At 63.9% G+C, this 114626-nt stretch carries 101 protein-coding genes and 1 pseudogene (2 of these 102 cut by a window edge); 58 read left to right on the top strand and 44 right to left on the bottom strand.

Annotated features, from left to right (window positions below; genetic code table 11):
• A protein-coding gene (locus AC0J5K_RS19020; protein WP_203277091.1) for an IS3 family transposase occupies positions 1 to 973 on the bottom strand; the annotation gives its coding sequence in 2 pieces (ribosomal slippage) (positions 1 to 715 and positions 715 to 973; 1161 coding nt in all) (it extends 187 nt beyond the left edge of the window).
• A gap of 133 nt (positions 974 to 1106) precedes the next feature.
• Complete coding sequence (locus AC0J5K_RS19015; protein WP_306456253.1) at positions 1107 to 1577, bottom strand: MarR family winged helix-turn-helix transcriptional regulator; 471 nt, start codon at positions 1575 to 1577, stop codon at positions 1107 to 1109.
• Between the two features lie 143 nt (positions 1578 to 1720).
• On the opposite strand from AC0J5K_RS19015, the gene AC0J5K_RS19010 reads away from it, so the two are divergent.
• Genes AC0J5K_RS19010 through AC0J5K_RS18975 form a run of 8 tightly spaced genes read left to right on the top strand, consistent with a single transcriptional unit; the run spans position 1721 to position 8739 of the window.
• Positions 1721 to 2707 carry a TRAP transporter substrate-binding protein gene (locus tag AC0J5K_RS19010; RefSeq protein WP_074837542.1) on the top strand — a complete coding sequence of 329 codons (987 nt, stop codon included), beginning with the start codon at positions 1721 to 1723 and terminating at the stop codon, positions 2705 to 2707.
• A gap of 38 nt (positions 2708 to 2745) precedes the next feature.
• Positions 2746 to 3231, top strand: a complete 486-nt coding sequence (locus AC0J5K_RS19005) for a TRAP transporter small permease (protein ID WP_074837543.1) — start codon at positions 2746 to 2748, stop codon at positions 3229 to 3231.
• Entirely contained in the window at positions 3228 to 4487 is a 1260-nt protein-coding gene (locus AC0J5K_RS19000; RefSeq protein ID WP_074837544.1) for a TRAP transporter large permease, read from the top strand. Before AC0J5K_RS19005 ends, AC0J5K_RS19000 begins: the two co-directional genes overlap by 4 nt.
• 38 nt (positions 4488 to 4525) lie before the next feature.
• Positions 4526 to 5737, top strand: a complete 1212-nt coding sequence (locus AC0J5K_RS18995) for a 3-hydroxybenzoate 6-monooxygenase (RefSeq protein WP_074837545.1) — start codon at positions 4526 to 4528, stop codon at positions 5735 to 5737.
• A 25-nt stretch (positions 5738 to 5762) separates the two neighbouring features.
• Positions 5763 to 6458, top strand: coding sequence for a fumarylacetoacetate hydrolase family protein (locus tag AC0J5K_RS18990; RefSeq protein ID WP_074837546.1), 696 nt, complete (start codon positions 5763 to 5765; stop codon positions 6456 to 6458).
• On the top strand, positions 6455 to 7102 hold the full coding sequence (maiA, locus tag AC0J5K_RS18985) for a maleylacetoacetate isomerase (RefSeq protein ID WP_074837547.1): 648 nt from the start codon (positions 6455 to 6457) through the stop codon (positions 7100 to 7102). The genes AC0J5K_RS18990 and maiA overlap by 4 nt, the downstream gene beginning before the upstream one ends.
• A 15-nt stretch (positions 7103 to 7117) precedes the next feature.
• Positions 7118 to 8191, top strand: coding sequence for a cupin domain-containing protein (locus AC0J5K_RS18980; RefSeq protein ID WP_211568917.1), 1074 nt, complete (start codon positions 7118 to 7120; stop codon positions 8189 to 8191).
• The gene (locus tag AC0J5K_RS18975) at positions 8188 to 8739 is read left to right on the top strand and encodes a maleylpyruvate isomerase N-terminal domain-containing protein (RefSeq protein WP_074837548.1); all 552 of its coding nucleotides are present in this window, start codon (positions 8188 to 8190) and stop codon (positions 8737 to 8739) included. Before AC0J5K_RS18980 ends, AC0J5K_RS18975 begins: the two co-directional genes overlap by 4 nt.
• 522 nt (positions 8740 to 9261) lie before the next feature.
• Here AC0J5K_RS18975 and AC0J5K_RS18970 read toward each other — a convergent pair.
• Genes AC0J5K_RS18970 through AC0J5K_RS18950 form a run of 5 tightly spaced genes read right to left on the bottom strand, consistent with a single transcriptional unit; the run spans position 9262 to position 14110 of the window.
• A complete protein-coding gene (locus AC0J5K_RS18970) occupies positions 9262 to 9429 on the bottom strand; it encodes a hypothetical protein (RefSeq protein ID WP_170850571.1) in 168 nt (55 codons plus the stop codon).
• Complete coding sequence (locus tag AC0J5K_RS18965) at positions 9426 to 10937, bottom strand: tripartite tricarboxylate transporter permease (RefSeq protein ID WP_274564417.1); 1512 nt, start codon at positions 10935 to 10937, stop codon at positions 9426 to 9428. The genes AC0J5K_RS18970 and AC0J5K_RS18965 overlap by 4 nt, the downstream gene beginning before the upstream one ends.
• Positions 10930 to 11373 carry a tripartite tricarboxylate transporter TctB family protein gene (locus tag AC0J5K_RS18960; protein ID WP_274564419.1) on the bottom strand — a complete coding sequence of 148 codons (444 nt, stop codon included), beginning with the start codon at positions 11371 to 11373 and terminating at the stop codon, positions 10930 to 10932. The genes AC0J5K_RS18965 and AC0J5K_RS18960 overlap by 8 nt, the downstream gene beginning before the upstream one ends.
• A gap of 54 nt (positions 11374 to 11427) precedes the next feature.
• A complete protein-coding gene (locus AC0J5K_RS18955) occupies positions 11428 to 12372 on the bottom strand; it encodes a Bug family tripartite tricarboxylate transporter substrate binding protein (RefSeq protein ID WP_074837552.1) in 945 nt (314 codons plus the stop codon).
• A 28-nt stretch (positions 12373 to 12400) separates the two neighbouring features.
• A complete protein-coding gene (locus AC0J5K_RS18950; protein WP_283639029.1) occupies positions 12401 to 14110 on the bottom strand; it encodes a feruloyl-CoA synthase in 1710 nt (569 codons plus the stop codon).
• A gap of 239 nt (positions 14111 to 14349) precedes the next feature.
• On the opposite strand from AC0J5K_RS18950, the gene AC0J5K_RS18945 reads away from it, so the two are divergent.
• The 5 genes from AC0J5K_RS18945 (at position 14350) to AC0J5K_RS18925 (ending at position 18915) form a co-directional block, all read left to right on the top strand.
• Positions 14350 to 15114, top strand: a complete 765-nt coding sequence (locus AC0J5K_RS18945) for an SDR family NAD(P)-dependent oxidoreductase (RefSeq protein ID WP_074837553.1) — start codon at positions 14350 to 14352, stop codon at positions 15112 to 15114.
• Positions 15115 to 15125: 11 nt separating this feature from the next.
• Complete coding sequence (locus AC0J5K_RS18940) at positions 15126 to 15890, top strand: crotonase/enoyl-CoA hydratase family protein (protein WP_074837554.1); 765 nt, start codon at positions 15126 to 15128, stop codon at positions 15888 to 15890.
• 5 nt (positions 15891 to 15895) lie between these two features.
• A complete protein-coding gene (locus AC0J5K_RS18935) occupies positions 15896 to 16366 on the top strand; it encodes a MarR family winged helix-turn-helix transcriptional regulator (RefSeq protein WP_074837555.1) in 471 nt (156 codons plus the stop codon).
• A gap of 19 nt (positions 16367 to 16385) precedes the next feature.
• Entirely contained in the window at positions 16386 to 17258 is an 873-nt protein-coding gene (locus AC0J5K_RS18930) for an amidohydrolase family protein (RefSeq protein ID WP_074837556.1), read from the top strand.
• A gap of 91 nt (positions 17259 to 17349) precedes the next feature.
• Positions 17350 to 18915, top strand: a complete 1566-nt coding sequence (locus AC0J5K_RS18925) for an acyl-CoA dehydrogenase family protein (protein WP_274564427.1) — start codon at positions 17350 to 17352, stop codon at positions 18913 to 18915.
• A gap of 21 nt (positions 18916 to 18936) precedes the next feature.
• Here the strand turns inward: AC0J5K_RS18925 and AC0J5K_RS18920 are convergent.
• The 5 genes and pseudogenes from AC0J5K_RS18920 to AC0J5K_RS18900 form a co-directional block, all read right to left on the bottom strand.
• Positions 18937 to 20004 (bottom strand): annotated as a pseudogene (locus AC0J5K_RS18920) (acyl-CoA dehydrogenase family protein); the annotation flags it as partial.
• 52 nt (positions 20005 to 20056) lie between these two features.
• Positions 20057 to 21049, bottom strand: coding sequence for a D-2-hydroxyacid dehydrogenase (locus AC0J5K_RS18915; protein WP_274564429.1), 993 nt, complete (start codon positions 21047 to 21049; stop codon positions 20057 to 20059).
• On the bottom strand, positions 21046 to 21843 hold the full coding sequence (locus tag AC0J5K_RS18910) for a FadR/GntR family transcriptional regulator (protein ID WP_274564431.1): 798 nt from the start codon (positions 21841 to 21843) through the stop codon (positions 21046 to 21048). The genes AC0J5K_RS18915 and AC0J5K_RS18910 overlap by 4 nt, the downstream gene beginning before the upstream one ends.
• A gap of 82 nt (positions 21844 to 21925) precedes the next feature.
• Entirely contained in the window at positions 21926 to 23092 is a 1167-nt protein-coding gene (locus tag AC0J5K_RS18905) for an enolase C-terminal domain-like protein (RefSeq protein ID WP_274564433.1), read from the bottom strand.
• Entirely contained in the window at positions 23089 to 25683 is a 2595-nt protein-coding gene (locus AC0J5K_RS18900; RefSeq protein WP_274564435.1) for a hypothetical protein, read from the bottom strand. The genes AC0J5K_RS18905 and AC0J5K_RS18900 overlap by 4 nt, the downstream gene beginning before the upstream one ends.
• Positions 25684 to 26065: 382 nt before the next feature.
• Between AC0J5K_RS18900 and AC0J5K_RS18895 the strand changes: the two genes are divergently transcribed.
• The 6 genes from AC0J5K_RS18895 (at position 26066) to AC0J5K_RS18870 (ending at position 34578) form a co-directional block, all read left to right on the top strand.
• Positions 26066 to 27325: an ABC transporter substrate-binding protein gene (locus tag AC0J5K_RS18895; RefSeq protein WP_274564436.1), complete on the top strand. Its 1260-nt coding sequence runs from the start codon at positions 26066 to 26068 to the stop codon at positions 27323 to 27325.
• Positions 27326 to 27415: 90 nt separating this feature from the next.
• Complete coding sequence (locus AC0J5K_RS18890; protein ID WP_083416089.1) at positions 27416 to 28351, top strand: carbohydrate ABC transporter permease; 936 nt, start codon at positions 27416 to 27418, stop codon at positions 28349 to 28351.
• On the top strand, positions 28348 to 29241 hold the full coding sequence (locus tag AC0J5K_RS18885) for a carbohydrate ABC transporter permease (protein WP_074837562.1): 894 nt from the start codon (positions 28348 to 28350) through the stop codon (positions 29239 to 29241). Before AC0J5K_RS18890 ends, AC0J5K_RS18885 begins: the two co-directional genes overlap by 4 nt.
• A 3-nt stretch (positions 29242 to 29244) precedes the next feature.
• Positions 29245 to 30369, top strand: a complete 1125-nt coding sequence (locus AC0J5K_RS18880; protein ID WP_274564439.1) for an ABC transporter ATP-binding protein — start codon at positions 29245 to 29247, stop codon at positions 30367 to 30369.
• 11 nt (positions 30370 to 30380) lie between these two features.
• Positions 30381 to 32498 (top strand): beta-galactosidase, encoded by a 2118-nt coding sequence (locus AC0J5K_RS18875; RefSeq protein WP_274564441.1) that lies wholly within the window; start codon positions 30381 to 30383, stop codon positions 32496 to 32498.
• Positions 32499 to 32526: 28 nt separating this feature from the next.
• Positions 32527 to 34578 carry an alpha-amylase family protein gene (locus AC0J5K_RS18870; RefSeq protein WP_274564442.1) on the top strand — a complete coding sequence of 684 codons (2052 nt, stop codon included), beginning with the start codon at positions 32527 to 32529 and terminating at the stop codon, positions 34576 to 34578.
• Positions 34579 to 34700: 122 nt separating this feature from the next.
• Here AC0J5K_RS18870 and AC0J5K_RS18865 read toward each other — a convergent pair whose 3' ends face one another.
• From AC0J5K_RS18865 to AC0J5K_RS18835, 7 genes are all read right to left on the bottom strand, one after another.
• Positions 34701 to 35189, bottom strand: coding sequence for a S8 family serine peptidase (locus AC0J5K_RS18865; protein ID WP_274564444.1), 489 nt, complete (start codon positions 35187 to 35189; stop codon positions 34701 to 34703).
• Positions 35190 to 35203: 14 nt separating this feature from the next.
• Complete coding sequence (locus AC0J5K_RS18860) at positions 35204 to 36769, bottom strand: S8 family peptidase (protein WP_274564445.1); 1566 nt, start codon at positions 36767 to 36769, stop codon at positions 35204 to 35206.
• Positions 36770 to 36957: 188 nt separating this feature from the next.
• On the bottom strand, positions 36958 to 37722 hold the full coding sequence (locus AC0J5K_RS18855; protein WP_074837568.1) for an SDR family NAD(P)-dependent oxidoreductase: 765 nt from the start codon (positions 37720 to 37722) through the stop codon (positions 36958 to 36960).
• A gap of 94 nt (positions 37723 to 37816) precedes the next feature.
• Complete coding sequence (gene hisD, locus AC0J5K_RS18850) at positions 37817 to 39148, bottom strand: histidinol dehydrogenase (RefSeq protein WP_283643706.1); 1332 nt, start codon at positions 39146 to 39148, stop codon at positions 37817 to 37819.
• A gap of 187 nt (positions 39149 to 39335) precedes the next feature.
• The gene (locus AC0J5K_RS18845) at positions 39336 to 41240 is read right to left on the bottom strand and encodes a TRAP transporter permease (RefSeq protein WP_274563708.1); all 1905 of its coding nucleotides are present in this window, start codon (positions 41238 to 41240) and stop codon (positions 39336 to 39338) included.
• An 81-nt stretch (positions 41241 to 41321) separates the two neighbouring features.
• Complete coding sequence (locus AC0J5K_RS18840; RefSeq protein WP_274563706.1) at positions 41322 to 42290, bottom strand: TAXI family TRAP transporter solute-binding subunit; 969 nt, start codon at positions 42288 to 42290, stop codon at positions 41322 to 41324.
• Positions 42291 to 42401: 111 nt separating this feature from the next.
• Positions 42402 to 43382, bottom strand: coding sequence for a LacI family DNA-binding transcriptional regulator (locus tag AC0J5K_RS18835; protein WP_074837571.1), 981 nt, complete (start codon positions 43380 to 43382; stop codon positions 42402 to 42404).
• A 197-nt stretch (positions 43383 to 43579) separates the two neighbouring features.
• On the opposite strand from AC0J5K_RS18835, the gene AC0J5K_RS18830 reads away from it, so the two are divergent.
• The 10 genes from AC0J5K_RS18830 to AC0J5K_RS18785 all read left to right on the top strand — a co-directional run bounded on the left by AC0J5K_RS18830 (position 43580) and on the right by AC0J5K_RS18785 (position 58263).
• A complete protein-coding gene (locus AC0J5K_RS18830; RefSeq protein WP_274563704.1) occupies positions 43580 to 44611 on the top strand; it encodes a LacI family DNA-binding transcriptional regulator in 1032 nt (343 codons plus the stop codon).
• Between the two features lie 132 nt (positions 44612 to 44743).
• The gene (locus AC0J5K_RS18825) at positions 44744 to 45766 is read left to right on the top strand and encodes a hydroxyacid dehydrogenase (RefSeq protein WP_083416092.1); all 1023 of its coding nucleotides are present in this window, start codon (positions 44744 to 44746) and stop codon (positions 45764 to 45766) included.
• The gene (locus AC0J5K_RS18820) at positions 45763 to 46548 is read left to right on the top strand and encodes a sugar phosphate isomerase/epimerase family protein (protein WP_274563701.1); all 786 of its coding nucleotides are present in this window, start codon (positions 45763 to 45765) and stop codon (positions 46546 to 46548) included. Before AC0J5K_RS18825 ends, AC0J5K_RS18820 begins: the two co-directional genes overlap by 4 nt.
• Positions 46549 to 46583: 35 nt before the next feature.
• On the top strand, positions 46584 to 48473 hold the full coding sequence (locus AC0J5K_RS18815) for an ABC transporter substrate-binding protein (protein WP_274563698.1): 1890 nt from the start codon (positions 46584 to 46586) through the stop codon (positions 48471 to 48473).
• A gap of 66 nt (positions 48474 to 48539) precedes the next feature.
• Positions 48540 to 49538 carry an ABC transporter permease gene (locus AC0J5K_RS18810; RefSeq protein WP_274563696.1) on the top strand — a complete coding sequence of 333 codons (999 nt, stop codon included), beginning with the start codon at positions 48540 to 48542 and terminating at the stop codon, positions 49536 to 49538.
• Positions 49538 to 50728, top strand: a complete 1191-nt coding sequence (locus tag AC0J5K_RS18805; protein WP_274563694.1) for an ABC transporter permease — start codon at positions 49538 to 49540, stop codon at positions 50726 to 50728. Before AC0J5K_RS18810 ends, AC0J5K_RS18805 begins: the two co-directional genes overlap by 1 nt.
• A 10-nt stretch (positions 50729 to 50738) precedes the next feature.
• Positions 50739 to 52409, top strand: a complete 1671-nt coding sequence (locus tag AC0J5K_RS18800; RefSeq protein ID WP_274563693.1) for a dipeptide ABC transporter ATP-binding protein — start codon at positions 50739 to 50741, stop codon at positions 52407 to 52409.
• A complete protein-coding gene (locus AC0J5K_RS18795) occupies positions 52409 to 54286 on the top strand; it encodes a DUF2264 domain-containing protein (protein ID WP_074837642.1) in 1878 nt (625 codons plus the stop codon). The genes AC0J5K_RS18800 and AC0J5K_RS18795 overlap by 1 nt, the downstream gene beginning before the upstream one ends.
• Before the next feature lie 98 nt (positions 54287 to 54384).
• Entirely contained in the window at positions 54385 to 55716 is a 1332-nt protein-coding gene (locus AC0J5K_RS18790) for an esterase-like activity of phytase family protein (RefSeq protein WP_274563690.1), read from the top strand.
• Positions 55717 to 55932: 216 nt separating this feature from the next.
• On the top strand, positions 55933 to 58263 hold the full coding sequence (locus AC0J5K_RS18785; protein WP_274563688.1) for a Tex family protein: 2331 nt from the start codon (positions 55933 to 55935) through the stop codon (positions 58261 to 58263).
• A gap of 66 nt (positions 58264 to 58329) precedes the next feature.
• On the opposite strand, the gene AC0J5K_RS18780 is transcribed toward AC0J5K_RS18785, so the two are convergent.
• The 5 genes from AC0J5K_RS18780 to AC0J5K_RS18760 all read right to left on the bottom strand — a co-directional run bounded on the left by AC0J5K_RS18780 (position 58330) and on the right by AC0J5K_RS18760 (position 62791).
• Positions 58330 to 59145 (bottom strand): N-acyl homoserine lactonase family protein, encoded by an 816-nt coding sequence (locus AC0J5K_RS18780; RefSeq protein WP_274563686.1) that lies wholly within the window; start codon positions 59143 to 59145, stop codon positions 58330 to 58332.
• Entirely contained in the window at positions 59142 to 59426 is a 285-nt protein-coding gene (locus AC0J5K_RS18775; protein ID WP_274563684.1) for a putative quinol monooxygenase, read from the bottom strand. Before AC0J5K_RS18775 ends, AC0J5K_RS18780 begins: the two co-directional genes overlap by 4 nt.
• Positions 59426 to 60937 carry a tripartite tricarboxylate transporter permease gene (locus AC0J5K_RS18770; protein ID WP_074837580.1) on the bottom strand — a complete coding sequence of 504 codons (1512 nt, stop codon included), beginning with the start codon at positions 60935 to 60937 and terminating at the stop codon, positions 59426 to 59428. Before AC0J5K_RS18770 ends, AC0J5K_RS18775 begins: the two co-directional genes overlap by 1 nt.
• Position 60938: 1 nt before the next feature.
• Positions 60939 to 61703 carry a hypothetical protein gene (locus AC0J5K_RS18765; RefSeq protein WP_274563681.1) on the bottom strand — a complete coding sequence of 255 codons (765 nt, stop codon included), beginning with the start codon at positions 61701 to 61703 and terminating at the stop codon, positions 60939 to 60941.
• An 80-nt stretch (positions 61704 to 61783) separates the two neighbouring features.
• Positions 61784 to 62791: a Bug family tripartite tricarboxylate transporter substrate binding protein gene (locus AC0J5K_RS18760; RefSeq protein WP_274563679.1), complete on the bottom strand. Its 1008-nt coding sequence runs from the start codon at positions 62789 to 62791 to the stop codon at positions 61784 to 61786.
• Between the two features lie 129 nt (positions 62792 to 62920).
• On the opposite strand from AC0J5K_RS18760, the gene AC0J5K_RS18755 reads away from it, so the two are divergent.
• From AC0J5K_RS18755 to AC0J5K_RS18710, 10 genes are all read left to right on the top strand, one after another.
• Positions 62921 to 64021: an isocitrate/isopropylmalate dehydrogenase family protein gene (locus AC0J5K_RS18755; protein WP_274563677.1), complete on the top strand. Its 1101-nt coding sequence runs from the start codon at positions 62921 to 62923 to the stop codon at positions 64019 to 64021.
• The gene (locus tag AC0J5K_RS18750; RefSeq protein WP_074837584.1) at positions 64018 to 65052 is read left to right on the top strand and encodes a Gfo/Idh/MocA family protein; all 1035 of its coding nucleotides are present in this window, start codon (positions 64018 to 64020) and stop codon (positions 65050 to 65052) included. Before AC0J5K_RS18755 ends, AC0J5K_RS18750 begins: the two co-directional genes overlap by 4 nt.
• On the top strand, positions 65049 to 65726 hold the full coding sequence (locus AC0J5K_RS18745; protein WP_074837585.1) for a GntR family transcriptional regulator: 678 nt from the start codon (positions 65049 to 65051) through the stop codon (positions 65724 to 65726). Before AC0J5K_RS18750 ends, AC0J5K_RS18745 begins: the two co-directional genes overlap by 4 nt.
• 178 nt (positions 65727 to 65904) lie before the next feature.
• The gene (locus AC0J5K_RS18740) at positions 65905 to 66975 is read left to right on the top strand and encodes a LacI family DNA-binding transcriptional regulator (RefSeq protein ID WP_048534477.1); all 1071 of its coding nucleotides are present in this window, start codon (positions 65905 to 65907) and stop codon (positions 66973 to 66975) included.
• Positions 66968 to 68263: a xylose isomerase gene (gene xylA, locus AC0J5K_RS18735; protein WP_274563673.1), complete on the top strand. Its 1296-nt coding sequence runs from the start codon at positions 66968 to 66970 to the stop codon at positions 68261 to 68263. The genes AC0J5K_RS18740 and xylA overlap by 8 nt, the downstream gene beginning before the upstream one ends.
• Before the next feature lie 16 nt (positions 68264 to 68279).
• Positions 68280 to 69332, top strand: coding sequence for a sugar phosphate isomerase/epimerase family protein (locus AC0J5K_RS18730; protein WP_048534473.1), 1053 nt, complete (start codon positions 68280 to 68282; stop codon positions 69330 to 69332).
• Positions 69332 to 70474: a Gfo/Idh/MocA family protein gene (locus AC0J5K_RS18725; RefSeq protein WP_048534471.1), complete on the top strand. Its 1143-nt coding sequence runs from the start codon at positions 69332 to 69334 to the stop codon at positions 70472 to 70474. The genes AC0J5K_RS18730 and AC0J5K_RS18725 overlap by 1 nt, the downstream gene beginning before the upstream one ends.
• Positions 70471 to 71985 carry a sugar ABC transporter ATP-binding protein gene (locus AC0J5K_RS18720; RefSeq protein WP_274563669.1) on the top strand — a complete coding sequence of 505 codons (1515 nt, stop codon included), beginning with the start codon at positions 70471 to 70473 and terminating at the stop codon, positions 71983 to 71985. The genes AC0J5K_RS18725 and AC0J5K_RS18720 overlap by 4 nt, the downstream gene beginning before the upstream one ends.
• Positions 71985 to 72986: an ABC transporter permease gene (locus tag AC0J5K_RS18715; RefSeq protein ID WP_074837589.1), complete on the top strand. Its 1002-nt coding sequence runs from the start codon at positions 71985 to 71987 to the stop codon at positions 72984 to 72986. The genes AC0J5K_RS18720 and AC0J5K_RS18715 overlap by 1 nt, the downstream gene beginning before the upstream one ends.
• A 29-nt stretch (positions 72987 to 73015) precedes the next feature.
• On the top strand, positions 73016 to 73966 hold the full coding sequence (locus AC0J5K_RS18710; protein WP_074837590.1) for an ABC transporter substrate-binding protein: 951 nt from the start codon (positions 73016 to 73018) through the stop codon (positions 73964 to 73966).
• Positions 73967 to 74289: 323 nt separating this feature from the next.
• On the opposite strand, the gene AC0J5K_RS18705 is transcribed toward AC0J5K_RS18710, so the two are convergent.
• The 7 genes from AC0J5K_RS18705 to AC0J5K_RS18675 form a co-directional block, all read right to left on the bottom strand.
• Positions 74290 to 75372, bottom strand: a complete 1083-nt coding sequence (locus AC0J5K_RS18705; RefSeq protein WP_338020373.1) for an NAD(P)/FAD-dependent oxidoreductase — start codon at positions 75370 to 75372, stop codon at positions 74290 to 74292.
• A gap of 193 nt (positions 75373 to 75565) precedes the next feature.
• Positions 75566 to 76000: a hypothetical protein gene (locus AC0J5K_RS18700; protein ID WP_274563664.1), complete on the bottom strand. Its 435-nt coding sequence runs from the start codon at positions 75998 to 76000 to the stop codon at positions 75566 to 75568.
• Between the two features lie 32 nt (positions 76001 to 76032).
• The gene (locus AC0J5K_RS18695) at positions 76033 to 76962 is read right to left on the bottom strand and encodes an aminotransferase class IV (protein ID WP_274563663.1); all 930 of its coding nucleotides are present in this window, start codon (positions 76960 to 76962) and stop codon (positions 76033 to 76035) included.
• A gap of 1 nt (position 76963) precedes the next feature.
• The gene (locus AC0J5K_RS18690; RefSeq protein ID WP_274563662.1) at positions 76964 to 77710 is read right to left on the bottom strand and encodes an amino acid ABC transporter ATP-binding protein; all 747 of its coding nucleotides are present in this window, start codon (positions 77708 to 77710) and stop codon (positions 76964 to 76966) included.
• Between the two features lie 11 nt (positions 77711 to 77721).
• Positions 77722 to 78792 (bottom strand): amino acid ABC transporter permease, encoded by a 1071-nt coding sequence (locus AC0J5K_RS18685; protein WP_085851828.1) that lies wholly within the window; start codon positions 78790 to 78792, stop codon positions 77722 to 77724.
• A 3-nt stretch (positions 78793 to 78795) separates the two neighbouring features.
• Entirely contained in the window at positions 78796 to 79965 is a 1170-nt protein-coding gene (locus AC0J5K_RS18680) for an amino acid ABC transporter permease (protein ID WP_083416096.1), read from the bottom strand.
• A gap of 67 nt (positions 79966 to 80032) precedes the next feature.
• Positions 80033 to 81046, bottom strand: a complete 1014-nt coding sequence (locus AC0J5K_RS18675; protein WP_274563657.1) for a transporter substrate-binding domain-containing protein — start codon at positions 81044 to 81046, stop codon at positions 80033 to 80035.
• A 208-nt stretch (positions 81047 to 81254) separates the two neighbouring features.
• Here AC0J5K_RS18675 and AC0J5K_RS18670 point away from each other — a divergent pair, with 208 nt between their 5' ends.
• Entirely contained in the window at positions 81255 to 81950 is a 696-nt protein-coding gene (locus AC0J5K_RS18670) for a GntR family transcriptional regulator (protein WP_274563656.1), read from the top strand.
• A gap of 339 nt (positions 81951 to 82289) precedes the next feature.
• Positions 82290 to 82568: a hypothetical protein gene (locus AC0J5K_RS18665; RefSeq protein ID WP_432760100.1), complete on the top strand. Its 279-nt coding sequence runs from the start codon at positions 82290 to 82292 to the stop codon at positions 82566 to 82568.
• Here AC0J5K_RS18665 and AC0J5K_RS18660 read toward each other — a convergent pair.
• Complete coding sequence (locus AC0J5K_RS18660) at positions 82534 to 82803, bottom strand: DUF2798 domain-containing protein (protein ID WP_074837595.1); 270 nt, start codon at positions 82801 to 82803, stop codon at positions 82534 to 82536. The genes AC0J5K_RS18665 and AC0J5K_RS18660 overlap by 35 nt on opposite strands.
• Between AC0J5K_RS18660 and AC0J5K_RS18655 the strand changes: the two genes are divergently transcribed.
• Together AC0J5K_RS18655 and AC0J5K_RS18650 are read left to right on the top strand one after the other, a co-directional pair.
• Positions 82802 to 83077, top strand: coding sequence for a tripartite tricarboxylate transporter TctB family protein (locus AC0J5K_RS18655; RefSeq protein WP_274563651.1), 276 nt, complete (start codon positions 82802 to 82804; stop codon positions 83075 to 83077). The two genes, AC0J5K_RS18660 and AC0J5K_RS18655, sit on opposite strands and share 2 nt — an antisense overlap.
• Position 83078: 1 nt before the next feature.
• The gene (locus AC0J5K_RS18650) at positions 83079 to 84575 is read left to right on the top strand and encodes a tripartite tricarboxylate transporter permease (RefSeq protein ID WP_048534445.1); all 1497 of its coding nucleotides are present in this window, start codon (positions 83079 to 83081) and stop codon (positions 84573 to 84575) included.
• A 206-nt stretch (positions 84576 to 84781) separates the two neighbouring features.
• Here the strand turns inward: AC0J5K_RS18650 and AC0J5K_RS18645 are convergent, their stop codons facing one another.
• Complete coding sequence (locus tag AC0J5K_RS18645; RefSeq protein ID WP_048534444.1) at positions 84782 to 85459, bottom strand: GntR family transcriptional regulator; 678 nt, start codon at positions 85457 to 85459, stop codon at positions 84782 to 84784.
• A gap of 132 nt (positions 85460 to 85591) precedes the next feature.
• Between AC0J5K_RS18645 and AC0J5K_RS18640 the strand changes: the two genes are divergently transcribed.
• The 8 genes from AC0J5K_RS18640 to AC0J5K_RS18605 all read left to right on the top strand — a co-directional run bounded on the left by AC0J5K_RS18640 (position 85592) and on the right by AC0J5K_RS18605 (position 96166).
• The gene (locus tag AC0J5K_RS18640) at positions 85592 to 86920 is read left to right on the top strand and encodes a malonyl-CoA decarboxylase (RefSeq protein ID WP_274563650.1); all 1329 of its coding nucleotides are present in this window, start codon (positions 85592 to 85594) and stop codon (positions 86918 to 86920) included.
• Positions 86921 to 86958: 38 nt separating this feature from the next.
• A complete protein-coding gene (locus tag AC0J5K_RS18635; RefSeq protein ID WP_274563648.1) occupies positions 86959 to 88479 on the top strand; it encodes a malonate--CoA ligase in 1521 nt (506 codons plus the stop codon).
• Positions 88480 to 88539: 60 nt separating this feature from the next.
• Entirely contained in the window at positions 88540 to 90000 is a 1461-nt protein-coding gene (locus AC0J5K_RS18630) for an amidase (protein WP_274563646.1), read from the top strand.
• Between the two features lie 34 nt (positions 90001 to 90034).
• On the top strand, positions 90035 to 91351 hold the full coding sequence (locus AC0J5K_RS18625) for a short-chain fatty acid transporter (RefSeq protein ID WP_048534439.1): 1317 nt from the start codon (positions 90035 to 90037) through the stop codon (positions 91349 to 91351).
• A 117-nt stretch (positions 91352 to 91468) separates the two neighbouring features.
• Positions 91469 to 92932: an amidase gene (locus AC0J5K_RS18620; protein WP_274563641.1), complete on the top strand. Its 1464-nt coding sequence runs from the start codon at positions 91469 to 91471 to the stop codon at positions 92930 to 92932.
• 269 nt (positions 92933 to 93201) lie between these two features.
• Positions 93202 to 94575 carry a Glu/Leu/Phe/Val family dehydrogenase gene (locus AC0J5K_RS18615; RefSeq protein ID WP_274563639.1) on the top strand — a complete coding sequence of 458 codons (1374 nt, stop codon included), beginning with the start codon at positions 93202 to 93204 and terminating at the stop codon, positions 94573 to 94575.
• A 121-nt stretch (positions 94576 to 94696) separates the two neighbouring features.
• Positions 94697 to 95509 (top strand): pyrroline-5-carboxylate reductase, encoded by an 813-nt coding sequence (proC, locus tag AC0J5K_RS18610; RefSeq protein ID WP_274563637.1) that lies wholly within the window; start codon positions 94697 to 94699, stop codon positions 95507 to 95509.
• 165 nt (positions 95510 to 95674) lie between these two features.
• On the top strand, positions 95675 to 96166 hold the full coding sequence (locus tag AC0J5K_RS18605; protein ID WP_274563635.1) for an Lrp/AsnC ligand binding domain-containing protein: 492 nt from the start codon (positions 95675 to 95677) through the stop codon (positions 96164 to 96166).
• Here the strand turns inward: AC0J5K_RS18605 and AC0J5K_RS18600 are convergent.
• Positions 96159 to 96626 (bottom strand): ATP-binding cassette domain-containing protein, encoded by a 468-nt coding sequence (locus AC0J5K_RS18600; RefSeq protein WP_274563634.1) that lies wholly within the window; start codon positions 96624 to 96626, stop codon positions 96159 to 96161. The two genes, AC0J5K_RS18605 and AC0J5K_RS18600, sit on opposite strands and share 8 nt — an antisense overlap.
• Before the next feature lie 47 nt (positions 96627 to 96673).
• On the opposite strand from AC0J5K_RS18600, the gene AC0J5K_RS18595 reads away from it, so the two are divergent.
• Together AC0J5K_RS18595 and AC0J5K_RS18590 are read left to right on the top strand one after the other, a co-directional pair.
• A complete protein-coding gene (locus AC0J5K_RS18595) occupies positions 96674 to 97291 on the top strand; it encodes an ABC transporter permease (RefSeq protein ID WP_274563632.1) in 618 nt (205 codons plus the stop codon).
• Positions 97288 to 98388 (top strand): ABC transporter permease, encoded by a 1101-nt coding sequence (locus tag AC0J5K_RS18590; protein ID WP_420398584.1) that lies wholly within the window; start codon positions 97288 to 97290, stop codon positions 98386 to 98388. Before AC0J5K_RS18595 ends, AC0J5K_RS18590 begins: the two co-directional genes overlap by 4 nt.
• Here the strand turns inward: AC0J5K_RS18590 and AC0J5K_RS18585 are convergent.
• On the bottom strand, positions 98345 to 99364 hold the full coding sequence (locus AC0J5K_RS18585) for an IS110 family RNA-guided transposase (protein WP_074838651.1): 1020 nt from the start codon (positions 99362 to 99364) through the stop codon (positions 98345 to 98347). The two genes, AC0J5K_RS18590 and AC0J5K_RS18585, sit on opposite strands and share 44 nt — an antisense overlap.
• Positions 99365 to 99497: 133 nt before the next feature.
• Here AC0J5K_RS18585 and AC0J5K_RS18580 point away from each other — a divergent pair, with 133 nt between their 5' ends.
• Positions 99498 to 100505: an ABC transporter ATP-binding protein gene (locus AC0J5K_RS18580; protein ID WP_274565555.1), complete on the top strand. Its 1008-nt coding sequence runs from the start codon at positions 99498 to 99500 to the stop codon at positions 100503 to 100505.
• The gene (locus AC0J5K_RS18575) at positions 100505 to 101503 is read left to right on the top strand and encodes an ABC transporter ATP-binding protein (RefSeq protein WP_274565554.1); all 999 of its coding nucleotides are present in this window, start codon (positions 100505 to 100507) and stop codon (positions 101501 to 101503) included. The genes AC0J5K_RS18580 and AC0J5K_RS18575 overlap by 1 nt, the downstream gene beginning before the upstream one ends.
• 52 nt (positions 101504 to 101555) lie before the next feature.
• Here the strand turns inward: AC0J5K_RS18575 and AC0J5K_RS18570 are convergent, their stop codons facing one another.
• The 3 genes from AC0J5K_RS18570 to AC0J5K_RS18560 all read right to left on the bottom strand — a co-directional run bounded on the left by AC0J5K_RS18570 (position 101556) and on the right by AC0J5K_RS18560 (position 102871).
• Positions 101556 to 102302, bottom strand: coding sequence for a GntR family transcriptional regulator (locus tag AC0J5K_RS18570; RefSeq protein WP_274565553.1), 747 nt, complete (start codon positions 102300 to 102302; stop codon positions 101556 to 101558).
• Positions 102303 to 102434: 132 nt separating this feature from the next.
• Positions 102435 to 102563 carry a hypothetical protein gene (locus tag AC0J5K_RS18565; RefSeq protein WP_274565552.1) on the bottom strand — a complete coding sequence of 43 codons (129 nt, stop codon included), beginning with the start codon at positions 102561 to 102563 and terminating at the stop codon, positions 102435 to 102437.
• An 11-nt stretch (positions 102564 to 102574) separates the two neighbouring features.
• A complete protein-coding gene (locus tag AC0J5K_RS18560) occupies positions 102575 to 102871 on the bottom strand; it encodes a hypothetical protein (protein ID WP_274565551.1) in 297 nt (98 codons plus the stop codon).
• A gap of 744 nt (positions 102872 to 103615) precedes the next feature.
• Between AC0J5K_RS18560 and AC0J5K_RS18555 the strand changes: the two genes are divergently transcribed.
• The 3 genes from AC0J5K_RS18555 to AC0J5K_RS18545 all read left to right on the top strand — a co-directional run bounded on the left by AC0J5K_RS18555 (position 103616) and on the right by AC0J5K_RS18545 (position 108480).
• Entirely contained in the window at positions 103616 to 104704 is a 1089-nt protein-coding gene (locus tag AC0J5K_RS18555; protein ID WP_274565550.1) for a TRAP transporter substrate-binding protein, read from the top strand.
• A 166-nt stretch (positions 104705 to 104870) separates the two neighbouring features.
• Positions 104871 to 105809: a TRAP transporter small permease subunit gene (locus AC0J5K_RS18550; RefSeq protein WP_274565549.1), complete on the top strand. Its 939-nt coding sequence runs from the start codon at positions 104871 to 104873 to the stop codon at positions 105807 to 105809.
• A 10-nt stretch (positions 105810 to 105819) separates the two neighbouring features.
• Positions 105820 to 108480 carry a TRAP transporter large permease subunit gene (locus AC0J5K_RS18545; protein ID WP_274565548.1) on the top strand — a complete coding sequence of 887 codons (2661 nt, stop codon included), beginning with the start codon at positions 105820 to 105822 and terminating at the stop codon, positions 108478 to 108480.
• A gap of 281 nt (positions 108481 to 108761) precedes the next feature.
• On the opposite strand, the gene AC0J5K_RS18540 is transcribed toward AC0J5K_RS18545, so the two are convergent.
• The 6 genes from AC0J5K_RS18540 to AC0J5K_RS18515 all read right to left on the bottom strand — a co-directional run.
• Positions 108762 to 109526, bottom strand: coding sequence for an SDR family NAD(P)-dependent oxidoreductase (locus AC0J5K_RS18540; protein ID WP_274565547.1), 765 nt, complete (start codon positions 109524 to 109526; stop codon positions 108762 to 108764).
• 377 nt (positions 109527 to 109903) lie between these two features.
• Complete coding sequence (locus AC0J5K_RS18535) at positions 109904 to 111415, bottom strand: tripartite tricarboxylate transporter permease (protein WP_274565546.1); 1512 nt, start codon at positions 111413 to 111415, stop codon at positions 109904 to 109906.
• An 11-nt stretch (positions 111416 to 111426) separates the two neighbouring features.
• On the bottom strand, positions 111427 to 111963 hold the full coding sequence (locus tag AC0J5K_RS18530; RefSeq protein ID WP_274565545.1) for a tripartite tricarboxylate transporter TctB family protein: 537 nt from the start codon (positions 111961 to 111963) through the stop codon (positions 111427 to 111429).
• Between the two features lie 70 nt (positions 111964 to 112033).
• Positions 112034 to 113032, bottom strand: coding sequence for a Bug family tripartite tricarboxylate transporter substrate binding protein (locus tag AC0J5K_RS18525; RefSeq protein WP_274565544.1), 999 nt, complete (start codon positions 113030 to 113032; stop codon positions 112034 to 112036).
• Between the two features lie 38 nt (positions 113033 to 113070).
• Positions 113071 to 113913: an SDR family NAD(P)-dependent oxidoreductase gene (locus tag AC0J5K_RS18520; RefSeq protein ID WP_274565543.1), complete on the bottom strand. Its 843-nt coding sequence runs from the start codon at positions 113911 to 113913 to the stop codon at positions 113071 to 113073.
• Positions 113914 to 113942: 29 nt separating this feature from the next.
• Positions 113943 to 114626 carry the 3' portion of a mandelate racemase/muconate lactonizing enzyme family protein gene (locus AC0J5K_RS18515; RefSeq protein ID WP_274565542.1) on the bottom strand. It continues 501 nt past the right edge of the window, so the window shows 684 of its 1185 coding nt (coding positions 502–1185); the start codon falls outside the window, past its right edge — the gene reads right to left on this strand; its stop codon occupies positions 113943 to 113945.

The raw sequence follows: 114626 nt of genomic DNA, 5'->3' as shown, positions 1-114626 counted from the left end.
TCGTCGAGGGTATCGAACAGCTCTTCATTGAGAAGCTCGTTCCGCAGGCTGCCGTTGAATGACTCGATAAAGGCATTCTGCTGCGGTTTTCCGGGGTCGATGTAATGCCAATCCACGCCGTTCCTGTCGGCCCATCTCAGGATTGCCCGGCTGGTGAATTCCGTGCCGTTATCACTGACAATGCAAGCAGGCTTTCCGTAGATCCGGACGAGCGCGTCCAGTTCTCGGGCAACTCGCTCACCTGAAATGCTGGTGTCTGCCGCCAGGCACAGGTTTTCCCGGCAGCAATCATCATTCACGGCCAAGATGCGAAACTTCCGCGACGCCCCGAAGCTGTCCGACAGGAAATCCAGGGACCAGCGCTGGTTGGTCTGTGTGGCTTCAGGCATTGGCGTTCTCGAGCCCCGGGCGCGTTTACGGCCCCGCCGTCGTTTCACTGCAAGGCCCTCCTCTCGGTAGAGGCGGTAAAGCTTTTTGTGGTTCATGATCATGCCTTTTCTCTCAAGCAGCACGCCGATCCGCCGGTAGCCGAACCGGCGGCGTCTGCCAGCGATCTCCTTCATCTCCTGGCGGATCTCAGGATGGTCGGGCGGGCGTTCGCGCCGGACCGTCTTGGGGTCGACACCGACAAGCCGGCAGGCCCTGCGCTGCGAGATGCCATGATCCCGCATCGCATTGAGCGCTGCCTCTCGCCGCTCCTTCGGTGCCGTCAGCTTTTTCCCAGCAGGTCTTTCAGAACCACATTGTCGAGCATCGTGTCTGCCAGCAGCCGCTTCAGCTTGCCGTTCTCATCTTCCAGCGCCTTCAGCCGCGCGGCCTCTGACACCTCCATGCCGCCATACTTGGACTTCAGCTTGTAAAAAGTCGCCGGGCTCAGGCCGTGCCGACGGCACACCTCCGCTGTCGGCATCCCGGCTTCCTGCTCTTTGATCATCCCGATGATTTGCGCCTCGGTGAAACGGCTCTTACGCATTCGTCTGCTCCTTTAGAGTTGGCGCAGACTCTACATCATGGTGAGGGATTTTGCGGGGGGCAGGTCAGCGGGTGCGTTCGGTGATCTCGAAACGACCCGGCCACACAGCCACGGCACGAAGTGCGCCTTCAAGCTATTTTGCGAGAGGTGCCCGACTGAGGTCGTTTCCGCCGTCGGCCGCTTTCCTGGCGAGCCGGAGAAACTCCAGACGCTCTGCATCCGTCAGGCCGGTCAGCATGTCGTCCTGCATCGCGCGCACCACGGGTCTCGCGCCAGCGAGCGTGGCGTCACCGAGGTCGGTCAGGGAAAGTTCGCGTGCGCGCCGGTCGCGGGGGCTGACCTTGCGCAGGATGAACCCCTTTGCCTCGAGCCGGTCCACAACACCGCCGATCGTCGCGCGATCATGTGCGATGAGGCCGGCGAGGCTGGCCTGATCGATGCCCGGATTGGCGCAGATCGCGTTCAGGGCAGCGAACTGGATCGGGGTCAGATCGTATCCCGCATTCTTCATGCGGTCCTGGAAGACCGAGGTCGAGATCTGGTTGAGGCGTCGGATCAGGTGACCCGCCATATTGTGGATTTCAAGGTTTTGGGATGAGGTCACCGTCTGTCTCCGCTTCGTCGGCGCAGGCCGCCTTCGTCAATAGTATGCTTACTCACTATCTTGACGCAGCGCAATACATAGTATACTTACCATAAGCATACTTAGCGAAGTGATTCCCCGGGATCACGCAACGGGAGGACCCCATGAAGCATTTTCTGACCGCTCGCCTTGCCGCCTCGACCGCAGCCCTGGCCCTGATGACCTCCGCCGCGCTGGCCGAGAAAGAGCTGCGCATCGGCCTGATCACGCCGCCGCCGCATGTCTGGACGCAAGTGGCCAATCGCATGGCAGACTCGCTGCCGGACGAATCGGGCGACGCGCTTTCGCTGGCCGTCTTTCCCGCCGGACAGCTCGGCTCCGAGCAGGAAATGTTTCAGCAGCTGGGTACCGGTCTGCTTGACGCCGCGCTGATGACCGGCGCGATCAGCAGCCTGCGGGCGCCGTCGCTGGCCGGCTGGTTCACGCCGTATCTTTTCGAGGATGTCAGCGCCGCCGCCGCCGCCGCCGAAACCCCGGCCGCGCAGGAGATGCTGGACGAGCTGCAACGCGCAGGGGTCCAGGGACTGGGCTATACCTTCGCCGGGATGCGCCATATCCTGATGCGCGAGGGCCTGATTGAAACCCCCGACGACCTCGTCAACGAGAAGATCCGCATCGTGCCCTTCCCGGCGATGCAGACCTGGTGGCAGGCGGTGGGCGCCGTGCCGACGCCGGTCAATCTCGGCGACGTCTATTCCGGGCTTCAGAGCGGCTTGCTCGACGGCATCGACATTGACCTTGACGCACTGGTCGGCCTGAACTTTCAGGAAGTTGCGGGCGGCCTCACCCTGACCAACCACATGGCCTTTCCGGCGGTGCTGGTGGTGTCGCAGGCCACCTGGAGCGGAATGAGCGAAGAAGAACGCGCCGCCTTCACCGCCGCGGCGGAAGAGGCGCTGGCCTGGGGCACCGAACAGCAGGTGGCGGCGGAGAGCGCCAATATCGCCTCGCTCGATGGCCAGATCGAGATCGGCCGCGTCGAGAACGGCAACGAGGTCTTCGGCACCGCCAATGCCGCCTTCCAGGAGGCTTACGGTTCCAACGACATCATCAGCCGCTTTCAGGAGCAGGCCCGCGAGGCCGCCCAATGACAGCCGCAACCCGGACCACTGGCACGGCGGAGCAAATCATGCTCCGCCTCTCGGACCGGCTCGTCGCCGTCGAGCGGGTCGTGAGCCGGGTGATGGTGGTGGGCTTCGTCGGCCTGATCACCGTCAATGTCGGCATGCGCTACCTCGCCGGCCGTCCGATCGTCTTTGCCGAGGAACTGGCGGCAATCATGCTGGTCTGGCTGGCCTTCGTGGCAATCTCGATCTCGCTGCATGACCGCGCCCAGATCGGCGTCACCCTGCTGGTCGACAAGCTGCCGGGCTTCGCCAGGCGGGCGATGGAGGTGGCGGTCAACCTGATCATTGCGGCCATCCTTGCGGTGCTGCTGTGGAAATCGGTGGTCTGGGTGAACTCGCCCATGGTGGCCTTCGAACAGGTGATCACCACGGGGTGGAAGAAATGGCCGTTCTTTTTGGTGGTTCCGCTCTTCTGCATCACCGCCTTCATTCACGTGGTCGCGCATATCCTGCGCCCGACCGGCGAACATCATGAGGTGACCCTGTGACCGGCCTCAGCTTTCTTGTCCTGCTCGGCACCGGCATGCCCATCGCATTCGTGCTGATCGCCACCACCTTCGTCTTTCTCTACATGGCCGACCGTCTGCCGGTGCTCGACGCGGTGCCGCAGATCGCCTTCGGCAGCGTCGAGACCTTCGACTTGCTGGCCATCCCGCTCTTCGTGATGCTGGGCGAGATCATGAACGAAGGCGGGCTGACCCGGCGCATCTTCCGCGCCGCCCGCGCCTGGCTGACCCGGGTGCGCCACGACCTGCCTTTGGTCAATCTGATTGCCAACCTGGCACTGGCCGCCATCATGGGCTCGGCCACCGCGCAGATCGCGGTGATGAGCCGCACCGTGGTGCCGGAAATGGAGAAGGCGGGTTACGGCCGCGGCTATTCCACCGCCATCACCGCCGCCGCCGGACTGCTTGGCCCGATCATCCCGCCCTCGATGATCCTGATCATCTTCGGCGTGATCGCGCAGGTCTCGATCGCCGACATGTTCCGTGCGGGCATCGTGCCCGGCCTGATCCTCTTTGCCCTGATGCTGGGCTTGACCCTGTGGCAGGCATCGCGCAACCAGACCCATGGCGCCGCGACCCGTCCGGTCGAGACCAGCCGCATCAAGGCCAGCCTGCCCGGGCTCGCCACCATGCTCATTCCCTTCGTGATCGTCGGCGGTATCAGCTTCGGCGTCTTCACCCCCACCGAATCCGCCGCCGTCGCCATCGTCGTGGCGCTGATCCTCGGGGGACCGGTGTTTCGTGATCTCACGTGGAAGAGCCTGCCGGCGATCCTCGACCGGACGGTGCAGAACTCGGCCATCGTGCTGTTCCTGATCATGGCCGCCAAGGTGTTCGGCTGGGTGCTGACCTTCAACCAGATCCCGCAGGCCGTCGCCGCCTTCATCGCCTCGCTGACCCAGGACCCGACGATCTTCATGATCCTCGTCATGCTGTCGCTGGTCGCGGTGGGCATGTTCCTCGACGGCATCGCGGCGCTGATCATCATGGTGCCGATCCTGTTGCCGGTCGCCACCGCGACCTATGGCATCGACCCGGTGCAATTCGGCATCATGGTCTCGATGACGCTGGTGCTGGGCCTGCTGACGCCCCCGGTGGGTGCCGGGCTCTACATCGCGGCGGCCATCTCCGAGGTGCCGATCACCCGGCTGTCGAAGCTGGTGGCGCCCTACGTGCTGGCCTCGGTCCTGGTGATCTTCATCGTGATCCTTTTCCCCTGGGTTGTCCGGCCCTTCTGAACCCCGCCCCTCTCCCCCTCATCCGAAAGGTAGAAGTCATGACCCAAGAGCTTCCCATCATCATCGCGGGCGGCGGCATCGGCGGCCTCGCGGCAGCCTGCGGCCTGGCCCGCAAAGGCCAACGTTCCATCGTCGTCGAACAGGCGCCCCAGCTGGGCGAGATCGGCGCCGGCATCCAGATCGGCCCCAACGCCTTCCACTGCTTCGATTATCTCGGCGTCGGCGACGAGGCGCGCAGCGTCGCGGTCTATATCGACCACCTGCGCCTGATGGATGCACAGACCGCTGAGGACATCACCTCGATCCCGCTCGACGATCCGTTCCGCAAGTTCTACGGCAACCCCTACGCAGTGGTGCACCGCGCCGACTTGCATGGCGTGTTGCTGAAGTTCTGCGAGACCAGCCCGCTGGTCGACATCCGCACCAACCACGTGGTCACGGGATACGAGCAGGACGGCACCTCCGCCACGCTGCTACTGAAGGACCGCGAGCCCCTCAAGGGCCGCTTCCTGATCGGCGCCGAAGGCCTGCGCTCGCCCATTCGCGGCCAGATGATCGGCGACGGTGAGCCGCGGATTTCCGGCCATGCCACCTATCGCTCGGTGATCCCCACCGAGCAGATGCCCGAGGATCTGCGCTGGAACGCCGCCACCCTCTGGGCCGGCCCGAAGTGCCATATCGTCCACTATCCGCTGAAGGGCGGCAAGGTCTACAACCTCGTCGTCACCTATCACCGCGACGAGAAAGAGGCGATCGCCGGCAAGCCGGTCAGCAAGGAAGACGTGGCGCAGGGCTTCGAGCACATCCACCCGCGCGCCCGCCAGATCATCGAGCATGGCACCGACTGGAAGCAATGGGTGCTCTGCGACCGTGACCCGATCTCGAACTGGGTCGACGGCCGCGTGGCGCTTCTGGGCGACAGTGCGCATCCGATGCTGCAATACTTCGCCCAGGGCGCCTGCATGGCGATGGAGGATGCCGTCGCGTTGTCGCATTGCATCGAGAACCATGGGCAGGACATCGAGGGCGCCCTGCAACGCTACCAGCAGATGCGCATGGTGCGCACCGCCCGCGTGCAGATGAACTCGAGACTGATCGGCGAATACATCTACCACCCCGACGACGCCAAGGCCGCCGTCCGCAATCACGTCATGCGCTCGATGGGCGCCGACGACTGGTATCGCCAGTTGAACTGGCTCTACGGCTCGAACGGCCTCGACGCCGCCGCCGCGACCGACGCGGCCGCGTGAACATCCCCAAACAAGGAGTACCCTCATGAGCTATATCTTCGATCCCGCTCCCGTCCCGACCCTTGCCGTTGCTGATAGCCAAGACCGCATCCCGGTGCGCCGCATTTTCTGTATCGGCCGCAACTACGCCGCCCACGCGGTCGAGATGGGCAAGGACCCGGACCGCGACCCGCCGTTCTTCTTCCTCAAGCCCAATGACGCGGTGGTCGAGGACGGCGCGACCGTGCCTTACCCGCCCGAGACCGAGCACTTCCACTACGAGGCCGAACTGGTCGCGGTGATCGGAGCCGGGGGCAAGAACATCGCTGAGGAAGACGCGCTGGACCACGTCTGGGGCTATGCGGTGGGCAATGACCTGACCCGCCGCGACCTGCAACTGAAGGCGCGCGAGCAGGGCCGGCCTTGGGACCTGGGCAAAGGTTTCGACCGCTCCGCCCCCATCGCGCCGGTGCATTCCGTGTCCAAGGTCGGCCACCCGTCGAAGGGCTTCATCCGCCTGACTGTGAACGGCGAGACCAGGCAGGAGGCCGACCTCGCGGAACTCATCTGGTCGGTGCCCGAGATGATCTCGATCCTGTCGCACTCGATGGAACTGCGCCCCGGCGACGTGATCATGACCGGCACTCCTGCCGGCGTCGGCCCGCTCGCCCCCGGCGACACCTGCGTCGTCTCGGTCGAGGGGCTGGGCGAGTTGACCACGAAGATCGGGCCCAAGGAATGACCCTGAAGCTGCACAACTTCTTCCGGTCGTCGACCTCGACCCGGCTGCGCGCCGCGCTGAACCTCAAGGGGCTGGACTACGATTACGTCCCTTACGCGCTGCGCGACGGCCAGACCCGGACACCAGAGTACCTGCGGCGCAATCCGCAGGGCCTCGTCCCGACGCTGGAGCGCGAGGACGGCAGCCATCTCACCCAGTCGCTCGCCATTATCGAGTGGCTGGAGGAGACCCATCCCGAACCGGCGCTTCTGCCAAAGGATGCAGACGGTCGGGCGCGGGTGCGGGCGCTGGCGCACATGGTGGCGCTCGAGATCCATCCGCTCAACAACCTGCGCGTGCTGTTCTACCTGCGCGATGAATTCGCCGCCGACGAGGCCGCGCAGAAGCAATGGTTCACCCATTGGGTGACGCTCACCTTCGACGCGCTGGAGGCCACGCTGGCGGATAGCCCCGAGACCGGCACATACTGCCACGGCGATACGCCGACGCTGGCCGACCTCTGCCTCTATGCACAGGTCTGGAACAACAAACGCTTCGACATCGCGCTGGACAAATGGCCCACCATCGCCCGCATCTTCGCGGCGCTGGACAGCCTGCCCGCCTTCAACGACGCCGCGCCACCCAACCAGCCCGACGCCGCCTGAGACAAGGAGAGAGCCATGGACAATGCCATGCAACCCGATGACACTCCCGAACTTCGCGCGCTCTACAAGGGGTTCGACGACAAGCACATGATGCCGCTCTGGACCCAGCTGGGCGACCTGATGCCGGTGCACCCCAAGCCGAAGGCGGTGCCGCATGTCTGGAAATGGGCCGACCTGCTGCCACTGGCGGAAGAATCCGGCAAGCTGGTGCCGGTGGGTCGTGGCGGGGAACGCCGCGCCATCGGTCTCGCCAACCCCGGGCTGGGCGGCAATGCCTATATCACGCCGACGCTCTGGTGCGCGATCCAGTACCTGCTGCCCGGCGAGAACGCGCCCGAACACCGGCATTCACAGAACGCCTTCCGCTTCGTGGTCGAGGGCGAAGGCGTCTGGACCGTGGTCAATGGCGACCCGGTGCGCATGTCGCGCGGCGACCTGCTGCTGACGCCCGGCTGGAACTTCCACGGCCATCACAATGTCGCGACAGAGCCGATGGCCTGGATCGACGGGCTGGACATCCCGTTCAGCCAGCAGATGGACGTGGGCTTCTTCGAATTCGGCGCCGAGCGCGTCACCGACAATGCCACGCCCAACTACAGCCAGGGCGAGCGGCTCTGGTGCCACCCCGGCCTGCGGCCGCTTTCGGGGCTTCAGAACACCGTCGCCTCCCCCATTGGCGCATACCGCTGGGAGCACACCGACGCCGCGCTGACCGAGCAGCTTTTGCTCGAGGATGAGGGCAATCCGGCGACGGTGGAGCTGGGCCATGCCGCAATCCGCTACGTCAATCCGACCACCGGCGGCGACGTGATGCCGACCATCCGCTGCGAGTTTCACCGGGTCCGGGCCGGCATTGAAACGCCGGCGCGGCAGGAGGTCGGCTCTTCGGTCTTTCAGGTTTTCGAAGGCGCGGGTGCTGTGGTGCTGGGCGGCGAGACCCGCAAGCTGGAGAAGGGCGACATCTTCGTCGTGCCCTCCTGGGTGTCCTGGTCGCTTCAGGCCGAGACGCAGTTCGACCTGTTCCGCTTCTCCGACGCGCCGATCATGGAGCGGCTCGACTTCATGCGCACGCAGGTCACAGGTCAATGACCGGCAAGGCCAACGCCGCGCGCGACGCCCTGCGCGCGCGGCAAGGGGCGGGAGCGCGCTATGACGCCGAGACCGCGCCGCAGGGCGACCTGCTGCTGGCGCGCCGCGGCACCGCATATTTCGCGCGTAAACTCAACGAATTGCGCGACGAGGACTTGGCCGCGCCCTCGCTTCGCGACGGTTGGAGCAGGCGGCAGCTGATCGCCCATGTCAGCCTTCAGGCGCGGGCGATGGCGCTGGCGCTGAAGGTGCTGCGCGAGCCGCTGATGGCGGAGGAGGCCGAGTGGCAACCCGACCTCGCGCTGGCGGCGACGCTGCCCGCGCGCGCCCTGCGGCATCTCTTCGACCACGCCGTGAAACATCTCGACGTGGAATGGCGCGACCTGCCCGCCGCCGCCTGGGACGGGCCGCCGATCATGCTGGCCGGGGAGGAGATCAGCCCGCGCGACACGCCGGACCTGCGCGCGCGGGACATCTGGCGCGCCGCTATGGAACTCGGCAGCGGCGGGCGGCGGGAGGATGTGCCGAAGCCCTTGCGGGACGCCTGAGGGCGGCCCGTCCTATGCCAGCTTTTCGGCCAGGGGGCTTTCGTCCATCTGCGCCGTGAGCTGCGCGATCAGCCGTAAGGACAGGGCCGTCCCAATCCTCGCCGCCCTCCTGCCATTGTCGCGTCAGGTGCTGCATCGGCGGCGTCGGGTTCTGGTGCGCCTCGAATGGCAACGGCAAGTCGAACTTGTCCGGAGAGTACATGTCCCAGTATTTGCCCGGCGGATTGAACGGGTAATGCGGGTCCGGGAAGGACACGAAGGTGCGGGCAATCGACCCCTGCGCGGTGTCAGCACCAACTCGGCGTCGATCCCGTGCCGGCGGAGGTTGCGCAAGAGCGTCCGCGTGCCCGGCACTTCTTCTGTCCCGACGGTCAGCATCGTCACCTTTGCCTTCTGTTCGAGCGCGGCCATGGCATCGCCGACGGCGCGGGCCGAGGAGCGTTTGCCATCCCAGGCCACCAGCGCGTTTTCGGCCAGCCGGTCCGCCGAATACCCGTCCGGGACCACTGTCACCGGCCGGCCCTAGCGCAACGCGATCAGATCGGGATCGGCGGACATATGCGCCTCGTTCTCGCGTCGGGAATGCACTCCCTTCACCACAAGGTCGAATGTCCGCGCGTATTCCGACAGGGACAGCCCCGCGCCGGCATCGAGATCGACAAACTCGGACCGCCGGGGGCGGACCGTCATGCCGTCTCGGCGCGCGCGGCCTCGGCATTCTTGCGCAGGAACCAGACGACCGAGACGGCCGACAGGATCAGCAGCGCCAGAGCCACCGGGCTATAGATCACTTGCGTCAGATCGTTGTTGGTCAGCGCCAGGGCCTGGGCGATGGATTTCTCGAACCGCGGACCGAGGAAGAATGCGATGATGAAGATCACCAGAGAATAGCCGAAGCTCGTCATCAGGGAGCCCAGCACCGCGAAGATCAGCATGATCGCCACCCCGAACAGCCCGCTCGTCGCCATCGACACGCCGACCACACAGAGCAGGATGGCCGAGGCGAAGATGATCGATTCCGGTGCCGAGACGACCTTGACCCAGATGCGCAGGCCCACCTGGCCGACCCAGAGGTTGACAAAGTTGGCCATGATCATCGCGCCGAACAATCCATAGACCAGCCGTCCCTGGCTTTCGAACAGCAGCGGGCCGGGCTGCATGCCGTGGATCATGAAGGCGCTGATGATCAGCGCCGCTCCGACCGAGCCGGGAATGCCGAGGGTCAAGAGCGGGATCAGGTTCGATCCGACGACGGCGGAATTGGCCGATTCTGACGCCGCGATCCCTTGAATATTGCCCTTGCCGAATGTCTCGGGCTCTTTCGACGACGCCTTTGTCATCGCGTAGGACATGAAGGCCGCCGCCGTCGATCCGATCCCCGGCATGGCGCCCAGGATGGTGCCGATTGTGGCGCCGCGCAGCAGGGTGAAGCGGCAGGACCAGTATTCGGCCCAGGTCACGCGGCGATCATCGGGGTTGCCGGTGTCATTTGTCTCGATGGCCGACTGCACGCCGCCGTGGGCCAGCGGCATGCGGTGCAGGATCTCGGACATCGCCAGCATCCCGATGGCCACTGCGGGCAGGGGCAGCCCGTCGAACACGTCCCAGTAGCCGAAGATCAGCCGTGGCGTGTAGTGCTCGGGGTCCTGCCCGACCGAGGCGACCAGCACGCCGAAGGCGGCGGCGATGACGCCCTTGGTCAACGAATTGCCGATCAGCCCTGCAAGGATCGAGAAGGCGAAGATCATCAGCGCGGCCACCTCGATCGGCCCCATCTTCAGCGCCAGGATGGCGAGCGGCGCCGAGACGGTGATCAAGACGATGTCGCTGAAGGTATCGCCGGTGATCGAGGAGAACAGCGCCATCTTGGTGGCCTTCAGCGGCTTGCCCTGTTTCGCCAGCGGATGACCGTCCAGCGCGGTCGCGGCGGCGTCCGGCGTGCCGGGCGTGTTCATCAACACTGCTGGCACCGCACCGCCCACAAGCCCGCCCTTGTTCACCCCCACGAGGAAGGCGATGGCGGGCAGGGAGTCCAGCCCGAAGGTGAAGGGAATGGCAATCGCCATCGCCATGATCGGCCCGATGCCGGGCACCGCGCCCACCATCTGGCCCAGGGTGACGCCGAGCAGCACGAAGGCCAGGTTGTAGAGCGTGAAGGCATCCCCGAAACCGGCCAGGATCGTCGCAAGGTCAACCATCGTTCCGCCTCCTTACGGCAATGCGCGCCCAAGCACCTGGGCCACGAGAAACCACGTTGCGGCGGGCATGACGAACACGCCGCCTGCCAGCCAGAGCGGACGTCGTTCTCCGATCAGCCACATGATGGCCAGCGCCAGCACAGGGGCCCGCGATCTCGAACCCGAAGTGCGACATGGCGAAGGTGCCCGCCGCCAGCACAGCGGAATACAGCCCGGCGCGGGCGATCAGCCGCGGGCTGCGCATCATGTGCGTGCTGGGCTTGACCACCAGCAGCGCCCCGCAGGCGGCAATGACAAGCGCCATGACATTGGGAAGGGTGTCCGGCGCCAGGTTTCCGCCATCGACCGTCTCGATGTAGGTCGGGTTGACGCGGAAATACATCGCCAGGCCGAACAGCACGAAAAAGACACCCGAGGCACGATCAGCAGCAGTCATTCTATCCTCCCGCGTGAATGGATGCCCCGCCACGATCTGCGGCGGGGCCAGGACTTATTTGCCGAACAGCACCTTCGAAGCGGCAGGCCCGTCGGTCATCATCTTGTGCGTGCCCTCCGGGCCCAGGTTCAGCGACTGGCTCTGCGTCGCGTTCTTGACGATCTCGGCCACCTCCGGCGATTTCACCGCCTCGTCGATGGCCGCGGCAATGGCCTCCACCGCAGCCGGAGCGGTGCCGGCGCGCATGGCGAGGAAATAGACCGGGTCGACATAGGCCTCGACACCGATTTCGCTGAAGTTCTTGGCCTCGGGCGCATAGCTCAGCGCTTCGGGGCCGGCGCTGCCTATCACCTTCATGTCGCCGGATTCGAGATAGGGAAACTGCTCGCCGGCGGCGAAGCCCACCATGACCTGGCCGCCCAGGATCAGCTTGAGCACCTCGGCCGCGCCATCGGCGTTGACGATATTGAGCTCGGCTCCGGTCTTGGCCATCGTCTCTTTGAGCAGAAGCACCTGCGGCGGGGCCATCGCGGTGACGGGCAGGTTGCCCTGCTCCTTGGCATGGGCCACCATGCCCGCGAGATCGTCGAACGGCGCATCCTTGCCGGCCACCACGGCCAGTTCGGTGCGGGCCACGGTGCCAAGATAGTCGAAGCTGTCGGTATCGAAGGGCAGCTGATCGCCGCGCTGCACAAGCTGCACCAGCACCGGGATGCTGACGCCTATGCCCACGGTCCGGCCATCGGCCGGGCGCTGGGAAATGCCGGTGAACATGGCGACACCGCCGCCGCCCGGCTTGTTCTCGACCACGGTGGGCCAGCCGGTGTTGTCCTGCATCACCTTGGCCAGCACCCGGCCCATGGTGTCGGTGGAGCCACCGGCGCCGAAGCCGATATTGATGGTCAGCGGGCCCTTCGGCGCCCAGTCCTGGGCCATCGCCGGGGCGGTCGAAATCAGCGCGCTCAGGCCGAGCGCGAGCAATCTGGCTGTCAATTTCATGGGGTCTCCTCCTCAAGACTTCCGAGTGTCAGGCGATGATTACGCCCTCGTCCGACCGATAGAGCCGGTCGATTTCGCCGGCATTGCCCGCACGCAGAGCGCGCTGGTTCAGGCTGCCTTTTTCAGTGACTTCGCCGCGGTCAAGCGTCGGCTCCTGCGCCAGTATCCTGGCCCGCCTTACCCGGCTGGCCGACCCGGTCGCGGCCTTGGCGGCAGCGGTCAGCCGTTCGGAAAGCGTCGCCTTCAATTCGTCGGGCGGCATCTGTCTCGCGACGTCCGACAGCCAGAGCAAGGCACCGAGCTGACTTTCGTTCTCGCCCACGATCACCGCGTCGCGCACAAGCCCGGAAAGATCGTCCACCAGCTTGGCGCGCACTGCGCCGACGGCGACCCATGTGCCGGTCGACAGCTTGAAGTTCTCGGCCACGCGGCCATCGAAGTAGAAGCCGCGCGAAAAATCCTCGGGGTCCGCCGGACGCAGCGCGTCGCCCATGCAATAGAAGCCCTCGTCGTCGAAGACCTCGGCGGTCTTCTCCGGCGCGCCGTAATAGCCCGGCGTGATCGACGGCCCCTTGAGCCGCAGCTCGAGCTTGCCGTCGGTCGGCACCAGCTTGAGCGTCAACCCCCGCGACGGTACGCCGACGTTTCCGGCGGTCTCTTCCAAGTCGGTCCAGGCCAGGGCAAAGGGCGCCGTTTCGGTTGAGCCCAGGCCCGTCGCCAGCAGTACGTCGTGGCCCGTCGTCTCTCGCCCGATCTTCATCAGCTTGTCCCAGGTGTGCTGGGCCATGCCGGCGCCGGCGTAGAACATCATGTTCAGCCGGGAATAGAAGGTCTCGGCCAGCACCTTGTCGCGGGCCAGCTCGCGGGCGAGCATGTCGTATCCGATGGGCACGTTGAAATACCAGGTGCAGGCGATTTCGCGCAGGTTGCGCAGGGTCTCGTCGAACTTGCCGGGCACCGGGCGGCCATCGTCGATGTAATAGGTGCCGCCATTGGTCAGCACGAGGTAGGCGATCTTGTTGCCGGCCGCCGTATGGTTCCAGGGCGCCCAGTTCAGCACCACCGGCGGCTCGTTCTCCAGGAAGGAGTAGCAATCGCGCACCATGGCCTGCATGGCACAGATCATCCGGTTGGTGTTGATCACCGCCTTGGGCGACCCGGTTGAGCCGGAGGTGAACAGATATTTGACCACCGTGTCGGGGGTCAGTATCGCCCGCGCGGCCGCGGCCTCGGCCTCGGCAGGGTCATGCGCGAGGAGGTCGTCGTAGCGCGCCGCACCCGCGACATGGTTGCGCGCGGTGATCGCCTTGCAGTCGCCCTTCACCAGCACTTGCAAAGCTTCGGCAAAGGTGGCCCCGTCATCGGCGAAGATCGCCCCGGGATTAAGCGTCTCGACACTGCCTTTCGCCTTTGCGGCGCCTTCGGACACCAGCGAATAGGCGGGCGAGATAGGCGCATAGGGGATGCCCACATAGGCACAGGCGATCCCGAGGATTGCATGCTCGAGGCTGTTTTCCGACAGGATCAGCAGCGGGCGGTCTGGCCCCAGCCCCATGTTCAGCAAGGCGGCCCCTGCGGCCCGCGCCTGATTGCGGGCCCTGCCGTAGCTCACCTCGATCCAGTCTCCGTCCGCCCCGCGACGGGCGATCCAGGTCCGGTCGGGCGCCTCATTCGCCCAGCGGTCAAGATAGTCGGCCAGAAGCTGCGGATGTTCGGGCAGATCCTCGACATGGCGCATGTAGACGGTGCCGTCGTCGCGTTTGTCATACGTGAATTCGGGGGTCCAATACCGGCGGTCTCTTCCATCTTGCCGCAAAGTTACCACGAGATCCTCCCATCGAAGCGTTTGCCGATTGGCATAATAGTTATAAGGCATATCTGTTATTGTCCATCTCTTTTTTGAGATCCGGGACATCAGACGTTGACGAAAGTAGTTATGCGATACAATCATGATGAAAGTTAACGAAGGGTGGCAAGATGGATGTCATGGGAAATACCGCGCTGGTCACAGGTGGCGGAAGCGGGCTGGGGGAGGCGACCGCGCGCCATCTGGCCGGGCTTGGCGCCAGAATCGCGATTGTCGATTTCGACGGCGGGCGTGCCGAAGCCGTGGCCGCAGAAATTGGCGGCATCGCCATTCGAGCGGATGTCAGTGACGCCGGGGCGGTGAGTTTCGCCTTCGATGAGGCCGTGAGCAAGCTCGGCGAGGCGCCGCGTGCGGTTGTCAATTGCGCCGGCATTGGCACCGCCGCTCGCATCCTCGCCCGCGACGGCGCGCTTTCGATCGACGTGTTCGAGCGGACAATCCGCGTGAACCTGATCGGCACCTACATCGTGATGAGCCATGCGGCGAAGCGCATGGCGACGCTCGAGCCATTGGCGGACGGAGAGCGCGGCGTGATCGTCAACACGTCGTCCGTGGCCTGGCAGGACGGCCAACTGGGCCAGGCGGCCTATGCTGCGTCCAAGGGCGGGGTGGCATCCATGTGCCTGCCTGCGGCGCGGGAACTGGCGCAGAGCGGTATCCGGGTGATGGCAATCGCCCCGGGTCTTTTCAAGACACCGATGATGGCGGGCCTGCCGGAAGAGGTCGCCGCCAAGATCACCGCCAACATTCCCTTTCCCGCCCGCCTCGGCGCGCCGGGCGAATTCGCCATGATGGCGGAGCAGATCATTTCCAATCCGTTCCTGAACGGAACAACCATCCGGCTGGACGGCGCAGCCCGTCTGCCGCCGCGATAAGGAGCCACCCCATGTCGGACTTTTTGAAAGTGGCCGTCGAAGGGCCCATCGCCACCCTGACGATGAGCCGCCCGGACAAGCGCAACGCCATGTGCGATGAACTGGTCGATGCGCTGGATGCCTTCTATTCGAAACCGCCCGAGGGCGTGCGCGTCGTGATCCTGACTGGGACGGACGGTCACTATTGTTCCGGTCTCGATCTGTCGGAACATGTGCGCCGTTCGGCCGAACAGGGGCTCTATCATTCGCGCCACTGGCACGCGGTGATGGAACGCATCCAGCTGGGCGGACTGATTACCGTGTCTGCCATGTTCGGGGCCGTGATCGGCGGCGGGATGGAGCTGGCGGCCGCCACCCATGTGCGGATTGCCGAGGCCTCGACCATCTTCCAGCTGCCCGAGGGGCGCCGCGGCATCTTCGTGGGCGGCGGGGCCACTGCCCGCGTCGGACGTCTGCTCGGCGCCGACCGGATGACCGAAATGATGCTGACCGGGCGCAAATATGGTGCCGAAGAGGGCTTGGCCCTGGGTCTTGCCCACTATGCCGTGGGCGAAGGAGAGGCGCTGGCGCTGGCGCGGGAGCTGGCCGGCAAGATCGCGCGCAATGCGCCGCTGTCGAATTATCTGATGGTCCAGTCCATCGCCCGCATCAACGACATGTCCCGGACGGATGGCCTCTTCACCGAGTCGCTGGCCGCCGCCCTGTCGCAGACCACACCGGACGCGGAAGAGGGGCTGACAGCCTTTCTCGAAAAACGCGCCCCCGTCTTCAGGTAATCACCATGGCAAAAGCTGCGAAATCCATCACCCCGCCCGAGAAGGTCAATGACGAGACGTTGCGGGCGCACGTCGGCTATCACATGAAGCGCGCCTTCAACATCGTGCAGGCCGATCTGACACTGACATTGAAACCGTTCGAATTGCGGATGCTGACCTATACCGCGCTCGCCCTGATCGTCGGCAACCCCGGTCTCAGCCAGGCGCAACTGGCCCAGGCGATGGGCATCGAACGCCCCAACCTGGTGGTCATCGTCGACGAGCTGGAACGGCGCGAGCTGATCGTGCGCGACAAAGTGCCCACCGACCGGCGCGCCTATGCGCTGACAGCGACCTTGGCCGGCCGGCGCCTCTTCGGCAAGGCCAACGCCGCGGTCATTGCCCACGAAAACCGGTTGTTCGCCGATATGGACGATGCAACCCGCGCCACGTTGACCGACGCGCTGTCACGGATCCGCAAGCAGGAAAAGACTTGAGCGAGAAGGAACAGGACAGATGGTAGATATCTCGAAGGTCCGCGCGATCGACATCCATACCCATGCCGAAGAACCCTGCGGCTGCCATTCCGACGATGGCTATGACGATCTTCAGGCGAAGATGGCCCAATACTTCAACGCCAAGATCGTGCAGCCCACGATCGACCAGACTGCCGCGCATTTTCGCGAACAGAACGTCGCCGCGGTGATCTTTCCGGTCGATGCCGAACGCGAGACCGGCTATCGCCGGTTTTCCAACGACGAGGTGCTGGAACAGGTTGCGCGCAACAGCGATATCCTGATCCCCTTTGCCTCGATCGACCCGTGGAAGGGCAAGATGGCGGTGCGCGAGGCGCGGCGCCTGATCGAGGAACACGGCATCAAGGGCTTCAAGTTCCACCCGACCATGCAGGGCTTCTATCCCAATGACCGGATGGCCTATCCGTTCTACGAACTCCTCGCCGAGCACGGGTGCATCGGGCTCTTCCACACCGGTCAGACCGGCGTCGGATCGGGTATGCCCGGCGGCAACGGGATGCGGCTGAAATATTCCCACCCGATGTACCTCGATGACGTGTCGGTGGACTTTCCAGACATGAAGATCGTCATGGCGCACCCCTCCTTCCCCTGGCAGGAAGAGGCGCTGGCCGTGGCGCAGCACAAGCCCAATGTCTACATCGACCTCTCGGGCTGGTCGCCGAAGTATTTCCCCGAGATCCTCGTGCGCTACTGCAACTCGATCCTGAAGAAGAAGGTGCTGTTCGGGTCCGACTGGCCGATGATTACGCCAGAGCGCTGGCTCAGCGATTTCGAGCAGATCGCGATCAAGGATCACCTGCGCGAGGACATCATAAAGAACAATGCCGCCCGGCTGCTGGGCCTGATGGGCTGACCCCAACCGCCGCCGACACAGGTCGCGCCCGCGTCCCCCATCGGGGGCGCGGACAGCCCCCTTTTGCCCGCTCCCCATAAGGACCCTGAACATGAAACCGTTCGAAGCGCCTCTCGACGACATCCTGTTTTCGCTCGACCACGTGGCGGGGGCCGGCGCGCTTGCGGACTGGGACGGCGCGTTGGCGGGTGAAATCCTCGGCCATTTCGCCGCCTTCGCCGAAGGCGTCATTGCGCCGCTTGACGAGCCGGGCGATGCCCAGGGGTGCCGATTGGAAAACGGCGCCGTGAAGATGCCCGACGGCTTCGCGGCGGCCTATGCGGAGCTGGCCGAAGGCGGCTGGCAGGGGCTGACCGCACCCGAGACCTTCGGCGGCATGGCACAGAACCAACTTGTCGCCGCCGCCGTGTCCGAGATCTTCTCCGGCGCCAACCACGCCATGCAGATGGTCTGCAACCTTGTTCCCGGCGCGGTCGCGACGCTTCTGCGCTTCGGGTCCGAGGCGCAGCAGCAGACGTGGATCCCGCGCCTTGCCGCGGGCGAGGCCCTGTCGACCATGTGTCTGACCGAACCCGGCGCCGGCTCGGACCTGACGCGCGTGCGCTGCAAGGCTGAAAAGGTCGGCAATGGCTGGGCAATCACCGGCGAGAAGATCTTCATTTCCGGTGGCGATCAGGACATGTCGGACGACATCCTGCACCTTGTCCTTGCCCGCACCGGCACGCGCGAAGAAGGCATCAAGGGACTGTCGCTGTTCCTGACCGGCAAGAAGGCGGCGGGTCGCACGATCTCGATCACCCGGATTGAGGAAAAGTTGGGCCTGCATGCCTCGCCGACCTGCCAGATGGCCTTTGACGGCACCCCGGCGCAATTGGTGGGCGAAGAGGGCGCGGGGCTGGCCGCCATGTTCACGGTGATGAACCACGCCCGCATCGACGTGGCGCTGCAAGGCGTGGCCCACGCCAGCCGCGCCCATGACATCGCCAGAAGTTATGCCGACGAACGGGTTCAGGGCCGCCGGCCCGACGGCTCTGAGGCGGTGCTGTCGGATCACGCCGACGTGCGCCGGATGCTCGATGAACAGCGCGCCTTGACGTTGGGCGCGCGCGGCATGGCGCATCTCACGCTTGTCGCGCTTGAGCGCGGTGACAATCCGGCGCTGGTCGATTTCCTGACACCGCTCTGCAAGGTCTTCTGCTCCGAGGCCGGCATCCGCGCGGCAGACCTCGGCATCCAGATTCTTGGCGGCTATGGCTACCTGCCCGAATACCGCGTGTCGCAGACCTGGCGCGACGCGCGGATCACCTCAATCTACGAAGGGGCCAATGGCATTCACGAGCTGGCCACCACGACCCGCGGGCTGAAGCTGCACGGCGGCGCGGGCGCCGACGCGTTTCTGGCCATGATCGGCAACCTGACGGATGATGCGGATGTGCTGTCGATTTGCAGCCAGTGGCGGGAGACGCGGGAAACCGTTCTCGCTGCGCGTGACCCCGCCGCGCTGGCGCATGACTTCACACAGCTGACTTGTGAGCTCTTCCTTCGCGCGGTCTGGGCACGCATCGCAGACAGCGAGGATCCGGAAATGATACGCCTCAGGGAGTTCGTGATGCGAAGGCCCCTTCCGGTCAATTTCCCGTTCTCGGGCAATGGTTGACGCGGCAGGAGTGGTGATTGCCACGTGGTATTCGATCTGGATGCCGTTGCCGCCGTGCATGTCGCGGGCGTGGCGTGCAATATCCGGCGCCTTGCCGCAGTTGTTGCGCTTGATGAGCGAGACCATCTCGGGCGCAAACCGGCCTTCGTCGAACAGCCGCCCAACGCGCAGCGAGGCCTGAAGCCCCAGCGCGATCGCGGTTTGCATGTCGGCCAGTTTCTTCTGGTAGAGCTGCGTGGCGGCCAGCGGGCAGTCGAACTGCTTGCCGCCGGGGCCGTATTGCCGGGTGCGGTGGAGACAGTCTTCGGCGGCGCCCATCACGCCTGCCAAATCGGGCCCGGTTCAGGCAGCCGAAGGGCCCGCCCATGCCCTGGGCATCGGGCAGCAGCGCATCTTCGCCGACCTCGACATTGTCCATCACGATCTCGCCGGTGATCGAGGCACGCAAGGACAGTTTTCCGCCGATCTTCGGTGCCGACAGCCCCGTCATGCCCTTTTCAAAGATGAAGCCGAGCACCTTGCCGTCATGCGCCTCGGAGTTGGCCCAGACCACGAAGACATCGGCAATCGGGCTGTCGGAAATCCACATCTTCGAGCCGATCAGGCGATAGCCGCCGTCGGTCTTGACCGCGCGGGTCTTCATGCCCGAAGGATCGGAGCCGGCGTCCGGCTCGGTCAGGCCGAAACAGCCAATGTATCGCCACTGGCAAGCTTGGGCAGGTATTTCTGTTTCTGTTGTTCCGAGACTTACGCGTAGATCGGGAACATGACCAGCGAGCTTTGCACCGACATCATCGAGCGATAGCCGCTGTCCACCCGCTCGACGGCGCGTACCACCAGCCCGTAAGAGACATAGGACGCGCCGACCCCGCCGTATGCCTCGGGGATGGTCACGCCCAGCAGGCCGAGCGCGCCCACTTCGCGGAGAATCTCGGGATCGGTGTGTTCGTTGAGATAGGCCTTTTCGACGCGCGGCAGCAGGCGGTCTTGGGCAAACTGATGTGCCGTGTCGGAGATCATGCGGTCTTCTTCGGAGAGCTGGTCATCCAGCAGGAACGGGTCTGCCCAGTTGAACGGGCCGCCTTTCAGGGATGTTGCGGACAATGCGGGTCTCCTTCAGCCCGCCAACCTTCCGCCGCTTTCACATGGTCGCCTGGGTCAGGCGATTGGTCGGACGAACCGCATTTCGAAGTGGCTGGCCCCGTCGAAACCGGGCAATATTGTCGAGGATGATATCCACCGTCCGGGCGGTCTTGTCTGGCATTCCCGGCGTAACGTGCGGTGTGATCAGGATGTTGCGCGCATGCCAAAACGGACTGTCCGGGGGCAGGGGTTCCTGACGAAAAACGTCAAGCCCCGCGCCGGCCAGCTGGCCGTTTTCCAGTGCTTCGATCAACGCCTCCTCCTGAATCAACGCGCCCCGGCCGATGTTGATCAGACAGGCGCCGGGTTTCATCCTTTCGAGCTCAGGCGCCCCGATCAGGTCTTGTGTCTCATCCGTGAGCGCAAGGCACAGCACGACAAAATCGGATTGTTCCAGGAGCGGAGCAAGCCCATCGCCCTTTGCGTCACAAAACAGGGTGTCGACATGCGCGACCTCGAGAGCGGAGCGGTTGAAGCCCAGAACCTGCATGTTCAGCGCCTTGGCCATGCGGGCGATCTCACGCCCGGTCTGGCCCAACCCGATGATGCCGACGCTTTGCCCGAAAAGACCACGCCGATGCGCGAACCCCTCCGTCGCCCATTCGCAGTTGTTCTGGGCGGTCATCAGCCTGTGCAGCCGATAGACATGTGCCAGCATGAACATCAGGACATGTTCCGCAAGGACCGGCGCCGACCGGCCCGCGGAACCGGTTACCACAGTGCTGCCATTCAAAATCTTCGGATGAGAAAACCGTTCCATTCCGCTGATGTCGATGTGGACCCATGCCAGATGCGGCCGGGCAATCAGGGTCTCGACCTTCACTTGCGGGCTGAGAAAGGCGATGTCGGCCTGATCCAGCGCGCGCGGCAGATCGGCACTGCCCCCCAGAATGCACAGGTCGCAACCGCCGAATGCGGCAATGATCCTGTCCTGCTGAGCCCGGGACAGGGGCAGGTCGCTGACCACCCTGCGCGGCCCGGCGACGGTCAAAGCATTTCCGTCCCGTCGTCGTCCTCTTTCGGATAGCGCAGGACGCGCGGTCCCATGGTCAGGGTCTGCAACCGATCGAGATCGCGCAATACCAGCGATACCGCCCGAAAGCGGTCACGTTGCTTGATGGCCTGAAAGATGTCGGTCTGTCGCTTGATAAGTTCCTGCCGCGAATTGCCGTTCTTGTGCTGCCACTTCAGCCGGTCCCAGCCGAGGTTCTTTCGCGAGGTATAGAGAACCTTGTAATTGGCCAGAAGGATGGGGTTTCGGGTGGCCGCCGCCAGCGCCAGCTGGAAGTCGTAACAAAGGCGCTTGATCTCACCCAGATCGTGGGACGCGGTCAACTGGTTGAGGATGGTCTCGCACCTGTCGATGTCGCGCGGCGATGCCCGTTCCGTTGCCAGCTCCACCACCAGCGGGTCTAGCCCGCGCCGCGCCTCGAGCACATCGCTCAGGCCGGCGTCGACATTGTCGCGATCCGTGTCGTCTTGGGCTGTGTGATAGCGTTCGCTGACAAATGTGCCACTGCCGATCTTGCGCTCGACGACGCCCTCCCGCATCAGCCGGTTAAGCACCACCCGAGCTGTTTGCCGGGTGATGTTGTTGCGCTCCATCATCTCGCGTTCGCTGGGCAGTTTCGTGCCAGGACTGAGATGAGAAATCGCTTCCAGCATCGCGTTGTAGATTCGGTCGGTCGGACCTTCGCCGAGCCCCTGCACGTCGGTCGCGTTGGGGTCGGGATCGGCCGTCGGCCGACCCGGATTTTTCGTTTCCTGCATGGTCTGGACGCTCATTTGCACATTGATCCTGAAAGCTTCAGCAATTTGGGGCCTTTTGCAAGGTGCGGAGGCCCGCCCGCATGTCGGTTACGCCGGCCTAGGCTGCGACCTTCAGGTCGGCAAAGGCATATCCGCGTATGAAATCCATGTCGTACTGAACGCCAAGCCCGGCTCCGGCGGGCACAGGCACGGTGCCGTCCGCTGACACGTCATCCAACGCATCGCTGTAGCCACAGGCATAATAGCCGCCCGCGAACAGCCCTCGGCCCGGGCCGACCATCGACACTTCGTAGAACTTGGAATTGCGCAGTGCAGCCATGCAGGCCCGTTGCGCCGGGCCGGGCGCATGTAGCTCGACATCCAGTCCGATGGCTTCGGCGAAATGGGCCAGTTTCATGGTACCCGTGATCCCCATGTCGAAATCGGGATCGGCGCGGACAAAATCGCTGGCGCCCGCCAGCACAACCGAAGCGTTCGCCTCCAGCCCTCGCACGCATTCCCCGATCATCAGTGGGGTCGCACACTTTTCGCGTATGGCGCGATAGGCCGTCGCCGCCTGCCCGCCGTCGCTCATCGGGTCTTCCAGCCAGTAGAAGCCTGCCGCGTCGCACGCCTTGGCCAGCCGCAGCGTGTCGCCAAACCCGTTGATCGAACACATCGGATCGCTCATCAGCGCCATCGAATGCCCAATGGCCTCGCCCAGGGCCAGCACGGTTGCGATCTCGCGGTCCACGTCATCGACGCCCCAGCCGTGCATCTTGAAGCCCCGATAACCCAGTTCGCGACATTCCAGCGCGAAATCGACGTAATCTTGTGGCACCTGCAACCCGCCGCCGGGGCCGCCCATCCACGTGGAGGCATAGGCCGGCAGCGTGGCGCGCGCGCCGCCCAGCATTTCCGCGACCGACATGCCGGCCCGCTTTCCGGCAAGATCCCACAATGCGGAATCGAGCAGCCCGACGCCCATGCGATCGTGTTTTTGCAGCAGCCTGCGCGCAGTGGCGTAGAAAGGTTCGCGGGCGTGCCAGGGCATTCCGATCAGCAATTGAGCGGCCTTTTCCACCTGAGGCAGCATCACGTCGGTACCGCCGACATAGGTGCCGCAAGAGCCATCGGTGGCGCGTACTGTCACGTGCAGTCGCGCACGCGACGATGTGGCCCCGGTACAGTCGAAAGTGTGACCCGAGGCGCGCTCGGTCGCGCAATTCTGGATCGGATAACGGAACGCGGTCACATGGACCGCCGCGATCGTCGCCTGGGTCATCGGTCGTCCCCTTTTGGTGTGTTCTCCGCGCAGAGCACGAAATAGGGCTGATTGGAGAGGTCCGCCGTCAAGCCCGGCATTAGGCAAGGCCCCGCAGGCGTCTCAACAGAGAAGTAATACTGAAGCTCGAAATCCGACTCCGTGTAGAGGCCAGGGATTGTGGCCATGTAGTCGGCCCCGTCCGGCGTCATCTCGGATTGCAGCCAGCTTTCAGCCTGGTTCAGTCGGCGATAGTGCAACACCGGCGCGGCGAACCAGTCTGCACGCCGGGCCAGTCGCAATTTCACGGGGGCACCGGGCACGAAGGCCGACGGCGGAGCGTGGCCCGCCGCTGCGGTTTGCATCCTGCCGCCCTGCGCGATCAGGGCCTTGACCCGCGCAAGCGTGTCGGCATCCGCAGACAGCGGCAGGCGGGTGTCGACGTGCCAGGCTTCGATGTCGTTAAGGTCGCGCACCATTGCCTGCACGCGGTCGGCCCAATTGCCCTGAAGCCAGGTGAACGGCCCGCAAGACAGATTTTTCTGGTAGATTTTCGTGCCGGTGTCTGCGGCGGATTTCCAATGTTCGATGGCCGCCGCATATTGGCGCTTGGCGGCTCTGAAAAGCTCTGGGTCACCGGTCTTGAGGTAGATTTCCCACGAACAACCGGCGCGAAACTTGGCAGCAAAGAACCGGGCAATGCCGGCAAGGATGCGCACATCCGCCAGAATCCGGCGCGTTTCGGGGAGGTCTGCACCATTCCGGGCTTCGGCGGCCTTTGCGGCCGCCAGCCCTGTTTCGGCCCGCGCGTCAAGCCATCCGGCCACGTCCAGCGGGGTGTAGCGGTGGCTTTGCCGGTCTGCCAGCGCCTCAGTGGCGTATTGTGCCGGATTGGCAAAGAGTTGCGGGTCAAAGGTCGGCGCATTGCCGAACCGGCCCGGTTGGTCGAAGTCATCGCCGTAGGGCAATTGGCCGGGAGGGTTGATCAGCGAAAGATTGTCGTAAATCTCGGGCCAGTAATAGTGATTGCAGGCCGAGGGCCCATAGGCCTGGGTCACGATGTTCAGCACACCGCCAATCCCTGTCAGGGCCTTGGCCACATCGTCAGCGGCGTCACCGCAGCGGGAGTCGAGCAGGCGCAGAAGTTCCGGCCCTTCCGCCGCCGCGTCATGCAACTGGCGCCCCCAGATGCGATAGAAAATCTCGTGTTTTTGCCAGTCAAATTTCGGTATCAGCGCCCCATCGGTATAATTGAAACGCCCGCCGGGCTGGCCGCTACCCATCCGCCCCTTGTAAGACAGCGGTTCGCAAATCTCGACGCCGGTGGCACCGGCGATTGTCGACAGCTGGCCATAGCCCCCGGCCATGTCAGGATCGCCCCAGAGCAGGATGCGCTGTGTGCCCGGCCAGATGCGGAACGACACCGAATAATCACGCGCTCGCGACAGAAGATCGCCATAGCTGTAACGCAGGAACCGGCGACTGCCTTCGCTGAAACTCATCGCGCTCGGCACGTCGCCTGCGGGTGGGCTTTCCTCGCGGCGGATCGCCGCTTGATGGTAGGGCAGGCCCATATGTTCGGCCAGATACTTGGGCGAAATGTTCACCGGCAATCCGCTGCGGATCGCGGTGTCGATCAATTTCGGTTCCACGCCCTTGGCATGCAGATCAACCTCGATCGGCCGACCGGTTCTGGCGATGCCCTGAAACACCACCGACCAGAAGTCATAGGACGCCTCAGGCACCCCGCCTTCGATGTGCACCCGAAGCGTGACACCGCGGATCTGGGGAACCGCCACCAGCAGAGCATGCAGCGCGTCGCGGCAATAGGCGGCGTGGTTGTCGGGTGTGATGCCGTCGATGGTGTAATTGGCCCTCGGCGTGTCATCAAAATCATAACCGTGGGTCCAGAGGCCGAGGTGAAATTCCAGCCCGCGCCGCTCTGCTTCACGGCCAATGAATTGCAGCGTTTCAAGGTTGTCCGCGCGTTCGTCATCTGACAGCTCGCGGACGCGGACATCGTGGCCCTCCGGCGCGACGAGGAAGGGATAGGCGAAATGCAGGTAGACGTCCGTCAGGTACCCGTTTTGATACGGATAATTGTATGGCATCCCAAAGGTCAGCGCGACACGGTTGAAACGGTTGGTGGCCAACATGTCGAGATACCGCCGCCAGCCTTCGCGATCGTGAAACCAGCCCTTGTCCTCGATCTCGCTTGAAAAACACCGCGACACGCTGCGCAGTCGGGCCTTTGGGCTGCGGACCATCGGGGTGACAAAGTCTTTCGCCGTCACTGCCGCGCCATGGGCAAGCCGGTCGGCAAGTTCAAGCAGGCCATACACCACGCCGCGGGTCGTGGTGCCCCAGACCAGCAGCTCTGGCGCGTCCTTGTGGCATGCAATGACGAAGCTGTCGTCGCCTTCCGGCAGGTGGACGTCATCCAAGCCGTGCCAGATGCCGGGCTTGGGCGACGTGGTCAATCCGACAACAATCCGCGGGCCGTGCTCTGTCGCGCCGGATTCCGCGTGGGCCTGTGCCAGCTTGCCCGCGGCCCATTGGATTGCGACGTCGCCGGGCGCTGCGTCGAGGTTCACGAAATGCGGCCTGTCCATCGGGGGCGACCTCCAGATTATTTCCTTGGCAACCGCCCGAAATTGGTACGGCCCACTTTGCATATATTGGTACATATCACCGTGTCAATTGGCTGAATGCGCTGTGAGCTTTCGCGGATTGTGACCCACTCAATTTTCCGAAAATTCGACACGGCTTCCTGGAATTTGAATAATGTGTTGTGTTTGAAGTAAAAAAAAGAACATCCGCAAGCAGGGCTGGGCGCTCGATGTCGCCTGAGTGGCTAGCCCAATTTCTCGATTTGGGTTTAAATCGGTACAGAGTTGTTGACTTTTGGCGGATTCGCGGGGATCGTGCACATGCCGGACGCCGTGGAGGGAGGATTCCCGCGGGCGGTGGGGCAGGACTTCATGGGAGGAAATTATGACAACACATATTCGACTAGGGCTCTATGGCGCCGCTGCCTTGGCCGTTGCGACAACCACGACGATGGCACAGGACGCGCCGGCCATTGAACTTCTTCACTGGTGGGACGGGGCTTCGGGGGAAGCCGTGCAAACCATGCGCGGCCTTTTCGAAGAGAAGGGCGGCACCTGGAAAGACACGACAGTCTCGGGCGAGGGCGCATCGGCGATGGCGACCTTGCGGGCACGGGCGCTGGCCGGGAATCCACCGGGCGCCGTCGTTCTGAAGGGGCCCGACATCCAGGAATGGGGCTCGCATGGCTTTCTGCGTGACATCAACGCGATCGCAGAGACAGAGGGCTGGAACGATCTGCTGGCCCCGACGATCCAAGGCGCGATGCAGTACGATGGCGCTTATGTCGCCTTTCCGGTCACGGTCCACCGCAACAACTGGATGTACACAAGCGTCAAGGCGCTGGATGCCGTGGGGGCAGAGCCGCCAACCACTTGGGAGGAATTCAACGCCGTCGCCACGAAGATGCAGGACGCGGGCATCATCCCCGTCGCGCTTGGCGGGCAGAAGTGGCAGGAGATCACCTTGTTCGAGGCCGTCGGCCTTGGCATGGGGGTCGATTGGTATCGCGACGCCTTTGTCAATCTCGACGACACGGCCCTGAATGCGCCCGAGATGCAGGCGACGCTGGAGCAACTGCGCACCATGATGGGCTGGGTCGATTCAGCCTCGCCGGGACGCGACTATGAACAGACGGCGGCGATGATGCTGGCCGGTGAGGCCGGTTTTCAGTTCATGGGCGATTGGGAACTTGGCGCCCTGGCCCAGCAGGATGCCGAAGTGGGAGTCGATTTCCTGTGTCTGGTGACGCCGAGCAATCAGGGTGATCCGGCATTCCTGCTGAACGCGGATTCCATCGCCCTGTTCAACACCGAGGACGCCAACGAACTGGCCGGGCAGGAAAGCTTTGCACGGATCGGCATGTCAGAGACGTTCCAGACCGCGTTCAACAAGGTCAAGGGATCGATCCCGCCGCGCAGTGACATCGACCTGGCGGATTTCCACACGTGCCAGCAGAAATCGGCAGAAGATCTGGTGGCGGCCAGCGACGCAGGCAACGTGGTGCTGAGCATGGGCCATTCCATGGCGGTGCCGGGCAATGTGCGCGGGGCGATCATGGATGCGGTGAGCGAATACATGAACACCGACATGTCGCCCGAGGACGGCGCCGAAGCGATCCGCACAGCGATCGAGATCACGCGCTGATACAATGCGGGGCCTGCCGGCAGCGCATCTGTCGGCAGGCTCCATAATGCACTGCACCGGGCGCATTGCCGCGGTGACGAAGGTACAAAAATGACATTTTCAACGTCCGAGCAGGCCGCCGCGCCGCGCCGCAGGCCCCGCCTTGACAGCCGGGTGACGGAGAGGCTGGTCATCGGCCTGTCGCTGACCCCAGCTTTCATCATCACGCTGATCGGCACCTTCATCTTTCTGGGATGGACGGTTCTCATGTCGATGACCGACAGCACGCTGTTTCCCTCGACCGATTTCGTCGGGCTCGAAGGATACTGGCAAATCTGGAAATATCCGCGCTGGCAGGTCGCCGCCGGCAACCTGTTCACCTTCGGGCCGATCTATATGCTGGTCTGCGGAGTCATCGGCATCGGCATGGCCATTGCGATTGATCAGAACGTGCGCGGCGAAAACATCTTTCGCGCCATCTATCTCTATCCGATGGCGGTGTCCTTTGTCGTGGCCGGGACGATCTGGCGCTGGATTCTCAATCCCGGCACCGGCGTCGAGGCGCTGGTGCAGGGCATGGGGTTCGAAAGCTTCGTGTTCGACTGGATCACCCGCAAGGACCGGGCGATATATACGGTCATCATCGCCCAGGTGTGGCAGCATGCCGGGTTCGTCATGGCGCTGGTACTGGCCGGGCTGCGGACTGTGAACCGCGACATCATCAATGCGGCGATGATCGACGGCGCACCCACACATACGATCTATCGCCGGGTCATCCTGCCATCGATCGCGCCGATTTTCGTCGCCGTCTTCTTCATCCTCTCGCAATGGGCGCTCAAGACCTATGACATCATCCTTGCCCTGACGGGGGGCGGGCCGGGCATTGCCACAGATGTGCCGTCGATCTTTGTCCGCGACATGATGTTCAACCGTGGTGAAATCGCTCTGGCCAGCGTGGCCTCGGTCTACATGCTGCTGCTGCTGTTCACATTGATGGCAATCTACAAATCCTATCAGGTCATCGCCCGCCGGAGGACCAAGCAATGAGCGATTCATCCGCGGCAACCGCCGCCGTCTCAGATGGCACCCTTGGCGAAGTGATGGGGCGGCTCGTGCTTTATGCGCTGCTGGTCCTGCTCGGGGTCTATTTCATCCTGCCGCTCGCCATCGTGGTCATCACGTCGCTGCGCGAACAGGGCGAAATCCTGCGCAATGGCGTGCTGTCCTGGCCCGAAGAAGTCTCGGCCCGTGCCTGGCGCGAGGCGATGTTCAACAGCTGCGTCGGCACCGACTGTCGCGGCATGGCGCCGTATTTCTGGAATTCGGTCAAGATGGTCGTGCCCGCCACCGCCACCTCGACCATTCTGGGCGCGATCACCGGATATGCGCTGACCAAGTTCAAGTTTCCCGGGTCCGAGTTCTTTTTCGCCGCAACGATCTTTGGCATCTTCCTTCCGGCGCAATTGTTCCTGCTGCCGACGGCGCAGATGCTGGGCTGGCTTGGGGCCACGAATATCTGGGGTCTGGTGATCATTCACAACCTCTATGGTCTGGCTTTCACCACGCTGTTTTTCCGCAACTACTATGTGCAGATTCCCGATGAAATCGTGGCGGCTGCGCGGATCGACGGGGCCGGGTTCTTTGCCATCTTCCGGCGGATTGTCCTGCCGCTGTCGCCGCCGATCATCGTGGTCGTCGTGATCTGGCAGTTCACCCACATCTGGAATGAATTCCTCTATGGCGCGACGTTCACCACCGGAACCGATCTGCCGATCACCGCGGCGCTTTATGCGGTGACCGGCCCCAAGGGGGGGATCCGCGACTACGGCGTGGAGGCCGCCGCTGTAATCATCGCCGCTCTGCCAACGTTGCTGGTTTATGTCGCGGCCGGGAAATACTTTGTCCGCGGCCTGACCGCCGGCTCTCTGAAAGGTTGAAGAATGGCCACCATTGACATCAAATCCGTCGAAAAATCCTTTGGCGCGCTGAAGGTTCTGAAGAGCCTCGACATTCATGTTCAGGATGGCGAACTGCTGGTGCTTGTCGGCCCCTCGGGCTGTGGCAAATCCACGCTTCTGTCGATGATTGCCGGGCTGAGCGACGTGTCAAAGGGCAACCTGCTGATTGACGGGGACGACGTGACCCGCAGCCACCCCAGGGACCGTGACATTGCGATGGTGTTCCAGACCTATGCGCTTTATCCGACAATGACAGTGCGGCAGAACATCAGCTTCGGGCTGGAAATGCGCCGCGTGCCAAAGGCAGAGCGCACCCGCGCGGTCGAGGATGTGGCGGCGCTTCTTCAGATCACGCATCTGCTGGACCGCAAGCCGTCGCAACTGTCGGGCGGCCAACGCCAGCGCGTCGCCATGGGCCGCGCGCTGGTGCGCGACCCCAAGGTGTTCCTGCTGGATGAGCCGCTCTCGAACCTTGATGCAAAACTGCGTGTCGAGATGCGGACCGAGATCAAGAAGCTGCATGAACGGCTTGGCAAGACGATGATCTATGTCACGCATGATCAGATCGAGGCGATGACCCTGGCCACCCGGATCGCGGTGATGAAGGACGGCGAGATCCAGCAGTTGGACGTGCCGCGCGTGATCTACGATGAACCCGCCAACATGTTTGTCGCCTCGTTCATCGGCTCGCCCGAGATCAACTTCATTCCCTGCGATGTCATCTCTTCCGCGCAGGGGGTGACGCTGCAAACCCAGGGCCCATTGTCTGAAACCGTCGATACCATGGGCGCACTGGCCGACGCCGTCCCCGGCGACGGCGTGATGCTGGGCATCCGGCCCGAGGATGTGCGGCTGGTGACCGCCTCAGACCCGAAGCGCCGGGGCGAGTTCGCGCTGCCGCTGCGGATCGAGGTGATCGAACCGACGGGGGCCGAGGATCTGGTGACCCTGTCCTTCGGAGAGCGGACGGTCCAGTGCAAGATGCGCGATGCCGGCCAATGGTCCAGCGGGGACATTGTGACCGCCGCCTTCGATCTGGAAAAGACCAAGTTCTTTTCGCTTTCATCCGGTGATCGGATCGTGGCCGCGCGGCAGATAGCGGCATAAGGTGCTGAAAAATGGCAAAGTTACCTCAGGTGCCTTTTGGTGCCGTCTATTTTCGCAAGTCCAACCCACCGCAACAGGATTGGGAAAGGGATTACAAGACAGCCGCAGAAGACGGGCTGAACGTCTTTCGCCACTGGTTCATGTGGAGCGCGATCGAGCGTGCGCCGGGCAAGTTCGACTGGGACGATTATGATCGCCAGCTCGATCTTGCCGCCAAGCACGGGATCGTCACCATCATTGCCGAACTGTCCCAGACCACGCCGGATTGGGCAGTGCGAAAATTCGCGGATGCACGGCAGGTGCTCTATGACGGGCGGGAGCATCCTTCGATCCAGAGCCCTTCGTCCGCTACCGGCGGGTTCAGCCATTCCGGCGGCGGCACCGGCACCCTGACGCTGAACGCGCCAGAGGTTCGCGGGGCGGCGCATAACTTCCTCACCACCATGGCCCGGAGGTACAAGGGCCACCCCGCGCTGCTGGGTTATGACGTGTGGAACGAATGCAATTATTCGCCCTACACCGATTACGGCCCCTATACGGTTGCCGCGTTCCGCGACTGGCTGAAGCGGAAATACGGCACGCTCGATGATCTGGCCCGGGCGTGGCACCGCTACAGCTATGCGGAATGGGATGACATCGAGCCGCCGACGCAGTTCATGCCTTATTGCGAATGCCTCGACTGGCTGCGTTTCAAGCAGGACAATCACTACGAGCAAATGCAATTCCGCATCGATGCGATCCGGGCGGTGGACCCCGATGCGATGATCGTCGCGCATGGCACCGCGGGTTCTGTCACGCAGCTGGCCCAACGCGGTTCGGACGATTGGCGCGCCGCGTCCAAGGTGGAAACCTACGGCTATACATGGGTCAGCGCGCGCAAGGGCACGGAGCCGTGGAAAAACTTCTTTGCCGCCGATCTGGTGCGGGGGGCCGCGCGGGGCAAAACCTTTTGGCACGCCGAGCGGCAGGGCGGGCCGTTGTGGATGCAGCCGCAGGTTCTGGGCCGCGACAAGGATGACGGGCGCGTCGCCACGCCCGAGGATATCCGCCTGTGGTCACTGTCGTCCTTTGCCGGGGGCGCGCGGGGCATGATGAACCTGCGGTTCCGGCCGCTTCTGGACGGTCCGCTGTTCGGCGCTTTTGGGTCTTACGACATGGCCGGCCACCGCACGCCCAGATCCGACATGGCCGCCAGCATCGCACGCTGGGCCAATGCGCAAAAGCAGGCCGATCTGATGAAGGCCGCGCCGGTCACCGGTGACATCGGCATTATCATGGCACCGGAAGCTCAGGGATTTGCATTCCTGCTTAACTACAACGGCAAGTTCGACACCTATTCGGCGGCGATGTGGGGGGCCTATCGCGGGTTCTTTGACAACAACATCCAAGCCGACTGGGTTCATATCGACGATATCGAAGGGCGGAACATCCTCTATTTCCCCTATCCGATCATGCTCTTGCCGGATCAGGTCGAGAAGATCACCAATTGGGTCCGGGCTGGCGGAGTGCTGATTTGCGAAGCCTGTCCGGGATACTTCGGACCGGGCGGACGCGCTGGCACGAAGCAGCCGAACCTCGGCCTCGATACGCTTTTCGGGGTTGAAGAGGAGGACGTCGAATTCATGCCCGACATCGCCGACCGCAACAGTATTTTCCATCGGGGGGACGAACTGACCTGCGCGGGTTTCCGGCAGGCGTATCGTGCCACCAGCGGCACGGCGCTGGCCAATTTCGATACCGGTCAAACCGCGATTGTCGAAAACCGCTTTGGCGCGGGGCGCACGATGTTGATCGGCTCGCACCTGTCGGCAAGCTATCACTACCATCCCAATGACGGCCTGCGGACGTTCTTTGGCAACCTGCTGACCTGGGCCGGGCATGAACCCGCGGTGAGCAACAGCAATCCCCGCGTTCAGGCGCGGCTGCACGCCGACGGCGACCGCTTTTGGCTCTGGCTCGTCAATCCCGAACGCGTGGCGCAAGAGGGGCGCGTGTCCAGCCTGATTGCCGATGTTGGCGGCGCACAGCCGGAACAAGCCTGGGGCGGCGCAGACAGCCAGTTTTCCCAAGGGCTATACCGTGTGCCCGCGCAGGACGCGTTGGTCGTCGAACTGCCCCCCGCGAAATGACCGCACTGATCCGAGAAAGGAACACGCCATGTCATGGTGGCTGACAGAACCGATCCGGCTGGTTCAGACCAACCTGCGCGAAATCGACATCGACCTGGATCCGGCGGGCTTTGTCGCCGAACTGGTGGATTTCTCTGCCAATGTCGTTCTGTTCAACGTCGGCGGCATTGTCGCCAATTACCCGACGGAACTGGAGTATCATTACCCCAACCCGCATCTGCCTATCGGGCGGGGCGACATTCTGGGCGAAGTGATCGATCGGTGTCACGAGGCCGGCATCCGATTCATGGCGCGGTTCGACTTTTCCAAGGTGCACGAAAGCCTGGCCGCGCGGCGGCCGGAATGGCTTTATGTCAGCGAGGCGGGAAAACACAACAACTACAACGGTCAGGTACAGACCTGCGTCAGCGGTGGCTATCAGCAGGAATATTGCCTGAAAATCCTGTCAGAGACGATCGCACGCTATCGCCTTGATGCCGTGTTCTTCAACATGACGGGGTATCAACGCGACGATTACGACCGCAACTATCTGGGCATCTGCCAATGCGACGCCTGCCAGACAAGTTTTCATGCGCGCACGGGCATGGACTTGCCCCCGACGGCCGACACGGCCAACCCGGCGTTTCTGGCGCTGGAACGGTTTTCGCTGGAGCGCACGAACGAGCAATATGACCAGATCAACCGGCACGTCAAAGCGCTGGACCCGAATATCGCGATCTGTACCTACACCAGCCGCGGGGTCGATATCTGGCGCAAGGAAGCCGCGACGACCTTTGAGCGCAACCTCGAATGGGAATACGAATCCGCCGATAATGTGAAAAGTGTCATGCCCGCCTACCCTGACAAGGCAGTGGCCAATGCTGCGGTGCATTTCGTGTCGCGCCGGTTTCGCTATTCCGGTGTCGCGCCGGAATTGTCCAGGTTGCGGCTTGTTCAGAATATCGCCTGCGCCGCTCCGCTCGATTTCTTTGTAATCGGCACGCTGGGCAATCAGAAGGACCGGGTCAGCTACGACGGGGTGCGCGACCTGTTCCACTATCACGCGCAGAATGCCCATTGGTATCAGGATGTAGAACCTCTGGCCGAGGTCTGCCTGATCAAGCCCGAGGCAAATTTCATCTACGGCGCCAAAGACGAATACTACGGAATTTTGCGCATCTTGTCGGAAAATCACATCCTATATGACGTCTGGCCAGAGGACGCGCTGGAAATCGCCCCGACCTTGGAAATCCTGTCGCGCTACAAGACGGTGATCGTTGGCGAGGCGCGTTGCCTGCGACCGGACATCGCGGCGGCGCTGGATGCCTATGTCGCATCCGGTGGCGTGCTGATCACCACGGGCCAGACCGCGACGCTTGACCAAAATGGCCGGGCCACGGGGGGCTGTGGCCTTGTCGCCAGCGGAATTAACGCGGTGCGCGACATCCGACCCCGCGCCAACAGCGCCTACTTCTCCTTGCGCGATCAAGACAAGGCGCGGCTGGATTGGCAGGACGCACTCGATGTGGTCTTTCTCTATGGCGAATACATGGACTGTGAATTGAAAGCGGGCGCCGAGGCGATATTGAGCCACCTGCCACCGCATATGCACGGGCCGCCTGAGAAATGCTATCATGAGGTGGAAGCCGATGATCCGGGTCTAATCGTCAACCGCCACGGCGCGGGCTGCTGCGTCACGATCCCCTGGGCTGTCGGCAGCCATTACCAAACCCATGGCAATCATGCGCATGCCATCCTGATGAATCGCGTTCTGGCCACATTCGCCCCACCGATCTGCCTGAGCACGGATGCCCCGGCATTGGTCGAGGTTCACGTCCAGGCTCGAAAAGACGGGCGCTGGATGGTTGTCACGCTGGTCAATCAATCGGGCCAGAACGGTCATGCCTTTCATGCCCCGGTGCCGATGCACGACATAATGTTAAAACTGAAAGCAGGCAGGCCGGTGGCGCGGGTCTCCGCGTTGAAAGCAGGGCTGGACCTGCCGCTAAACCCTATGGAATCCGGCGCCAGCGTGACTGTCCCGAGGTTGGATCGTTTCGAAACCCTGATCTTTCATTGCGTGGACGGCGAACGCCCATAAACCGGGGTCTATCGGTCCCGATGACGGGCTGGTGACACCATCGGGATAATGTAGAGCAATCGGAACGTTGTATCCGATTGCGCTGCGGGGGCTGTCCTCGTTGTAGTGCCTGCGGCAGGGGCTCAGCGCCGGGTCTGCATCGCCTCGACGAGGTTGGGCTCGGCGTAAAGTACCTCCGGGCGCTCGTTGAGGCTCTTGGCGGCCTCGAGCCCGGATTGGCCTTCGGCCTCGATCAGAAAGGTGTTGGGGGCAAACCCCAGCTCGCGCCGGACCTTGAAGCCAAGCTCGGCCAGAAGCTCCGCAACCCGCTCTGGGGAGAGATCGGGGTTGATCTTGACGGTCAGGGCACGGCCGGCCAGCTTGAGATGCCCGTCGGTGTCCATCACCACCTCGAAAGCGCGGTCGTCCGGGGCGCTTTCCGGCGGCCCGAAGGTCCAGCCGGCGGCCTGGAGCGTTTGCAGATCGGCCTGCGCTTCCTGCGAGGCCGTGCCCAGCTCGCGCTGCGCGATGTCGGGGGCCGAAGGGGCGGCGTCAGAGCCGGGGGGCAGGGCGCGCAGGCGTTCGACCTTCTTGATTCCGGTCAGACGTTGAAGGGCCGACGATTTGTCCATGTGACAGGCTTTGCTCAGAGTCCGGTGCCACGCCGCCGCGCCTCGGCCACCGCGGCCTCGGCATTCGCGCGGCCATGGCCGTAGCGGATGTTGTGCCCTCCAATATAGGGCAGCGGGCCGACTTTGTCGCATGTGTCGCGCAGCACCTGGCGCAATTCATGCGCGGTCATGTCGGGCTTCTGCGATAGCGCCAGGGCCCCGATACCGGCGGCACAGGGCGCGGCAAAGCTGGTGCCGGTGGTTTCATGATACGTACCGCCGCTGGCCGGGATCCAGACCTTCACGCCGGGGGCGAGGAAGTCCAGCTTGGGGCCGAAACCCGAGCCATTGTCGGTGTCATTGGCGGTGGCGCGGCCGACCGCCATCACCTCGGCATGGGAGCAGACCTGATCCGAGCCGATGGGATGGTTGCCGTTGGTGCAGGCCCAGAAGATCGCGCACCCCTTGTCGCTGCGGCCGCTGGCGGCGGCAAAATCCAGCGCGTCGCTCAGCACCGCGCTCATCGTCCAGACCGCGCCATTGGGGCCGAGCGAACAGGCGATGATGTCGGCGCCCTCTTCCTGAACGCCTTCCTTGGAGGGATCGGCGGCATAGGCAATGGCCCGGGCCAGGGTAAGCTGGGTGCCGACCTGATCGTTCATGCAGGCGATCATCCGCAGATCGGCGCCAGGCGCCACGCCGCAGCCACCCAGATTGTTGTCGGCAATCGCGGCAATCATCCCGGCGCAGGCGGTACCATGGTTGCCATCTGGAATATTGGCCGTTCCGGGGATGAAATCCGCATCGACGAAATCGAAGGTCGGGCGGTAATGCCCCGACCCTGCGCCGAAAATCAGATCAGGATGTGTGGTGTCAAAGCCGTTGTCGATCACCGCGACCCTGATGCCTTCGCCCTGGGTCCGATCCCAGGCGTTGCGCGACAGGATATTGGCGTGATGCCATTGCCGGGTCAGATCCGGGTCGTTCGGAGTGAGCCGCTGGCCGATATGTTCGATGAAATCGGGCTCGGCAAAGGTGACCTCGGCCTCCTCCATCAGCATCAGGCAGGTATCGAGTGCGCGGGCGTCGCCGGTATCGGCGCGGTAGGTGTCGGGAGGCAGGCCGGCGCTGCTCAGACGGGTGATATTGTGGCGGGCAAAAATCGCCGCGCGGTCGGCCTCGGGCACATCTGCCTCGAAGCGCAGGGCAATGCGCGAGGTTTCCAGCAGCAGGCGCTGGCTGTGCACGAAGACGCGATTGACCAGACCGTTGCCGCCCTGGTTCTCGCGTTCCGCCAGGGGCAGGTTCCAGAAATCGGCATCGCTGTGGAAAAAGTTCATCCCGGCGCCGGCAAAGCCCGCCATCTGCTCGCGCATGGCCGGGTCTTCATAGAGCTCCGGCGCGACCGCCTTGCGGCCGGTATCGAGATCGAGCGAATCGAGTTGCGTGCGGGCGGCGCTGGCGGCGCGACCGATGTCATTGGCGCGCAGCCCCTCGGCCATGCCCGAGAGCGTTTCCGATGGCTGGGCGCGGGTGGGCAGGATGCCCCGGAGTTCTTCGAGATGGGCAAGACGGTCGCGGACAGATGATTTGTGAGACATGACTTTCTCCGACTTTGGCGGGGGCGGCTCAGGCGGTTCAAAAATGAATTCTGTGTTATGGTCGCAGTATAGCACAACCTATGCGGTTATTCGCGCAAAACCTGCCCGTCGTCGGCCGCCCCCACAGGCGCCTTTTGCGCGCGAGTGCGACCGCTGTCCCGGCTGCGCGCTCTGGCCCGGTCAAATGGTCAATCGGCAGTCCAGCCGCCATCGACCATCAGCGCTGTGCCTGTGACCAGGGCCGACGCTTCGGAGGCGAGATAGACCACCGCGCCCATGACATCCTCGATTTCGCCGACGCGGCCGAGCTTGATCTTGTCTTCTATCCAGGCCCGGCGCGCCGGATCTGCCAGGGTCTGTTCGCCAAGCGGGGTGCGGATGAAAGTCGGGCAAAGCGTGTTGATGCGCACGCCCTTGGGCCCCCATTCGATCGCCATGGATTTCACCATCCCCTCGAGCGCGTGTTTCGATGCGCAATAGACACCGCGGTCGACGCCCCCGACATGGCCCATCTGGCTGCTGACATGGATGATCGACCCGCGCAGGCCGGTTTCGATCATCCGGCCGGCTGCGGCGGTCGAGAGGAAATAGGCGGCGCGCAGGTTGACCGACATCACCGCATCGAAATCCGCGGGATCGGTATCCAGCGCCGGGCCGTGGCGCGCCATGCCGGCAGAATTGACCACGATGTCGAATGCCTGAGCGGCAGCGAGGGCGGCGCGGGTGGCTTCGATATCGGTGATGTCCAGCGCCAGCGGGGCAAAGGCCAGGTTTTCACCCGCCATCGCCGCGCCAAGCGCGTCCAGCGGCCCCTGGCGGCGGGCAACGCAGGTCACATGCGCCCCGGCCCGGGCCAGCGCGGTGGCGGCGCCAAGGCCGATCCCGGAGGTGGCGCCGGTGATCAGCGCGCGCTTGCCGTCAAGCTGGAAGGTCGGGGTCTGGGGAAGCTGCATGGGGGGTCTCCTGCTCACGGGTCAAGCTGATATCCATTGTTCACCAATTCCCGGCCGGGCGCGAGGGGATGTGCCCCGCGCCCGGCCGGCCGGCTCACTCTGCCGCGTCGCGGGCCGACGCGGCCGCGCCGTAGGGCACGTTGACGCCACCATAGCGGCGGACCCGGATGTTGCATTGCTCGGCATGGCCGACAAAGCCCTCGAGCATGCAGAGCCGCGAGCCGTATTCTCCGATCATCGTCGCCGCCTCGTCGGTGGTGACCTTCTGATAGCTGTGGGTTTTCAGGAACTTGCCAACCCAGAGCCCGCCGGTGTAGCGGCCCGCCTGCTTGGTCGGCAGCGTGTGGTTGGTGCCGATCACCTTGTCGCCGTTGGCGACATTGGTGCGCGGCCCGAGAAACAGCGCGCCGTAGCAGGTCATGTTGGCGAGGAACCAGTCGTCGCGGTCGGTCATCACCTGGACATGCTCGCTGGCGATCCCGTCGGCGACCTTAAGCATTTCTTCATAGCTGTCGCAGACAATGACCTCGCCATATTCCTCCCAGCTCACCCGCGCGGTGCCCGCGGTCGGCAGGATGGCAAGAATGCGGTCGATCTCGGCCAGGGTGTCCGCGGCCAGCCGGCGCGAATTGGTGACCAGCACCGCCGGCGAATTATAGCCGTGTTCGGCCTGGCCCAGCAGGTCGGTGGCGCAAAGCTCGGCATCGGCGGCGGTCTCGTCGGCGATGACCATGGTTTCGGTCGGGCCGGCAAAGAGGTCGATGCCGACGCGGCCGAACAGCTGGCGCTTGGCCTCGGCGACAAAGGCATTGCCGGGGCCGACCAGCATATGCACCGGGTCGATGGTCTCGGTGCCGAGCGCCATGGCGCCGACCGCCTGGATGCCGCCCATGACATAGATCTCATGCGCGCCGCCCAGGTGCATGGCGGCGATCACCCCGGGGTTGGGCTTGCCCTCGAACGGCGGGGTGCAGGCGATGATCCGCGGCACGCCGGCGACGGCGGCGGTGGCGACGGACATATGCGCCGAGGCCACCATCGGGAACTTGCCGCCGGGGATGTAGCAGCCGACCGATTGCACCGGGATGTTGCGGTGGCCGAGGATGACGCCGGGCAGGGTCTCGACCTCGAGGTCGAGCATGGTGTCGCGCTGGGCCTGGGCAAAGTTGCGCACCTGGTCCTGGGCAAAGCGGATATCGGCCAGTTCCTGGTCCGAGAGCTGGCCGATCAGCGCATCGATCTCGTCCTGGCTGAGACGGAAGGCGGCCGGGCTGTAGCCGTCGAACTTCTCAGACAGCGCGCGCACGGCGGCATCGCCGCGCGTCTCGATGTCTTTCAGCGTCGCCTCGACCACGGCACGGGTCCGGGCATCATCCTCCGCCCGGTCGGCCTCCGGCTTGCCGCGTTTGAGATATTCGATGGTCATGACCGGTCTCCTGTCCGATTGCTTGCTGACTTTGCAGGCTTGCTAGCGCAGCCAGCACGCCATGCAATAATTTCTGATCCAAATGAAAAAATTTCAACTCCGGGCGCGGCCCGAACGAACCGACCCCACAGCCGACCCTGACGAGGGCCGGCTGCGGGGAAGCATCCGGGTGTCTCGCCCCCCGATGTCAGGCCGGCTGGGCGTCGGCGGCCTGCGCGGTGGCGAGACTGCGGCGCGAAAGCATGACCAGCGCCGCCAGCAGCGCCGCCGCCGCCAGGGTCGCGCCCCAGGGCGGCATCAGCGCCAGCCCCACCGGCAGCGCCCAAAGCACCCGCGAGACAGAGCCCCAGGGTAGCCGTGCGCCCCCCAGAAGATGGGCCATGCCAAGCGCAAAGACCGCGCCCGACAGTACCGCTCGAGCGATGGCCTCGGCCCCGCCACCGCCGAGCATGCCGGGATAGGCCAGAAACAGCATCGGCAGCACATAGGCGGTGGCCCCCAGCCGCAGGGTTTCGCCCGCGACCTTCATCCAGGGCGCCTGGGCAATGGTGGCGGCGACAAAGACGCCGAGACAGACCGGCGGGGTGATCACCGACAGCGCGGCGTAATAGAGCACGAACATATGCACCACCAGTGGATCGATGCCCTGCTGGATCAGCGCCGGAGCAAAGACCGCCGCGACCATGACATAGGCGGCCGAAGTCGGCAGCCCCATGCCGGCGATCAGGCAGACCACCGCCATCAGCCCGGCAATGAGCCAGATCTGGCCCTGACCGATGGCCAGCACCGCCGAGGTCACGGCGACGCCGAAACCGGTAAGGTTGATCATCGCCACAAAGACCTGCGCGCCCACCAGCAGGATGCCGACGATAACGACGCCCTTGCCGCCGGCCTCGAGCGCGCGCAGGATGATGCCGAACACCGCCCGCGGGTCTTCGCCATTGGCGATCCGCGCCACCAGCACCGCCACCAGCATGGCGATCATGCCGTAGCAGGCGGTGAGTTCGACCGAATTGCCATTGATCACGCCAAAGCCCAGTCCGGCGAGGGCAGCGGCAATCGGTGCCAGCCGCGCAAAGCTCATCGCGCCGCGCCAGTCGGGCAGGTCTTCGGGGCGCACCGGACGAAAGCTCTGGCGCCGGGCGATCACATGCACCGTGGCATAGATGCCGAGGTAGAAGAGCAGGGCCGGCACCACGCCCGCGAGCGCGATCGACCAGTAGTTCACGCCCACCAGCTCGGCCATGACAAAGGCGGCGGTTCCCATGATCGGCGGCGCCAATTGGCCGCCGGTCGAGGCGATGGCCTCGACCGCGCCGGCATAGGCGGGCGGGTATTTCAGCCGTTTCATCAGCGGGATGGTGAAATTGCCGGTGGTGGCGACATTGGCCACGGTCGAGCCGTTGATCGCGCCGAAGAAGCCCGAGGCAAAGGTCGCGATCTTGGCCGCGCCGCCGGGGCGCGCGCCGCCAAGCCGCGCCGAGAGGTCGAAAAAGGTCTCGCCCGCGCCGGTGTGCAGCAGGATTGCACCAAAGAGTACGAAGGCGGCCAGCGTGGTCGAGGCGACATTGACCAGCATTCCCCAGAGGCCGCGGTCGGAAAGAAAGATGATTTCGGTCAGATAGCCGGCGTCAAAACCGCGGTGGCCGAATTGCCCGGGGATCAGGTAGCCGAAAAAGGCATAGCCCACAGCGGCCAGAACGATCAGCGGAAACACCCAGTTCGAGGTGCGCCGCGCCAGTTCGAGCACACAGAGCAGGGTGCCGAAACCCATCACCATGTCCCATTTCGTGGCCCAGGGCAGATCGGTCATGATGGTCTGGTAATTGCCGATGATATAGACGCCCGAGACGGTGATCATGGCGACGATTCCGACGTCGATCAGAATGCCCAGCGGCCGCCAGCGGCTGCCGTCGAACAGCGGGTGCATCAGCACCGCGAGCGCCGCGATGGTCATCACAAAGAGCGCGCGCTGCACCAGCGATTCAAACGGCCCGTTGAACGAGGTGTAGAACACAAAGACGCCCAGCAGCACGGCAAGAACGGCGGTGGCGGTCTGGCGGATGTTGGTCAGGAACAGGGGTCGGGTCATGCCGGCACTTTCACGCTGAAGATCGAAAAAAGGGGCGGCCCGGCACCAAGGCCAGAGCCGCCCCGATCTCTGGGGTCTTGCTTACTTGAGGTGGTCCGGCACGGTCAGGCCGATTTCCTCGTAGTAGCGGATCGCGCCGGGATGCAGCGGGCTGGTTGCATATTGCAGTGTGAGCTCCGGCAGGTTCAGCCCTTTGACCGTCGGAAAGGCGGCGGCCTGTTCCGGCATGTTCTCCATCACCGCCTTGGTCAGATCATAGGCGGTCTGGTCGTCGAGGCCGGGGCGGGCCGAAACGCCGATCATGAAGCCCCAGGCAGTGTAGGGCCCGGAATTCTCCATTTCGCCGCCCGGCATCTCGACAATCGAAAGCTCGGGCAGGGTTTCGCGGATCTTCGCCTCCTGGTCGTCGGACACACCCAGCACCTGAAGCGGGGTGAAGGCGGCAATGTCGGTGGTCAGCGCGTCGAAGGAGGTGCCGACGGCGCTTTTGACAAACCCTTCCGAGCGGTCGTCCTTGATGGCATTGGCCTGCTCGCCGTTGGTGCCGCGCACCCAGTCGGGGGTGATCTCGAGCAGATCGAAGACCTCGAGCGCCGTCGCCTCGGTCGAGGACCCACGCATGCCGGGGCCGAATTTCTGGCCGGCAAGCGCGGCCAGCTCGGTGATGCCGGAATCGCGGCGCACCACGACGTTCTGCGGGGCCAGCGAATAGGCCCAAAGCAGTTTCGATTCGATCGGCCGGCCGTCAAAGGATTTGACGCCGTTATAGGCGTGATAGAGCGTCGAGGTGGTGATCAGGCCGATATCGAGCTGATCGCGCGCCATCCGTTTCAGGTTGTCGACCGTGGCGCCGGTTTCCACCACCGAGGCCTGATAGGTCTCGGGGTAGGCGGTGTTCACGATCTTCGCCAACGAGGCAAAATAGGCGTAATGCGCGCTTTGCGAGTTGGTGGCGCCAAAGGCCAGCCGGGTTTCGGCCTGCCCCGGAGCCGCAACGGCCAGAGCGGAAAGCGCCATGGCAGCGCCGGTGACAAAAGTATGCAAATTCATTGCAATCCTCCCAAGAATTCATGATCTGCCCAACAATCGGGCGTATCGGGAGGAAAAGGCACAGATCGCAGCGGCTTCGCAACTCTTGCCGCGTGCAATGAAAAATTTTCACTACCCGCTTTCACGGCTTTGCAGCTCGCCTTGCAGGATTCGGATATCGCCGGCGCCACTGGCGACATCGGCGCTCAGGATGATATCGACCGCCTGTCCCAGCATCCGCTTCACTGGCTGGCGGATGGTGGTCAGCCGATAGGATTCCCACGACGCCATCGGGATGTCGTCAAAGCCGATCACCGCCAGTTCCTGGGGCACCGCGACGCCCTTGATCCGGGCGGCATCCAGCACCGCGATGGCCATGATGTCATTGGCGCAGAACACCGCGTCAGGCAAGGGGCGCAGCGCCAGAAGGTCCTGCGCGGCGGCATAGGCCTGTTGATAATCGTATCCGCCGTCGAATTGACGGGCGATCTCGCGGCCGGCCTCTTCCAGATGGTCGCGAAATCCACGCATCCGTTCGAGATGGGTAGAGGTGTCGCGCCGCCCGCCGATAAAGGCAATGCGCTGGCGCCCGCCGGCCAGAAAACGCGCGGCAACCTGCTTGGCGCCGCCGTAATTGTCGCAACAGACCGCCATCATGCTGCTGTCGGATTGCACGCGGTTGAGCAGCACCGCCGGAATGCCGTTCTCGCGGCAGGCGCGGGCCAGGCGCGAGGTCATGGTCGAACTGGCCAGGATCACGCCTTCGGTGCGGAAATCCAGAACCTGCCGGATCACCGTGTCGACGTCTTCGGCCGAGGGCACCACATGCATGATCGCCTTGAGCCCGCGTTCGGGCAACTGCCGGGTCAGTTCGTCGATGGCAACGGGATAAAACGGATTGTGCATCTCGCTCACCACCATGGCGATGGTGTTGGTGGCCTGGGTGGCCAGAACCTTGTCGACGCTGCTGATGTAGCCAAGCTTGCCGGCGGCGGCAAAGATCGCCTTGCGCTTGTCATCGGCAATCGCGCCATCGGCGCGATAGGCCCGCGACACGGCAGAGACGGAAACCCCGGCGAGGGCGGCGACATCCTTGGCGGTGACTTTTTTCATGCGGCGCTTGTAACCGCATCTTTCGGACGAGCGAAACATTTTCATCACCAGGGCGGAAAGTCTTCATCCGGCGAGCACATCTAGGACCGTAGCAGGCCGCACTTGCACCGCTTGCAAAAAACTTGCATCACCCGAAGTTTCGGCAGAAAACGGGGCAGGGCGACCGGGTCGCCGTGAGTTCAGTCAGGAGAGCGGTTGTGCGGCAGTCCAGGGTCAGACAGGAAGACATCGCCCGCGCGGTGGGTGTTTCGGTTTCCACCGTGTCACGGGTGTTGTCGGGCGCACCTGGGATCAGCCCGGCGACGGCGGAAAAGGTCATGCGCGCCGCCGCCGATCTTGGCACGCCTGTCACCGGCCCGACGGGCGGCCCCGGCAGTGCCGTTGCGGCCCACAAGATGCAGCGGGCGCTGCTGTTTCTCAATCAGGTCGATATCAACACCGGCTCCGGCTCGATCTATCATTTCGTGATTACCGGGATTCAGAAAGCCGCGAAGAAAGCCGGTCTGCCGATCGAACTGGCGCTGCTGGGCGACGATGGCGAGATCCCGGAAAAGATCCTCGGAGGCCCGGAAACCGGCGTGCTCTTTGCCGGTGTCGATCCCTGTCACAATGTAAGTGAACGCCTGAAAAACAAGGGGCATCCCACGGTTATCGTCAACGGGCTCGATCCGACGATGCGCCATGACCAGGTTGCGCCGAACAATTATTTTGGCGGGCAACTGGCGGCGCAATATCTGGTTTCGATGGGCCATCGCCGCATTCTGCACCTTGGCACCCGGCGGCGCTGGACCCTCAGCGCCCGGACCGACGGCTTTCGCGCCGGCATCGACGGCGCGGATGTGACGGGGCTGAAATGCGACAACATCGAATTGCCCAATGTGACGGAACATGATGCCAGGGTCACCCTGAACGATCTGCTGGAGCGCGGCGATTTTGCCTATTCGGCGGTCTTCTGTGCGGCTGACAATGTCGCGCTGACGGCAATGCAGGAATTGCGGATGCGCGGAATCGAGGTGCCGCGGCAGGTTTCGCTGCTGGGGTTCAACGGTTTGCCGGTGGCGGAACTGTCCTCGCCGCTGCTCAGCACGCTTGCGGTGGACTGGGAATTTCTTGGTGCGGAATCGATTCGCATACTCGCATTGCGGAGCCTGGAGCCGCTTCGACCGACCCAGCAAATTCAGACACAGGTCGTGCTGCACCGCGGTGAATCCGTAATCGAGGCAAATTAGAGACACAAAATCAAAGAGTTGCAATGCTCGGCGAGTTTTGTGCAAATTTCTTGCAGATGGACCGCAAAACTTGCGCAATAATGCAAGTCGTGCAAATATCCTTGCAATGGCAGGAACCGCAAGGAGAGCCGAATGCGCTTCACATCTCTAATTCAGCTGTCGCCGGCCGAGTTCGACATCCACTTTCCCGCCCCGTGCTGCACCGAGGCGCGCACACGGCTGGGCCGGCTGACCGAGTTGTTGCAGGCGGATCCGGTGCCGGATCTGCGCCGCCCCGAGATGGCGGCGCTGTTACCCCAGGTCGATATCCTGGTGACCGGCTGGAAATCGCACCCGGTGGACGCCGAGCTGCGCCAGCGGATGCCACGGCTCAAGCTGATCGCGCATCTCGCCGGCACCGTGAAAGGCGTGCTGACCCAGGGCGTGGCCAGCTCGGGGCTGCGCGTCGTCAGCGCGGCCGAGGCCAATGCCAAGCCGGTGGCGGAATTCACCCTGGCGCATATCCTGCTGCATCTGAAGCGGGTGGCGGACTGGCGCAGCCTCTACCGCGAGAAACGGTCTCGGATCGACACCCGCAACACCCGGTTCGGCGGCCCGCTGGGCAATGCCGGCCGCACCGTCGGCATCATCGGCGCCTCGCGCATCGGGCGGCGGGTGGCCGAGGACCTGCGCCGGCACGGCGTCTCGGTATTGCTGCACGATCCTTTTGTCAGCGCCGAAACCGCCGCCTCTTTCGGCGCGAAGAAGGTCGAAATGGCCGTGCTGTTGCGGCGCAGCGACGTGGTCAGCCTGCACCAGCCGTTGTTGCCGACAACCGAACGCAGCTTTGGCGAGGCTGAATTTGCCCGGATGCGCGACGGCGCGCTTCTGATCAATACCGCGCGCGGGCGGATCATCGACAGCGCTGCGCTCGAGGCGGCGATGTCGGGCGGCCGGCTTTTTGCGGTACTCGACGTGACTGACCCGGAGCCGCTGCCCGACACCTCGCCGCTATGGGATATGCCGAATGTGACGATCACCCCGCATATCGCCGGCTCCTTCGGCTGTGAGGTCTGCGCGATGACCGAACTGGTGCTGGACGATATCGGCCGGTTTACCCGCGACGAGCCGATGCAGAATGAGGTGGTCATCGCCGACTGGGAGCGGGTGGCATGATCCGCCCCGGTCTCTGCTCCGTCACCTTTCGGGCGCTGACGCCCGAGGCGGTGATTGATCTGGCGGCGCGCACCGGCGTCGCGGCAGTCGAATGGGGTGGCGACACACATGTGCCGCCGGGCAATGCCGATCTGGCCGCGCGGGTGCGGGCGATCTGCGCGGAACGCGGCGTGCTGCCGGCCTCTTACGGCTCTTATGTGCGGGCCGGAACACCGGGGTGTTGCAAGGATTTCGATGCGGTGCTGGCCACGGCCGAAATCCTGGGCGCCGGCAATATCCGGGTCTGGGCCGGAACCGCACGGCGGGACGAGGCCGGGGAGGCGGCCTTTGCCGACGCGGCGAGAGACCTTGGCCAGATGGCGCGCGCCGCCGAAGCCCGGGGCATCACCGTCAGCGTCGAATACCACCGCAACTCGCTGACCGAAGAGGCCGAGGATGCGCGCGCCCTGATGCGGGCGGCGGATGACGACAACCTGTTCAGCTATTGGCAGCCGGTGCCGGGGCGGGGCCGGACATGCTGGCTCGAGGAGCTGCGGATGTTGCAGCCCTGGCTGGGGGATCTGCACGTCTTTCACTGGATCATGACCGAAACCGGCCAGGAGCGCCGGCCGCTGGCCGAGGGCCTCGCCGACTGGCACGCGCTTTTTGCCGCCTGGACGCCGGCGCCGCATTGGCCGCACCCCCGCACCGGCTTTCTCGAATTCGTGCGCGAGGACACGGCGGAGCAGTACCGGGATGACATCCGGCACCTGCATGCGCTTTGCAGCCCCGGCGGGGGCTGAGACGACATTACAGCAATCCATGGGAGGAGAGTTACATGCTGAATACGAGTTTCACGGGAATATCGCTGGCCGCGCTGGTCGCGCTGGCCGGTCCGGCCTTTGGCCAGGACTACAGCCAGGCGCCGGAGCTGAAGGCGGCGGTCGAGGCCGGAACCCTGGCGCCGGTTCAGGATCGCCTGCCGGCGAAACCGATGGTGGTGACACCGATGGAGGAGGTCGGCAGCTATGGCGGCACCTGGCGTTCGGCACTCAAGGGCACCTATGACACCGGCTGGATCCGTCGCACCGTGGGGTATCAGCCGCTGGTGGCCTATGACTACGAATGGACCGAGGTCGTGCCCAATGTGGCCGAACGCTTCGAGGTCAACGACGATGCGACCGAATTTACCTTCTACCTGCGCGAGGGTCACAAGTGGTCGGATGGCGAACCCTTCACCGCCGAAGACCTGAAATTCGCCGTCGATGTGATGTCGAGCCCGGCTTATGGCGGGCGCAAGGCCAACGGTTTCGAGTGGAGCAAGATGCGCGGCGAGGTCATCGATCCGCTGACCTTCAAGCTGACCTTGAGTGATCCCAACGGGCTGTTTCTGGAGCGCCTGGCCTCGGTCGAGGGGCAGTTCATCGTCAACGCGGCCAAGCATTATTGCGGCAAGTATTTCCCCGATGTCAGCCCCGATGCCAATGAGACCGCCAAGGCGGCGGGCTTCGACAGCTGGTCCCAGGCCATCGAGCAGAGCTGTTTCTTCAACTTTGTCGACGAAGACCGCCCGCTGCTCTTTGCCTGGCGGCAGGTCACGCCTTATGACGGGCTGAACCAATTGATCGAATGGGAGCGCAATCCCTATTTCTTCAAGGTCGACACCGAGGGCCAGCAGCTGCCCTATATCGACAAGGTGCAGATGGTCCAGACCGAGAACGTCGAGGACATCGTGCTCAAGGTGGTCAATGGCGAGATCGATTTCTCCAATCGTCACTTCGCCACCGTGACCAACAAGCCGGTGATCTATGACGGTCAGGACGGCGGCGGCTATTCGCTGAAGGCCACAACCGACGCGCGGATGAACCACGCAATCTTTCAGCTCAACCTGACCCATGACGACCCGGAAAAGCGCAAGCTCTACAACGAAAAGGACTTTCGCGCCGCGCTCTCGATGGCGATGGACCGCGAAGAGATCATCGATGTGGTCTTTGCCGGCCAGGGCGAGCCCTATCAGGCCGCGCCGCGCCCCAGCTCGCAATTCTACAACGAGACGCTGGCCAAGCAGTTCACCGACTACGATCCCGACGCTGCCAACGCATTGCTGGACGGGCTGGGCCTGACCGAGCGCGACGGCGACGGCACCCGGCTGGGATTTGACGGCGAACCGATCCGCATTCAGCTTTTCTCGCCGTCGGATCAGATCGAGTTCAACGACATCGCCCAGCTGATTGTCGAGCATTGGAAGGAAATCGGCATCGATCTGGACGCCCGCAACGCCGAGCGCAGCCTTGTCTACGAGCGGATCCAGAACAACACCCACGACATGCATGTCTGGTGGGGCGATGGCGGGCTGAACGACGCGCTGCTCGACCCGCGCTATTACTTTCCCTTCAATCTTGAATCCGCCTTCGCCGAGAAATGGGCGCAGTATTTCATGAACGATGGCAGCAAGCTGGCCGAAGCTCCCCCGGCCGCGGTCCAGACGCAGATGGACCTCTATATCGAGCTGATCGCCACGGCGGACAAGGCGAAGCAGAAAGAGCTGTTCGACGAGATCCTGCAAATCGCGGCAGAGCAGTTCTATGTGATGGGCACCGTGCTTCCGGCTGATGGCTACGTGGTGGCCAACGCGCAGCTTGGTAACGTGCCGGAGGGTCAGGTCTATACCTGGATGTATCCGCAGCCCGGTCCGATGGAAACCGCGCAGCTCTTTTACAAGAAGTAAGCACATCCGGGCGCGGGCAACCGTCCGCGCCCGAACCATTGCGTATATCCAGGGGAGGAGACGCGCATGTTGACCTATCTGGCCCGCAGGCTGGTGACGATGATCCTGACGCTTCTGGCCTTGTCGGTTGTCGTCTTCGTGGTTATCCAACTGCCGCCGGGCGATTTCGTGACATCCTACATCGCCAGCCTTTCGGCCGCCGGCGAAAGCGTCGATCAGGATACGATCACCGCGCTGCGCGACCGCTACAAGCTGGATTCGCCGGTGCTGGTGCAATACTGGGCCTGGTTCTCGGAAATGCTGCACGGCGATTTCGGCTACAGCTTCGAGATGCAGACCCCGGTGTCCGAGATCTTCTCGCAGCGCATCGGCATTTCGCTGGCCGTCGAACTGACCGCCGTGGTGGTCATGTGGGCGGTGTCGATCCCGATCGGCATCTATTCCGCGGTCAACCAGTATTCTCTTGGCGATTACGTCGCCACCGTGCTTGGCTTTCTCGGCCTCGCCATCCCCAACTTCCTGTTTGCGTTGGTCTTGATGTACATCTGTTACAACTGGTTCGGCGTGACCATCACCGGGCTGTTTTCGCCAGAATACATGAACGCCCGCTGGTCGCTTGACCGTTTCCTTGATTTCGCCAGCCACGTCTGGGCGCCGATCCTGGTAATTTCCACCGCCGGCGCGGCGCAGCTGGTGCGGGTGCTGCGCGCCAACCTGCTCGACGAGCTGAACAAACCCTATGTGCTGACCGCCCGCGCCAAGGGGCTGACCCGGCGGCGGCTGATCTGGCGCTATCCGGTGCGCGTGGCCATGAATCCGCTGGTCTCGACCATCGGTTGGGTGCTGCCGACGGTGATCTCGTCGTCCTTCGTGACCGCCATCGTGCTGAACCTGCCGACGCTCTCGCCGATCCTGCTGCGCGCGCTCTTGAGCCAGGACATGTACCTTGCCGGCGCGCTGATCATGTTCATGGGGCTGCTGACGCTTGTGGGCACCCTGATTTCCGATCTTCTGCTGGCCTGGATCGATCCGCGCATCCGGCTTGGCATGGTGGGAGCCAATTGATGACCCTCACAACCCCCGCAAATTCCCCAGACACCCGCATCGGCGCGGTCAGTGACACGCCCGAAGCCCCGATAGGCGAGGTCGATCCCCGGATCGACACCAGCCACGGCACCGAAAGCCAGTGGCAGCTGATCCGCCGCCGTTTCGCCAAGCACCGGCTGGCGGTGATCAGCCTCTGGGTGTTGGCGCTCTTTGTCTTTGTTGCCCTGTTCGCTGGTTTTGTCGCCCCGAACGATCCCGGCGACGTCAAGGCGCGATACACCTATGCGCCGCCGCAGGCGCTGCATTTCATCGATCGCGCAGACGACGGCTGGGCGATCCGGCCCTATGTCTACGGCTATTCGGTCGAGATCGAGCCGGAAGCCCTGCGCCGCACCTTTGTCATCGACGAGGACAAGAAGATCTATCTCAGCTTCTTCAAGCGCAGCTGGGAGTACAAGCTGTTCGGTCTGATCCCGACCGACATCCACCTGCTGGGGCCAGAGCGCAACCGCGATCCCTTCTATCTCTTCGGGGCCGACCGGCTGGGCCGCGACATGTTCTCGCGGTTGGTCTATGGCACGCAGATCTCGCTCTCGGTCGGGCTGGTGGGCGTGATCATGAGCCTGGTGCTGGGGGTCGTCATCGGCGGCGCGGCGGGCTATTTCGGCGGCTGGTTCGACGCCGTCACGCAACGCGCCATCGAGTTCCTGCGCTCGCTGCCCACCATTCCGCTCTGGATGGGGCTGGCGGCGGCGATGCCGTCGGACTGGTCGCCTTTGCAGACCTATTTCGCCATCACCCTGATCCTGTCCTTCCTCGGCTGGACCGAGCTGGCGCGGGTGGTGCGCGGCCGCTTTCTGGCGCTCAATGGCGAGGATTACGTCGCCGCCGCGCGCTATGACGGCTGTTCGCATCTGCGGGTGATCCTCCGCCACATGGTGCCCGCCTTCACCAGCCACATCATCACGGCCGCTTCGCTGGCGGTGCCGGCGATGATCCTGGCGGAAACCGCGCTCTCCTTCCTGGGCCTCGGGCTGCAAGCGCCGGTGATTTCCTGGGGTGTGTTGCTGCAAGAGGCGCAGAATATCCGCACGCTGGCCACCGCGCCCTGGCTGCTTCTGCCCGGTGCGGCCATCGTGATCGCCGTGTTGGCGATGAATTTCATCGGTGACGGGCTGCGCGACGCCGCCGACCCCTATGCCAAGTGAGGAGACAGACATGAAGGATACCGTTCTCGAAGTCCGCGGCCTTTCGGTGGCCTTTCCGCACCGCAAGGGCGAGACGGTGGCGATTTCGGACGTCAGTTTCGATCTGAAACTCGGCGAGACCACCTGTTTCGTCGGTGAATCCGGCTCCGGCAAATCGGTGACGGCGCGGGCGGTGCTGAACATTGTCGAACCGGCGGTGATCAAATCCGGCGCGATCAACCTTGTCGATGTGGCGGCGGGGCAGCGGGTGGAGCTTTCGGGCCTCGACCCCGACGGCGCCGAGATCCGGGCGGTGCGCGGCGCCCGCATCGCGATGATCTTTCAAGAGCCGATGTCCTCGCTCAGCCCGGTGCACACCATCGGCCAGCAGATCATCGAAGCGATCCTGCTGCATCAGGACGTGACCCCGGCCGAGGCGCGGGCCAAGGCGATCGATGCCCTGCGGGCGGTGCAGATCGCCGACCCCGAAGCGGCGATCGACAAATATCCCTTTGAATATTCCGGCGGCATGCGGCAGCGGGCGATGATCGCCATGGCGCTGGGCTGCGAGCCGGATATCCTGATTGCCGACGAGCCGACCACCGCGCTGGATGTGACAACCCAGGCGGAGATTCTCAAGCTTCTGAAAGGTTTGCAGGATAGTCGCGACATGGCGGTGATGTTCATCACCCATGACATGGGCGTGGTGGCCGAGATCGCCGATCATGTGGTCGTCATGCTGCATGGTGCGGTGGTCGAGACCGGGCCGGTGGATCAGGTGTTTCACGCCCCGGCACGTGCCTACACCAGGAAGCTGCTGAAAGCCTCGATGGGGCTCGACGAGGCCCCCCACGGGCGCGGCACCCCGGCCTCGGACGAGGTGCTGATCGAGACGCAGGGCCTGTCACTGGCCTTTCCAAGCAAGAAGAAGCTGCTACGCAAGCTTTCCGGCGGGGTGCAGGCGCTGGAGGACGTGTCGATCGCGCTGCGGCGCGGCGAGATCCTCGGCATCGTCGGTGAGAGCGGTTCCGGCAAGACCACGCTGGCGCGGGTGCTCATGGGGCGGTTTCAGCCGCAACAGGGCCGGGCGGTCTATCACCTGCGCGACGGCGGCACCAGGGATCTGACCGACAGGGCGAGCTTTCGCGACGGGCAGGTGTACCGCGAGATGCGGATGATCTTTCAGGATCCATACGGCTCGCTCAACCCCCGCATGACGGTCGAACAGATCATCGGCGAACCGCTGCTGGTGGGCGGGCTGCTCAAGGGCGCGGCGTTGCGCAAGCGTGTGGGGGAACTGCTGGAACGTGTCGGCCTGCCGGCCTCTGCGATGGAGCGCTATCCGCATGCCTTCTCGGGCGGCCAGCGCCAGCGCATCGGCATCGCCCGGGCCATCGCGCTCGATCCGCGGGTGATCATCGCCGACGAGGCGACCTCGGCGCTCGACGGCTCGATCCGGGCGCAGATCCTCGATCTGCTGCTCGACCTGCGCGACGAGCTCGACCTGGCGATCCTGTTCATCGCCCATGACATCGGCGTGGTGCGCTATTTCTGCGACCGTGTGGCGGTGATGCACAAGGGCCGCGTGGTCGAGACCGGCCCGGCCGTGCAGATCTGCGATGCCCCGCAGGCGCCCTATACCCAACGTCTCATTTCGGCGGTGCCGATCCCGGACCCGCGCAAACGACATCTGGTGGCATGATGAAAGACCTCACGAACCAGGCCATGGGCAACCCGATGGCCGGCAATTCCTTTGCCACCCGCGCCGACGCGCAACAGGCGGTGGTCGATCTCACCGCGCCGCTGCTCGAGGCCTTTTCGCCCGGCTGTGCGCGGGTCACCCTCGGCGCGACCGGGGCGCATTTTCATGCCGCGGCGGCCGATCTCGAGGGGCTGGTGCGGCCCTTCTGGGGGCTGGCGCCGCTTCTGGCGGGCGGCGGGCGGTTCTACGGCATCGAGAAATTTGTCGACGGGCTGAACAATGGCGCCGATCCGGCGCATCCCGAATACTGGGGCCCGGTCACCGACCGCGATCAGCGCATGGTCGAAAGCGCCGCCATCGGCTACGCTCTGGCGCTGGCGCCGGATGTGTTCTGGGACGGGCTGAGCCCGCGCGGCCGCGACTGCCTGCGCGACTGGCTGCTGAACTCGCTGCATCAGACGCCTGCGCCCAACAACTGGAATTTCTTTCATGTTCTGGTGTCGCTGGGGCTGCGCCGCGTGGGGATCGACCATGACCTGACGATCATCGAGGGCAATCTCGACCGGCTGGAGGGATGGGACATGGGCAATGGCTGGTATCGCGACGGATCGAGCCGGCAGGCCGATCACTACATCCCCTTTGCCATGCATTTCTACGGGCTGATCTATGCCCAATACGGCCCCGAGGGCGACGGCGCCCGCCGCGAGAGGTTCCGCGAACGGGCGCGGCGTTTCGCGCCGCAAATCGCCCATTGGTATGCCGCCGATGGCGCGGCGCTGCCCTATGGGCGCTCGCTAACCTACCGCTTTGCCCATGCGGGGTTCTGGGGCACGCTGGCGCTGGCCGGGGAAGAGGTGCTGCCCTGGGGGGACATCCGCGGTTTCTGGGCGCGCAATCTGCGCTGGTGGTCGGACAAGCCGATCTGCGACCCGCGCGGGACGCTGAGCATCGGCTACGGCTACCCTCAGCTTAGCATGTCCGAGCGCTACAATTCTCCCGGTTCGCCCTATTGGGCGATGAAGGCCTTTGCGCCGCTGGCGCTGGCCGCCGATCATCCGTTCTGGGCCGCGGAAGAGGCCGCGCCGAAAGAGCGCCCGCAGGTCGTCAGCCTGCCGGAGCCGGGCATGGTGAAATTCGAAGACCGGGGCGACGTGACCGTGCTGGCCGGCGGCCAGCGCTCGCCGACCTTTGGCCGCACGGCCGAGAAATACAACAAATTCGCCTATTCCACCCGCTACGGGTTCAGCGTGGAAACCGAGGGACGCGCGTTCCGAAACGGGCCGTTCGACAACATGCTGGCGTTTTCCGAAGAGGGCGATCTGGCCATGGTGCGCTGCCGCGAGAGCATGGCGCGGATCGGGCCGGACTGGCTTTATTCCGCCTGGTCGCCGATGCCCGAGGTCGCGGTGGAAACCTGGCTGCTGGCGCGCCCGCCCTGGCACCTGCGCATCCACCGGATCAGTTCCGCGCGACATGTGCAGACCGTCGAGGGCGGCTTTGCCCTTCGCCGCGATGACCCGACGCCGGGGCCGGCGTTGCAGCCTGAGCTGACAGACCGGATGGCGCGGATGGTGACGGCGCAGGACGCAAGCTGCATCATCGATGTCGCGGCGCCCTTTCCCGGTGTTACGCGCCGCGCGCCCCGCGTGGTGATGCCGGAACCCAATACCAATGTGCTGGTCCCACGCAGCTGGGTGCCGCAGCTGACCGCGACGCTCGTTCCCGGAGAGGCATGTTTCGGCGCCTGGGTCTATGCCGGGCGGCTGGAAGGCCAGGCGCCGCCCGAGGCGCCGATGGCTATGCCAAGCGCCGACGATCTGGCGGCGATGCGCGCGGGCGGCGAGGTGATCCGGGTCTGGGATCTGCCGGCCGGCTGAGGCACCGGCGGCAGCGTCACGGAACTGCAACCAAAGCGACATGCGGATGCAATGTCGGCCGCTTAGGTCAGCGCGGTACACTCACCAAGGAGAGCCGCATGACGCGCATTCTTTTGGCTGGTCTTCTCGCCAGCACCGCCACATTCGCCACCGCCGAAGCGGTCAAGTTCGACGCCAGGCTCGCCGGCCATGCCGTGCTTCCGGCCGAAACCCTGATCGCCGCGCCCGCCGACGCCCCGGCCACGCTGCAAACCTCGGGCAAGTTCACCGGCGAAGGCAACCGTCGCTCCGACGTCGCGCCGACCGATGGCGCCGCGCTGCCCTTCAACGGCCAGCCGCTTCAGGGCTTTTCCGGCATCAAGACCGTGGGCGACGGCAGCTTCTACGTGCTGACCGACAACGGTTTCGGCTCCAAGGTCAATTCGCCCGACGCGATGCTGTTCTTTTCGGTGGTGCGGCCTGATTTCGCCAGTGGCGCGGTCGAGGTGGTCAAGACCACCTTCCTCAGCGATCCCGAGGGCATCGTGCCCTTCCCGATCACCATGGAAGGCACCAAGAGCCGCTACCTGACCGGCGCGGATTTCGACATCGAAGGTTTTCAGATGGTCGGCGATGACATTGTCATCGGTGACGAATTCGGCCCCTTCGTCATAGTCTTTGACCGCGAGACCGGGGTGATGAAGGAGTTCCACGAAACCCTCGTCGACGGCGAGATCGTGATGTCGCCCGACAACCCCTTCCTGCGCCTCGGCAACCCCGACGCCGCAAAGCCCGGCCATACCGCCAAGCGCTCGCGGGGCTACGAGGGGTTCGCGGCCTCGGTCGATGGCACGACGCTTTACCCGATGCTCGAAGGTCCGCTCTGGACCGGCGCGGCCTATGAGACGGTCGAAGACGGCCGCACCGCGCTGCGCATCCTCGAGATGGACGCCGCGACCCGCGACTGGACGGGCACCTCCTGGTTCTACCCGCTGGAAGGCGAGACCCACGCGATCGGCGATTTTAACATGATCGACGAGACCCGCGGGCTGGTGATCGAACGTGACGGTGGGCAGGGCGATGCGGAACTGGCCTGCAAGGGTGGCGCCACCGACGAGTGTTTCTCGAAACCCGCGATGTTCAAGCGCGTCTACATGATCGATTTCGCCGGTGTCGACGCCGGCCAGCCGGTGCAGAAGGCGGCCTATATCGATCTGCTCGACATGCAGGACCCCGAGGGCCTCGCCCGCCAGGGCCAGCGCGAAGACGGGCGGTTCACCTTTCCTTTTGTCACCATCGAGGATGTTGACCGGGTGGACGAAAGCCACATCATCGTCGGCAACGACAACAACTTTCCGTTCTCGGTCGGCCGCGCGCTTGGTGCGCGTGACGACAACGAACTGATCCTGCTCGAGGTCGGCGAATTCCTTCAGGCCCGCGCCGGAAGCTGAACAAGGACGGGAGGGGCCGGCAGGCTCCTCCCTCCACCCGCTCCTAGGACGGCGCGCCGTTGCCGCATCCCGCCCGGGCCGGGCTGTCGGCTCCTCAACCACCGCCATTTGCATTCTCGCCCGTGGCGTCACCTGGCGCCGCGGCCCGGATCCTTTTGACTGGCGTGACGGGGGCGGGGCCGGTATGACTTTGCTCCCGAACGACAGGAGCCGTCCTTGAGCCAGATTCCCGCTTTGACCGCCGAACGCATCGCCCGCACCATTGCTGGCGAGATCGCAGCCAACCCGCGGCAGGTGGAGGCCGCCACCGCGCTGCTTGACGAAGGCGCCACCGTGCCTTTCATCGCCCGTTACCGCAAGGAGGCGACCGGCGGGCTCGACGACACCCAGCTGCGCACCCTGGGCGACCGGCTGACCTATCTGCGCGAGATGGAGGCCAGGCGCGCCGCCATCCTCGAGACGATCAAGGGCCAGGGCAAACTGACCGATGCGCTGGCGAAAAAGATCGCCGGGGCCGAGAGCAAGGCGACGCTGGAAGACATCTATCTGCCGTTCAAGCCCAAGCGGCGCACCAAGGCGATGATCGCGCGTGAAAACGGGCTCGAGCCGCTGCTGCGCGCCATCCAGGAAGATCGCAGCGCTGCGCCCCAGGCTTTGGCCGAAGGGTACATGAGCGAAAACGTCGAGACGGTGAAGGCCGCGCTTGACGGCGCCCGCGACATCCTGGCCGAAGAGCTTTCCGAGAATGCCGACCTGCTGGGCCGGCTGCGCGAATTCATGAAGGCCGAGGCGCGGGTGGTCGCGCGTGTCCAGCCCGGCAAGGAAGAGGCCGGCGCCAAGTTCTCGGATTATTTCGACCATGTCGAGAAATGGGCCGACATGCCGGCTCACCGGGCGCTTGCCGTGCTGCGCGCCTCCAAGGAGGGGATCCTGACCCTCGACATCGAGCCCGAGCCCGAGACCGGTACCGAACGCGCCACCGGCATCGTCGCCCGCGCCATCGGCATTCCCGGGGATGCGCCCGGCGACAGCTGGCTGCGCGAGGCAGCGGGCTGGACCTGGCGGGTTAAGCTCAGCCTGTCGATGTACATGGATTTGCTGACCGAGCTGCGCCGCCGCGCCCATGACGAGGCGATCCGGGTATTTTCCAGAAATCTCAAGGATCTGCTGCTGGCCGCCCCGGCCGGTGCCAAGTGCACGCTGGGCCTTGATCCGGGCATCCGCACCGGCGTCAAGGTGGCGGTGGTGGACGCCACCGGCAAGCTTCTGGACACCGCCACGATCTATCCCTTCCCGCCGAAACGTGACATCCGCGGATCGGAAGAGACGCTGCTGCATCTTGTGCGCAAACACGGCATCGAGCTGATCGCCATCGGCAATGGCACCGCCAGCCGCGAGACCGAGAAACTCGTCGGCGAAACGCTCAAGAGGCTGCCGGCGGGACCGGCCCCCACCAAGGTGGTTGTCTCCGAGGCCGGCGCTTCGGTCTATTCCGCCTCGGAACTGGCAGCGCGGGAATTTCCCGAGCTGGACGTGAGCCTGCGTGGCGCTGTCTCGATTGCGCGGCGCTTGCAGGATCCGCTGGCTGAACTGGTCAAGATCACGCCCGAAAGCATCGGCGTCGGCCAGTACCAGCACGATGTCGACCAGCGTCAGCTGTCGAAGGCACTGGAAGCGGTGGTCGAGGATGCGGTGAACGCTGTCGGGGTCGATCTCAATACTGCCTCGGCGCCGCTTCTGGCACATGTCGCCGGACTTGGCCCTTCGCTGGCGCAGGCCATCGTGACGCATCGCGATGCTCAGGGCGCCTTTGCCTCGCGCCGCGCGCTGCTCAAGGTTTCGGGCATCGGGCCCAAGGCCTTCGAACAAGCTGCGGGTTTCCTGCGCATCAACGGTGGCGACGAGCCGCTCGATGCCTCTTCGGTCCACCCCGAGGCCTATGACGTGGCGCGGCGTATCGTGAAGGCCTGCGGCCGCGACATCCGCCAGATCATGGGGCAGGAAAGCCTGCTCAAGGGGCTGCGCGCCGAGGATTTTACCGACGCCAGTTTCGGCCTGCCGACGGTGCACGACATCCTCGCCGAATTGCAGAAACCCGGCCGTGACCCGCGCCCCAGCTTCAAGACCGCGAGCTTTGCCGAGGGGATCGAGTCGATCACCGATCTCAAGCCCGGCATGTCGCTTGAAGGCACCGTCACCAACGTCGCGGCCTTCGGGGCCTTTGTCGACATCGGCGTGCATCAGGACGGGCTGGTGCATGTCAGCCAGCTCGCCGACCGTTTCGTCAAGGATCCGCATGAGGTGGTGAAAGCCGGCGATGTGGTGCGGGTGCGGGTGACCGAGGTCGACGTCCCGCGCAAGCGCATTGGCCTGACCATGCGCAAAGAAGGCGGCGCGGCCCAGGGCGGCGGCAAGCGCGGCGAGCGTCCGGCACCCAAGGGCCGTCAGGGCGGCCCGGCGCGCAAGACGTCCAAACCCGCCAAGCCGCAAGACAGTGGCCAGGGCGCGCTGGGGGCGGCCCTGCTCGATGCGATGAAGAAACGCTGATCACGGCGGCCAGCCGTGGGCGCGGGGCGGGGCTTTCGGCCCTGCGCCGGCGGGACCGCCGTTGTGTTACGCGGGGCGCAACCCGCTCTCGGTCGGGTCGCCGTCGGGCCCATGATCGAGCCGGAAGATATGGGGCGCCACGCCTTGGGGGTAAAGCCGCCGCACCTGCGGATCGTGACCCGGCACGATCAGCCGGCGATCGGAGGCCAGCGCCTCGAGCCGGGTGAACCCATCGAGCATATCTTGCAGATCGACGACGATCGGGAAGGGTTTTCGGGCAAAGACATTCTCGTAGTAATGCGCCGCGTCGGAGGCCAGCACCATCCAGCCTGCTGCCGTGCGCACCCGGACGCATTGCAGCCCGCGCGAATGGCCGCCAATGCAATGTACCGTCACGCCTTCGGCGATCTCGGCGTCGCCGTCGTGAAACACCACCTTGCCGGAATACAGCCGGGTCACCGCCTCGCAGACATGCGGCGCCGAAAATGGCGCGCGCAGGGTGTCGTGGCACATGCAGGGGCCGGTGGCGAATTGCATTTCGGCGGCCTGCATGTGCAGCTTGGCATTGGGGAACAGGTGGAGCCCGCCGGCATGGTCGTAGTGCAGATGGGTGACGATCACCTGCGACACTGCCTCGGGCGCAAGGCCCAGTGGCTTCAGCGCCGCGCGCGGGTCGAGCTCGATCGGTCGGCCCCGCGCCTGCGCTTCGGCGTCGTCATAGCCGGTGTCGACGAGGAGCACCTCGTCCCCCCGCCGCAGCACCCAGATGTAATAGTCCATGGCATGTGGCGCGTCGTGGTTGTCGTCGAAGAGGAAACTGTCGGCGCGGCTGCGGGCATTGCGCGCGGCGTATTTGACGGCGTGAACCTCCCAGGCGCTCATCGCAGCACCTCGGCAAAGGTGGTGACCGACTTGTCGGCGATCATGCCTGCGACGGCAGCGTCGAAGCTTTGGAAATGCGGGCTTTTCAGATGCGTTTCGAACGCTTCGGCACTTTCGTAGATCTCGTAAAGAAAGATCTCCTCGCCTCCGTCGGTGCAGACGTCGAACTGCCGGCATCCGGCTTCGCGTTGCAGCGACAGCCGCGCGTTTTCGGCCATCAGCGGCAGAAAGTCGGCCCGCGCACCGGGGCGCAGGGTGAAACTCACAGTCACGGCATACATCAGGTTGTGCGTCCTTTCAGGCGTCGGATGGCCCGTTTCGCCCCCGGCATCTGGCCGAGGATCAGGGCAATAATCAGGGTCAGAAGAAGTGCCGCGCCGGGCCGTGAGACAAAGACCGAGAGGTCCCCGTCCGAGAGCAGCAACGAGCGGCGGAAGGTTTCGTCGAACATGCCGCCGAGGATCACGCCGATCACCAGTGGCGCGATCGGATAGCACAGCAGGTTCATCACATAGGCCACCAGCCCCACGCCCAGCATCAGGTAGAGATCGTTGAGCCCGCCGCCGACACTGAACGATCCGATTGTGGTCAGCACCATGACCAGCGGCAGAAAGACGGTCTGCGGAATGCGCAGCACCTTGATGAAGATGCGGGCGGTGAACAGCCCCAAGACAAACATGGTGAAACTGGCCAGCACCATGATGGCGACAACCCGCAGGATGATCTCGGGGTCGATGGTGGGGCCGGGGATCACATTGTTGATCTTGAAGGCGCCCATCAGCGCCGCCGCCGGCGGCGAGCCCGGGATGCCCAGCACCAGCAGCGGGATCAGCGCGCCGCCGATGCAGGCATTGTTGGCGGTTTCGGAACACAGCAGCCCCTCGAGCGACCCTTTGCCGAAGCTGTCGCCCTCTTCGGAGACGCTCTTGCCGACACCGTAGCTGACCCAGCCTGCCACATCCTCGCCAACGCCGGGCAAGGCGCCGACACCGGTGCCGATCACGCCCGAACGCCCGATGGTGGGCAGGTAACGGCGCATGGCGGTCATGTTGGGCAGGATGCGACCGTTCAGCTCGGCCACCCGGCCGGCTCTGACGTGGCGCATGCCTTCGATGATCTGCGGCACGGCAAAGGCGCCCATCAGCACCGGCACCACGGCGATTCCCGAGAGCAGATAGGACCAGCCGAAGGTGTAGCGCGCCTCGCTCAGGATCGGATCCATCCCGACCATGGCCAGTGCCAGGCCGATCAGCCCCGCGATCCAGCCCTTGATCGCGAGATCCGCGCTCATCAAAGTGCCTGACAGCAGGATGCCGAAGAGCGCCAGCAAGGCCTTTTCCGGGCTGGCGATGTTCTTGGAAATCAAAAGCAGCACCCAGACGAAGATCAGCAACGCCACGGTGCCCACCAGCGTGCCGATGAAACTGGCGGTGGTGGTCAGGCCAAGCGCTTCGGCACCGCGGCCCTGTTTGGCCAGCGGATAGCCGTCCATCGCGGTTGCGGCGCTGGCGGCCGTGCCGGGGATGTTGAGCAGAATCGACGGATAGGATCCGCCGTAGATCGCACCGACATAAGCGCCGAGCAGGGCGATCAGCGCGTAATCCAGCGGGATCTTGTTGCCGAAAAAGCCGGTCAGGATCGTCACCGCCAGCGTCGCCGTCAGCCCCGGCAGCGCGCCGAAGGTGATGCCGAGAAACACCGATGTGATCAGATAGACATAGGTCCAGGGGTCGCTGACCAGCGTGGCGAAGGCCATGCCGAATCCTGCCAGTTGTCCGAAGATGAATTCCATCTCAGGACCTCCAGATCGGGCGCAGATGCACGTAATAGCCGTATTCGATCTTGGCAAAGATCAGCCCGCCGCGGTTCGGTACGTTCTGGCGGAAACCGAAGGCCATGGCACAGATCAGCAGCAGCGGCACGCCGATGGCCAGCACCGGGGTCAGCCGCAGGGCGGTTCCCCTTGGGCCGGTTGCCTGATGCCAGAGCGTCAGCGCGACGAGCAGCGCCAGCGCCACCCAATCGTCGCCGTGCCGGGCCCATTCGGCGCGCGGGAAATGCATCGTCAGCGCTACCAGTGCGGCGCCGGCGATGGCAAGCAGCGGCAGCAGCGGGCGCGGCTCTGGCCGGCCGTGGAAACTGGCGATCAGTGCGGTGATCAGCAGCGCCGAAGCGAGGATGAAGTCGACCCTGGGCACCAGCCCGGCAATATAGGCAAGCAGCATCAGTGCCACGGCGACAAAGCGCCAGACCTCGGAGGCCGACCAGCCAAGGCCGGCGGCGCTCAGCGCCTGTGCCGCGCCGCCCGAGCGGATCGAGATCGCGAGCAGCACCAGAGCCAGCACCAGCAGCGCGCCGAAGAGGCCCAGCGGCACGATGGCGGCCGAAGTGTACCAGTCGGCGCTGTTCACGCCCGCGCCGTTGCCGCCGCCGAGCGGGATGTCGAGCGTCTTCCACAAAAAGAACAGCGCCAGCACGATGAGCGCCAGCGCACTCCAGAAATCACGGGCACGCAGGCGGGCAATGTCTGGTGCCGCGGTGTCGGGTGAATTGTCCAAGGCGGGCCTCCCAACGGCAGGGGCGGGTGCCGGGGCACCCGCCGGATGCAACGCCCCGGTGCGGCCGGGGCGCTCTGGTCTTACGGTTTCTCGATGCCGAGGTCTTCGGGCATGACCTTGGCTGCTCCCAGATCCTTGAGCGTATAGGCAAAGGTGCTCTCCAGGGTCGAGAACAGCGCCTGGGCCGCTTCACCATACTGACCGCCGATGTCGTATTTGTTGACCTCGGCCCACGTCGCAACGGTATCCGAGGCCATTGCCTTTTCAAAGGCCCCGGCCAGCGTCGCCTTGACGTTTTCCGGTGCCGAGTCGTGCACCGCAAAGCCGATCGCCTGTTTCAGCGGCAGCACCTCGGACAGGCCGGCATAGCTGTCAAAGGCCGAGGGCACGGTCTGGCCGGCAATCTCGACGCTGTCGGGTGTCAGCATTGCCAGGGGCTTGAGCTGGCCGCCCTCGATCAGCGCGGCCTGTTCCGCCAGCGAGGTCACGACCAACGCCACTTCGCCGGCAATCGCCGCTTCCTGGCCGGGTGCGGAGCCCTTGTATGGCACGAATTTTAACCGTGCGCCGGAGCCCTGTTCCAAGGCCAGGAGGTTCAGGTGGTGGATCGACCCGGCGCCGCCGGCGGCGGCCGGGATCGAACCGGGTTCGGCCATGGCGGCCTCGATCAGATCGCTCAGGCTGTCGTGCGGGCTGTCGGCCGGCACCGAGATCAGATCGGGCGAGCCGCCGACGATGAAAGGATACCAATAGTCGAATTTCTTGTCCCAGCCGCCCTGGACGGCCGCGGTGACATTCGATTCCGAGAGGCCGACCAGCGTATAGCCGTCGTCCGGCTGGTTGGCGGCATAAACCATACCGTTCGATCCGGCGACGCCGCCGGTCTGGTTGATGACGTTGATGGATACCGGCAGGTGTTTCTCCATCTCGGCCATGATCATCCGGTTGATCGTGTCGGTGCCGCCGCCGGCGCCCCAGACCACGACGGTGGTGATGTCGCGATAAGGATAGTCCTGGGCTGCGGCGACGCCGGCAATCCCGCCGGTCAGCGCCAGCGCCGCCAACGTTCTGGTGATCGAAATCTTCATCTGCCAATTCCTCCCAAAGGTTTTGCGTTGCTTATTGCGTTTTTTTGTGTATGCATTAAAAGGCGCGCTGTCAACGCCGTTCGCTGAATGCCCGGCGCACCCGCAACCACCGAGAAGGCAAAGCCAGACATGACCGAAACATATGAGATTGCCGTATTCGAAGGCGATGGTATCGGGCCGGAAATCACCACCCCCACAATTGCCCTGCTGAAACAACTGGCCGCTGCCTCGACCGGATATGACCTGAGATTTGTCACTTTGCCCGCCGGGGCGGGGCATTACGCCCGGACCGGCGAATCCTTGCCCGCCGAGTCGCTGCGGGTCGCTGCGGCGGCGGATGCGATCCTGCTCTCGGCCATGGGCCTGCCGGATGTGCGCTATCCCGACGGCACCGAGATTTCGCCGCAAATCGAGCTGCGCATGGCCTTCGACCTCTTTGCCGGCATCCGTCCGGTGAGCGTGCGGCAGGGCCAGGCCGGGCCGCTGACCCTGCCCGAGGGGCGCGAGATCGACTTCGTGTTGGTGCGCGAGAGCACCGAGGGGCTGTTCTATTCCATGGGCACTGGCGTGGTCAGCGAGACCGAGGCGCGCGAGACCCTGCGCATCACCCGCGAGATTTCGGAGAAACTGTTCCGCTTCTCCTTCGATTTGGCGCGAAGCCGCAGGCAGGCCGGGCGCGGGCCGGGCCGGGTGACTTGCGTCGACAAGGCCAATGTGTTTCGCGCCTTCGCCTTTTTCCGCGGCATCTTTGACGAGATCGCGGCAGAATACCCCGATCTCGCCGCCGATCATGCCTATGTCGACGCCACGGCGCTCTGGATGGTACAAAAGCCCTGGGACTTCGACGTGCTGGTGACGGAAAACATGTTTGGCGACATTCTCTCCGATCTCGGTGCCGGGCTGATGGGCGGGCTTGGCCTCGCGCCTTCGGCCGACATCGGGCTGAAACAGGCGGTGTTCCAACCCTGCCATGGCTCGGCCCCCGATATCGCCGGTCAGGGCGTGGCCAATCCGCATGCGATGATCCTCTCGGCGGCGATGATGCTCGACTGGCTGGGCCTCAAGCATGACAATGCCGCGCTGCGCACCGATGGCGTGCGTCTGCGCGAGGCGGTCGAGGCGGTGATCGCAAGCGGCGATTGCCTGACCCGCGATCTCGGCGGGACCGCCGGCACCGATGCGGCCGCCGGAGCGGTGCAGCGGGTGCTTCGGACGGCGCGTGCCGCATGAGCGCTGCGCCGTTGCGGGTGGCCTGCGTCGGGGCAGGCTATTTCAGCCAGTTCCATTATGGCAGCTGGGCGCGCATGCCGCGCGCCCGCGCTGTCGCCGCCTGCGATCGCGATCTCGCCAGAGCCCGCGCCACCGGATTGCCGGCGTTTGACGATCCGGCGCGGATGCTGGCCGAGGCAAAGCCCGACCTGCTCGACATCATCCTGCCGCCCGAAGCCCATGCGGCGACGATCCGGATGGCGCTTGCGGCGGGGGTGACACGGATGATCTGTCAGAAGCCGTTCTGCGCCAGTCTCGACGAGGCCCGGGCCATCACCGCCGAGGCCGAGGCCCGGGGCGCCGTGATCGTGGTGCATGAGAATTTCCGTTTCCAGCCCTGGTATCGGGCTGTGAAAACGGCGCTGGCCCGGGATGCGGTGGGCACCTTGCAACAGGTCACCTTTCGCCTGCGTCCCGGCGACGGGCAGGGGCCGCGGGCCTATCTCGACCGACAGCCCTATTTTCAGCGGATGGAACGCTTTCTGATCCATGAAACTGCCGTTCATTGGGTTGACACCTTTCGCTGGCTGCTCGGCGACCCCTCGCATGTCTACGCCGATCTGCGCCGCCTCAACCCGGCAATCCGCGGCGAGGATGCGGGTTTTGTGCTGTTCGATCATCCTGGCGGGGTTCGGGCGCTGTTTGACGGCAACCGCCATCTCGACCATGCCGCCGACAACCTGCGCCGCACCATGGGCGAGGCGTTGTTCGAGGGCACCGAAGGGGTGCTGGACCTCCGGGGTGACGGCGCGGTGCATCTGCGCCGCCACGGCGACACCGGGCAGGAGGTGCTTTTGCCGCCCGACCGATGGGACGGCTTCGGCGGCGATTGCGTACATAGCTTGCAGAGCCACGTGATTTCAGGTCTTTTGGATGGCGGGGCGTTGGAAAACACAGCGCGCGACTATCTGACGGTGATCGAGATCGAACAGGCCATCTATGCCTCAGCCGCCGCGGGGCAAAAAATTCAGCTTGGCGGAGCAACGACGTGACAAGCAAGACTGCGAAGCCCGTCTCCAACGCTCAACGTGCGGTGCAGCAACTGCGCGAAATGGTTTTCTCGGGCGAGTTGCCGGCCGGCTCCGATCATCTGGAAACCGAACTGGCCGAACGGCTGGGCATGTCGCGCACGCCGGTGCGCGAGGCGGCGCTCCTGCTCGAAAGTCAGGGGCTGGTGGAGATGCGGCCGCGCAAGGGCGTGCGCATTCTGCCGGTTTCGGCCACGGACATGCGCGAGATCTACGATGTGTTGACCGAGCTCGAAAGCCTGGCTGCCGAGCGGGCCGCCGAAGCCGGCTATTCGGAGCCACAGCTCACGGAACTGGCTGCGGCGATTGACGATATGGACGGGGCCATCGCGGATGAGGATCTCGAGGCCTGGGCGGAGGCGGATGAGAGGTTTCACGTTGAGCTGGTGCGTTTGGGTGGCAATTCGCGGGTCCAGATGATTGTCGCGATGATGGGCGATCAGGTCCGGCGGGCCAAGGCGTCGACGCTGTTTGTCCGCCCGCTGCCGGTGCAGTCGAACGAAGATCATCGCCAGGTTTATGCCGCCATCCTTGCCGGTGATCCCGCCAAGGCCCGCCGCGTCCACCGCGACCACCGCCGCCATGCGCGGGACGTGCTGACCGAACTGCTCGACCGCATGCGGCTTCGGACCCTGTGACCCGGCGCGCCAGGCATCGCCGCGATGCCTGATCCGGCTACTGGTTGGTTCCATCCCCTCAACGCACCAACGCGAAATTCGGTGTGTCCGTTCCGGGCGGGAGCAAAAAGATAGACGCCTATCAAAAAATGATTGACGTCTATCTTTTTCACTGCTCTGTTGCCCGAGGGAGGAATCGATGGACAGGCAGACGCCAACCTTGAGCGATGTGGCGCGCCGGGCTGGGGTGAGCTATGCCACCGCGGACCGCGTGATCAACAATCGTGGTGGCGTGGCCGAAAAATCGGTGCGCCGGGTGCGGGCCGCCATCGAAGATCTTGGCTATGTGCGCAATGTCGCCGCCGCCAACCTGGCGCAGAAGCGGACCTATCGCTTTGCCTTTGTCATTCCCGAAGGGCCGAACAGTTTCTTTCAGCGGTTGCGCAACATCCTGGAAACAGCCCGGCCCGAGATGCTGGTGTCGCGGGTCGCGCTGATGGTGGAAAGCGTCGCGGCCTTTGATGCGGCGGCGCTTGTCGGTTGTCTCGAACGGCTGGCCGAAGACAAGGTGGACGGCGTCGCGCTGGTGGGCACCGATGATGCCCGGGTCTGTGCCGCCATCGATGCGCTGCGGGCGCAGGGGGTGGCGGTGCTGACGCTGGTGGCCGATGTCCAGGGCGCCCGACCGGATGGCTATGTCGGGATCGACAACACGATTGCCGGGCGCACCGCCGGGCGGTTGCTGCTGCTGGCGCATGGCGACCGGGGCGGGCGGGTGCTGCCGATTGTCGGAGTCGCCACGGCGCATGACCACGCCGAGCGGCTGGCCGGCATGCAGGACACCCTGGCCGAAGCTGGCGGGCGGGTCACCTCGGCGCCGCTGATCGAAGGCCGCGACCGGCATGACATTGTCGAGGCCGAATTGCACCGGCGGCTGGCCGAAGACCCCGAGATCACCGCGATCTACAGCGCCGGCGCGGGCAATGCCGGGCTGGTGCGGGTGCTGGCGCGGCGCGCCGAAGGCCGGCCGATCGTGGTGCTTCATGAGTTGGTGGCGCATTCGCGCCAGGCGCTCGAGACCGGTCTGGTAGACGTGGTGATCGATCAACGGCCCGAAGATGAAATTCAGACCGCGCTCGAATGTTTGCGCGCGATGGCCGACCGGCGCGATCTGGCTGCGCCGGCGCCGATCGTGCCGGCGATCTACCTGCGTGAAAACCTGCCCCCGGCGGCAGTGGCATCCCAAATTGGAGACCCCGTTCATGAGTGATTTCTTTGGCGATCTTGCGCCGGTGCGTTTCGACCCCGAGGCCGAGGGGCTGGCCTTTCGACATTATGATCCTGACGAGACGGTCATGGGCAAGCGGTTGGAGGATCACCTGCGGTTTGCCGTCGCCTATTGGCACAGCTTTGCCTGGCCCGGCGGCGATCCCTTTGGCGGCCAGACCTTTGACCGGCCCTGGTTCGGCGCCGAAATGGCTGCGGCGCGGCTCAAGGCGGATGTGGCCTTCGAACTCTTCGACCTGCTCGGGGTGCCGTATTTCTGCTGGCATGATGCCGATATCCGGCCCGAGGGCGCAAGTTTTGCCGAAAGCCGGTCGAATTTCGACGCCATCATCGATCTGTTCGAAGAAAAGATGGAGGGCGCGAAGGTCAAACTGCTCTGGGGCACGGCAAACCTGTTTTCGCATCGCCGTTTCATGTCCGGCGCGGCGACCAACCCCGATCCGGATGTCTATGCCTGGTCGGCGGCGACGGTAAAGACCTGTCTCGATGCGACCCACAGGCTCAAGGGGCAGAACTATGTGCTCTGGGGCGGGCGCGAGGGCTATGAAACACTGCTCAACACCGATCTCGGTCAGGAGATGGAACGGATGGGCCGCTTCCTGAGCATGGTGGTGGACTACAAGCACAAGATCGGGTTCGAGGGGCAAATCCTGATCGAACCCAAACCGCAGGAGCCGACCAAACATCAGTATGACTACGATGTGGCGACGGTGTACGGTTTCTTGCAGCGCTTCGGGCTCGAAAAGGACGTGAAGGTCAATATCGAGCAGGGGCATGCGATCCTGGCCGGGCATTCGTTCGAACACGAATTGGCTCTGGCGCGCGAGTTGGGGATCCTCGGCTCGATCGACATGAACCGCAACGATTACCAGTCGGGCTGGGACACCGACCAGTTTCCCAACAATGTGCCCGAGGTGGCACTGGCCTATTACGAGATCCTCAAGGCCGGCGGGCTGGGCCGGGGTGGCACAAATTTCGACGCCAAGCTGCGGCGGCAGTCGCTCGATCCGGTGGATCTGGTGGCGGCGCATGTCGGGGCGATGGATGTCTGTGCCCGCGGGCTCAAGGCAGCGGCGCGGATGCTGGAGGATGACGCCCTGGAGACGCCCCGGCGGGCGCGCTACGCCGGCTGGGAGAGCGCGGCGGCCCAGGCCATGCTGGGGGCCGATCTGGCCACGGTAGCGGCCCCGGTCGAGGCCGGAGAGATCACGCCCGAGCCGATTTCCGGGCGGCAGGAGATACTCGAGAACATCGTCAATCGCTACGTTTGACAGGGAGGTATTTGCAATGAAGACGATCAAGGGGCCCGGTCTGTTCCTGGCGCAATTCGCCGGCGACGCGGCGCCGTTCAATTCCTGGGACGGCATCACAAAATGGGCGGCGGACTGCGGTTACAAGGGGGTGCAGGTGCCGGTCTGGGACGCGCGGCTGGTCGATCTCGACAAGCTGGCGACGTCGAAGGACTATTGCGACGAATGGGTCGGCCAGGCGCGCGCCAATGGCGTCGAGGTGACGGATTTGTCGACCCATATCATCGGCCAGCTTGTGGCGGTGCACCCCGCCTATGACGCCTGGGTCGATGGCTTTGCCGCGCCCGAGGTGCAGGGCAAGCCCAAGGAACGCACCGACTGGGCCATTGAACAGGTGAAAAAGGCGCTGACCGCGTCCAGGAACCTGGGCATCGGGCAGCATGTGACTTTTTCCGGCGGGCTGTGCTGGCCGTTTGTCTATCCCTTTCCCCAGCGCCCCGAAGGCATGGTCGAGACGGCGTTTGACGAGTTGGCCCGGCGCTGGCGGCCGATCCTCGACCATGCCGACGACTGCGGCGTAGACGTCTGCTACGAAATTCACCCGATGGAGGATCTGCACGACGGCGACACCTTCGAGATGTTCCTCGAAAGGCTGGACGGGCATGCGCGCTGCAACATGCTCTACGATCCCAGCCACTATGTTCTGCAATGCCTTGATTACCTTGATAATATCGACATCTACGCCGATCGCATCAAGATGTTTCACGTCAAGGATGCCGAGTTCAACCCGACCGGGCGCAAGGGCGTCTACGGCGGGTTCCAGCCCTGGGAAAAGCGGGCCGGGCGGTTCCGCAGCCTGGGTGACGGGCAGGTTGATTTCGGGGCGATCTTTTCCAAGATGGCGGCACATGATTTCGACGGCTGGGCCGTGGTCGAATGGGAATGCTGCCTGAAACATCCCGAAGACGGCGCGCGCGAGGGCGCGGCCTTCGTCAAGGATCACATCATCCGGGTCACGCCGCATGCCTTTGACGATTTCGCCGGCGGCGCCGACGAGGACATGAACCGCAAGCTATTGGGGATCGACTGATGGACCGTATCAGACTGGGCATGGTGGGCGGCGGCACGGACGCCTTTATCGGCGCGGTGCACCGCATCGCCAGCCGCATTGACGACCGCTTCGAACTGGTGGCCGGCGCCTTGAGTTCAACCCCCGAGAAGGCGCGCACCAGCGGCGCGGCGCTGGGGCTGGCGGAAGATCGCTCTTATGGCACCTTCGAGGAGATGGCCGAACGCGAGGCCGGCCGCGACGACGGGATCGAGGCGGTCAGCATCGTCACACCGAACCATGTGCATGCCGCCGCCGCCCGGGCGTTTCTCGAGCGTGGCATCCATGTGATCTGCGACAAGCCGCTGACCGCGACGCAAGAGGATGCCGAGGCGCTGCGCCATGCGGTGGCCGACAGCAAGGCGGTGTTCGTGCTGACGCATAATTACACCGGCTATCCGCTGGTGCGTCAGGCGCGCGAGATGGTGGCACAGGGCGATCTGGGAGAGATCCGCGTCGTGCAGGCGGAATATCCGCAGGACTGGATGACCGATGCGGTCGAAGCCGCCGGCGTCAAACAGGCGGAATGGCGCACCGATCCGGCGCGTTCGGGCGCTGGCGGGTCGATCGGCGACATCGGCACCCATGCCTACAACCTCGCCTGTTTCGTGACCGGACTGAAGGGGGCGGAGCTGGCGGCCGACCTGCACAGCTTCGGGACCGGGCGCAAGCTTGACGACAACGCCCATGTGATGCTGCGCTTCGATGGCGGTGCGCGGGGGATGTTGTGGTGTTCGCAGGTGGCGCCGGGCTGCGAAAACGCGCTGCGGCTCAGGGTCTTTGGCACCAAAGGCGGGCTGGAATGGGCGCAGGAAAATCCCAACGAGCTCTGGTTCACGCCGCATGGAGAGGCCACGCGGCGGATCACGCGGATGGGGGCGGGCGCCTCGGACGCCGCCAATGCGGTAAGCCGTGTGCCGCCGGGCCACCCCGAAGGCTATCTGGAAGGCTTCGCCAATATCTACGGCGGCGCCGCCGATGCGATCCGTGCGGTCCAGAGCGGTGCCGACCGTGACGCAGCGCTTGGGCTGCTGCCGGGGATCGGCGCCGGGCTGGACGGCATGGCCTTCATCGGCGCCTGCGTGCGGTCGTCGCAGGACAATACCGCCTGGGTGACGCTGTGACCGAGCCCGTCCTGTCGCTGCGCAACGTGCACAAGAGCTTCGGCCCGGTCGAGGTTCTGCACGGTGTCGATCTGGATATCCGCGCCGGCGAGGTGCTGGCGCTGATCGGCGAGAACGGGGCGGGCAAATCGACGGCGATGAAATGTCTCGCCGGTTATCAACCTGCCTCGTCGGGGCGGATTCTTCTCGACGGGGAAGAGGTGAGTTTTGCCTCGCTGCATGAGGGCGAGGCGGCGGGGATCGTGCTGATCCACCAGGAATTCAACCTCGCCGAGCAGCTGACGGTGGAACAGAACATTTTCCTGGGGCGCGAGCTGCGCAAGGGGCTCCTGCTCGACAAGGCCGAGATGCGGCGGCGCTCACGCGAGTACCTGGCACGGGTGAAATGCCGGGTGGACCCGGATACGCCGGTGTCGAAATTGTCGAATTCCGACAAGCAGATGGTCGAGATCGCCAAGGCGCTGGGCCGCGACGCCCGTGTGCTGATCATGGATGAGCCGACAGCGGTGCTGACCAATGCCGAGGCTGCCATCCTGTTCGAACAGGTCGAGGCCCTGCGTGCCACGGGCACGGCGATCGTCTTTACCTCGCACAAGCTGGGCGAGGTAAAGCAGATCGCCGACCGGGTCAGCGTAATGCGCGATGGCATGGTGGTGCAGGCCGCGCCCGTACGTGACATGAGCGAAGACCAGATGGCGACGGCGATGGTCGGGCGCGACGTCTCCGATCTCTATCCCGCCAAGGCTGAAGTGGCGGCGGATGCTCCGGTGCTGCTGCGCGTCGACGGGCTGGATGTGCCGGGCTTTGCCGAAGGCGTGAGCTTTGCGTTGCGCGCCGGCGAAATCCTCGGGATCGCGGGGCTTGTCGGCTCGGGCCGGACCGAGGCGATGGAGGGGCTCTGCGGGCTGCGCATCGCCCGGGCGGACCGAACCGAGATCGCAGGGCAAAGCGTGCAGATCCGCAAACCCTCGGATGCGCTCAGGCACCGGCTGTGTTACCTGACCGAGGATCGCAAGCTGCGGGGTCTGCTGCTGGACAAGGGCATGCGCGAGAACCTGACCTTGCAGGCGCTCGCCAGATTTGGCGGCCTGCTGATCGACCAAAAGGCCGAGGATGCGGCCCTGACCCGGGCCATTCGGGAATTCGACATTCGCGCCGGGCGGCGCGACGTGCGGGTCGGCAACCTCTCGGGCGGCAACCAGCAGAAGCTGCTTCTGGCCAAGGTCATGCAGAGCGAGCCGCAGATCCTGATCGTCGACGAGCCGACCCGCGGCATCGACATCGGCACCAAGCAACAGATCTATGCCTTCCTGAGCGATCTTGCGGCTTCGGGCCATGGGATCGTCGTGATTTCATCCGAGATGCAAGAGATCATCGGCCTGGCCAATCGCGTTCTGGTGATGCGGCAGGGTCGGATTGCCGGGGAACTTGCCGGAGAGGCGATCACCGAAGAAGCCATCGTGCGCCACGCCATGGGTGTCGGCGCCGATCCCAAGGAAAGGGCAGCCTGATGGCAAGCGAAACCGTGAACATGCCGGAGCGTCGGCGCAAACTGCCGTCGATGTCGGTGCTGGGGCCTGTCATCGCGCTTCTGGTTCTGGTGGCGATCGGGGCGATGATGAACCCGAATTTCCTCGGTGCGGGCAATATCACCAACGTGCTGGCGCGCTCGGCCTTTATCGGGATCATCGCGGTGGGCATGACCTTCGTGATCACCGCCGGCGGGCTGGATCTCTCGGTGGGGTCGATGGCGGCCTTTATTGCCGGGTTGATGATTCTGGTGATGAACGCCGCGCTGCCGGTGCTGGGGGTGGGCGTGCCGATCATTCTGCTGGGGATGGCGACGGCGCTGATTGCCGGGCTGCTGGCCGGGCTCTTGAACGGCTTTCTGATCACCACGCTGGGGATCGAGGCCTTCATCGTCACCCTCGGCACCATGGGCATCTATCGCAGCCTCGTCACCTGGCTGGCCGACGGCGGCACGCTGAGCCTGGATTTCGGGCTCCGCACCTTCTATCGGCCGGTCTATTTCGACGGCATTCTCGGGGTGTCCTGGCCGATCATCGTCTTTGCGCTGGTGGTGATCATCGGCGAAGTGGTCATGAGCCGGGCCCGTTTCGGCCGGCATTGTGCCGCCACCGGATCGAGCGAGCACGTTGCGCATTATTCCAACGTCAACGTGAACCGCACCCGGCTTGCCACCTATGCCATGCTCGGTGTGCTGGTGGGGGTGGCCACCATCATGTATGTGCCGCGGCTGGGCTCGGCCTCGGCCTCGACCGGCGTGCTCTGGGAACTCGAGGCGATTGCCGCGGTAATCATCGGCGGCACCGTGCTCAAGGGCGGTTTCGGCCGGGTCTGGGGCACGGTGATCGGCGTGCTGATCCTGAGCCTGATCGACAACATTCTCAATCTGACCGACCTGGTGTCGCCCTACCTGAACGGCGCGATCCAGGGGGTCATCATCATTCTCGCTGTCATTTTGCAGCGCGAAGCCAAGGCGAAGGGCTGAAAGCCCCGCCGTTCCAAGGGAGGAAAGCAATGACATATTTGAAGACATTCGCAACCGGGCTGGTCGCCGCGGCGGTCACCGCCGGCATGGCCATGGCGCAGGACGCCAAGGTGATTGGCGTCTCGATCCCCGCCGCCACCCACGGCTGGGCCGGGGGCATGAACTTTCACGCGCAGGAGGCGGTGAAACGGCTGGAAGAGGTCTATCCCGAGCTCGATTTCGTGCTGGCCACGGCCTCGGATCCGGGCAAGCAGGTCAATGACATCGAGGACATGGTGGCGACCCGCAACATCAGCGCGCTGGTGGTGCTGCCGTTCGAGAGCGAGCCGCTGACCTCGCCGGTGCAGGCGGTGGCCGAAGGCGGCGCCTGGGTGACGGTGGTCGATCGCGGTCTTTCGGTCGAGGGGATCGAGGATCTCTATGTCGCTGGCGACAACCCGGGCTTCGGCCGGGTTTCGGGCGAATACATGGCCTCGAAAATGCCCGACGGCGGCAAGATCGTCGTGCTGCGCGGCATCCCGACGACCATCGACAACGAGCGCGTGGCGGGCTTTGAAAGCGCCATCGAAGGCTCGGGCATCGAGATCATCGACATGGAGCACGGCAACTGGAACCGCGACGACAGCTTCAACGTGATGCAGGATTTCCTGTCCAAGCACGAGCAGATCGATGCGGTCTGGGCTTCGGATGATGACATGGCGGTGGGCGTTCTGGCAGCGATCGATGCGGCGGGCCGCGACGACGTGCAATTCGTGCTGGGCGGCGCCGGCATGAAGGAGATGGTCAAGCGCGTCATGGACGGCGACACCATGATCCCGGCCGACGTGACCTATCCGCCGTCGATGATCGCCACTGCGATCGAACTGACGGCGGTGGGCATGACCTCGACCGCGCCGGTCTCGGGCACCTTCACCATCGGTTCGGTGCTGATCACGCCGGAGAACGCGGAACAATTCTATTATCCCGACAGCCCGTTCTGATCGCGCTGCCACGGATCCCCCGCAGCGCTGCGGGGGATGCTCCCCTTACACTGGTTCCTGCGCATTCGTGGCAAACCCGGCCTTCACCCCTTTCATGGACAACGAACGGGTTGGCGGCGGCGTCGGCTCTGCGATTTGGCGATTGCGTCGGCGGTTAAGAACGACGGGCCGCACCTGAGCGACCCTGGTGACGGTCGACGAGCAAAGGGCGCAACGCCTCCAGTCACGGCAGCGAGCCAAAGGCAAAGCCGTTGTTGGTGGCTGCCATCGCAGGCCCGCGCTATGCTGTCGAACGCGTCTGGACATCCCCTGTCCGCAGCCGCTCACGCGCGGTTCAGCAGCTTGCTGTATTTTCTCACGAACAGGTTCTCGCCTTTCATCTTGCGCGTCAGAAGGTCCCCTGCCGTGAACAGGCCGAGGAAAGAATTGCCGCGCTTCGGCCCGAGCGGCACAAGGATCGGCGCCTTGGGGCCCCATGGCTTGTAGGGTTTCATCTGTTCGAGCGGCTTGCCCGAAATGAACCCTTTGAGCGTTGCCTTGAGCCAGGGCAGCTGACGGCTGGTCGCGACGATGGTCATGCCGTCCCCCGCATCGGCCAGGTCTCCGGCGGCCAAGACGTTGGGCAGCGACGACGGGCGCAGCCACCGATCCACCTTGACCCGGTTCGCGGTGCTCTTCTGCGTGTCCGGCAGGCCGTCGAGCAACTCGGAACTGGCGCGTGAGCCGAGGACGGGGAAGATCAGGTCGAACTCCAGCTCCGACCCGTCCGACAGCTTCAGGCGGCCCGCGTAAGGCTCGGTCAGGCTTTGCAGGTTCTCGGCCCTTTTGCCGAGTACCAGGGTCACGCCGGCGTCGCGCAGCTTGCTGGCCAACGCCGTGCCGAGCTTCTCCGGCATGGTGGGAAACAGGCGGCCTGTATCCGAGATCAGCGTGATCTCCTTGTCCGGCATGGCATGGGCTATCTCCCCCGCCAGCTCGGTGCCGACGGCCCCCGCGCCGACGATACCGATCCTCCGGGCCGCGTTCAGCTGGTCGTGAACGCGCTGGTTGGCCTGCCGCAGCCCGTCGATGTCGTCTCCGACAGGTTTGAAGGGCGTGGCATTGGATGAGCCAGTGGCGACGACGATGTAATCGGCTGCGACTCTTTGGCCGTCGTCCAGCGTCACGCCGTCGGCATCGATGCCGTTCGCACGGGCGCGCAGAACCCGTCCGTTCTTCAATAGGCGGTCGTAGGGGATCAGGGCGCGGTCGAGCAGCGCAGGATCGACGACGGCGCGGATCATTGCGGGTGCATGAACGAAATGGCTGCGCGGCTCGATCAGGGTGACCTCCGCGGCATTGTCGAGCGATTTCGCGAGTTCAGCGCCGATGTAGCCGCCGCCAATGATGGCGATGTGTTTGGACATGGGGGCAATTCCTTTCAGGGCGGGAAGGCGGTGGAGGGTCCTTGGCGCAGGCCGCTGGTCATTTGGGTGACGGGGAGGGCCCGCAGTCCTTCGGTCTCTCCCTTCGGGGACACCCGGCCGGAAAGGGCCAAGTGTCCCGGTATCCTCACATGACTTCGGCAAGTTTTTGAAGGCTGTGTCCTGCGACACACCGTCATTTGTCGTGGCGCCTGCCGAGCAAGGTGTCGCCGCGCCGCATCTCCGGCAGGTAGCCCAGATTGTCGATCAACTGCGTTTTCTTGCGGGCGCCAACGAATTCCTTGGCCCCGGTTGCGCCACTATTGCCGTCGCCGCGTGGCTGACCGAGGCGGGCAGGTTTGGCATGTTGCGTACGATCGGTATCCCGGCGCCCAAATACCCCTTGCAATAGCCGACCGGCGCGTCGGTCGCGACAGTGACAATGATGGGCTCGCCGGCGCCATACTCCGCCAGCGACGGCATGAGCTGATCCGGCGCCGGCGGCTTGACGTCTATGACCAGAACCGCCGGCGCCTGCGGCGGGGTCGCTCATTGTCACTGCCTCGCGCCTGACACCGGCGGCGAACCAGCCCGCAAGCAGCGCCAGGTTCAAGAAGTCGGAGCCGATCATGACAAGGCCGCGTTTGTTGATCGCCTACAGGTTCATGCGGCGGTGTTCCGCGCCACGAGCTCCTTGTAAAGTTCCCGGATGCGCCTGGTAATGGGTCGGTCGCCGGTGCCAATGGCTTTGCCGTCAATCTCTGCCACCGGGGTCTGGGCGCCGAAGGTGCCCGTCAGGAAGGCCTCTTCGGCGCCGTAGGCTTCATACAGCGAATAGTTCCTCTCGAAGGCCGGGATGCCATTGTCGCGGCACAGGTCGATCACCTTCTGCCGGGTGACGCCGTTCATGCAGTAGTCGCCGGTCGAGGTCCAGACCTCGCCGCGGCGCACAATGAAAAAGTTGCAGGCGTTGGTGGTGTTCACGAAACCATGCGGATCAAGCATCAGCCCTTCGTCGGCTCCGGCCTGTTCCGCCTGGAGGCAGGCGATCACGCAATTCAATTTGGAATGGCTGTTGAACTTCGCGTCCTGGCTCATCGGCAGACCGCGCACCTGCGGCACGGTGGCGAGGCGAATGCCCTTGGTCTGCAACCGGTCCACGGGCTTCGAATGCTCGATGATCGCGACGATGGTGGCGCCCCAACGGCTCAGGCCCGGGTGCTGGAAGGGCTTGGCCTTGCGCCCGCGCGTGATCATCAGGCGGCAATGGGCGTCGGTCGTCATGCCGTTGGCCTCGGCCGTCTTGTTCAGGATCTCGAGGATGTCGTCCGGCCCGATACCAAGGTCGATGGAGACTGCTTTGAGCGAATTGAACAGTCGGTCCATGTGTTCGTCGAAGAAGGCCCATTTTCCGTTGTAGAGCCGCATCCCCTCCCACATGCCGTCGCCTAACATGAAACCGGAATCATAGACTGACACCATCGCCTCGGCCTTGGGTTTCAATTCGCCATTGACGTAGATCAGGATCTCGTCATTGCGTCGGTCGTGCTCTGCGTCATGGGTGGTCTTCTTGTCGAGATCAATCGTCGTCATGTCAGTGTCCCAGTATCTGGCCGAGAAAGGCCTGTGCGCGTTCGTGTTTCGGAGCGGTGAAGAAGGTTTCGGGGGCGGCCTCTTCGACGATCTCGCCGTCGGCCATGAAGATCACCCGGTCGGCGACCTGGCGGGCAAAGCCCATCTCGTGAGTGACGCAGATCATCGTCATCCCGTCCTGTGCGAGGCCCACCATGACATCGAGCACCTCGGAGATCATCTCCGGGTCCAGCGCCGAGGTGGGTTCGTCGAACAGCATGATCTCGGGCTTCATACAGAGCGCGCGGGCAATCGCCACCCGCTGTTGCTGGCCACCGGAGAGCTGGCCGGGATACTTGTCGGCCTGCTCGGGGATCTTGACGCGGGTGAGATATTCCATCGCCACCTCTTCCGCCTCGGCGCGGGACTGCTTGCGCACCAATTTGGGCGCGAGGATGCAGTTTTCCAGGATCGTCATGTGCGGAAACAGGTTGAAATGCTGGAACACCATGCCGGTCTCGCGGCGGATTTCGTCGATATTGTCGAGGTTGTCGTCCAGTTCGGTGCCCAGCACGTTGATCGACCCCGCCTGATGCTCCTCGAGCCGGTTGATACAGCGGATCAGCGTCGACTTGCCCGAGCCCGAAGGGCCGCAGACGACGATCTTTTCGCCCTTGGCCACCGTCAGGTCGATGCCCTTGAGGGCGTGGAAGGTGCCGTACCATTTGTCCATCCTGCTGATCTGGACGGCGGTTTGCGAAGTGGGCATGGGATAAACTCCTAGCGCTCGGCCACGGCCATGCGGCGTTCAAGGTAGGCGCCGTAGCGGGACAGCGCGAAGACGAAGACGAAGTAGATCAGCCCGACAAAGGCGTAGACTTCGACATGGGCGAAATTCCATTCCGAGTTGCCATAGGCGGCATTGCCCGAGGCGAGGATCTCGAAAAAGCCTATGATGACAACCAGCGAGGTTTCCTTGAAGGTGATCACCAGCTGGTTGATCGTCGCGGGCAGCGCATTGCGGAACGCCTGCGGCAGGATGATATGTCCGATCCGGTGCCAGTAGCCCAGGCCCAGCGCCTGTGCTGCCTCTTCCTGGCCGCCGGGCAGCGACTGGATGCCGCCGCGGATGATCTCGGCCTGGTAGCAGGCAAAGAACAGCGCGTAGCCCGCGATCACCCGGTGCAGCTTGTCGCCGATCATCCAGCCGGGCAGCACGAACGGCAGCACGATGGCAAAGGTGAACATGATCGACAGAAGCGGGAGCGAGCGGATGGCGTCGATGATTACGCCCATTGTGCGCGCGATCCACGGCAGTTGCGACCGGCGGAGAAGCGCAAAGACGATGGCCAGCGGCATCCCCAGCAGCGTCACGCTGGCAAAGATGAAGATGGTCAGCGACAGCCCGCCCCAGTTCTGCTCGGACACTTCGGTCAGCCCGAAGACCCCGCCACGCATCAGAACGTAAAAGGTCACGAACCCTGCCACCCACAGAGCTGCCAACCGCCGCGCCGTCCAGAACCATGGCGCGCAAGAGGCCCCGCCGGTCAGCACGATCACCGCGCAGGCCAGGGCGGAACGCCATTGTTCTTCGAACGGGTAGAGCCCGAATAAGATCAGCCGCCAACGCGCATCGATCACGGCCCAGCAGGCGCCCTCGGCTCCGTGGCCGCAGGCCTCGCGATTCTCGGCGCTCCAGACCGCGTGCAGCACGCCCCAGTCAAAGAGCGACCACAGCACCCAGGCCGCCAGCAGGCCGAAGCCGAGCGTGACGAGCGTATCGAGGCGGGTCGAGAAGTAGTCGGTGCGCAGCGCGCGCAGACGGGTCTGTCTTGGCAAGGTCGCGTCCATCGCTCAGGTCCTCAGCTGCGTGCCCTTGAGCTTGATCGCGTCGTTCACGCGATTGAGCACCCAGGCCATGGAATAGTTGATGACAAGAAACCCGCCCATCAGGATGGCAATCAGTTCAAGCGTCTGGCCCGACTGGTTGATCGAGGTCGAGATCACCATGAAGAAATCCACGAAGCCCACGGCGATGCCGATGGTTGTGGATTTGAACAGCCAGACGTACTGGTTGATCAGCATCGGCATGACAGCACGGATCGCCAGTGGCAGACGGATGCGGGTGAAGGTCTGCCAGGTGCTCAGGCCCAGCGCGTGGCCGGCCTCACTCTGGCCCTTGCCCACGGCGTTGAAGCCCGCGCGCACGATCTCGCCGATATAGGCACCGCCATAGACCGAGATGGCGATGATGCAGGTCAGAAGCTCGGGCGAGACGCGGATGCCTCCGCGGAAGTTCAGGCCCTTGAGGGTGGGTATGCTCAAAAGCGGCGTTTCGGGGATGCGGCCGGCCCACAAAAGGGCCACGGCCAGCGCCGCCCAGCCCAGCCAGAGGCCGCGAGACCACGCCTTCTTGATGTGCGGCGCCATCCGGGCAAAGCGCCGCGCCGACCGGAGCCAGAGCCAGAGACCAACAGTGACCGCCAGCGCTATCGCCGCGAGAAAGACCGAAAAGCCTGTGACATTCAGGCCAGGCAGGTAGGCGCCGCGTCCGTTGAGAAACGCCACCCCACCAAACTCCAGCGCATCGCGAGGCCGGGGCAGCGTGGTCAGCACCGCGTACCAGAAGAAGGCCTGCAAGAGCAATGGCAGGTTGCGGAAGATCTCGACATAGACAGTCCCAATCAGCTCGGCCATCTTGTTGCCCGACACCCGCATGATGCCGATGCCGATGCCGATCACGGTCGCCAGCGTCAAAGAAATCGCGCCGAGAAACAGTGAGTTCAGCAGCCCGACGAGGATCACCCGGGCGTAGGTGTCGTTGGTGTCGAATGGGATCAGTGAAAAGCTGACGCCCCAGCCCGTGGCGCGCTCCAGGAAGCCGAAGCCCGAAGTCATGCCCTGCGCGTCCAGATTGGTCTTTGCGGTCAGCGCGAAGGTGACCACCAGCAAGATCAGCACGCCGATGAAGCCCACCTGAGACGCGGTATCGCGAAAGGATTTCTGTCTGAGAAGCGAGATCATGGAGAGGCTCCGTTGACGCGGAAGGGTCCGACGCCCGGGCCGAAGCCCGGACGCCGGCGCGACGGTTTCAGTCGACCATCAGCGGGTAGAACAGGCCGCCATTGATGTAGAGGTTGTTCTTCGCGCGCGGCAACGCATAGGGCACGCCGATGTTGCGGTCATAGATCTCGGCGTAGTTGCCAACTTCCGTGATCAGGTTGTAGGCCCAGTCATCCGACAGCCCCAGCCGCGAACCATAGCCCGGCGTCACGCCGAGAAACTTGCCAATCTGTGCCGAGGGCGGGTTGGCCTTGATCTCGTCCACGTTCTCGCTGGTGATGCCGTTCAGCTCGGCGAACCAGAGCGACGACAACATCCAGTTCATCACGTCCAGCCATTTCGGATCGCCCTCGGGCACGATAATGCCTTCCGGCTCCAGCGCGATCACGTCGGGCAGGATCACATGCGCCTCAGGGTTTTCCGAGGTCGCCCGGGCAGCGGCCAGCGGCGGCGCCAGCAGGGTCAACCCATCGCAGCGGCCATTGAAATAGGCGGTTCGCACCTCGTCGCCGGATTCGAAGACGATAATCTCGACGTCGATGCCCAGTTTCTCGACATAGGCCGCCAGGAAGCGCTCAGTGGTGGTGCCCGCCGAGACGCAGATCGAGCCGCCGTCGAGGCCGGCCACGGATTCAACGCCCAGGTCGGCATTGGTCATGACGTGGAAACCGGCCACGAAATAGGGGTTGGAAAAAGCCAGGTTCAGTTCGGTGTCGCGGCTTTGCGACCAGCCCGAGAGCTTGATGATCACGTCGATATCGCCCGATTGCAGCGCGGGCCAACGTTGTGCCCAAGAGATCGGTACGATGTCCAGATGGCCCTCGGCCTTGCCGAAGAGCGACGCCGCCAAGCCCCGGCACAGGTCGATGTCGAGACCCTCCCAGTTGCCTTGATCGTCGACTTCGGCAAAGCCCAGATAACTGCCGTTGTGACCGCTGCAAAGAAGTTTGCCGCGTTCCTGCACAGTCTCCAGCCGGCTCTGCGCCGAGGCCGCCCCCGCCATCAGGCCCAGCGCCGCGGCTGCTGTCAGAAGAAATTTCATTGGAAGGTCTCCCTTTTGGTTGGCTTGGTTGTGCCGACAGTTTGTCGACAAGAGTTAACCGAAAGCTAGTCGACACGAAGTCGACATGTCAATAAACTTGAGTCGGGCCCGTTCCTGACGAGGCCATAATCTTTGTGAATACCGGGCCATCTGCTCAAAAAATTGGACGAATGCGATGCGAAACGCCGAACCAGACAGCGAACCCAGGATGGCCCGTAAACGCGGAGGCGGCTCCAGGCATGTGCTGGACGCGCTGCGCGACGAAATTCTAGAACTCAAGCTCGCTCCCGGCACGGCGCTGGACGAGACCGCGCTTGCCGCCCGGTTCGGCATGTCGCGCTCGCCGATCCGTGAGGCGCTTATCCGGCTCTCGGCGGTCGGGCTGGTGCAGATGCTGCCCAACCGCTCCACTATCGTCGCGCCGCTGGATATCGCCACTCTGCCCCGCTTTGTAGAGGCAGTGGATTACCTGCAACGCGCCACCACGCGGCTGGCCGCCCGGCACCGGACCGAAGCTGATATCGCCGCAATGTCGCGGGCGGCCCATGATTACGATGCGCTCTGCCCCACAGGCCAGGCGCTGGCGCTGTCCGAGGCCAACAAGGTTTTTCACATGTCCATCGCCAACGCGGGCGGCAACCGCTACCTCGCGCAAAGCTACGAACGGATGCTCGACGAAGGCCGCCGCATCCTGCACTTTCACTTTGCCCATGTGCGAAAGAGCGGCTCCGAATTCCCGCTCAGCCCCGAACATCACCTGATGGTCTCTGCAATCGCGGCGCAAGACGAGGCCGAGGCCGACCGGCTGGCCCACAACCACACCCGCGTGTTCGAAGACCGGATCGCTGACTTCATGAAGGTGACATATCTCGAACAACCGGGCCTCGGAGAGGACGGCGCGTGAGACTGGACGCGCAGTTGACACAGACCGGGCCCCTGTCCAGACGGGCCGTGCGTTTCGGCGCGCTCGCGCAATGTGCCGAGGCCGCGCAGACGGGTCGAACCAGCGCCACGCCACCGGCCTGGCTGGAAGCGGGGCTCAATTGAGCGGAATTAGACGAAGCTGAGGGACCAGGCTTCCAAATTCCGCCTGTGCACGACCGTTTGTTTTGCGTCGGTGCTTCGTTGATATGAGCTGCCGTCAAGATCGTACCGCACCTCATCGCTTGCTGGCCGGCAGTTTGATGGTGATCTCCGGCAGCGCGGCGCTTTGCATGCCCCATTCCTCGAGGATCACGACTGGGTGGCGATCTTCGAATACAAGGGCGTGGTAAAGGACTGTTCCAACTCGCATCCGCACGGCCAGATCTGGGTCGGCGACTCCTTTCCCATCGAGGTCGCGCGCGAGCAATCCGAGGTGCATGACGGCGGCGATGTCGCGCAGTGTTTCATTGACGTCGAAGACGATTGCAGACACCGGTTTGCGGGTGGGCATGGCGTGGTTTCTGTCTTCTCGCCCTTATCGATCGGTGGGACGCTCGCGGGGCTCAGCGGCGCAAAAAACTTTCAAGCCCGGGCTTGATCAGCGTGGTCAGCAACAAGGCCAAAGCCAGCCCGACCGGGAAGGCGGTGACGAAGGCAGTGGCCCATGCCTGCCGGAACAGATCGCCATCCGCAAAGCCGACCACGGTGCCCGCCGATATGGCCGCCACAAGAGACTGCATGATCACCGACGTGACAAGCCCAAGGGCGATGTTGCGCTTGAGTGGCGCGATCTCGGGAAAGCGCCGTTCGGCCAGTTTGCCCAGAAGCGCCATGAGTATCATGGCAATCGGCATCAGCACCGCCCAGATGATCATCGCCGCGGTGATCGCGACAATCTATGTGGCGCTGGTTGTGCCCTTGGGTTTCTACACCGCCTCTTTCCTGCTGATGCTGGCGCTGCCCATGGCGCTGGGCTTCCGCCAGCTGGTCTATGCGCTGATCGTGGCGCTGGTTTTCATGGTGCTGATCTACCTCGTCTTCTCGGTGCTGTTGGAAAAGCCGCTGCCGCGCGAGGCTCTTTTGTCCCTCTTCGCCGCCGGAGCCTGATATGGAATTCTATACCAACGCGCTTGCCCACGTCCTGTCCTTCGGGCCGCTGACGGCGATGATCGGCGCCACGCTGCTGGGTGTCTTCATCGGCGCGCTGCCGGGGCTGAACCCGGTGATGGCCATCGCGCTTCTGCTGCCGCTGACCTATTCGATGGACCCGCTGGTGGCGCTCGCCATGGTGGCGGGCATCTACAACGGATCGATGTATGGCGGCGCGATCCCGGCGATCCTGCTGCGCATTCCCGGCACGCCCGCCTCGATCGCCACCACCTTCGACGGCTTCCCGATGGCCGACAAGGGCGAAGCCGCCAAGGCCCTGAAGATCGCCAGCTGGTCGTCGGCCGTGGGCGGCATCGCCAGCGCCATCGCCCTGATGACCGTCGGACCGCTTCTGGCACGCGTGACGCTGTTCTTCGGTCCTGCCGAGTACTTTTGGATCGCGATCTTCGGCATGGCCTCGGTCGGCGTCATGGTCGGCTCCGACCCGGTCAAGGGCATCATGGCCGCGGTGCTGGGGCTCTTGATCGGCACCTTGGGGATCGACAACCTCTCGGGGCAGGCGCGGTTCACGTTTGGCCAGACCTGGCTTCTGGGCGGGCTCGACCTGATCGTGGTGCTGGTGGGGCTCTACGCACTACCACCCGTGCTGCAACTGGCCGAAAAGACCGATCTCAAGGGGCTGTCGGCGGCGCAACTCAAGCTGACCAATGTGCCCTTCAAGCCCGGCGAGGTGCGCGGGCTGATCCCGACCTGGATCCGTGCATCCGGCATCGGCATCGGCGTCGGCATCCTGCCCGGCGCGGGCGGCAATATCGCGGCCTTCCTCAGTTACAATGCGGCCAAGAATGCCTCGGATGACCCGTCGAGCTTCGGCAAGGGCAATCCGCAGGGCGTGGCGGCGGCGGAATGCGGCAACAATGCCGACAATGCCGCCTCGATGATCCCGGCGCTGTCGCTTGGCATCCCCGGCAACGTGGTCGCGGCGCTGGTGCTCAGCGCGCTGACCATCCACGGGCTGCAACCCGGCCCGCAGCTCTTCCACCAGAATCCGGTCCTGGTGGGCGGCTTCATGATGGAGATGCTGCTCACCTCGGTGTTGATCTTCGCCCTCGGAGGCGCCGTCGCCACACGCGTCTTCGCCCAGTTCCAGCGCCTGCCCGGCGTGCTCCTGGTGCCTTCGATCCTGATCCTGATGTGTGTGGGCGTCTACGTCATCAATGGCCGCCCGGTCGACCTCTGGGTGATGCTCGCCGCCGGCCTCGCGGGGTATTTCCTGGAGAAGGTGAACGTGCCGCTGGCACCGATCATCCTCGGGATGATCCTCGGCCCCATGGCCGAACAGAGCGTCCGCCGCGCCTTGCTGATCAGCCGCGGTGACGCAACAGAACTCTTGACCCGCCCGATTTCCGCGGCGCTGGCTCTTGCGACGCTTTTGGTGATTGCCTGGCCCATCGCCAAGGCGATGCGCCGTCGTCGCGGCACCAAGGCGGCGTGAGCCGGGGATCTTTCTGCTCTGGAATGCGCGGCCGCTGATTTGTGAGATGAGAAACTCAACGAAATCAACGTCCGCCCGTCGCCGTTCAATCCGATAACCTTTCCCTCAAATCTGAGACAGGGGGCGAACCAGCGCCCTGGCATGTCAACGGCGGTGGAAAAATCAGCCACCCGGCGGCGCAAAAGCAGGCAGACGGACTATCGGTATCACTCGATCGCCTGTTGCACGGAGGGTTCGGTTCTGAGAGCCGCGACGAGATCGTGGAACCGGTCGCCCTGGATCAGAACATGCGCCCGCATCGCCTCTGATGCCGCGCTGTCATCACCATTTCGGATCGCGCACACCACCGCCTCATGTTCGTTGTAGGAGCGCTTCATCCGATTGCGGACCCGAAGCTGGATGCGGCGATAGGGTTGCAACATGGCGTGCAGTCGCAGCGCCTCTTGTGCGAGAAAGCTATTGTGCGTGGCGGTGTAAATACAGGCGTGAAAAGCCGAGTTCTCGGCATAGTAATCGTCGTACCGTTCGTCCTCCGCCATCCGGCGGCATCTTTCATGCAGTGACACCAATTCGGCCAGTTCCTCGTTCGTGATGCGGCGGGCGGCCAGTCTTGCGCAGGTGGACTCGAGTTCTGCCATCACCTCGAAGCGTTCGGCCAGCTCTTCGACGTTCCATTCCGATACGAATGTGCCGCGCTTTGCGTGAATCCGCACGAGGCCCGAGGCTTCGAGCTGCTGCAAGGCTTCGCGGATCGGCGTGCGGGAACATCCGAATTCTTCGGCCAGCTGTATCGGATCGAGCTTGGTGCCCGGCACGTATCGGCCGTCAACAATCGCGTTTTCAAGAGATTCGCGAATGCGGAGCGTGTTCGACACGTTGCTCATGGATGGGGGCCTCCGTTGTGAACTGGTTTGAAAAATAGAATATCTTACCTCATGCATCCACAGAATTCTTTGTTATATACAACAGAAGCGATTTCGTGTATAACGATGCCATCCACCAAGAGGAGATTCACCATGCCCGGCTCCAACATCGCTTTCCTCAACGAGCTTTTGCACAGCATCGGCGCACGCATCAGCGTGAAGGCCGAAGGCACAGGCCGGTCCTCTCTGCCCGCCGATCAACGCCTTGCGGATGCTTGCACCGAATTGATGCGGCACGCTGGCGAAGCCTTGCAGGTGGCCGTGGCGAGAGACGCGCTTGACGCCTATGGCAAGCTCGACCGGGCAGGGCAGGCGGATTTCTTCCGCAGCCTCCTGACCGACTACAGCGCAGATCCTGCGGCAATCCGAAGCGCGTTCGGCGCTTGGGACAAGACTCAGGACGAAGCCGACCTCGAGGCATTGTTCCGGGCGGTTGAGCCGCGTCGCCAGACCCTGTTGCGGCGTCTGAATTTCGCGCTCGGCGGCACGCTTCAGCTTGTTCGGATGCGCGCCGACCTGCTTGGCCTGATCCGCGAAGCCCCGGAGCTACGGCCGCTCGACGCCGATTTCGGGCACCTGCTCGCGTCGTGGTTCAATCGTGGGTTCCTGGTGATGCGTCGCATCGACTGGAACACGCCTGCCGCGATTCTGGAAAAGATTGTCGCCTATGAGGCGGTGCATGAAATCCGTGACTGGGACGATCTGCGCCGCCGTCTCGATCCCGCCGACCGCCGCTGTTACGGCTTCTTTCACCCCGCCACCGGCGACGAGCCGCTGATCTTTGTCGAAGTCGCGCTGTGCCGGGGTATTCCCGACGCCATCGGCCCGCTGCTCTCAGATGCGCACGATGTCGAAGAGGGCGAGGCGGACTCTGCGGTTTTCTATTCTATCAGCAATTGCCAGCCGGGACTGAAGGGCGTGTCCTTCGGCAACTTCCTGATCAAGCAGGTGGTGCGGGATCTGTCCAGCCAGTTGCCGGGGCTGAAAAATTTCGTGACGCTGTCGCCCGCGCCGGAATTCTCGGGCTGGCTGTCCAAACAGACCGATCCTGCGGCACAGCGCCTCTCCAATGAACTGGCCGAAGGCGGTTGGCAGAGTGACGACGCGGCGATCCAACGGCTTGCGCCGCAGCTTCATCATTGGGCCGCACGCTACTTCACCCAAGGCAAAACCGCCTCTGGCGCGCCCGTCGACCCGGTTGCGCGCTTCCATCTCGGCAATGGCGCGTCGGCCCATCGGGTCAACTGGCCCGCCGACCTCGCCGCAGGGGCGCTGAGCCGCGCGCATGGGGTGATGATCAACTATCTCTACGAACCCGAGCGGATCGAGGCGCAGCACGAAGCCTTTGTCACCGATGGCACCGTCACTTGCGGCCCAGATCTGAAACGCGCGCTGCGCAGCCAGAAGGCGACAGCCGAATGACATCTGATCCGACCTTCAGACCGGAAAGGGAAACCTTCATGTTCAAGACACTTCTCGACCTCTTTGCCCGGAATTGCGACGCCAACGGCGCCAAGGTGCTGTTCGAACGGCCCGGTGAGCCGGACATTTCCTTTGCCGAGGCGATGGCCCAGGTCACGGCTTTTGCCGGCGTGCTGGAGGAGATCGGCGTTCAACCGGGCGACCGCGTAGCGGCGCAGGTGGACAAAAGCCCCGAAGCGGTGCTGCTGTATCTCGCCACGCTGCACCGGGGGGCGGTCTTCCTGCCGCTCAACACCGCTTATACCGGGGCCGAGATCGACTATTTCCTCGGCGATTCCGAGCCTGCGCTCTTTGTCTGCCGCCCTGAAACCCTGAGCCAGCACGCGGCTCGCGCTTCGGATCAGCTGACTGTCGAAAGCCTTGGCGGGGCAGGAGAGGGTACGCTTGCCGAACGCGCCCGCCGGGTCACACCGATCGAAACCTCGGTGGCGCGCAGCGCTGCTGATCCGGCGGCGATCCTCTATACCTCTGGCACGACCGGGCGCTCCAAGGGTGCGGTGCTGACCCATGGCAACCTGGCGTCGAATTGTGCCGCGCTGCTCGATGCCTGGCACTTTACCAGCGAGGATCGGCTGATCCATGCGCTGCCGATCTTCCACACCCACGGGCTGTTCGTGGCCTGCAACATGGCGCTGGCCGCCGGGGCCACGATGATTTTCCTGACCCGCTTCGATCCTGACGAGATCATTGCGGAAATGGCGGACGCGACCGTGCTGATGGGCGTGCCGACTTTCTACACCCGGTTGCTGAAATCGCCCCGGCTGGACGCCGTGACCACAGCCGGAATGCGGCTCTTTGTGTCCGGCTCTGCGCCGCTACTGGAAGAGGATCACCGCGCCTTTGAGCAACGCACGGGGTTTGCGATCCTCGAACGCTACGGCATGACCGAAACCTGCATGATCGCCTCGAACCCTTATGACGGTGCGCGACGCCCCGGCGCCGTCGGGTTTCCGCTGCCGGGGGTCGAAATCCGCATAACCGAACGCGAGACCGGTGCCGAACTGCCGCAGGGCGAGATCGGCGCCATTGAGGTGCGCGGCCCGAACGTGTTCCAGGGCTACTGGCGCATGCCGGAAAAGACCGCGTCCGAGTTTCGCGCCGATGGGTTCTTTATCACCGGCGACCTCGGGAGGATCGACGATGACGGCTATCTGCGCATTGTCGGGCGCGACAAGGATCTGGTGATCACCGGTGGCTACAACGTCTATCCCAAGGAAATCGAGGCGCTGATCGACGACCTGCCGGGAGTTTCGGAATCCGCCGTGATCGGCCTGCCGCACCCCGATTTCGGCGAAGCTGTGACCGCCATCGTTGTCCCGCGCCCCGGCGAAGCGGTCGACGAGGCAGCCCTGCAAAACGGGCTTTCCAGCGTATTGGCACGCTACAAGCAGCCCAAGCGCGTGCTTTGTATCGAGGAACTGCCCCGCAACGTCATGGGCAAGGTGCAAAAGGCCGAGCTGCGCACGCGCTATAAGGATCTCTACCAAACGGCCAACTGACGCGCTTTGCGCGTCGGGCCGACAGATAAATTGAAAACTCAGTCAGGGGGAGGAACCCGCATGAACTCGCAACAAAACGATATCGCCTCGCAAGCGAGCAGCACCAATGAACTGGTCGAGATGACCGCGACCGAGGTGGTTGGCCTCTTGAAAAAGGGCGAGGTCACGCCGCTTGAGCTGGTCGACGCCGCCGTCGCGCGCATCGAGGCCGTCGAGCCGCAGATCAATGCCCTTCCGATCCGTTTCTTCGACGAAGCGCGCGACGCCGCCAAGGCGTTTGCGGCGCAAAAGGACCATCCGGGCGCCGGCCGTCCCGGCTGGCTCGCCGGTCTGCCGGTCGCGGTGAAGGATTACAACGACGTCGCCGGACAGATCACCACCTACGGCTCGCCGATCTTTGCCGAGAACCGGGTGGAAGAGTCAGACTATACCGTGGTGACGCTTGAAGAAAGCGGCGGCATCCCGATGGCGAAATCGAACGTGCCGGAGATCGCCGGTGCCAATACCTTCAACCCGGTCTTCGGCGCCACCCGCAACCCTTGGGATCTGACGCGCACTGTTGGCGGCTCGTCGGGCGGCTCGGCCTGCGCGCTTGCGGCGGGCGAGGCCTGGCTTGCCACCGGCAACGACCTCGGCGGCAGCCTGCGCATTCCCGCCAGCTATTGCGGCATCGTCGGGCTGCGCCCCAGTGTGGGCCGGGTGCCGCGCGGCAAGGGGCTTTTGCCGTTCGATCCGCTCTGGGTCGAAGGTCCGATGGCCCGCAATGTGGCCGATTGTGCGCTTATGCTCGACTCGCTGGCCCATGCGCATCCTCGCGATCCGCTGGCCATTCCGCGGCCCGAAAAACCCTTTGTCCAAGCCGTGAAAAACGCAAGTCCTCCCAAGCGCGTGGCCTACAGCCCCGATCTCGGCCTGTCGCTGGTCGATCCCGAGGTGGCCGAGATTTGCCGCAAGGGCGCACAGGGATTTGCCGATATGGGCACGACGGTCGAAGAGACCTGCCCTGATCTCGGCGGCGGCATCGACGCCTTCCAGACGCTTCGGGCGGTGCTCGTGGCCACGCTGCGCGGCGACCTGCTGGAAACCGACCGCGAGCGTGTCGCGCCGGAGATCATCTGGAACATCGAGAAGGGCCAGAACATTACCGCCGACGAGGTGCTGAGCGCCGAGCGGGTCCGCGCCCGCATCTTCCACGAAATGACCCGCTTCTTCGAGACCCACGATCTGCTGGCCTGCCCGACGGTGACCGTGCCGCCCTACAAGGTCGATCAGCGGTTCCCGACCGAGATCGGCGGTCAGACGCTGACATCCTACATCGACTGGATGTTCCTGACCTTCGTCATCACGCTGACCGGCTGCCCGGCGATCTCGATCCCCTGCGGCACGACGAAAGACGGTCTGCCCGTGGGCCTGCAACTGATCGGCAAGCCGCGCGGCGACTTCGATCTCTTGTCCTCGGCACATCTTTTGGAGGATGCGCTCGGGCTGGCCAAACAGATGCCGATCCTGCCGCGCAGCTGAGATCAATCCATCACAACGAGGGAGGAGAAACCTCATGTTCAAGGGTGCAACGCGCGCGTCGGTGCGCATGGTCGAACGATATCTGCCGGACGCATTTGTTCTGGTGCTGATGCTGACACTGGTGGTCTTTGCCGCCGGGATGCTGGTCGAAGGCCAGAGCCCCATCGCAATGATGACCTACTGGGGAGAGGGGTTCTGGAACCTACTGGCGTTTTCAATGCAGATGGTGCTGATCCTCGTGACCGGTTTCGTCGTGGCCAGCACGCCGCCGTTCCGCAAGCTGTTGCGGGCGCTGGCGCGCCTGCCGCGCACGCCGGGGCAGGCCATCATTCTGGTGACACTTGTCTCGCTGGTCGCGGCCTGGATCAACTGGGGTTTCGGACTGGTGATCGGCGCTTTCTTTGCCCGTGAATTGGGCCGTCAGGTGGAAGGGCTTGACTACCGTCTTGCCATCGCCAGCGCCTACAGTGGCTTCATGATCTGGCATGGCGGCCTGTCCGGGTCGATCCCACTGGTGATCGCGACCGAGGGGCATTTTGCGCAGGAGCTGATCGGTATCATCCCGACAAGTGAAACCCTGTTTTCGACCCTGAACCTTGGCATCCTGCTCGGGCTGCTGCTGGCGATCCCGCTGGTCAACCGCCTGATCATGCCCTCGCCGGAAGAGACCGTGACCGTCGATCCCGCGCGGCTGGCCGAGACCGAAGACGACGGCGCGGACAGCACGACCCTGGCGAATGGCATGGATGACAGTCGCCTGATTTCGATCCTCGCGGGGGGGCTTGGGCTGCTCTACGTCGCGCATTATTTCCTTGCGGCGGATGGCGGGCTGAACCTGAACATCATGAACTTCACGTTGCTCTTTGCCGGGATCTTGCTGCACGGACGTCCGACCCTGTTCCTCGCGGCGATGAAAAAGGCCATCGAAGGGGCCGGCGGCATCGTGATCCAGTTTCCCTTCTATGCGGGCATCATGGGCATGATGGTGGGGTCCGGTCTGGCGGTCACGCTGTCGAGCGGTTTCGTGGCGATCTCGACCGAACAGACCTTTCCGCTCTTTACCTTCCTGTCGGCGGGGATCGTCAATATCTTCGTGCCGTCAGGTGGCGGGCAATGGGCGGTGCAGGCCCCGATCGTTCTGGATGCGGCGGCGGCGCTTGGCGTCTCTCCGGCCCGCGCAGCACTGGCCGTAGCCTGGGGCGACACCTGGACCAACCTGATCCAGCCGTTCTGGGCGCTGCCGATCCTTGCCATTGCCGGGCTCTCGGCCAAGGACATCATGGGCTTCTGCTTGATCGTCCTTGTCGTGACCGGTGTGATCATCGGCGGCGGGCTGACCTTCCTGCCGTAGCCTGCTTGCCGGACCGCGCGCCTCGTGCGGTCCGGATATCATTGAAATGGGCGGTGCGCATCACCAGTGTCGGCTGCGCCGTACCTTGCCTGCCCGACCACACCCGAAGAGAGCGCCATGACAGACACACGCCCGTCCCTTAACAGTGATGATGTGCCCACTCCCTGCACCTGGGATGCCATGTCCCTGTCGCGCGCCATCCATGCCCGCGACATTTCGTGTCGCGAGGTCATGACCGCCTATCTCGGTCATATCGAAGCGGTCAATCCTCGGGTCAACGCCATCGTCTCGTTGCGTGACGGCGACGCCCTGTTGCACGAGGCCGATGCCCGCGACGCCGAGCTTGCGCGCGGGGTTTCGCGTGGCTGGCTGCATGGCATTCCGCAGGCGATCAAGGATCTTGCGATGACGGCAGGGCTGCGCACCACCTTTGGCTCGCCCCTTCTGGCCGGCAACGTGCCACAAACCGATTCCATCGTCGTTGAGCGGATGAAGCGCGACGGTGCCATCGTGATCGGCAAAACCAACGTGCCGGAATTCGGCCTCGGCTCTCATTCCTACAACCCTGTGTTCGGGGCCACCGGCAACGCCTATGACCCTGGCCTCTGCGCCGGGGGCTCTTCGGGCGGTGCGGCCGTGGCGCTGGCGCTGCGCATGCTGCCGGTGGCCGACGGCAGTGACATGATGGGGTCGCTGCGCAACCCGGCCGCCTTCAACAATGTCTACGGGTTTCGCCCGTCGTTCGGCCGCGTCCCCTTTGGCCCGGCGCCCGAGGTTTTTGGCCAGCAACTGGTGACCGAAGGCCCCATGGCGCGCACCGTGCCCGATCTTGCCCGCCTGCTTGCCACGCAGGCCGGTGCCGATCCCCGCGTGCCCCTGTCGCTCGACGAAGATCCGGCGGTGTTCACCGCGCCGCTCGACCGCGATATCAACGGGCTGCGCATTGCCTGGATGGGCGACTGGAATGGTCACTTGCCGATGGAGCCCGGCATCCTGCCGCTCTGCGAACAGGCGCTCGCAACATTCCGGGATCTGGGGGCCGAGGTTGACGCGGCATTGCCCGACTTCGATCCCGACCGGCTCTGGCGCTGCTGGCTGACCCTGCGCCATTGGGGTGTGGCGGGTAGCATCGGCGCGTTTTATGACGACCCCGAGAAGCGCGAGATGCTGAAGCCGGAAGCGCAATGGGAAGTCGAAGGCGCGCTGTCGCTCACCGGGCGCGACATTCACGCCGCCAACGTCAGCCGCACAGCCTGGCAGGTCGCGTTGACCCGCCTGCTCGCGCGCTACGACGTCGTGGCCTTGCCAACCGCGCAGGTCTTTCCCTTTGCGATCGAGCAGAGCTGGCCACAGGAGATCGCCGGGCGCGGGATGGACACCTATCACCGCTGGATGGAGGTGGTGATCCCCGGGTCGCTGTCAGGCCATCCGGTCATTTCGATCCCGGCGGGCTTCAACACATCCGGTTTGCCGATGGGCCTGCAACTGATCGGGCGGCACAGGGGAGACCTCGACTTGCTGCGGATTGCGCGCGCCTATGAACGCGCGGCAGGCCCCGAATTTACGCGCCGGCCCTGGTAAGTCGTCCGACCAGACAGCTCGCCAGTGGCGCGTGATCACCGATTTTCCCGAATCGACTCGTCATCAAGGGAGAACCGGTCAGATTTTCCTTGATAGTAAGGCAATTCGACCGAGGATTCAGGAAAATAAGGCCACAATCGACTTCAGTTTGGGCTTTAATTGTTTAGAACCCTGGATACCCAGCAGCCGCAATCAAGCGGCGCGGTGACACTTGGAAATGGGACGTTCCTGAAATGGCGAGCCAAGGCTTTCTTGAAGACGTGAATGACATGTTCGATGCGGCAGTCTGCCAATGCGACCTGCCGGAGGGGCTGGCCGAGAAGATCAAGGTCTGCAACGCGACTTATGTCACCCGTTTCGGTGTCCGGCTACGGGGCCGGATGCATACCTTCACCGGCTGGCGCTCTGTCCATTCCAGCCACAACCGGCCCGCCAAGGGCGGTATCCGCTTTGCCCAGGATGCCGACCAGGATGAGGTCGAAGCGCTGGCGGCGCTGATGACCTATAAATGCGCACTGATGCGTCTGCCTTTCGGCGGCTCGAAAGGTGCGCTGCGCATCGATCCTTCGGAATGGACTGAGGTCGAGCTGGAAAAGATCACCCGCCGGTTTGCCCAGGAACTGCTGGCGCATGAGTTTCTGAGCTCCGCATCAAACGTGCCTGCGCCCGACATGGGCACGACCGAACTCAACATGATGTGGATCGCTGACGAGTACCGCCGCAGCCGGCCCCAGGATGTCAATGCGCTGGCCTGTGTCACGGGCAAGCCGGTCGGCGGCGGCGGCATCGAAGGCCGGACCGAGGCCACGGGCCGCGGCGTGCAATTTGCGATGCGCGAGTTCTTTCGCCACGAAAGCGACCGGGGCCGGGCCGGGTTTCGCGACGAAAGCCTTGCCGGGCTGACCTGCGTCATTCAGGGGCTCGGAAACGTCGGCTACCATGCTGCCAAGTTCCTGTCCGAGGAGGATGGCGTCAAGATCGTCACAGTGATCGAACGCACGGGCGTGGTCCGCAATGCCGACGGCATCGACATCGAGGCGCTCAAGACGCATCTTCTGAAGACCGGATCGGTCGCGGGTTTCGCCGGAGGGGAGATCAGCGCTCCGGACATGGGAGCCTTGTGCGATGCCTGTGACATTCTCATCCCGGCGGCAGCAGAAGGGGCGATCACCTCGGAGAACGCCGATGGCATCCGCGCCCGGCTGATCGTCGAGGCGGCCAACGGGCCGGTGACCAAGGCCGCCGACGCGATCTTGCGGGAGCGGGGCGTGGTGATCATTCCCGATCTCTTTGCCAATGCCGGCGGCGTCGTCGTCTCCTATTTCGAATGGGTCAAGAACCTCAGCCATATTCCCTTTGGCCTGATGGAACGGCGGCTGGAGGAGGATGAGCACAGGCTCCTGGCGCGGTCGCTGGAGCAGATGACCGGCCGCACATTCCCTGTCGAGAACAGCCGTTACCTCGAAGGCCGCAGCGAGATCACGCTGGTGCGCTCGGGGCTCGATGACGTGATGCGGGCGGCTTACCACCGGATGACAACCCTGTGGAACGCCGGAAACGGGCGTTACGCCGACCTGCGCACCGCGGCCTATGCGATTGCCATCGACGAGGTCGCAGAGGCCTATCGCGCCATCGGGCTATAGGCGGGTCGAGCGTCAGATTGCCGGCGGTTCGCTATAAAGACATATTTACAGTACAATAGTACTTGAATAGAATGTCATTAAGACAATATCGATTCTTAATTTGGCCCGCCGGGAGGGTGTCATGAGCAGCAAGACGAGTTCAGCGCTATTGATTGGCTGCGGGAACATGGGCTCGGCCATCCTCTACGGCGCGCTGAAATCCAGCCCCGCGACACGGTTCACGGTCTACGATCCCGGCAACCCGGAGCTGCAAGATGCCTCCGTCCGCGTCGTTTCTGATCCGGCGGAGTTGGCCGGGCTGACCCCGGACATCGCAATCGTTGCCGTCAAGCCGCATCATTTCGAGACTCTGCCGCAAGAGGTTCTGTCGGCGATTGCCAATGCCGTGACCGTTTCGGTCATGGCGGGCGTCAATACCGCCACGATGGCCGCGCGAACCGGGTCGTCCCGCGTGGTGCGGGTCATGCCCAATATTGCCGCCATGATCGGCCAGTCGATGAGCGTGGGTTTCGCTGACCCGGCGGCGATTGATGCCGCGTCCCGTGCCGCCGTCGAAGACCTGTTTGCGGGCATCGGCCAGTTCCACTGGCTGGGGGAAGAGGCTGATATCGACGCGGCGACGGCAATAGCGGGCAGCGGTCCCGGCTTCGTCTTTGCCTTTGCCGAGCAAATGCAGAACGCGGCTTGCGCACTCGGGTTCAAGCCGAAGGACGCAAGCCGCCTTGTCACGCAGACCATGCTGGGCGCGGCAATGATGATGACCGCGCAAGACCGCACGCCTTCAGACCTCAAACGCATGGTGGCCAGCCCCGGCGGCACCACGCAGGAAGGGCTGGGCGTGCTTGAAGCGGATGACGCGCTGCAACACCTGCTGGCGGAGTGCACCTCTGCTGCGCTCCGGCGTGCCCGGGAACTGTCGGTCAGCCCCCAATGACCTACATGGCCCGCGCTCCGGCAGCCCTGGACCCCTGGGCCTAACAGGGCGGGGGGCATCTATTTCGACGCGGTGTTTCCTCCGCCTTCCCTTCGGCGTCCCACGTGAGGCCGAGGACACTCCCTTTATGATTGCGCCATCATTCGCGAGGTTCGGGACATGCGCATGAGACAACTGCCAAGGTCGATGTCATCCGACGGCTTTGACATGATCAACCGCCAGATCCTGCAGATCCTGCAAAAGGAGGGCCGGATCACCAATGTCGAGCTAGCCGAAAGAGTCGGCATTCCGGCAACCTCCATGAGCGACCGCATCCGCCGCCTTCAGGACGAGGGGATCATCAGCAGTTTCGGCGCTGTGCTCAATCCTATGAAGGTCGGTCTGTCGCTTCTCGTTTCTATCGAAATCCGTCTCGACAACGCGACGCCCCAGGTCTTTGAGAAATTTGCAAAAGCGGTGAATACCGCTCCGGAAGTGATCGAGTGCCACATGGTGGGTGGTGGGTTTGACTATCTGGTCAAGACCCGATTCGGCTCGATGGAAAGTTACCGGACATTCCTTGGCATGGTGGTGCTCAACTGGCCCGGTGTCAGCGGTACGAACACCTATGTCGTGCTCGAAGAGATCAAGCAGAACGCACCGCTTGCTGTTATCTGACTGCCGGCCCGGCACCCGCATCATCCGCCTTCGGAGCGTCACCGAAGTTGTGCCATTCCATCGCCGGATCGTTCAGAAGGTCTTGCGCCGAGGCTGTCACCGCCATCTGTCCATTGGTCATCACGTAGGCGCGGTCGGCCACGCTCAGCGCGCCGAGAGCGTTCTTCTCGACCATAAGTACGGTGATCGCCGCTTCGTTGCGGATGCGAACAATCGCGTCAAGAATGTCGCGCATCATGAGCGGTGAAAGTCCCGCCAAAGGCTCATCAAGCAAAAGGATGCGCGGCCCTGCCATCAGGGCCAGGCACAACAACAGGACCCGCCTGTCACCGTCCAAGAGGTCCGAAGCTGTCTGCCGGCGCTTGTCCGCAAGATGCGGAAAAAGTCCGAACACACTGTCAAGGCGCTGCGCCCGCAATTTCCAGTTTAGCGGGCGCGAGCGCAACATCAGGTTCTCCATCACGGTCAGCGCACCAGATCCTCTCTGGCCTCAGCGCGACCCTGCCATTGCTGTTCAGCGCGATGTGTCTCGCGGTGGCCTTCGCGGTGCCGGCGGGCATCATCGCTGCGTTCCGGCAGAACAGGGCGGCTGACCTCGCGGCGACCTCATTGGCCGTCGGGCTGACCTCGGTTCCCGCGTTCTGGTTCGGCCTCGTGCTGATCGAGGTCTTCCCGGTGAACCTGCGCTGGCTGCCCTCTTCCGGCGCAGGGTCCTGGCGGCATCTGATCCTACCCGCTATCGTGCTTGCATCGACCCAGATCGGCCTGATCACACGGCTCACGCGGGGCAGCGTGATCGAAGTGCTGCAGATGGATTACATCCGCACCGCACGCGCCAAGGGCGCCTCTTTCCGCCGTATCGTGCTGGCCCATGTGTTGCGCAATGCGGCGGTGCCCACGGTGACGGTCGTCGGGCTGCAATCTGGGATGTTGCTGGGCGGGGCTGTGGTCACCGAAACGGTGTTCAACTGGCCGGGGGTCGGGCGGTTGCTGATCCAGTCGGTGCTGTACCGCGACTACCCGCTCCTGCAAGGTTTGATCCTGCTGTTCGGCGTGACCTTTGTTGTTATCAACCTGCTGGTTGACCTGACAAACATGACCATCGATCCGAGGCTGCGCGCATGAGCGCCGGGACAACCATTCCCGCAGCCTCAGGCCACGCGATCCGGAGGGCCTGGGCAAGCCTGCCGCCGGGGGGCAGGATCGGCGGCACGCTGGTGGCATTCGTGCTTCTCTTCACGCTGCTCGGTCCGCTGTTCTGGACCACAGATCCAGACCATCAGAACCTGATCAATGCCTTCGCCGACCCCAGCGCCGCGTATCCCCTTGGTGCTGACGATCAGGGGCGTGACGTGATGGCGCGCCTGATGGCGGGCGGGCGGATTTCGCTTCTGATCGGGGCCAGCAGCATGCTGATCGGGCTTGTTCTGGGCTCCGGAATCGGTCTGCTCGCGGCCCAGTGCCGTGGCTGGGTCGAGGCGGTCTGCATCCGGTTTGTCGATGCGCTGCTGGCGCTGCCCGGGGTGGTGCAGGCGATGATCCTCGCAGCGATCCTGGGCCGCGGCGTTTTCCCGCTGATCGTCGCCCTGGGTATCTACAGCACGCCCATCTTCGCCCGCGTGGCCTATTCCGCTGCCCGTCAGGTCATCGCGCAGGACTATGTCAACGCCGCGATTGTACTGGGTGCAAACCCCCGGCGTATCGTCCTGCACCACGTCCTGCCCAACATGGCAACGCCGCTGACGTCTATTGCCACGCTCAGGATCGGCACCAACATCCTGACCGGTGCCGCGCTAAATTTCTTCGGTCTCGGAGTGCAGCCGCCGGGATCGGAGTGGGGGCTGATGATTTCCGACGGCCGCTATTTCACCTGGGAACAGCCGCTTTTGCTGCTTCTGCCCGGCATTGCCCTCTTCGTTACCGGTCTCGGGTTCATATGTGGACGCCGCCTATGGCAAGGGTTGATTTTGTCGGTTGCGGTGATCGGTTGCTTTCATATGTCCGGCCTGCTTGCGCGGCTGTCTTCTGCCGCTGGCCCTGATGGAAATCCGCCGGTGAGGTCCCTGATCAACCTGGCGCGCTTTGGAGGCGCGTTGAATCAGACGGGTTTGCTTCACCTTTGGCTCGATCGTTACGCATCATCGACTGCCATTGCCAATCTGGTTTCGGCCGGTGCTGTCAAACGGGTCGCCCGTAGGGCCTGTAGGTCTCGCCGCGCGTGAGCAGTACCCATGCGATGCGGGCGAGTTTGTTTGCGAGCGCGACAGAAACAAGCCGAAACGGCTTTTTCTCCAGCAATCCGTTCACCCAGTCCGTCATCGGCGTCGGGTTTCGCTTGGCGTGCCGCATGACTGCCGTGGCCCCGACGACCAGCAATCGCCTGAGATAGCGGTCGCCCTGTTTCGAGATGCCGCCAAGCCGGGTCTTGCCACCTGTTGAGTGCTGCTGCGGCGTGAGCCCAAGCCAGGCAGCGAACTGTCTGCCGGAGCGAAATTGATCCGGGTCCGTAACGGTCGCTGCGAGGGCGGTCGCGGTGATCACACCGACGCCGGGGATGGCCGCGAGCCTGCGGCTTGCCTCGTTCCCGGCATGCCAGGCCTTCAGGTCCTGATCCAGTGCGCCGATCTCTTCGGTCAATTCAGCGATCCGGCGGATCAGGATCTCAAGCGCCCGGTGGGCATAGGCTGGCAGGGCTTCATCGGCAAATGCCCGATCCGCCAGCTTCACCAGATTGGCGATGCCCGGATTTGCGACAAGGCCATATTCGGCCAAATGCGCGCGAAGCGCATTCGCGGCCATGGTTCGTTGGCGCACGAGTAGCGATCGGGTCCGGTGCGCCATCAGGATGCTCTGTTGTTCTACCGTCTTCACAGGAACGAACCGCATCGTCGGACGCCCAACGGCCTCGCAGATCGCTTCGGCATCCAGAGCGTCGCTCTTGCCGCGCTTCACGTATCCCTTGACGTAAGACGGCGGCATGATCCGCACGTCATGGCCCATGGCGATCAACGTCCGAGCCCAGTGATGCGCCGTGGCACAAGCTTCCACACCGATCAGGCAGGGTGGCAGCTTCGAGAAGAACGGGAGCATCTGTTTACGATGCAGCTTCTTCACCAGAACGGTCTTCCCGGCCCCATCCACGCCATGTGCCTGAAAGACACTCTTAGCCAAGTCCAATCCAATTGTTGCTATGTTCATCGGAACGCTCCTTTCCTGCTTTTGCGTGGTACTCCGCACCACATCTGGCGCTGAGCTCGCAGCGGCGTCCACATCATCAACCTGGTGGGTGACGGCCTGCGCGACTGGCTGGATCCGAAAAGTGGGTGAGGCCATGAAAGACACATCTTTGGACGAGTCCCCGCTGCTCGCGGTCGAGGACCTCAGCATATGCTTCGCGTCACCGGCGGGCCCGATCCCGGCGGTCACGGATGTCAGCCTGACGCTGGGGCGGGGCGAGACGCTGGGGTTGGTGGGCGAATCCGGCTCGGGCAAGAGCACTCTCGCCCTGTCGTTGGCCGGGCTGCTTCCAGCGAATGTCACGCGCATTCCCAGCGGCACGGTACAGTTGGACGGGCAGAACCTGATCGGCCTCGACGAGACCGCGATGCAGGCCATCAGGGGGGCGTCGATCGGCTTCATCTTTCAGGATCCGATGACCAGCCTAAACCCGACGACCACAATCGGCCGGCAGATCGAGGAGCCGCTGCTTATCCATGGTCGGATGGGGCCAAAGGCGGCGCGGGAAGAGGTGCTGGCGCTTTTGTCGCGCGTCGGCATTCCCGATCCGAAAAGCCGGGTGGATCAATATCCCTTCGAGATGTCCGGCGGGCAACGCCAGCGGGTGATGATCGCCATCGCTCTGGCCTGTCGTCCCAGACTGCTGATCGCGGACGAGCCGACGACGGCGCTCGACGTGACGATTCAGGCGCAGATCCTCGATCTGATCCGCGCCTTGTCCGAGGACGAGGGCATGGCGGTCCTGCTGATTACCCATGACCTCGGCGTCGCCGCGCGGATGTGCGACCGGGTCGGTGTCATGTACGCGGGGCAGCTTGTCGAAACCGGGCCGGTCGAAGAGGTGTTTTATCGCAGTGCCATGCCCTATGCCCGCGGATTGCTGGAGGCGATTCCGAGGATGACCGATGCCCGTGAAGGCGATTTCAGGACGATCCCCGGGCAGCCGCCGTCGCCCCTGAGCCTGCCTCAGGGGTGCCGCTTTGAGCCGCGCTGTCCCCATGCGCGCGACATCTGCCGAACCCAAGCGCCGGCATTCCTGCCGCGGACATCCAGGCACCTCGCCCGGTGTTGGGGCACCGAGAAAGGGGGCTGGATCGAATGATGGCAGCACCTGAGCCAATCCTTAGGCTGGACGATGTGTCGGTGACCTACAACTCCGGCAAGCGCACCGCCTTCCATGCTGTGGACCGCGCCAGTCTTGAGCTTGGCGAAGGTGAGATACTGGGCCTCGTGGGTGAATCCGGGTGCGGCAAGAGCAGTCTGGCCAAGGCGATCGTGCGCTTACTGCGGCCGTCCAACGGGCACATCTTCTTTCGCGGCACCGATATCGCAGATATGCCCGCGCGACGGCTCAAGCCGATCCGGCGCCATATCCAGATGGTGTTTCAGGATCCGTTCAGCTCGCTCGATCCGCGGATGCGGGTGCGGTCCACGCTCTCGGAACCGCTGGAAGTGCACGGTCTGCACCACGGGCGCCACCGGGAGCGGGTGGCGGAGCTGCTGGACCTGGTGGGGTTGCCGCGCGAGGCCGCCGACCGCTATCCGCACGAGTTTTCGGGCGGACAACGTCAGCGCATCGGCATCGCCCGCGCGCTCGCGGCGGAACCTTCGGTATTGGTTTGCGATGAGCCGACCTCGGCGCTTGACGTTTCGATCCAGTCGCAAATACTCAATCTGCTGGGCGAGCTGCAACGCGAACTGGGGCTTTCGATCCTGTTCATCTCGCACAATCTTCCGGCGGTCGCGATGTTCGCCCAACGGGTCGCTGTCATGGAGCGCGGGCGGGTGGTCGAGGTCCTGCCGTCCGCGGGGTTCGAGACCCATGCGCGCCACCCCTATACCCGGGCGCTGCTGTCGGCGGTGCCGCTGGCCGACCCGCTGGAGGACCGCAAGCGCAGGCGCATCCCATTGCCCGGTCTGGAAGGCAGGGCGCCGGAGACGGGCTGTGCCTTCCAGCCACGATGCTGGCTCTACCGCGACCAGGGGGAGCCGTCACGATGCCGGGCAGAGCGGCCGGATTTGAGAGTGGCCGGGCCCGGCCATCATGTGCGCTGCCATTTCTGCGATGAGGTCGAACCGGCGCAATTGCAAACCGGCTGATGCCCGAAGGTCGTCATCCGACCGCAACCTGTATCCCTGATTATTGCAGAGGTCACTTCTGGTCCGAGAACCTCAGCGCCGTGCCATCAAATTCGACCTCGAAGCTGTATCGGTCCGCGCGGTACCCTGATACCGAACAGAAGACCGGTAGATTATCCTTTGAAAAGTAATACCGCTCGCCCTCCAGGATCGGATCACCGACCTGGACCTCGAGAAGGTCCGCAATTTGCGGATTGGCCAATGTGGCTGAGGTCTTTTGGATCATCCGCGAAAAGGACATGCCCATATCCAGGTGCAGGATCTCGGCAATCGTGCATTCGCACAGGCGTGCGTCCATATCGAAAATCTTGATACCGACATCGTGTCGGACGTAGCTGTTGATATGGACCACGGGCTCATTGTCGGCGATCCCGACGCGCTGGAACATCACCACATGGGCCCCGGGCGGCAGATCCAGACGCTTGGCGATATGCTCCGGCGGGGCCTGAACCTGCTTGCTGATCAGTTCGACCTTGGAGCTTGGCCCGGCCTGCAGGAGCGATTCGATCAACGTGATGACCCGCCGCTCCGGTTTGCCGGGTTCCGGGCCCAGGTAGAACGTCCCCCGTCCGCGTTCGCGCCGGACCAATCCTTCGCTCTCGAGTTCCCGCATCGCCTGCTGGACCGTAATCCGGCTGACCGAGAATTCCGCGCAGAGTTCCGCTTCGGTCGGGAGCCTGGAACCTTTGGACGTCTCGCGGCTCAACCGTTCCTTCAGAACATGTTTGATTGTAATGTACTTGGGAAGGTGGGACCGCATTGTCGGGTACTCATGTAGTTAATACATGTCCTATATAGCATATACTTAGGACATGTATATGGTCATAGGCGGTTGGGTATAAGCAAACTTGACGCGGCCAATTTATGAAGACCGCCGTTCGAAAGGCAAGGGTCAATGATGCATGAATTCCGGCCGGTAGAACGTCAGCAGCCGACGGGAGACCAGCACGCCCGTCCATGACAGAAAAGAGACCGTCGTGATCAGCTTACTACGGGCCGGCACGTCGTCGCCCGGTCCCATCCGCGCCCTCCCTAAATGCCACGCGCGAAGTCGACGGTCAGCCGGGTGTAGGTATAGGCCAGATAGCGCCCGCCCGTTATTGATCCGATGAGCAACACGACAAGCGGGAGCGCCAGCACGCGCGGCGATCCGCGCGGTGCGTTTCGCAGCACGACGCGCTCGGCCCTACGGACACAGGCGACGGCAAGAACGATGCAAGCCATTTTGAGATAGAAAACAGGGTTCGTGAGCGCTTTGGTGGGATAAGCCACCAGAAGCAGGAGGCCCGAGGCCAAGACCACTAGGAGGCCGGTCCAGAAAACCGGCATCAGGCGGCGCAGGCCCGCAAAAGGAATCTCCGCACCGAAACCCAGCAGGCGCTATCCGAGGGCGAAGCCTGTGCCCACGAACAATGCCATGCCCAGTGTATGCAAAACCAGTATCGCGGGAAACGCGAAGACCGTCGGGGACGATCGGATCCAGAAGCTGAGATCGCTCGTCTCAATCCAGCGAAACACCTCGTCCATGGCTGGCCTCGCAAAAATCCCGATCAAGAGGCGCCGGATGATCCGAAAGCGTCCATTCCCTAAGCGAATGGGCGGGTCTAGCGTGTTCAATCCGTCCAGTTCCGGTATGACCCGACAGTTTCACGGCTGCGTGGCACTATTCCCGTCGATCCTACGGATGAGCGGGGAGGGGGATTCGAAGTCCGCGAAATCAGCTACCTCAAGCTGAGGCCTTGAAAGACGGCGCAGGGGCTGCAAATTGCAACCCGGCAAGTAACCGATACGATCGGACCCTGTCTTGCTCGTCCCGCCGCCAGCCGCGTGCCGCCCGGACCATGGATCGTCAGCCGAGGCGGTCCGGTTGCGTTCAATCACCGGGTAACCACCATCTTCGCCGTGGAAAACACGGAAATCGCACGAATTCCGCGGATAGAGCTACGAGCGCCCTTCACCTAGGTTTTGACTATTGGAGCCCGTTTCGCGGGTTCGGGCAGAATTGCCTCTGCGCCGTCTTCTTACGAAAGAGAAGTCCTTCAATAAACGAAGTCAACGGGAGTACCTCCGAACATGGAACGTCGGAAATTTCTTACATCTGCGGCACTCGGCACCGCGGGGACGGTGCTTGCTGCGCCAATGGTGAACGCGCAGAACGCCAAAACGATGACCATCGTCTCGACCTGGCCGCGGGATTTTCCCGGGCTCGGCACCTCCGCCCAGAGACTGGTTGAACGCATCAACCTGTTGAGCCAGGGACAAATCCAGGCAGAATATTTTGCAGCGGGCGAACGCGTCGGCGCCTTCGACAGCTTTGACGAAGTGACCTCGGGCAACAGCCAGGCCTATGTCGCCGCCGATTATTACTGGACCGGCAAGCACCCCGCCTTTGCCTATTTCTGCACCGTGCCCTTCGGAATGGTCACATCGGAGTGGAACGCATGGATCAAGTTCGGCGGCGGACAGGCGCTCTGGGACAAGCTCGGCGACGAGTTCGGCCTGAAAGCCGTGGTCTGCGGCCAGACCGGCGCGCAGGCCGGCGGCTGGTTCAACAAGGAGATCAACACGCCGGAAGACCTCAACGGTCTCAAGATGCGCATTCCGGGCCTTGCGGGCACGGTGATGACAAAACTGGGCGTCTCCACCATTTCCCTGCCGGGTGGCCAGATTTACGAAAACCTCGTCTCCGGTGCGATTGATGCGACCGAGTGGGTCGGCCCCTACAACGACTTCTTCCTCAAGCTCTACGAGGCCGCGCAGTTCTATTACACCGCCGGCATGCACGAACCGGCGCCGGCGATTGCCCTGGGCATGAACGCGTCGTGGTGGAACAGCCTCAGCGAATGGGAGCAGGAGATCATCACCGCTGCCGCTTATGAAGAAAACGCGGCCCAGTTCGAGGAAGGCGTGGCGCTGAACGGTGAGTACCTGCAGCGGCTGGTCAACGAGCACGGGGTTCAGGTGCGCGACTTCTCGGACGACGTCTGGGGTGCCTTCGGCGCCGCCTCGCAGGAAGTCTACGAGGAAACCCGCGAGCACTCTGCGCTGGCAGCAGAGATCAACGATACCTATCAGCAGAAACTGCGGGAATACGGCGGCATGATGGCGAAATTCGAGACGCGTTTCGTGAACCAGCGGAACCGTATTCTCGGCCTTAGCTGAGACACCGTTGAAAGATGACCGCGCGGTCGCGCGGTCACTGGGGTCTCTCCGGTGCGCAAGCCCGGGGGACTCTCACGCCATTGAGGACAGTTGCAAATGACAGTGTTTCACGATGACCGCGGATAGTTTGCCCGATCAAAGCGTCGGAACCGGGCAACCGGCCCCGATGGTCAGATTTTTCGGCTGGATCACGCTTGGCGTTCTGGCCGCCTTTTTCATTTGCAACATTCTGATTGTCGGATGGGGATTTCCGCCCGCACGACAGGCGCTTTCAGGCGACCTGCGGTCATTCGTGCTGGTCGCGATCTACGTCGTGGGGCTTGCTCTTGCCATGACGTGGGTCCTGCGGACATCGCACCGCAGCCTGCGCCATGAGGCGCGCGCGATATCGGATTTCAACGCCTATCTGATCCGGGCCTGCTTCATTACCGTCCTGTTCGTCGGTCTCGTCGATGCAGCCATCGCCTTTCTCCGGGTCGAGGGCATGCTGGACCAGTTCTTCCCCGAAGACTTCGCCCGCAGCCTGAGCCGGTCGCGTTTCGTGGGGCCTCATATCCATGTGCCGCTGACCGTTGCCGCATTTGTCGTCGCCTGGTTCAGCCGGTCACTGGGCTTTGTCTGGCTGGCCTTGCTGATCGTTCTGGCCGAATTCCTGATCGTCGTTTCCCGCTTCGTCTTCAGCTACGAACAGGCCTTCATGGGCGACCTCGTGCGCTACTGGTATGCCGCGCTGTTCCTCTTTGCATCTGCCTACACGCTGCTGGAGGAAGGTCACGTCCGCGTCGACGTGCTCTATTCCGGTTTCGGGCCCCGGCGTCGTGGCCGGGTGAACGCAATCGGCTCGATCCTGTTCGGCATGATCACCTGCTGGGCCATCGTCCTGATCGGGATGGGATCGGCGCAGGCGATCATCAACGCCCCGATCCGGAATTTCGAGATCAGCCAATCCGGCCCCTCGGGGATGTTCATCAAGTACCAGATGGCCGGATTTCTCGCCGTCTTTGCGATCACCATGCTGATCCAATTCGTGAGCTACCTGTTCCAGGCCGTCGCCGATGCGCGCGGTGAACCGGGCGGCACGACGCAAGACTCCACGACCGTCTAAGGATCGCGCCATGGAATTGTTCTTTCTCCTCCTGTTGATCGTCATCATGGCCACCGCGCTCGGGTCGGGGTTTCCGGTCGCCTTCGCATTGCCCGGCTCCGCGATCATCACCGTCCTGCTGGCCGCCGGGGCCGGGTGGCTGTTCGGCGATGGCACCGACGCCTTCTTTCATTCCAGCGGCCCGTCACAATGGCTGTCGGCGGGGGTCACGAACCTTCGAGGGGTCTATCTGGAGGTTGAACGAGACACGCTGATTGCGATCCCACTGTTCATCTTCATGGGGATCATGCTGCAACGTTCGAAGATCGCCGAAGACCTGCTGGTCACCATGGCGCGGCTCTTCGGACCGGTGCCGGGCGGGCTGGGCATTTCGGTGGTTTTTGTCGGCGCACTGCTGGCCGCCACCACGGGGATCGTCGGCGCGACGGTGGTCGCGATGGGGCTGATCTCTCTGCCTGCGATGCTGCGCAACAACTACAGCCAGCCACTTGCCGCCGGGACCATTGCCGCCTCGGGCACCCTGGGACAGATCATCCCTCCGTCTATCGTTCTTATCATCCTGGCTGACCAACTCGCCAGTGCCGCCGACCAGGGGAACAGCCTGCGCGGGGCGCTCTACCGCGATGCAACCGGCGAGTTGTCGATGCCGTCGATGTTCGATGTCACCTCGACCAGCGCTGGTGAGATGTTTCTGGGCGCTTTCGTGCCCGGCATCATGCTGGTGCTGTTCTACATGGCTTTCATCCTGGTCTACGCCCTGATCCGGCCCCAGTCCGCACCCGCTGTCCGCTACGAGGACGGCTGGGATGCCCGGTTCTGGGGTGAAGTGGCGTTGACGCTTATTCCTCCGCTTGCCCTGATCATCCTTGTTCTGGGCTCGATCCTGACCGGGGTGGCGACCGTCAACCAGGCCGGGTCCATCGGGGCGGCCGGGGCGCTTTTGATGGCGGGCTACCGCCTCAAGGACAGCGGCCGATTGACCTATGTCCCGGTGTTCCTGTCGATTGCCGGGCTAGCGATCATCAGCGTCGCAATCGCCAACTACGACATGAACGTTAAGGGCCTGCTGGCTTCTGGCGGCGAAGTGACCGGTATCTGGCTGGGTGTCCTGGGTAGCGCGCTGATCATCGGCGGGTTGGTCTGGTCCGGTCTGCGGGTCTTGAAGATCGAAAATACCCTGCACGAGGTGATGATCGAGACCGCCAAGACCACCTCCATGGTGTTCATCATCCTGCTGGGCGCGGCGATGCTCACCGCCGCCTTCCGGGCCTTCGGCGGTGAAGACCTCGTGCGCGAGTTCCTGCTGTCGCTGCCGGGCGGCTTCTGGACTCAGTTCATCATAGTGATGGCGGTGATTTTCATCCTTGGCTTTTTCCTCGATTTCATTGAGATCGCGGTGGTTGTCGTGCCGATCGTCGCCCCGATCCTTCTGTCCGATCCTTCCGCGAACATCACGGCGGTCTGGCTTGGTGTGATGATCGGGCTGAACATCCAGACAAGCTTTCTGACACCGCCCTTCGGCTTTGCGCTGTTCTATCTGCGCGGGGTCGCGCCGGCGGTGGTCAAGACGGTTCAGATCTACAAGGGTGTGATCGTCTTCATCGTCCTGCAATTGGTCGTGCTGGGGGTCGTGGGATATCTGCCGAAATTGGTGAACTACCTGCCGAACCGCTCGTCGCTTCTGAGCGAAACCGCTCCGCCACCGCGAAACCCGCAGCTTCAGTACTGTCTGGAGGAATATGTCGCCCACCGGCTGGAAGACGAGCCGGACGCATTGACGTCGACTATCGCGGCGATGCGCGGTCTCGACTTAGGGGTCCTGCCTGCCAAATACGCAGAAGGCTTGACCGCAAGCTTTGAGAGCGTCGAGACCGCACTCGCCACGCTTGACGACGCCTTTACCGCCGAGGCCGACGTCATCGCGGCGACCGGCGCCTATCGCCCACAACTTCGTGTCGTGCGCGACATTCAGAAGGACATGCGCGTCATCGACACGAAACTCGACCAACAGCGCAGACAGTTGAGTTTCCTCAGGTTCCAGGACGATCCGGACCTGCGCGCGACGCTTGAAAGCCGGATTGCCGAGCTTGAGGAGGAACGCGCCAGAATGGAAGCGACAATTCCCGAGAGCTGGACCGAGGTGAATGCGGCGTTCACCGAACTGGTTTCAGCCGAGAACCGCGCGCGAAATGGCTATCGTCGCGCCGGCGATGCCGCGCATCGCGAAGTGGCCGAACTGATCGGGATCATGGAAACGAACGCGACCTTTTTGGCGCTGGAAGCGGATCTGCGCGCGCTCGAAAGATTGATCGCCGAGGGTGAACTTGTTGTAGCGCAACAGGCTGTCGACGATCTGGCCACAGCCTTCGCGGCCCTTCCCGGCGCCAACGAGGTTCGCTCTGACCTTGCAGGCGCGGCAGATGACCTGGACGCGCAGGCACCGGACCGAACAGCGGCCTCCACCCAATGGACGGCTGCGGTCGCGGCCTTCGAAACGCAGGCCGCTTGGCGGCGGCAAGCAATGTCGGATCTGGAACCCGACCTCGCGGCCTATTTCGCTATTCTCTCGGATACGGTCGGCTCCCGCCAGCAAGCGCGGCTCAGCCGCGATCAAGCGCTTTTCATCGCCGCCTGCAACGCCGGCCACCGCGACATCTCGATCCATTTTTAGGTCGATCTTCTTAATTAGAAAAACTGCCATGGGCTCCAAAACCGCAGCGACGCTCTGACCCGTTCCGCGCGCGGCTTCGACTGTCGCAAGGCCGGGGCTCGCTGAACGGCTGCATTCCTGCTGCCAGAGGAGTTGAGGTCCAGCGTTGCTGGGTCTTGAACCGCACAGGTGTTTCTACCGTCTTCCATGCCATTCCCCACAGACATGCGAGGAATGGCACCTTTCTCAAGCTTGCAGATGGACGTTATTCTGAGACCAATGAATGGATTGTCGGCCTGTCCCTACATATGCGTGCCGCCATCGATCCGTAGTTCGGTGCCGGTGATGAAATGCCCATCATCCGATGCCAGAGCGGCAATGATACCGGACACGCTGTCCGCGCTGGCAAATCCCTGGCCGATCAACGGGCTCATCTTCTGGAACAGGGAAAAGTTGGCATCGTCGGGGATGCCAGGTGCTTTGGTCATTCCGGACTCGATATTGCCCGGCGCCACCGCGACCGCGCGCAGACCCTGCTTGGCATATTCCGCCGCGATCGTGTGGGTAAAGGACTGAATCCCGCCCTTCGATGCCGCATACGCCGCCATGTACGGATGCGCGAAACTCGCCGAGGTCGAACTGAAATTCACCACAACCCCGCGCCCGGTCTCAAGCAATGCCGGCAGGCATTGCCGCGTCACCAGAAACGTGCCGGTCAGGTTGACTTTCAAGACAGTGTTCCACTCTTCCAGCGTCGTCTTGTGCGTATGCGTAGAGCGCAGGATGCCGGCGGCATTGACCAGTACATCCAGTTGTCCGGCCAGCGTGATGGCTTTGCCGATTTCGCGTAGAACCGACCCTTCGTCCGCGACATCTGCCACGATGACACTCAGGCGCGCGTCGTCGCCCGCCTCTTTCGCAGCTGCCCTGGTCTTCTCGAGCCCATCGGCAGAGATATCCGCGGCGATGACCGTCCCGCCTTCCTTCAACAGACGGGCGACGGTGGCCTGCCCGATACCGGACCCCGCACCCGTGACGAGTATCCTGCGGTCTTCAAATCTTTTCATGTTTTTCTCCCGAGCGCGCGCCTCCTCGCAAGGGGTTTGCGCGTGCATTCACCAGTTGACGGCCTCTCTGGCCGTCCGAATTTCAGTTAGCGGTGATAGGGAGCGGAACACGCGATCCAGCACAGCAGCGCCGCAACAAAGACCCCCATGACGGAGATCTGGTCGGCGAAGCCACCCAGGATTTGCAGCGTATTGGTCATGCGGTGGCAATTAGGAGCGCGGCACTTATTTGTCAAACCGAAGGCTTGCAATCGGCGGTTTCGCACCGCTGGATCTGGGAAAATTCTCGTGACGGCGCCGCCGGGCAGAGCCAGCAAGAAATCCAGATCCAGCGAGGGCCGGTGGCAATCGCCATTCGCCCCGGTTTCAGTGCCGGTTCAGCTTTTCAGGGTCCGCAGCCGCGTCATTGCTGCCCGCCGCAGATCCGGAGGAGTAAAGGCCACGATCAGCACTAGCAGGTCTATGGCCAGGATGGTGGTGGCAATCGGCCGCTCGAGGATGAACCAGGCGCCGTTGTCGGAAAACAGCAGTGTCCGGCGGAAGCTGCCCTCGGCAATCGGCCCGAGGATCAGCCCGATCACGATCGGCGCCAGCGGATAGCCGTAGCGCCGCAGCCCGAAGCCCAGCATGCCGAAGACCAGCATCACCCAGAGGTCATCGACCCTGGACTGCACCGAATAGACCCCGACAATCGACAGCAGCAGCACCGTCGGCACCAGGTATTGCTTGCGCACTTTCAGCACCCGCACGAACAGCGGCGTCATCAGCATGCCGACAAAGAACAGCACCACGTTCGATACAAGGAAGGCGAGGAAGATGCCGCCCACCGCATCGCCCGACAGCGCGAACATCTGCGGCCCCGGCACCAGTCCCAACAGCAGCAGCGCGCCGAGCAGAACCGCGGTGGCCGCGTCGCCGGGAATGGCCAGCGCCAGTGTCGGGATCATCGCGCCGCCGCAAGCGGCGTTGTTGGCCGACTCGGTTGCCACCACGCCGCCTTCGGCGCCTTCGCCATAAGGCGCATCGCCTTTCAGCGGGCGGCTGCGGGCGATGGCATATGCGGTAAACGACGCGATGATGCCAGAGGCGCCGGGCAGCGCGCCAAAGAACACGCCGATGGTCGAGGAGCGCAAAAGGTTCTTCCAGTGCCGCAGCGCCATCCAGAGCGCGCGCATGGACACCCGCACCGCCTGCACCTCTGGCTTCTTGCGAAACCCGCCTTCGAGGATCTGAAACGCCGCCTCGGACAGGGCAAAGAGCCCGACGATGATCGCTACGATATGGATGCCGCCAGACAGCGCATTGGTGCCGAAGGTAAAGCGCGCCGCGTTCGACAGCGGGTCGCTGCCCACCATGGCGATCAGCACGCCAAGCGCGCCGGTCATCAGCCCCTTGATCGTGCTCTCGTTCGACACAACCGAAATCGACAGCAACCCGGTGATTGCCAGCGCGAAATATTCCGGCGGGCCGAAATTCGTGGCCACCGCCGCCAGCGCCGGGGCGCCGAGGATCATCACGATACCGCCGAGGACGCCGGCCAGGGCGGAAGAGGCAATCGCCAGCCCGATGGCATCCGCCGCCCGGCCGTTTTTCGCCATCGGAAAGCCGTCAAGCAGGGTCGCGGCGGCCAGCGGCGTGCCGGGGATGCGCAGCACGATGGCCGAGATCGCCCCTCCGCAGGAGCCCGCGACAAAGATCGACATCAACATGCCCATCCCCGCCACCGGCTGCATGTGAAAGGTCACCGGCAGCATCAGGATGATGCCGATCAGCGGCCCGAGGCCCGGCAGCACGCCCACCACCATGCCGATCACCGTGCCGAGGATCACCCCCCCGATCACCTGCCAGGACTGGAAGCTGTCGAGCCCGGCGAGAAGAATGTCGAACATGGCGCGCGTCCTTACAGCGAGAGACCGAACCGCCCGTGCGGCAGGACCACACGCAACAGCTCTTCAAAGACATAGCCCACCGCCAAAGTCATCAGCACAGCGACCAGCGCCGCGATCCAGACCGGCCGGGACTTGAGCAGCAGGAACAGCGCCAGCAGAAATGCCGCCGTCGCCGGGTAGAAACCGATCACCGGCAGCACCAGCAAGTAGGCCAGCAGCACCATCGTGCCGACGCCACAACGCCAGGCGGTATCGCGTGTGCTGCCCTGCCGGAACTCGGCACTCAGCACAACGCGGCGGCGCAGCAGTTGCAGGAATTGAAGGCCGCAGAGCCCGAGGATCATGTTGGCCACCAGCCGCGGAAACAGCGCAGCATTGTTGACCGCGTCGCCATCGGCATAGCCGGCCGCGGTAAGCGGTCCGTAAATCTGTTGGTAGACAAAAAGCGCCAGAGCCGTGAAGGCCGCCAGCATGACCCATTCCCCGGGTGCCACGCGGTCCACCACCTCTGGGCCGGTGTCGCGATCCGGTGTCGCTGTCTCGGTCATCCTCGCCTCCCTTTTCATATGTGGGCCGCACCGGTTGCTCCGGAACGTCCCTGTTTCAGCTGTGAGTGGCTTACTTCTTCAGTTGCTCGGCTTCCCAGGTGATGGCGTCCTTGGCCGCCGCAATCTGGTCACCGATGGGCCCGACGATCTCTTCGTAGCGCTCCGGCGGATACATCGTCGGCAGGAAGCCTGCCGCTTTCAGTTTCTCCTGCACCTCGGGCCGGTTCAGCGCCGCTTCCATCGCGGTGTTGAGCGTGTCGACGATCTCCGCCGGCGTGTCCTTGTGCACGAGGAACCAGTTCCAGCCCGAGGGCGCAAGCCCGGTAAGACCGATGTCGACGCCGACCTCGTCAAGCGTCGGGGTATTCTCGTCATAGGCCGCGGCCACGTCCTTTTCGTTGGTGAAGGCCACCAGCGTCTTGAAGGCGTCCTTGTTGGACTGGAATGTGATCGGGTCGTTGAAGCTGAAATCCAGCAACCCGCCGCGCAGGTCCTTGAAGGCATCGCCATCCTGCGGATAGGGGATGTTGCGGGCATAGACGCCCTCGGTCTGCATCATCTTGGCCAGCACCATATGGGGGATATTGCCGATGGAGCCGGAGGAATAGCGCGCCTTGCCGGGGTTGTCCTTCAGATATTGGATGAAGGCGTCGTAATCGGGGAAGCGCTCGTCATCCTTGCGCACCACCACGGCGAAAGGCACGCGGGTGGCCGACCACAGCGGGGTGAAATCTTTGTGGGTGAACTCGGTGTTGCCGGCCAGCGGCTGCAGCACCAGCGGCGCCACCCAGCCATCGATCAGCGTATAGCCGTCGGCGGGCTTTTCCAGCGCGGTGTTGAAGGATTTCACACCGGCCGCACCGGGGGTCGAGACAACGCTGATATTGGTGCCCAGCTCGTCGCCCATGGCATTGGTGATGATCTGCGCCATGGCAAAGGCAGAGCCCGGCCCCCAGGGGAACATCATCTCGATGTTGCGCGAGGGGTAATCCTCGGCGGCGGCGACCGGACCGGCGAAGGGGCCGATCAGGGCCGCGACGGCGGCGGTTTTGATGAGGGTCTTGAGCATGTGTCCTCCCTTGGGATCTTGCTGTGGTGTTTGATTTCTCAGGTTGCGCCTTGCAGCGCGGGCGACACGGCACAGGCCGCGTCACTGCTGGACCGGGCGACCTGGGCCGCGCCGGCGACATAGATCGTGGTGCCGGTGGTAAAGCTGTTGTCGGGTGCCAGAAGGAACAGCGCCGGGCGCACCACGTCCTCTGGGCTGCCCGCGCGGCCGGCCGGGTTGGCACTGCGGACGAACTCCTGCCATCCGGCGCGGTCCTCGCGGCGAAAGGCGTTGCGGTCGGTCTGGATCAGTCCCGGCGCGATATTGTTGATCATCACGTTGTCGCGGGCGCATTGCACCGCAAGGTTTTCCACCAGGTTGCGCAGCGCCGCCTTGGTCATCGCATAGATCGGCATCTCCGCCCCCGGGGCCACCTCCTGCACCGAGCCGATGGTCAGGATGCGGCCATATTGCTCGGCCTGCATACGCGGCAGCACCGCCTGCAACAGCGCCACATTGGCGGTGACATTGACCTGCAGCTGCGTGGCGATGTCCGTGGGCGTCTGCCGCCAGAACACCTTATTGACCTGGGCGCTGGCCGAGAGCACCAGCGTGTCGATCACGCCGATTTCGCGGGCGCAATCGGCAATCAGCCGCTCCGGCGCGCCGGGCTCGGCAATGTCACTCTCGATGGCCATTGCCTGGCCACCGGCCTGGGTGATCTCAGCCACCAGCGCCTCGGCGGCGCCGGCATGGCCGGCGGCGGCATCGGCCTCGGCGGAATAGGAGATCACCACCCGCGCCCCGGCGGCGGCCAGCCCCCCGGCAATTGCGGCGGCAATGCCGCGGCTGGCCCCGGTCACGAGGGCGGTTCGGCCGGTAAAGCCTGTCTCGGCGGTCATGGGCGTATCCCCTGTCTGTCCTGTATCTGTCATGCGTCCGGCCCTGCGCCGGGGGTCCCGGTGAAAGAGGCCATGCCCTTGCGCGTCCCGGCCTCGGCCGGCACCAGCGCACTTGTCTCGGGCACGAAACCGAAGCCCGCGGCCGTCGCCGTGGCCACCCGTCCCTGCGCCATCGCGGCGGAGGTCGGGCGGATACGGGCGGTCATCTCGCTTTCGCCGATCTGGCGCTCGAGGATGAGGAAGCCGGGCAGGCTCGCCGCCAACTCGACCGAGATCGCATCCAGCACCGGGCCCACCGGGTTATGCAGAGAGGCTGAGATGCCAGAGGCGGCGGCAAGGCGCAGCATGGCCATGCCCTCCTGCACCCCGGTCAGGCGCAGGTCGGGAAGAACCACATCATGGCCGCCATCGGCGATCAGCGCGGTCATCCCGGCGCTATCGGTGACATTCTCGCCCCCGGCCAGCCGCGCCCCGCCGGCGTGACAGGCGGTGCGCAGCCGGCGTTGATTCTCGGGCGTGGTCAGATGCATGGCGGTCACATCCTCGATCCAGGCAACGCCCATGCGGCAGAGCTCGGCAATCACCTGCTGTGCGCCATGCAGATCGAAGCGCTCGTGGCAATCGACAAAGACATCCGCATCAGTGCCCAGCTCGGCCCTCACGGCATCGACCCGCGCCAGCCCCTGCTCCAGCACTGCGCGGCGCTCGGGCCA

The sequence above is a fragment of the Marinovum sp. E3 genome (genome assembly GCF_055755275.1).
The sequence above is the reverse complement of the archived record's forward strand: the minus strand, read 5'-3'. Positions and strand labels throughout refer to the sequence as shown.

Excerpts from the sequence above, each read along its gene's own strand:
- AC0J5K_RS19010 (WP_074837542.1), top strand. The coding sequence starts at position 1,721 with ATGAAGCATTTTCTGACCGCTCGCCTTGCCGCCTCGACCGCAGCCCTG.
- AC0J5K_RS19005 (WP_074837543.1), top strand. The coding sequence starts at position 2,746 with ATGCTCCGCCTCTCGGACCGGCTCGTCGCCGTCGAGCGGGTCGTGAGC.
- AC0J5K_RS18995 (WP_074837545.1), top strand. The coding sequence starts at position 4,526 with ATGACCCAAGAGCTTCCCATCATCATCGCGGGCGGCGGCATCGGCGGC.
- AC0J5K_RS18990 (WP_074837546.1), top strand. The coding sequence starts at position 5,763 with ATGAGCTATATCTTCGATCCCGCTCCCGTCCCGACCCTTGCCGTTGCT.
- maiA (WP_074837547.1), top strand. The coding sequence starts at position 6,455 with ATGACCCTGAAGCTGCACAACTTCTTCCGGTCGTCGACCTCGACCCGG.
- AC0J5K_RS18980 (WP_211568917.1), top strand. The coding sequence starts at position 7,118 with ATGGACAATGCCATGCAACCCGATGACACTCCCGAACTTCGCGCGCTC.
- AC0J5K_RS18975 (WP_074837548.1), top strand. The coding sequence starts at position 8,188 with ATGACCGGCAAGGCCAACGCCGCGCGCGACGCCCTGCGCGCGCGGCAA.
- AC0J5K_RS18970 (WP_170850571.1), bottom strand. The coding sequence starts at position 9,429 with ATGACGGTCCGCCCCCGGCGGTCCGAGTTTGTCGATCTCGATGCCGGC.
- AC0J5K_RS18965 (WP_274564417.1), bottom strand. The coding sequence starts at position 10,937 with ATGGTTGACCTTGCGACGATCCTGGCCGGTTTCGGGGATGCCTTCACG.
- AC0J5K_RS18960 (WP_274564419.1), bottom strand. The coding sequence starts at position 11,373 with ATGACTGCTGCTGATCGTGCCTCGGGTGTCTTTTTCGTGCTGTTCGGC.
- AC0J5K_RS18955 (WP_074837552.1), bottom strand. The coding sequence starts at position 12,372 with ATGAAATTGACAGCCAGATTGCTCGCGCTCGGCCTGAGCGCGCTGATT.
- AC0J5K_RS18950 (WP_283639029.1), bottom strand. The coding sequence starts at position 14,110 with ATGCGCCATGTCGAGGATCTGCCCGAACATCCGCAGCTTCTGGCCGAC.
- AC0J5K_RS18945 (WP_074837553.1), top strand. The coding sequence starts at position 14,350 with ATGGATGTCATGGGAAATACCGCGCTGGTCACAGGTGGCGGAAGCGGG.
- AC0J5K_RS18940 (WP_074837554.1), top strand. The coding sequence starts at position 15,126 with ATGTCGGACTTTTTGAAAGTGGCCGTCGAAGGGCCCATCGCCACCCTG.
- AC0J5K_RS18935 (WP_074837555.1), top strand. The coding sequence starts at position 15,896 with ATGGCAAAAGCTGCGAAATCCATCACCCCGCCCGAGAAGGTCAATGAC.
- AC0J5K_RS18930 (WP_074837556.1), top strand. The coding sequence starts at position 16,386 with ATGGTAGATATCTCGAAGGTCCGCGCGATCGACATCCATACCCATGCC.
- AC0J5K_RS18925 (WP_274564427.1), top strand. The coding sequence starts at position 17,350 with ATGAAACCGTTCGAAGCGCCTCTCGACGACATCCTGTTTTCGCTCGAC.
- AC0J5K_RS18910 (WP_274564431.1), bottom strand. The coding sequence starts at position 21,843 with ATGAGCGTCCAGACCATGCAGGAAACGAAAAATCCGGGTCGGCCGACG.
- AC0J5K_RS18905 (WP_274564433.1), bottom strand. The coding sequence starts at position 23,092 with ATGACCCAGGCGACGATCGCGGCGGTCCATGTGACCGCGTTCCGTTAT.
- AC0J5K_RS18900 (WP_274564435.1), bottom strand. The coding sequence starts at position 25,683 with ATGGACAGGCCGCATTTCGTGAACCTCGACGCAGCGCCCGGCGACGTC.
- AC0J5K_RS18895 (WP_274564436.1), top strand. The coding sequence starts at position 26,066 with ATGACAACACATATTCGACTAGGGCTCTATGGCGCCGCTGCCTTGGCC.
- AC0J5K_RS18890 (WP_083416089.1), top strand. The coding sequence starts at position 27,416 with ATGACATTTTCAACGTCCGAGCAGGCCGCCGCGCCGCGCCGCAGGCCC.
- AC0J5K_RS18885 (WP_074837562.1), top strand. The coding sequence starts at position 28,348 with ATGAGCGATTCATCCGCGGCAACCGCCGCCGTCTCAGATGGCACCCTT.
- AC0J5K_RS18880 (WP_274564439.1), top strand. The coding sequence starts at position 29,245 with ATGGCCACCATTGACATCAAATCCGTCGAAAAATCCTTTGGCGCGCTG.
- AC0J5K_RS18875 (WP_274564441.1), top strand. The coding sequence starts at position 30,381 with ATGGCAAAGTTACCTCAGGTGCCTTTTGGTGCCGTCTATTTTCGCAAG.
- AC0J5K_RS18870 (WP_274564442.1), top strand. The coding sequence starts at position 32,527 with ATGTCATGGTGGCTGACAGAACCGATCCGGCTGGTTCAGACCAACCTG.
- AC0J5K_RS18865 (WP_274564444.1), bottom strand. The coding sequence starts at position 35,189 with ATGGACAAATCGTCGGCCCTTCAACGTCTGACCGGAATCAAGAAGGTC.
- AC0J5K_RS18860 (WP_274564445.1), bottom strand. The coding sequence starts at position 36,769 with ATGTCTCACAAATCATCTGTCCGCGACCGTCTTGCCCATCTCGAAGAA.
- AC0J5K_RS18855 (WP_074837568.1), bottom strand. The coding sequence starts at position 37,722 with ATGCAGCTTCCCCAGACCCCGACCTTCCAGCTTGACGGCAAGCGCGCG.
- hisD (WP_283643706.1), bottom strand. The coding sequence starts at position 39,148 with ATGACCATCGAATATCTCAAACGCGGCAAGCCGGAGGCCGACCGGGCG.
- AC0J5K_RS18845 (WP_274563708.1), bottom strand. The coding sequence starts at position 41,240 with ATGACCCGACCCCTGTTCCTGACCAACATCCGCCAGACCGCCACCGCC.
- AC0J5K_RS18840 (WP_274563706.1), bottom strand. The coding sequence starts at position 42,290 with ATGAATTTGCATACTTTTGTCACCGGCGCTGCCATGGCGCTTTCCGCT.
- AC0J5K_RS18835 (WP_074837571.1), bottom strand. The coding sequence starts at position 43,382 with ATGAAAAAAGTCACCGCCAAGGATGTCGCCGCCCTCGCCGGGGTTTCC.
- AC0J5K_RS18825 (WP_083416092.1), top strand. The coding sequence starts at position 44,744 with ATGCGCTTCACATCTCTAATTCAGCTGTCGCCGGCCGAGTTCGACATC.
- AC0J5K_RS18820 (WP_274563701.1), top strand. The coding sequence starts at position 45,763 with ATGATCCGCCCCGGTCTCTGCTCCGTCACCTTTCGGGCGCTGACGCCC.
- AC0J5K_RS18815 (WP_274563698.1), top strand. The coding sequence starts at position 46,584 with ATGCTGAATACGAGTTTCACGGGAATATCGCTGGCCGCGCTGGTCGCG.
- AC0J5K_RS18810 (WP_274563696.1), top strand. The coding sequence starts at position 48,540 with ATGTTGACCTATCTGGCCCGCAGGCTGGTGACGATGATCCTGACGCTT.
- AC0J5K_RS18805 (WP_274563694.1), top strand. The coding sequence starts at position 49,538 with ATGACCCTCACAACCCCCGCAAATTCCCCAGACACCCGCATCGGCGCG.
- AC0J5K_RS18800 (WP_274563693.1), top strand. The coding sequence starts at position 50,739 with ATGAAGGATACCGTTCTCGAAGTCCGCGGCCTTTCGGTGGCCTTTCCG.
- AC0J5K_RS18795 (WP_074837642.1), top strand. The coding sequence starts at position 52,409 with ATGAAAGACCTCACGAACCAGGCCATGGGCAACCCGATGGCCGGCAAT.
- AC0J5K_RS18790 (WP_274563690.1), top strand. The coding sequence starts at position 54,385 with ATGACGCGCATTCTTTTGGCTGGTCTTCTCGCCAGCACCGCCACATTC.
- AC0J5K_RS18780 (WP_274563686.1), bottom strand. The coding sequence starts at position 59,145 with ATGAGCGCCTGGGAGGTTCACGCCGTCAAATACGCCGCGCGCAATGCC.
- AC0J5K_RS18775 (WP_274563684.1), bottom strand. The coding sequence starts at position 59,426 with ATGTATGCCGTGACTGTGAGTTTCACCCTGCGCCCCGGTGCGCGGGCC.
- AC0J5K_RS18770 (WP_074837580.1), bottom strand. The coding sequence starts at position 60,937 with ATGGAATTCATCTTCGGACAACTGGCAGGATTCGGCATGGCCTTCGCC.
- AC0J5K_RS18760 (WP_274563679.1), bottom strand. The coding sequence starts at position 62,791 with ATGAAGATTTCGATCACCAGAACGTTGGCGGCGCTGGCGCTGACCGGC.
- AC0J5K_RS18755 (WP_274563677.1), top strand. The coding sequence starts at position 62,921 with ATGACCGAAACATATGAGATTGCCGTATTCGAAGGCGATGGTATCGGG.
- AC0J5K_RS18750 (WP_074837584.1), top strand. The coding sequence starts at position 64,018 with ATGAGCGCTGCGCCGTTGCGGGTGGCCTGCGTCGGGGCAGGCTATTTC.
- AC0J5K_RS18740 (WP_048534477.1), top strand. The coding sequence starts at position 65,905 with ATGGACAGGCAGACGCCAACCTTGAGCGATGTGGCGCGCCGGGCTGGG.
- xylA (WP_274563673.1), top strand. The coding sequence starts at position 66,968 with ATGAGTGATTTCTTTGGCGATCTTGCGCCGGTGCGTTTCGACCCCGAG.
- AC0J5K_RS18730 (WP_048534473.1), top strand. The coding sequence starts at position 68,280 with ATGAAGACGATCAAGGGGCCCGGTCTGTTCCTGGCGCAATTCGCCGGC.
- AC0J5K_RS18725 (WP_048534471.1), top strand. The coding sequence starts at position 69,332 with ATGGACCGTATCAGACTGGGCATGGTGGGCGGCGGCACGGACGCCTTT.
- AC0J5K_RS18715 (WP_074837589.1), top strand. The coding sequence starts at position 71,985 with ATGGCAAGCGAAACCGTGAACATGCCGGAGCGTCGGCGCAAACTGCCG.
- AC0J5K_RS18710 (WP_074837590.1), top strand. The coding sequence starts at position 73,016 with ATGACATATTTGAAGACATTCGCAACCGGGCTGGTCGCCGCGGCGGTC.
- AC0J5K_RS18705 (WP_338020373.1), bottom strand. The coding sequence starts at position 75,372 with ATGTCCAAACACATCGCCATCATTGGCGGCGGCTACATCGGCGCTGAA.
- AC0J5K_RS18700 (WP_274563664.1), bottom strand. The coding sequence starts at position 76,000 with ATGATCGGCTCCGACTTCTTGAACCTGGCGCTGCTTGCGGGCTGGTTC.
- AC0J5K_RS18695 (WP_274563663.1), bottom strand. The coding sequence starts at position 76,962 with ATGACGACGATTGATCTCGACAAGAAGACCACCCATGACGCAGAGCAC.
- AC0J5K_RS18690 (WP_274563662.1), bottom strand. The coding sequence starts at position 77,710 with ATGCCCACTTCGCAAACCGCCGTCCAGATCAGCAGGATGGACAAATGG.
- AC0J5K_RS18685 (WP_085851828.1), bottom strand. The coding sequence starts at position 78,792 with ATGGACGCGACCTTGCCAAGACAGACCCGTCTGCGCGCGCTGCGCACC.
- AC0J5K_RS18680 (WP_083416096.1), bottom strand. The coding sequence starts at position 79,965 with ATGATCTCGCTTCTCAGACAGAAATCCTTTCGCGATACCGCGTCTCAG.
- AC0J5K_RS18675 (WP_274563657.1), bottom strand. The coding sequence starts at position 81,046 with ATGAAATTTCTTCTGACAGCAGCCGCGGCGCTGGGCCTGATGGCGGGG.
- AC0J5K_RS18670 (WP_274563656.1), top strand. The coding sequence starts at position 81,255 with ATGGCCCGTAAACGCGGAGGCGGCTCCAGGCATGTGCTGGACGCGCTG.
- AC0J5K_RS18655 (WP_274563651.1), top strand. The coding sequence starts at position 82,802 with ATGAGTATCATGGCAATCGGCATCAGCACCGCCCAGATGATCATCGCC.
- AC0J5K_RS18660 (WP_074837595.1), bottom strand. The coding sequence starts at position 82,803 with ATGGCGCTTCTGGGCAAACTGGCCGAACGGCGCTTTCCCGAGATCGCG.
- AC0J5K_RS18650 (WP_048534445.1), top strand. The coding sequence starts at position 83,079 with ATGGAATTCTATACCAACGCGCTTGCCCACGTCCTGTCCTTCGGGCCG.
- AC0J5K_RS18645 (WP_048534444.1), bottom strand. The coding sequence starts at position 85,459 with ATGAGCAACGTGTCGAACACGCTCCGCATTCGCGAATCTCTTGAAAAC.
- AC0J5K_RS18640 (WP_274563650.1), top strand. The coding sequence starts at position 85,592 with ATGCCCGGCTCCAACATCGCTTTCCTCAACGAGCTTTTGCACAGCATC.
- AC0J5K_RS18635 (WP_274563648.1), top strand. The coding sequence starts at position 86,959 with ATGTTCAAGACACTTCTCGACCTCTTTGCCCGGAATTGCGACGCCAAC.
- AC0J5K_RS18630 (WP_274563646.1), top strand. The coding sequence starts at position 88,540 with ATGAACTCGCAACAAAACGATATCGCCTCGCAAGCGAGCAGCACCAAT.
- AC0J5K_RS18625 (WP_048534439.1), top strand. The coding sequence starts at position 90,035 with ATGTTCAAGGGTGCAACGCGCGCGTCGGTGCGCATGGTCGAACGATAT.
- AC0J5K_RS18620 (WP_274563641.1), top strand. The coding sequence starts at position 91,469 with ATGACAGACACACGCCCGTCCCTTAACAGTGATGATGTGCCCACTCCC.
- AC0J5K_RS18615 (WP_274563639.1), top strand. The coding sequence starts at position 93,202 with ATGTTCGATGCGGCAGTCTGCCAATGCGACCTGCCGGAGGGGCTGGCC.
- proC (WP_274563637.1), top strand. The coding sequence starts at position 94,697 with ATGAGCAGCAAGACGAGTTCAGCGCTATTGATTGGCTGCGGGAACATG.
- AC0J5K_RS18605 (WP_274563635.1), top strand. The coding sequence starts at position 95,675 with ATGAGACAACTGCCAAGGTCGATGTCATCCGACGGCTTTGACATGATC.
- AC0J5K_RS18600 (WP_274563634.1), bottom strand. The coding sequence starts at position 96,626 with ATGGAGAACCTGATGTTGCGCTCGCGCCCGCTAAACTGGAAATTGCGG.
- AC0J5K_RS18590 (WP_420398584.1), top strand. The coding sequence starts at position 97,288 with ATGAGCGCCGGGACAACCATTCCCGCAGCCTCAGGCCACGCGATCCGG.
- AC0J5K_RS18585 (WP_074838651.1), bottom strand. The coding sequence starts at position 99,364 with ATGAACATAGCAACAATTGGATTGGACTTGGCTAAGAGTGTCTTTCAG.
- AC0J5K_RS18580 (WP_274565555.1), top strand. The coding sequence starts at position 99,498 with ATGAAAGACACATCTTTGGACGAGTCCCCGCTGCTCGCGGTCGAGGAC.
- AC0J5K_RS18575 (WP_274565554.1), top strand. The coding sequence starts at position 100,505 with ATGGCAGCACCTGAGCCAATCCTTAGGCTGGACGATGTGTCGGTGACC.
- AC0J5K_RS18570 (WP_274565553.1), bottom strand. The coding sequence starts at position 102,302 with ATGCGGTCCCACCTTCCCAAGTACATTACAATCAAACATGTTCTGAAG.
- AC0J5K_RS18565 (WP_274565552.1), bottom strand. The coding sequence starts at position 102,563 with ATGGGACCGGGCGACGACGTGCCGGCCCGTAGTAAGCTGATCACGACG.
- AC0J5K_RS18560 (WP_274565551.1), bottom strand. The coding sequence starts at position 102,871 with ATGCCGGTTTTCTGGACCGGCCTCCTAGTGGTCTTGGCCTCGGGCCTC.
- AC0J5K_RS18555 (WP_274565550.1), top strand. The coding sequence starts at position 103,616 with ATGGAACGTCGGAAATTTCTTACATCTGCGGCACTCGGCACCGCGGGG.
- AC0J5K_RS18550 (WP_274565549.1), top strand. The coding sequence starts at position 104,871 with ATGGTCAGATTTTTCGGCTGGATCACGCTTGGCGTTCTGGCCGCCTTT.
- AC0J5K_RS18545 (WP_274565548.1), top strand. The coding sequence starts at position 105,820 with ATGGAATTGTTCTTTCTCCTCCTGTTGATCGTCATCATGGCCACCGCG.
- AC0J5K_RS18540 (WP_274565547.1), bottom strand. The coding sequence starts at position 109,526 with ATGAAAAGATTTGAAGACCGCAGGATACTCGTCACGGGTGCGGGGTCC.
- AC0J5K_RS18535 (WP_274565546.1), bottom strand. The coding sequence starts at position 111,415 with ATGTTCGACATTCTTCTCGCCGGGCTCGACAGCTTCCAGTCCTGGCAG.
- AC0J5K_RS18530 (WP_274565545.1), bottom strand. The coding sequence starts at position 111,963 with ATGACCGAGACAGCGACACCGGATCGCGACACCGGCCCAGAGGTGGTG.
- AC0J5K_RS18525 (WP_274565544.1), bottom strand. The coding sequence starts at position 113,032 with ATGCTCAAGACCCTCATCAAAACCGCCGCCGTCGCGGCCCTGATCGGC.
- AC0J5K_RS18520 (WP_274565543.1), bottom strand. The coding sequence starts at position 113,913 with ATGACCGCCGAGACAGGCTTTACCGGCCGAACCGCCCTCGTGACCGGG.